Annotated in this window: 119 protein-coding genes, 2 tRNA genes and 1 pseudogene (1 of these 122 cut by a window edge); 54 read left to right on the top strand and 68 right to left on the bottom strand. The window is 65.8% G+C overall.

Translation table 11 applies throughout. The features are described from left to right. The first annotated feature begins 119 nt into the window (after positions 1-119). Complete coding sequence (locus G7078_RS02995; protein WP_166092848.1) at positions 120-302, top strand: hypothetical protein; 183 nt, start codon at positions 120-122, stop codon at positions 300-302. 15 nt (positions 303-317) lie between these two features. Here the strand turns inward: G7078_RS02995 and G7078_RS03000 are convergent, their stop codons facing one another. Continuing rightward, the gene (locus tag G7078_RS03000; RefSeq protein WP_206367469.1) at positions 318-1,331 is read right to left on the bottom strand and encodes a magnesium transporter CorA family protein; all 1,014 of its coding nucleotides are present in this window, start codon (positions 1,329-1,331) and stop codon (positions 318-320) included. 28 nt (positions 1,332-1,359) lie between these two features. Here G7078_RS03000 and G7078_RS03005 point away from each other — a divergent pair, with 28 nt between their 5' ends. Both G7078_RS03005 and G7078_RS03010 read left to right on the top strand, forming a co-directional pair. After that, entirely contained in the window at positions 1,360-1,911 is a 552-nt protein-coding gene (locus G7078_RS03005) for a DUF2585 family protein (RefSeq protein ID WP_166092851.1), read from the top strand. 32 nt (positions 1,912-1,943) lie between these two features. Continuing rightward, on the top strand, positions 1,944-2,492 hold the full coding sequence (locus tag G7078_RS03010; protein ID WP_166092853.1) for an acyloxyacyl hydrolase: 549 nt from the start codon (positions 1,944-1,946) through the stop codon (positions 2,490-2,492). 5 nt (positions 2,493-2,497) lie between these two features. Here the strand turns inward: G7078_RS03010 and fumC are convergent, their stop codons facing one another. Together fumC and G7078_RS03020 are read right to left on the bottom strand one after the other, a co-directional pair. Further along, positions 2,498-3,889, bottom strand: coding sequence for a class II fumarate hydratase (fumC, locus tag G7078_RS03015; RefSeq protein WP_166092855.1), 1,392 nt, complete (start codon positions 3,887-3,889; stop codon positions 2,498-2,500). Positions 3,890-3,993: 104 nt separating this feature from the next. Continuing rightward, on the bottom strand, positions 3,994-4,479 hold the full coding sequence (locus G7078_RS03020) for an SspB family protein (protein WP_166092857.1): 486 nt from the start codon (positions 4,477-4,479) through the stop codon (positions 3,994-3,996). A gap of 51 nt (positions 4,480-4,530) precedes the next feature. Between G7078_RS03020 and G7078_RS03025 the strand changes: the two genes are divergently transcribed. Next, on the top strand, positions 4,531-4,908 hold the full coding sequence (locus G7078_RS03025) for a histidine triad nucleotide-binding protein (RefSeq protein ID WP_166092859.1): 378 nt from the start codon (positions 4,531-4,533) through the stop codon (positions 4,906-4,908). 69 nt (positions 4,909-4,977) lie between these two features. Continuing rightward, entirely contained in the window at positions 4,978-6,591 is a 1,614-nt protein-coding gene (locus G7078_RS03030) for an amino acid permease (protein WP_166092861.1), read from the top strand. A gap of 52 nt (positions 6,592-6,643) precedes the next feature. Here the strand turns inward: G7078_RS03030 and G7078_RS03035 are convergent, their stop codons facing one another. Further along, the gene (locus G7078_RS03035; RefSeq protein WP_166092863.1) at positions 6,644-7,639 is read right to left on the bottom strand and encodes an adenosine kinase; all 996 of its coding nucleotides are present in this window, start codon (positions 7,637-7,639) and stop codon (positions 6,644-6,646) included. 198 nt (positions 7,640-7,837) lie between these two features. Between G7078_RS03035 and G7078_RS03040 the strand changes: the two genes are divergently transcribed. Continuing rightward, positions 7,838-8,086: a hypothetical protein gene (locus G7078_RS03040; protein WP_166092865.1), complete on the top strand. Its 249-nt coding sequence runs from the start codon at positions 7,838-7,840 to the stop codon at positions 8,084-8,086. On the opposite strand, the gene queG is transcribed toward G7078_RS03040, so the two are convergent. Further along, complete coding sequence (gene queG, locus G7078_RS03045; RefSeq protein WP_166092867.1) at positions 8,011-9,111, bottom strand: tRNA epoxyqueuosine(34) reductase QueG; 1,101 nt, start codon at positions 9,109-9,111, stop codon at positions 8,011-8,013. The genes G7078_RS03040 and queG overlap by 76 nt on opposite strands. A gap of 29 nt (positions 9,112-9,140) precedes the next feature. Here queG and G7078_RS03050 point away from each other — a divergent pair, with 29 nt between their 5' ends. Continuing rightward, positions 9,141-10,070, top strand: coding sequence for an ABC transporter ATP-binding protein (locus G7078_RS03050; RefSeq protein WP_166092869.1), 930 nt, complete (start codon positions 9,141-9,143; stop codon positions 10,068-10,070). A gap of 8 nt (positions 10,071-10,078) precedes the next feature. Further along, positions 10,079-11,266: an ABC transporter permease gene (locus tag G7078_RS03055; RefSeq protein WP_166092871.1), complete on the top strand. Its 1,188-nt coding sequence runs from the start codon at positions 10,079-10,081 to the stop codon at positions 11,264-11,266. On the opposite strand, the gene G7078_RS03060 is transcribed toward G7078_RS03055, so the two are convergent. After that, positions 11,263-12,006, bottom strand: coding sequence for an isocitrate lyase/PEP mutase family protein (locus G7078_RS03060; protein ID WP_166092873.1), 744 nt, complete (start codon positions 12,004-12,006; stop codon positions 11,263-11,265). The two genes, G7078_RS03055 and G7078_RS03060, sit on opposite strands and share 4 nt — an antisense overlap. A 117-nt stretch (positions 12,007-12,123) precedes the next feature. On the opposite strand from G7078_RS03060, the gene G7078_RS03065 reads away from it, so the two are divergent. Then, entirely contained in the window at positions 12,124-13,860 is a 1,737-nt protein-coding gene (locus G7078_RS03065) for an amidohydrolase family protein (RefSeq protein WP_166092875.1), read from the top strand. Positions 13,861-13,866: 6 nt separating this feature from the next. Here G7078_RS03065 and G7078_RS03070 read toward each other — a convergent pair whose 3' ends face one another. From G7078_RS03070 to G7078_RS03080, 3 genes are read right to left on the bottom strand one after another with little or no spacing between them, the layout of a single operon-like run. Continuing rightward, complete coding sequence (locus tag G7078_RS03070; protein ID WP_166092877.1) at positions 13,867-15,588, bottom strand: dipeptidyl-peptidase 3 family protein; 1,722 nt, start codon at positions 15,586-15,588, stop codon at positions 13,867-13,869. A gap of 41 nt (positions 15,589-15,629) precedes the next feature. Beyond that, positions 15,630-16,433 (bottom strand): LytR/AlgR family response regulator transcription factor, encoded by an 804-nt coding sequence (locus tag G7078_RS03075; RefSeq protein WP_166092881.1) that lies wholly within the window; start codon positions 16,431-16,433, stop codon positions 15,630-15,632. Further along, positions 16,433-17,605 (bottom strand): sensor histidine kinase, encoded by a 1,173-nt coding sequence (locus G7078_RS03080; protein WP_166092883.1) that lies wholly within the window; start codon positions 17,603-17,605, stop codon positions 16,433-16,435. The genes G7078_RS03075 and G7078_RS03080 overlap by 1 nt, the downstream gene beginning before the upstream one ends. A 67-nt stretch (positions 17,606-17,672) precedes the next feature. Between G7078_RS03080 and G7078_RS03085 the strand changes: the two genes are divergently transcribed. The 6 genes from G7078_RS03085 (at position 17,673) to G7078_RS03110 (ending at position 26,684) form a co-directional block, all read left to right on the top strand. Beyond that, positions 17,673-19,610 (top strand): M1 family metallopeptidase, encoded by a 1,938-nt coding sequence (locus G7078_RS03085; RefSeq protein ID WP_166092885.1) that lies wholly within the window; start codon positions 17,673-17,675, stop codon positions 19,608-19,610. Between the two features lie 72 nt (positions 19,611-19,682). Continuing rightward, the gene (locus tag G7078_RS03090; RefSeq protein ID WP_166092887.1) at positions 19,683-22,019 is read left to right on the top strand and encodes a putative bifunctional diguanylate cyclase/phosphodiesterase; all 2,337 of its coding nucleotides are present in this window, start codon (positions 19,683-19,685) and stop codon (positions 22,017-22,019) included. 77 nt (positions 22,020-22,096) lie between these two features. Further along, a complete protein-coding gene (locus tag G7078_RS03095) occupies positions 22,097-23,590 on the top strand; it encodes a L,D-transpeptidase family protein (protein ID WP_246166446.1) in 1,494 nt (497 codons plus the stop codon). Between the two features lie 98 nt (positions 23,591-23,688). After that, on the top strand, positions 23,689-25,518 hold the full coding sequence (locus G7078_RS03100; protein WP_166092889.1) for a DUF885 domain-containing protein: 1,830 nt from the start codon (positions 23,689-23,691) through the stop codon (positions 25,516-25,518). 104 nt (positions 25,519-25,622) lie between these two features. Beyond that, positions 25,623-26,132: a hypothetical protein gene (locus G7078_RS03105; protein ID WP_166092891.1), complete on the top strand. Its 510-nt coding sequence runs from the start codon at positions 25,623-25,625 to the stop codon at positions 26,130-26,132. Between the two features lie 45 nt (positions 26,133-26,177). Next, the gene (locus G7078_RS03110; protein ID WP_166092893.1) at positions 26,178-26,684 is read left to right on the top strand and encodes a hypothetical protein; all 507 of its coding nucleotides are present in this window, start codon (positions 26,178-26,180) and stop codon (positions 26,682-26,684) included. 4 nt (positions 26,685-26,688) lie between these two features. Here the strand turns inward: G7078_RS03110 and G7078_RS03115 are convergent, their stop codons facing one another. Then, the gene (locus G7078_RS03115; RefSeq protein WP_166092895.1) at positions 26,689-28,266 is read right to left on the bottom strand and encodes a lysine--tRNA ligase; all 1,578 of its coding nucleotides are present in this window, start codon (positions 28,264-28,266) and stop codon (positions 26,689-26,691) included. A 45-nt stretch (positions 28,267-28,311) separates the two neighbouring features. Between G7078_RS03115 and G7078_RS03120 the strand changes: the two genes are divergently transcribed. Together G7078_RS03120 and G7078_RS03125 are read left to right on the top strand one after the other, a co-directional pair. Beyond that, the gene (locus tag G7078_RS03120; RefSeq protein ID WP_166092897.1) at positions 28,312-28,656 is read left to right on the top strand and encodes a GFA family protein; all 345 of its coding nucleotides are present in this window, start codon (positions 28,312-28,314) and stop codon (positions 28,654-28,656) included. A 37-nt stretch (positions 28,657-28,693) separates the two neighbouring features. Next, a complete protein-coding gene (locus G7078_RS03125) occupies positions 28,694-31,441 on the top strand; it encodes an ATP-dependent DNA helicase (RefSeq protein ID WP_166096087.1) in 2,748 nt (915 codons plus the stop codon). On the opposite strand, the gene G7078_RS03130 is transcribed toward G7078_RS03125, so the two are convergent. From G7078_RS03130 to G7078_RS03160, 7 genes are all read right to left on the bottom strand, one after another. Continuing rightward, positions 31,352-31,720: a MerR family transcriptional regulator gene (locus G7078_RS03130; RefSeq protein ID WP_166092899.1), complete on the bottom strand. Its 369-nt coding sequence runs from the start codon at positions 31,718-31,720 to the stop codon at positions 31,352-31,354. The genes G7078_RS03125 and G7078_RS03130 overlap by 90 nt on opposite strands. A gap of 5 nt (positions 31,721-31,725) precedes the next feature. Further along, positions 31,726-32,055 (bottom strand): integration host factor subunit alpha, encoded by a 330-nt coding sequence (locus G7078_RS03135; RefSeq protein WP_166092901.1) that lies wholly within the window; start codon positions 32,053-32,055, stop codon positions 31,726-31,728. 105 nt (positions 32,056-32,160) lie between these two features. Further along, positions 32,161-33,120 (bottom strand): beta-ketoacyl-ACP synthase III, encoded by a 960-nt coding sequence (locus G7078_RS03140; protein ID WP_166092903.1) that lies wholly within the window; start codon positions 33,118-33,120, stop codon positions 32,161-32,163. After that, positions 33,121-34,167: a phosphate acyltransferase PlsX gene (gene plsX, locus G7078_RS03145; RefSeq protein ID WP_166092905.1), complete on the bottom strand. Its 1,047-nt coding sequence runs from the start codon at positions 34,165-34,167 to the stop codon at positions 33,121-33,123. It abuts the gene before it with no gap. Positions 34,168-34,198: 31 nt separating this feature from the next. After that, the gene (gene rpmF, locus G7078_RS03150) at positions 34,199-34,378 is read right to left on the bottom strand and encodes a 50S ribosomal protein L32 (protein ID WP_166092907.1); all 180 of its coding nucleotides are present in this window, start codon (positions 34,376-34,378) and stop codon (positions 34,199-34,201) included. Between the two features lie 138 nt (positions 34,379-34,516). Further along, a complete protein-coding gene (locus G7078_RS03155) occupies positions 34,517-35,176 on the bottom strand; it encodes an MBL fold metallo-hydrolase (RefSeq protein WP_166092908.1) in 660 nt (219 codons plus the stop codon). Further along, positions 35,173-36,429, bottom strand: a complete 1,257-nt coding sequence (locus G7078_RS03160; protein ID WP_166092910.1) for a dipeptidase — start codon at positions 36,427-36,429, stop codon at positions 35,173-35,175. The genes G7078_RS03155 and G7078_RS03160 overlap by 4 nt, the downstream gene beginning before the upstream one ends. A gap of 81 nt (positions 36,430-36,510) precedes the next feature. Between G7078_RS03160 and G7078_RS03165 the strand changes: the two genes are divergently transcribed. Beyond that, complete coding sequence (locus tag G7078_RS03165) at positions 36,511-36,759, top strand: aminotransferase class IV (protein WP_166092911.1); 249 nt, start codon at positions 36,511-36,513, stop codon at positions 36,757-36,759. On the opposite strand, the gene pdeM is transcribed toward G7078_RS03165, so the two are convergent. Continuing rightward, a complete protein-coding gene (gene pdeM, locus G7078_RS03170) occupies positions 36,756-37,418 on the bottom strand; it encodes a ligase-associated DNA damage response endonuclease PdeM (protein WP_166092913.1) in 663 nt (220 codons plus the stop codon). The genes G7078_RS03165 and pdeM overlap by 4 nt on opposite strands. Before the next feature lie 26 nt (positions 37,419-37,444). Continuing rightward, the gene (locus G7078_RS03175; RefSeq protein WP_166092915.1) at positions 37,445-37,894 is read right to left on the bottom strand and encodes a 3'-5' exoribonuclease; all 450 of its coding nucleotides are present in this window, start codon (positions 37,892-37,894) and stop codon (positions 37,445-37,447) included. A 95-nt stretch (positions 37,895-37,989) separates the two neighbouring features. Between G7078_RS03175 and G7078_RS03180 the strand changes: the two genes are divergently transcribed. Next, positions 37,990-39,495 carry a M20/M25/M40 family metallo-hydrolase gene (locus tag G7078_RS03180; RefSeq protein ID WP_166092917.1) on the top strand — a complete coding sequence of 502 codons (1,506 nt, stop codon included), beginning with the start codon at positions 37,990-37,992 and terminating at the stop codon, positions 39,493-39,495. Here G7078_RS03180 and G7078_RS03185 read toward each other — a convergent pair. Genes G7078_RS03185 through G7078_RS03195 form a run of 3 tightly spaced genes read right to left on the bottom strand, consistent with a single transcriptional unit; the run spans position 39,492 to position 42,414 of the window. Further along, positions 39,492-39,773, bottom strand: coding sequence for a hypothetical protein (locus G7078_RS03185; RefSeq protein ID WP_166092919.1), 282 nt, complete (start codon positions 39,771-39,773; stop codon positions 39,492-39,494). The two genes, G7078_RS03180 and G7078_RS03185, sit on opposite strands and share 4 nt — an antisense overlap. Positions 39,774-39,814: 41 nt before the next feature. After that, a complete protein-coding gene (locus G7078_RS03190) occupies positions 39,815-42,229 on the bottom strand; it encodes a ligase-associated DNA damage response DEXH box helicase (protein ID WP_166096088.1) in 2,415 nt (804 codons plus the stop codon). Beyond that, positions 42,226-42,414: a hypothetical protein gene (locus G7078_RS03195; protein WP_166092921.1), complete on the bottom strand. Its 189-nt coding sequence runs from the start codon at positions 42,412-42,414 to the stop codon at positions 42,226-42,228. The genes G7078_RS03190 and G7078_RS03195 overlap by 4 nt, the downstream gene beginning before the upstream one ends. Before the next feature lie 56 nt (positions 42,415-42,470). Here G7078_RS03195 and G7078_RS03200 point away from each other — a divergent pair, with 56 nt between their 5' ends. Together G7078_RS03200 and G7078_RS03205 are read left to right on the top strand one after the other, a co-directional pair. Beyond that, complete coding sequence (locus tag G7078_RS03200; protein WP_166092923.1) at positions 42,471-43,469, top strand: ligase-associated DNA damage response exonuclease; 999 nt, start codon at positions 42,471-42,473, stop codon at positions 43,467-43,469. Between the two features lie 18 nt (positions 43,470-43,487). After that, on the top strand, positions 43,488-44,675 hold the full coding sequence (locus tag G7078_RS03205) for a BaiN/RdsA family NAD(P)/FAD-dependent oxidoreductase (RefSeq protein WP_281346918.1): 1,188 nt from the start codon (positions 43,488-43,490) through the stop codon (positions 44,673-44,675). Positions 44,676-44,680: 5 nt separating this feature from the next. On the opposite strand, the gene pgmG is transcribed toward G7078_RS03205, so the two are convergent. Both pgmG and G7078_RS03215 read right to left on the bottom strand, forming a co-directional pair. Further along, entirely contained in the window at positions 44,681-46,060 is a 1,380-nt protein-coding gene (gene pgmG, locus G7078_RS03210; protein WP_166092925.1) for a phosphoglucomutase/phosphomannomutase PgmG, read from the bottom strand. A 32-nt stretch (positions 46,061-46,092) separates the two neighbouring features. After that, positions 46,093-46,887 (bottom strand): division plane positioning ATPase MipZ, encoded by a 795-nt coding sequence (locus tag G7078_RS03215; protein ID WP_166092928.1) that lies wholly within the window; start codon positions 46,885-46,887, stop codon positions 46,093-46,095. A gap of 80 nt (positions 46,888-46,967) precedes the next feature. On the opposite strand from G7078_RS03215, the gene panC reads away from it, so the two are divergent. Together panC and G7078_RS03225 are read left to right on the top strand one after the other, a co-directional pair. After that, positions 46,968-47,804, top strand: a complete 837-nt coding sequence (gene panC / locus G7078_RS03220) for a pantoate--beta-alanine ligase (RefSeq protein WP_166092930.1) — start codon at positions 46,968-46,970, stop codon at positions 47,802-47,804. 75 nt (positions 47,805-47,879) lie between these two features. Further along, positions 47,880-48,179, top strand: coding sequence for an SEL1-like repeat protein (locus tag G7078_RS03225; RefSeq protein WP_166092932.1), 300 nt, complete (start codon positions 47,880-47,882; stop codon positions 48,177-48,179). On the opposite strand, the gene G7078_RS03230 is transcribed toward G7078_RS03225, so the two are convergent. From G7078_RS03230 to G7078_RS03290, 13 genes are all read right to left on the bottom strand, one after another. Beyond that, positions 48,176-48,613: an OmpA family protein gene (locus G7078_RS03230; RefSeq protein WP_166092934.1), complete on the bottom strand. Its 438-nt coding sequence runs from the start codon at positions 48,611-48,613 to the stop codon at positions 48,176-48,178. The genes G7078_RS03225 and G7078_RS03230 overlap by 4 nt on opposite strands. A 5-nt stretch (positions 48,614-48,618) precedes the next feature. Next, positions 48,619-49,926, bottom strand: coding sequence for a Tol-Pal system beta propeller repeat protein TolB (tolB, locus tag G7078_RS03235; protein WP_166092937.1), 1,308 nt, complete (start codon positions 49,924-49,926; stop codon positions 48,619-48,621). Then, the gene (locus G7078_RS03240) at positions 49,923-50,372 is read right to left on the bottom strand and encodes a YbgC/FadM family acyl-CoA thioesterase (protein WP_166092939.1); all 450 of its coding nucleotides are present in this window, start codon (positions 50,370-50,372) and stop codon (positions 49,923-49,925) included. Before G7078_RS03240 ends, tolB begins: the two co-directional genes overlap by 4 nt. Then, a complete protein-coding gene (locus G7078_RS03245) occupies positions 50,369-51,508 on the bottom strand; it encodes a DUF3089 domain-containing protein (protein WP_166092941.1) in 1,140 nt (379 codons plus the stop codon). Before G7078_RS03245 ends, G7078_RS03240 begins: the two co-directional genes overlap by 4 nt. Next, positions 51,505-52,548: a Holliday junction branch migration DNA helicase RuvB gene (gene ruvB, locus G7078_RS03250; protein WP_166092943.1), complete on the bottom strand. Its 1,044-nt coding sequence runs from the start codon at positions 52,546-52,548 to the stop codon at positions 51,505-51,507. The genes G7078_RS03245 and ruvB overlap by 4 nt, the downstream gene beginning before the upstream one ends. 150 nt (positions 52,549-52,698) lie before the next feature. Continuing rightward, positions 52,699-53,070 (bottom strand): DUF1622 domain-containing protein, encoded by a 372-nt coding sequence (locus G7078_RS03255; protein ID WP_166092945.1) that lies wholly within the window; start codon positions 53,068-53,070, stop codon positions 52,699-52,701. An 8-nt stretch (positions 53,071-53,078) separates the two neighbouring features. Then, positions 53,079-53,480, bottom strand: coding sequence for a GFA family protein (locus tag G7078_RS03260; RefSeq protein WP_166092947.1), 402 nt, complete (start codon positions 53,478-53,480; stop codon positions 53,079-53,081). Further along, positions 53,477-53,806, bottom strand: a complete 330-nt coding sequence (locus G7078_RS03265; protein ID WP_166092949.1) for a GIY-YIG nuclease family protein — start codon at positions 53,804-53,806, stop codon at positions 53,477-53,479. The genes G7078_RS03260 and G7078_RS03265 overlap by 4 nt, the downstream gene beginning before the upstream one ends. A gap of 67 nt (positions 53,807-53,873) precedes the next feature. Then, entirely contained in the window at positions 53,874-54,470 is a 597-nt protein-coding gene (gene ruvA, locus G7078_RS03270) for a Holliday junction branch migration protein RuvA (protein WP_166092951.1), read from the bottom strand. Positions 54,471-54,545: 75 nt separating this feature from the next. Then, positions 54,546-55,037: a crossover junction endodeoxyribonuclease RuvC gene (gene ruvC, locus G7078_RS03275; protein WP_166092953.1), complete on the bottom strand. Its 492-nt coding sequence runs from the start codon at positions 55,035-55,037 to the stop codon at positions 54,546-54,548. 10 nt (positions 55,038-55,047) lie between these two features. Next, complete coding sequence (locus G7078_RS03280) at positions 55,048-55,398, bottom strand: DUF3147 family protein (RefSeq protein WP_166092955.1); 351 nt, start codon at positions 55,396-55,398, stop codon at positions 55,048-55,050. Positions 55,399-55,400: 2 nt separating this feature from the next. Continuing rightward, the gene (locus tag G7078_RS03285) at positions 55,401-56,144 is read right to left on the bottom strand and encodes a YebC/PmpR family DNA-binding transcriptional regulator (RefSeq protein ID WP_166092957.1); all 744 of its coding nucleotides are present in this window, start codon (positions 56,142-56,144) and stop codon (positions 55,401-55,403) included. Positions 56,145-56,158: 14 nt separating this feature from the next. Next, positions 56,159-56,398 carry a DUF2312 domain-containing protein gene (locus tag G7078_RS03290; protein WP_166092960.1) on the bottom strand — a complete coding sequence of 80 codons (240 nt, stop codon included), beginning with the start codon at positions 56,396-56,398 and terminating at the stop codon, positions 56,159-56,161. Between the two features lie 105 nt (positions 56,399-56,503). Between G7078_RS03290 and pyk the strand changes: the two genes are divergently transcribed. Beyond that, positions 56,504-57,970, top strand: coding sequence for a pyruvate kinase (pyk, locus tag G7078_RS03295; RefSeq protein ID WP_166092962.1), 1,467 nt, complete (start codon positions 56,504-56,506; stop codon positions 57,968-57,970). On the opposite strand, the gene G7078_RS03300 is transcribed toward pyk, so the two are convergent. The 6 genes and pseudogenes from G7078_RS03300 to G7078_RS10900 form a co-directional block, all read right to left on the bottom strand. Further along, entirely contained in the window at positions 57,971-58,840 is an 870-nt protein-coding gene (locus G7078_RS03300) for an NAD(P)H-hydrate dehydratase (RefSeq protein ID WP_166092964.1), read from the bottom strand. Beyond that, positions 58,837-59,340, bottom strand: coding sequence for a histidine phosphatase family protein (locus tag G7078_RS11050; protein WP_343037800.1), 504 nt, complete (start codon positions 59,338-59,340; stop codon positions 58,837-58,839). Before G7078_RS11050 ends, G7078_RS03300 begins: the two co-directional genes overlap by 4 nt. Next, positions 59,256-59,606 (bottom strand): annotated as a pseudogene (locus tag G7078_RS10990) (histidine phosphatase family protein); the annotation flags it as partial. The gene G7078_RS11050 and the pseudogene G7078_RS10990, both read right to left, overlap by 85 nt. A 52-nt stretch (positions 59,607-59,658) precedes the next feature. Further along, positions 59,659-61,824, bottom strand: coding sequence for an SDR family oxidoreductase (locus G7078_RS03310; protein ID WP_166092966.1), 2,166 nt, complete (start codon positions 61,822-61,824; stop codon positions 59,659-59,661). Beyond that, positions 61,821-62,993, bottom strand: coding sequence for a UDP-galactopyranose mutase (glf, locus tag G7078_RS10895; protein WP_166092968.1), 1,173 nt, complete (start codon positions 62,991-62,993; stop codon positions 61,821-61,823). Before glf ends, G7078_RS03310 begins: the two co-directional genes overlap by 4 nt. Next, positions 62,990-64,072: a glycosyltransferase gene (locus G7078_RS10900; protein ID WP_246166450.1), complete on the bottom strand. Its 1,083-nt coding sequence runs from the start codon at positions 64,070-64,072 to the stop codon at positions 62,990-62,992. The genes glf and G7078_RS10900 overlap by 4 nt, the downstream gene beginning before the upstream one ends. Before the next feature lie 318 nt (positions 64,073-64,390). Here G7078_RS10900 and G7078_RS03325 point away from each other — a divergent pair, with 318 nt between their 5' ends. The 6 genes from G7078_RS03325 to mce all read left to right on the top strand — a co-directional run bounded on the left by G7078_RS03325 (position 64,391) and on the right by mce (position 67,713). Beyond that, positions 64,391-65,917, top strand: a complete 1,527-nt coding sequence (locus G7078_RS03325; protein ID WP_166092972.1) for an acyl-CoA carboxylase subunit beta — start codon at positions 64,391-64,393, stop codon at positions 65,915-65,917. Continuing rightward, positions 65,887-66,189, top strand: coding sequence for a hypothetical protein (locus G7078_RS03330; protein ID WP_166092974.1), 303 nt, complete (start codon positions 65,887-65,889; stop codon positions 66,187-66,189). Before G7078_RS03325 ends, G7078_RS03330 begins: the two co-directional genes overlap by 31 nt. Further along, a complete protein-coding gene (locus G7078_RS03335) occupies positions 66,189-66,668 on the top strand; it encodes an OsmC family protein (RefSeq protein ID WP_166092976.1) in 480 nt (159 codons plus the stop codon). The genes G7078_RS03330 and G7078_RS03335 overlap by 1 nt, the downstream gene beginning before the upstream one ends. Positions 66,669-66,753: 85 nt before the next feature. Beyond that, positions 66,754-67,020: a GIY-YIG nuclease family protein gene (locus G7078_RS03340; RefSeq protein ID WP_206367483.1), complete on the top strand. Its 267-nt coding sequence runs from the start codon at positions 66,754-66,756 to the stop codon at positions 67,018-67,020. A 37-nt stretch (positions 67,021-67,057) separates the two neighbouring features. Beyond that, positions 67,058-67,297 carry a hypothetical protein gene (locus tag G7078_RS03345; RefSeq protein ID WP_166092981.1) on the top strand — a complete coding sequence of 80 codons (240 nt, stop codon included), beginning with the start codon at positions 67,058-67,060 and terminating at the stop codon, positions 67,295-67,297. Next, positions 67,294-67,713: a methylmalonyl-CoA epimerase gene (mce, locus tag G7078_RS03350; protein WP_166092984.1), complete on the top strand. Its 420-nt coding sequence runs from the start codon at positions 67,294-67,296 to the stop codon at positions 67,711-67,713. The genes G7078_RS03345 and mce overlap by 4 nt, the downstream gene beginning before the upstream one ends. Positions 67,714-67,716: 3 nt before the next feature. On the opposite strand, the gene murA is transcribed toward mce, so the two are convergent. The 3 genes from murA to G7078_RS03365 form a co-directional block, all read right to left on the bottom strand. Beyond that, entirely contained in the window at positions 67,717-69,000 is a 1,284-nt protein-coding gene (gene murA / locus G7078_RS03355) for a UDP-N-acetylglucosamine 1-carboxyvinyltransferase (protein ID WP_166092986.1), read from the bottom strand. A 44-nt stretch (positions 69,001-69,044) separates the two neighbouring features. Next, entirely contained in the window at positions 69,045-69,377 is a 333-nt protein-coding gene (gene clpS / locus G7078_RS03360) for an ATP-dependent Clp protease adapter ClpS (RefSeq protein WP_206367484.1), read from the bottom strand. A gap of 154 nt (positions 69,378-69,531) precedes the next feature. Next, complete coding sequence (locus G7078_RS03365; RefSeq protein ID WP_166092990.1) at positions 69,532-70,245, bottom strand: phasin family protein; 714 nt, start codon at positions 70,243-70,245, stop codon at positions 69,532-69,534. Positions 70,246-70,366: 121 nt separating this feature from the next. Between G7078_RS03365 and gmk the strand changes: the two genes are divergently transcribed. Continuing rightward, positions 70,367-71,020 carry a guanylate kinase gene (gmk, locus tag G7078_RS03370; RefSeq protein WP_166092993.1) on the top strand — a complete coding sequence of 218 codons (654 nt, stop codon included), beginning with the start codon at positions 70,367-70,369 and terminating at the stop codon, positions 71,018-71,020. Here the strand turns inward: gmk and G7078_RS03375 are convergent. The 6 genes from G7078_RS03375 to G7078_RS03400 are packed head-to-tail and all read right to left on the bottom strand — an operon-like array spanning position 71,017 to position 74,764. Next, a complete protein-coding gene (locus G7078_RS03375; protein ID WP_166092995.1) occupies positions 71,017-71,712 on the bottom strand; it encodes an ATP12 family chaperone protein in 696 nt (231 codons plus the stop codon). The genes gmk and G7078_RS03375 overlap by 4 nt on opposite strands. Further along, the gene (locus G7078_RS03380) at positions 71,709-71,945 is read right to left on the bottom strand and encodes a hypothetical protein (RefSeq protein ID WP_166092997.1); all 237 of its coding nucleotides are present in this window, start codon (positions 71,943-71,945) and stop codon (positions 71,709-71,711) included. The genes G7078_RS03375 and G7078_RS03380 overlap by 4 nt, the downstream gene beginning before the upstream one ends. Continuing rightward, positions 71,938-72,612 carry an HAD-IA family hydrolase gene (locus G7078_RS03385; protein ID WP_166092999.1) on the bottom strand — a complete coding sequence of 225 codons (675 nt, stop codon included), beginning with the start codon at positions 72,610-72,612 and terminating at the stop codon, positions 71,938-71,940. The genes G7078_RS03380 and G7078_RS03385 overlap by 8 nt, the downstream gene beginning before the upstream one ends. Next, the gene (locus tag G7078_RS03390) at positions 72,609-73,685 is read right to left on the bottom strand and encodes an RluA family pseudouridine synthase (RefSeq protein ID WP_166093001.1); all 1,077 of its coding nucleotides are present in this window, start codon (positions 73,683-73,685) and stop codon (positions 72,609-72,611) included. The genes G7078_RS03385 and G7078_RS03390 overlap by 4 nt, the downstream gene beginning before the upstream one ends. Positions 73,686-73,718: 33 nt before the next feature. Next, positions 73,719-74,090, bottom strand: a complete 372-nt coding sequence (locus G7078_RS03395) for a ribose-phosphate pyrophosphokinase (RefSeq protein WP_166093003.1) — start codon at positions 74,088-74,090, stop codon at positions 73,719-73,721. After that, complete coding sequence (locus tag G7078_RS03400; RefSeq protein WP_166093005.1) at positions 74,087-74,764, bottom strand: DUF4893 domain-containing protein; 678 nt, start codon at positions 74,762-74,764, stop codon at positions 74,087-74,089. The genes G7078_RS03395 and G7078_RS03400 overlap by 4 nt, the downstream gene beginning before the upstream one ends. Before the next feature lie 116 nt (positions 74,765-74,880). On the opposite strand from G7078_RS03400, the gene rarD reads away from it, so the two are divergent. From rarD to G7078_RS03420, 4 genes are read left to right on the top strand one after another with little or no spacing between them, the layout of a single operon-like run. Further along, positions 74,881-75,801, top strand: coding sequence for an EamA family transporter RarD (gene rarD, locus G7078_RS03405; protein WP_166093007.1), 921 nt, complete (start codon positions 74,881-74,883; stop codon positions 75,799-75,801). A 34-nt stretch (positions 75,802-75,835) separates the two neighbouring features. Beyond that, on the top strand, positions 75,836-76,258 hold the full coding sequence (locus G7078_RS03410; protein ID WP_166093009.1) for a putative periplasmic lipoprotein: 423 nt from the start codon (positions 75,836-75,838) through the stop codon (positions 76,256-76,258). A gap of 36 nt (positions 76,259-76,294) precedes the next feature. After that, complete coding sequence (locus G7078_RS03415; protein WP_166093011.1) at positions 76,295-76,516, top strand: hypothetical protein; 222 nt, start codon at positions 76,295-76,297, stop codon at positions 76,514-76,516. Continuing rightward, the gene (locus G7078_RS03420) at positions 76,513-77,106 is read left to right on the top strand and encodes a YdeI/OmpD-associated family protein (RefSeq protein ID WP_166093013.1); all 594 of its coding nucleotides are present in this window, start codon (positions 76,513-76,515) and stop codon (positions 77,104-77,106) included. Before G7078_RS03415 ends, G7078_RS03420 begins: the two co-directional genes overlap by 4 nt. A 7-nt stretch (positions 77,107-77,113) precedes the next feature. On the opposite strand, the gene G7078_RS03425 is transcribed toward G7078_RS03420, so the two are convergent. Continuing rightward, complete coding sequence (locus tag G7078_RS03425) at positions 77,114-78,886, bottom strand: PHA/PHB synthase family protein (protein WP_166093015.1); 1,773 nt, start codon at positions 78,884-78,886, stop codon at positions 77,114-77,116. A gap of 92 nt (positions 78,887-78,978) precedes the next feature. Between G7078_RS03425 and G7078_RS03430 the strand changes: the two genes are divergently transcribed. From G7078_RS03430 to G7078_RS03460, 7 genes are all read left to right on the top strand, one after another. After that, positions 78,979-79,599 carry a trimeric intracellular cation channel family protein gene (locus G7078_RS03430; RefSeq protein WP_166093017.1) on the top strand — a complete coding sequence of 207 codons (621 nt, stop codon included), beginning with the start codon at positions 78,979-78,981 and terminating at the stop codon, positions 79,597-79,599. A 9-nt stretch (positions 79,600-79,608) separates the two neighbouring features. After that, a complete protein-coding gene (locus G7078_RS03435) occupies positions 79,609-80,091 on the top strand; it encodes a DUF2721 domain-containing protein (RefSeq protein WP_166093019.1) in 483 nt (160 codons plus the stop codon). A gap of 63 nt (positions 80,092-80,154) precedes the next feature. Continuing rightward, on the top strand, positions 80,155-81,147 hold the full coding sequence (gene glpX / locus G7078_RS03440) for a class II fructose-bisphosphatase (RefSeq protein ID WP_166093022.1): 993 nt from the start codon (positions 80,155-80,157) through the stop codon (positions 81,145-81,147). A 32-nt stretch (positions 81,148-81,179) separates the two neighbouring features. After that, positions 81,180-81,683 carry a PH domain-containing protein gene (locus tag G7078_RS03445; RefSeq protein WP_246166451.1) on the top strand — a complete coding sequence of 168 codons (504 nt, stop codon included), beginning with the start codon at positions 81,180-81,182 and terminating at the stop codon, positions 81,681-81,683. After that, a complete protein-coding gene (locus tag G7078_RS03450) occupies positions 81,661-83,205 on the top strand; it encodes a PH domain-containing protein (protein WP_166093024.1) in 1,545 nt (514 codons plus the stop codon). Before G7078_RS03445 ends, G7078_RS03450 begins: the two co-directional genes overlap by 23 nt. Then, on the top strand, positions 83,202-84,953 hold the full coding sequence (gene recJ / locus G7078_RS03455) for a single-stranded-DNA-specific exonuclease RecJ (RefSeq protein WP_166093026.1): 1,752 nt from the start codon (positions 83,202-83,204) through the stop codon (positions 84,951-84,953). Before G7078_RS03450 ends, recJ begins: the two co-directional genes overlap by 4 nt. A gap of 40 nt (positions 84,954-84,993) precedes the next feature. Then, a tRNA-Glu gene (locus G7078_RS03460) sits at positions 84,994-85,068 on the top strand. A gap of 49 nt (positions 85,069-85,117) precedes the next feature. Here G7078_RS03460 and G7078_RS03465 read toward each other — a convergent pair. Next, positions 85,118-86,212: a fatty acid desaturase family protein gene (locus G7078_RS03465; RefSeq protein ID WP_166093028.1), complete on the bottom strand. Its 1,095-nt coding sequence runs from the start codon at positions 86,210-86,212 to the stop codon at positions 85,118-85,120. Positions 86,213-86,314: 102 nt separating this feature from the next. Between G7078_RS03465 and G7078_RS03470 the strand changes: the two genes are divergently transcribed. Next, complete coding sequence (locus tag G7078_RS03470) at positions 86,315-87,457, top strand: N-acetyltransferase (RefSeq protein ID WP_166093030.1); 1,143 nt, start codon at positions 86,315-86,317, stop codon at positions 87,455-87,457. Positions 87,458-87,478: 21 nt separating this feature from the next. Here G7078_RS03470 and G7078_RS03475 read toward each other — a convergent pair whose 3' ends face one another. From G7078_RS03475 to G7078_RS03490, 4 genes are all read right to left on the bottom strand, one after another. Next, on the bottom strand, positions 87,479-88,198 hold the full coding sequence (locus tag G7078_RS03475) for a sterol desaturase family protein (protein WP_166093032.1): 720 nt from the start codon (positions 88,196-88,198) through the stop codon (positions 87,479-87,481). A gap of 91 nt (positions 88,199-88,289) precedes the next feature. Beyond that, positions 88,290-89,063: an exodeoxyribonuclease III gene (xth, locus tag G7078_RS03480; RefSeq protein ID WP_166093034.1), complete on the bottom strand. Its 774-nt coding sequence runs from the start codon at positions 89,061-89,063 to the stop codon at positions 88,290-88,292. Positions 89,064-89,087: 24 nt separating this feature from the next. After that, the gene (erpA, locus tag G7078_RS03485; RefSeq protein WP_166093036.1) at positions 89,088-89,420 is read right to left on the bottom strand and encodes an iron-sulfur cluster insertion protein ErpA; all 333 of its coding nucleotides are present in this window, start codon (positions 89,418-89,420) and stop codon (positions 89,088-89,090) included. Between the two features lie 44 nt (positions 89,421-89,464). Continuing rightward, positions 89,465-90,352, bottom strand: coding sequence for a M23 family metallopeptidase (locus G7078_RS03490; RefSeq protein ID WP_246166454.1), 888 nt, complete (start codon positions 90,350-90,352; stop codon positions 89,465-89,467). A gap of 422 nt (positions 90,353-90,774) precedes the next feature. On the opposite strand from G7078_RS03490, the gene G7078_RS03495 reads away from it, so the two are divergent. The 3 genes from G7078_RS03495 (at position 90,775) to G7078_RS03505 (ending at position 94,851) form a co-directional block, all read left to right on the top strand. After that, on the top strand, positions 90,775-91,911 hold the full coding sequence (locus G7078_RS03495) for a phosphoserine transaminase (RefSeq protein ID WP_246166455.1): 1,137 nt from the start codon (positions 90,775-90,777) through the stop codon (positions 91,909-91,911). Next, positions 91,908-93,488, top strand: a complete 1,581-nt coding sequence (serA, locus tag G7078_RS03500; protein WP_166093043.1) for a phosphoglycerate dehydrogenase — start codon at positions 91,908-91,910, stop codon at positions 93,486-93,488. The genes G7078_RS03495 and serA overlap by 4 nt, the downstream gene beginning before the upstream one ends. Before the next feature lie 73 nt (positions 93,489-93,561). Continuing rightward, positions 93,562-94,851 carry an adenylosuccinate synthase gene (locus G7078_RS03505; protein ID WP_166096092.1) on the top strand — a complete coding sequence of 430 codons (1,290 nt, stop codon included), beginning with the start codon at positions 93,562-93,564 and terminating at the stop codon, positions 94,849-94,851. A 171-nt stretch (positions 94,852-95,022) separates the two neighbouring features. Here G7078_RS03505 and G7078_RS03510 read toward each other — a convergent pair whose 3' ends face one another. The 4 genes from G7078_RS03510 to G7078_RS03525 all read right to left on the bottom strand — a co-directional run bounded on the left by G7078_RS03510 (position 95,023) and on the right by G7078_RS03525 (position 99,231). Continuing rightward, positions 95,023-95,982, bottom strand: coding sequence for a phosphatase PAP2 family protein (locus G7078_RS03510; RefSeq protein WP_246166519.1), 960 nt, complete (start codon positions 95,980-95,982; stop codon positions 95,023-95,025). Between the two features lie 455 nt (positions 95,983-96,437). Next, positions 96,438-97,241 carry an enoyl-ACP reductase FabI gene (gene fabI / locus G7078_RS03515; RefSeq protein WP_166093048.1) on the bottom strand — a complete coding sequence of 268 codons (804 nt, stop codon included), beginning with the start codon at positions 97,239-97,241 and terminating at the stop codon, positions 96,438-96,440. Continuing rightward, positions 97,238-98,281 carry a YihY/virulence factor BrkB family protein gene (locus G7078_RS03520; protein ID WP_246166457.1) on the bottom strand — a complete coding sequence of 348 codons (1,044 nt, stop codon included), beginning with the start codon at positions 98,279-98,281 and terminating at the stop codon, positions 97,238-97,240. Before G7078_RS03520 ends, fabI begins: the two co-directional genes overlap by 4 nt. After that, positions 98,281-99,231 (bottom strand): DnaJ C-terminal domain-containing protein, encoded by a 951-nt coding sequence (locus tag G7078_RS03525; RefSeq protein WP_166093052.1) that lies wholly within the window; start codon positions 99,229-99,231, stop codon positions 98,281-98,283. The genes G7078_RS03520 and G7078_RS03525 overlap by 1 nt, the downstream gene beginning before the upstream one ends. Before the next feature lie 91 nt (positions 99,232-99,322). Here G7078_RS03525 and G7078_RS03530 point away from each other — a divergent pair, with 91 nt between their 5' ends. The 3 genes from G7078_RS03530 to G7078_RS03540 are packed head-to-tail and all read left to right on the top strand — an operon-like array spanning position 99,323 to position 102,592. Continuing rightward, the gene (locus tag G7078_RS03530; RefSeq protein WP_166093056.1) at positions 99,323-100,525 is read left to right on the top strand and encodes a threonine synthase; all 1,203 of its coding nucleotides are present in this window, start codon (positions 99,323-99,325) and stop codon (positions 100,523-100,525) included. A 29-nt stretch (positions 100,526-100,554) separates the two neighbouring features. Beyond that, on the top strand, positions 100,555-101,328 hold the full coding sequence (gene xth / locus G7078_RS03535) for an exodeoxyribonuclease III (RefSeq protein ID WP_166096093.1): 774 nt from the start codon (positions 100,555-100,557) through the stop codon (positions 101,326-101,328). Next, positions 101,318-102,592: an O-antigen ligase family protein gene (locus tag G7078_RS03540; RefSeq protein ID WP_166093058.1), complete on the top strand. Its 1,275-nt coding sequence runs from the start codon at positions 101,318-101,320 to the stop codon at positions 102,590-102,592. The genes xth (G7078_RS03535) and G7078_RS03540 overlap by 11 nt, the downstream gene beginning before the upstream one ends. Here G7078_RS03540 and G7078_RS03545 read toward each other — a convergent pair. From G7078_RS03545 to G7078_RS03560, 4 genes are all read right to left on the bottom strand, one after another. Next, positions 102,583-102,654: transfer RNA gene (locus G7078_RS03545), tRNA-Thr, on the bottom strand. The genes G7078_RS03540 and G7078_RS03545 overlap by 10 nt on opposite strands. A gap of 22 nt (positions 102,655-102,676) precedes the next feature. Continuing rightward, positions 102,677-103,531: a hypothetical protein gene (locus tag G7078_RS03550; protein ID WP_166093061.1), complete on the bottom strand. Its 855-nt coding sequence runs from the start codon at positions 103,529-103,531 to the stop codon at positions 102,677-102,679. Next, entirely contained in the window at positions 103,528-104,862 is a 1,335-nt protein-coding gene (locus G7078_RS03555; RefSeq protein ID WP_166093063.1) for a mechanosensitive ion channel, read from the bottom strand. The genes G7078_RS03550 and G7078_RS03555 overlap by 4 nt, the downstream gene beginning before the upstream one ends. Positions 104,863-104,873: 11 nt before the next feature. Continuing rightward, on the bottom strand, positions 104,874-106,190 hold the full coding sequence (locus tag G7078_RS03560; RefSeq protein WP_166093065.1) for a replication-associated recombination protein A: 1,317 nt from the start codon (positions 106,188-106,190) through the stop codon (positions 104,874-104,876). A gap of 94 nt (positions 106,191-106,284) precedes the next feature. Here G7078_RS03560 and G7078_RS03565 point away from each other — a divergent pair, with 94 nt between their 5' ends. Further along, positions 106,285-106,902: a PadR family transcriptional regulator gene (locus G7078_RS03565; RefSeq protein ID WP_166093067.1), complete on the top strand. Its 618-nt coding sequence runs from the start codon at positions 106,285-106,287 to the stop codon at positions 106,900-106,902. On the opposite strand, the gene G7078_RS03570 is transcribed toward G7078_RS03565, so the two are convergent. Beyond that, complete coding sequence (locus G7078_RS03570) at positions 106,903-108,072, bottom strand: glycosyltransferase family 4 protein (protein WP_166093069.1); 1,170 nt, start codon at positions 108,070-108,072, stop codon at positions 106,903-106,905. Between the two features lie 53 nt (positions 108,073-108,125). On the opposite strand from G7078_RS03570, the gene G7078_RS03575 reads away from it, so the two are divergent. Beyond that, positions 108,126-108,623 (top strand): DNA-deoxyinosine glycosylase, encoded by a 498-nt coding sequence (locus G7078_RS03575; RefSeq protein ID WP_246166459.1) that lies wholly within the window; start codon positions 108,126-108,128, stop codon positions 108,621-108,623. 40 nt (positions 108,624-108,663) lie between these two features. After that, a complete protein-coding gene (locus G7078_RS03580) occupies positions 108,664-108,951 on the top strand; it encodes a hypothetical protein (protein WP_166093074.1) in 288 nt (95 codons plus the stop codon). Here the strand turns inward: G7078_RS03580 and G7078_RS03585 are convergent. After that, entirely contained in the window at positions 108,921-109,349 is a 429-nt protein-coding gene (locus tag G7078_RS03585; protein ID WP_166093076.1) for a MerR family transcriptional regulator, read from the bottom strand. The two genes, G7078_RS03580 and G7078_RS03585, sit on opposite strands and share 31 nt — an antisense overlap. A 46-nt stretch (positions 109,350-109,395) precedes the next feature. Between G7078_RS03585 and G7078_RS03590 the strand changes: the two genes are divergently transcribed. Beyond that, the gene (locus G7078_RS03590; RefSeq protein ID WP_425505258.1) at positions 109,396-110,178 is read left to right on the top strand and encodes a MauE/DoxX family redox-associated membrane protein; all 783 of its coding nucleotides are present in this window, start codon (positions 109,396-109,398) and stop codon (positions 110,176-110,178) included. Positions 110,179-110,277: 99 nt separating this feature from the next. After that, positions 110,278-110,397, top strand: partial view of a hypothetical protein gene (locus tag G7078_RS03595; RefSeq protein WP_166093078.1) — the 5' end (the start) only. Its footprint extends 1,272 nt past the window's final position; 120 of the gene's 1,392 nt are visible here — the first part of the coding sequence; its start codon is at positions 110,278-110,280; the stop codon falls past the right edge of the window.

The raw sequence follows: 110,397 nt of genomic DNA on the forward strand, positions 1-110,397 counted from the left end.
CGTTGCTGCGCCGAACCGAAGTCGCCGCGAGCCGGAATGCGGGCGAGTGACTCCAAGCCGCCGGAAGCACCTGCTAAACCTTTCGGACAGATGAACGTGGCTTTGGAAGGTGACCGAAAATGACGCACGACAGCGACTATTTTCGCCGCCGCGCCGCTGAGGAGAGGGCGGCTGCGTTTCGCAAGGACGCGGATGAGGATGTGGAAGTCGCCGGGCAGCTGGCGCTCGCCTATAGCGCCTTGGCCCGCAAGCGCACGATGCCGCCGTCGGATTCGCCCGCCATCCCGCTCATCGAAGAGTGAGGCTGGAACTGCGGTCTAAATCCAGCCGCGCCGGCGCAGATACCACAACGGAATGATCCCGCTGGCGACCATCAGCCCGAGCGCCATTGGGTAGCCGAAGATCCAGCGGAGTTCCGGCATATGTTCAAAGTTCATGCCGTAAACGCCAGCGATCAGCGTTGGCGGCAGGAACACCAGCGCCGCCCAGGAGAACAACTTCATCGCGGCGTTCTGTTCGATGCTGATCAATCCGACCGATGCGTCGAGCATGAAATAAAGGTGATTGGCGAGAAATGCGCTGTGGTCGCTCAGCGACTCGGTATCCGTCGCAAGGCTGGTTAGCCGTTCGCGGGCGTCGGCCGCCTTTCTCATGCGGAGGGCTTTGGCGGCGCTCAGGAAATTGAGCATCCTGCTGGTGCTGGTTTCGGTTTCGCGGATCTTCGCCAACAACACCTGGGCGCGCCCGATGCGGTTGAGCAGCACGGTCAGGCGACCCGCCGGAATTCGCCTCGTATCGATCGTCGGCGCGAAGATGTGGCCGGCAATCTTTTCGATTTCAGTGCTCAGATTTTCCAACTCGTCGGCGAGGCGGTCGACGATAGCGTCGAGCAATCCGCACAGGACGGACAAGGCATCGCTCGCCATTTCCGGATCGCGCCCGATATGGTCGGCGAAGGCGCGCACCGGCTTTGGATCGACGTAACGGACCGTAACCAGTCGCTTGGGCGTGAGCACGAAGCCGACCGGTGAAGACGCCGGCTCATCCGCCTCGATGCCGTGGATGACGCTGATCGTCATGTAGAGCGCGCCTTTATATTCATAGAGGCGGCTCGATGGCTCGATTTCTCGAAGGTCCTCTTGCGTGGGGATTTCCAGGCCGACGCAGCGCTCGACCAATTCTTCCTCGGCGCGGGTTGGCGATTCAAGGTCGATCCAGGTCGCCCCGAGCGGGATCGATTTGTGGGCGGCGTCAACGACGCTTCCGTCGCAGCCCGGGCCATAAGCGCGCAGCATGATCGCGGTGATGAGTCGGTTCGCTGCGCTTTGCAAGCCGCTTGCTTATGTTAAGGCGCGGACGATGCGGGGGAAACACTGGTTGGTAGCGGCGGCAGTCGCGGCAATCGCGGCAGCGGTCCTGCTGGCGATGGGCCGCCCGCCGATTTGTACCTGCGGCACGGTCGCGCTGTGGGAGGCGGACGCTGCGGGCCCGAGAACCAGCCAGATGCTGAGCGACTGGTATAGCGCCAGCCATATCGTCCACGGCTTTCTGTTCTACGGCTTCCTGTGGTTGGTGGCGCGCCGGGCGCCGGTCGGAACCCGCTTAGCACTTGCGCTTGCCGTGGAGGCGGCTTGGGAAATCGCCGAGAACACGCCGATGGTGATCGACCGCTATCGGCAGGCGACGGTCGCGCTCGGCTACACCGGCGATGCGGTGATCAACTCGATGAGCGATATCGCGATGATGGCGGTCGGCTTCCTTGCCGCCCGCAAGCTGCCGCTGTGGGGCGCGGTGGCGGCGGTCCTGCTGCTGGAGCTTGTCCCGCTGTTCGTAATCCGCGACAACCTGACGTTGAACGTCTGGATGTTGCTGTCGCCAAACGATTCCATCCGCGCGTGGCAGGCAGGCTAGGCACAAACATCAACTCCCGGGGTTTAGGCATCATGCGCAAATTTTCGTTCAGCCTCGTTTCGTTTTGTGGAGCAGCGGCAATTTCGCTCGCCGCCGTTCCCGCGCACGCCAGCGAAGTGTTCGCCGGCGCCTACGTCCACGGCGTCGATACGCCCTTCACCCTTGGCGGCGACCCGGAAAACGGCATCGACGGCCAGATCGGCTGGCGCGGCGACGGCATCGGCCGCCTGTTCGGCAAATCGCTGCAGCCGCACATCTTCGGGCAGGTGAATAGCCGCGGCAACACCAGTTTCATTGCCGCCGGCCTGTCGATGAAGTTCGGCGACCAGGTCTACGTGCGGCCCGGCCTTGGGATTGCCGTTCACACCGGCAGCACGGCCAGGTTCGACGACCCGAGCAATGACAAGATCGAATTCGGGTCGCGGATCCTGTTCGAGCCGGAGCTTGGAGTCGGCGTCAGGGTGTCACCCCGAGTGACCGCCGAGGCGAGCATCGTCCACCTTAGCCATGCGACCATCTTCAGCGGACAGAACCCGGGCATCGACACCATCGGCATTCGGGTGAACGTGCAACTGCCCTAAAGAAGTCAGCGGCCGATCATCAGCTCCGGCTTGACGACCCGGTCGAACGTCTCCGCGTCAACCAGCTTCAGTTCCAGGCCGGCCTCCTTCAGCGTTTGCCCGTTCTTGTGGGCGTGCTTCGCGATTGCAGTCGCATTGTCGTAGCCAATCTCCGGCGCCAGCGCGGTGACGAGCATCAACGAGCGGTCGAGCAGTTCGCCGATCCGCTTTTCGTCGGGCTTCAGGCCTTCGAGGCAACGTTCGCGGAAGCTGTCCATGCCGGTCGCAAGCAGGTTGATCGAGCGGATCACGTTGGCGCCGATCAGCGGCTTGAACACGTTGAGCTCCAGATGCCCCTGCATCCCGCCGATGGTGACGGCGACGTGATTGCCCATGACCTGCGCAGCCACCATCGTCAGCATCTCAGCCTGGGTCGGATTGACCTTGCCCGGCATGATCGAGCTGCCCGGCTCGTTTTCCGGAAGCTGCAGCTCGCCGATGCCGCACCGCGGGCCCGAGCCCATGAGCCGGATGTCGTTGGCAATCTTGGTCAGCGATACCGCGAAGGTATTCATCGCCCCCGACAGCTCGACCATCGTGTCGTGCGCCGCCATCTCCGCGAACTTGTTGGGCGCGGAGGTGAACGGAAGGCGGGTCAGGTTCGCGATTTCCTTGGCGAACGCCTGGGCGAACCCGTCCGGCGTGTTGAGGCCGGTGCCGACCGCGGTGCCGCCCTGCGCCAGCCGATAGATGCGGGGGAGAAGCTCCTCCAACCGAGCCAGGTTCGCTTCGACCTGCGCGGCATAACCGGAAAATTCCTGGCCCAGTGTCAGCGGAGTCGCGTCCTGCATGTGGGTGCGGCCGATCTTGACGATCGAATCCCACTTGGCCGCAAGCTTGGAAAGCTGGTCGCGCATCGCCCGCGCGGCCGGCAGCAGCTTGCTGTTGAGCGATCGCGCGGCGGCCACATGCATTGCCGTCGGGAAGCTGTCGTTGGACGACTGGCTTTTATTGACATGATCGTTGGGGTGGACCGGCTCCTTGCCGCCCCGGCTGCCGGTGAGGCGCTCGTTGGCGCGGCCGGCAATGACTTCGTTCGCATTCATGTTCGATTGCGTGCCGGATCCGGTTTGCCAGATGACCAGCGGGAACTGGCTGTCGAGGTCGCCGCGCGCGACTTCGCCGGCCGCCTGCTGGATCGCTTCGGCCAATTGCGGGTCGAGGATTCCCGCGCGCGCGTTCACCCGCGCCGCCGCCTGTTTGATAAAGCCCAACGCGTGGATCAGCTCGGCCGGCATCTGCTCACGCGGGCCGAAGGGGAAGTTGCCGATCGATCGCTCCGTCTGCGCGCCCCAATAGGCGTCAGCCGGCACCTCGATCGGGCCAAAGCTGTCGGTTTCGGTGCGGGTGCTGACCATCGATCCTCCGTCGTGCCGCGACAGGCGGCATCCAGCTGTTGATTTTCCGGCCGCGCCTAGCGGCGAAAGTGCCGCTCGTCATGCCCCGCGTGGAGTCGGCGGGGCTATTTCTTGCGCTTAAAGTCGATGCTTACGACGTTTGAGCCGTCGTCCACCGCGGGACCGGCGCCGGGCTCGTCATTTTCGGCATGCTCATGGTCTTCGTGCTCGGGATCGACTGCATTGGCCTGGAACTTCAGGCTGAAATCGACCGCCGGATCGACGAAATCCGTCACCGCCGCGAACGGCACGCGAAGGGTCGACGGCACTCCGCCAAAGGACAGGCCGACGCTGAACGCATCCTCCTCCACCTTCAGGTCCCAGTAGCGATGCTGGATGACGATAGTCATGTCTTCGGCAAAGCGTTCGGCCAGGTGCTTGGGGATGGCGACGCCGGGCATCCGCGTGTTGAAGGTGATATAGAAATGGTGGTCGCCCGGAAGCGCGCCGGCCTTTTCGACCTTGCCAAGGACGCGCCCAACGACGTCGCGCAGCGCCTCCTGCACGATTTCATCGTAGGGGATAAGGCTTTCGGGTGTCTCGCCGGTCATCCACTCCGGTGGTAACGAGCAGGCCACACCGGTCAAGCGGAGTCCTGTCGAATGCCCGTCGATCCGACCAAGCCTTATGACGACGACAACATTTTCGCCCGCATCCTGCGCGGGGACCTGCCGTGCAAGCAGGTCTATGAAGACGAGTTCGCGCTCGCCTTCCATGACATCAACCCGCTGGCGGCCGTCCATGTGCTGGTCGTCCCGAAGGGAAAATACGTCTCGTGGGACGATTTCAGCGAGCGCGCGTCCGATGCTGAATTGGCCGGCTTCGTGCGGGCGATTGGCAAGGTTGCGCGGGAGCAGCAGTTGGTCGTGCAGGGATATCGGTTGCTGGCCAATACCGGCAAGCGCGCGGGGCAGGAGGTTCCGCACCTGCACGTCCACATCTTTGGCGGCCAGCCCCTGGGCCCGATGCTTGCCCGCTAAGGGGGATTGCGCGGTCAGAAGCAGCCGCTAGGCTCCGCGCAAAATCAACCGCCATAAAGGGGTCATTGAATGGCGACATCAGCACCGCGCGGAGGACTATTCGGCCGCGTCAAACCACTCGACGCAATCCTCGCAACCGCTGAAAGAAAGTCGCTGCATCGATCGCTGGGGGCGATCCAGCTGACCCTGTTCGGTATCGGCTGCATCATCGGCACGGGCATCTTCGTGCTGACCGCTGCCGGCGCGCAGAAGGCGGGGCCGGGCCTGATGCTGGCATTCGTCATTGCCGGTGCGGTCTGCATCGTTGCCGCGCTTTGTTACGCCGAAATCGCGGCGATGATCCCGGTCGCGGGGTCCGCCTACACCTACACTTATGCGACGATGGGCGAGTTTCTCGCCTGGACGGTCGGCTGGGCGCTGGTGCTTGAATATGCCATCGCCGCCTCGGCGGTGTCGGTCGGCTGGTCCGGCTTCTTCTCCGGGACGATCCTCAAAGAAACGTTCGGGATAGCCTTGCCGGCCTACCTGACCGCCGGGCCGCTGGCCCTGGGCGGCGCTCCCGGCGGGTTCATCAACCTGCCGGCGATGGTCATCGCTCTGCTCGTCACTTGGTTGCTGATGATCGGCACCAGCGAGAGCGCCAAGGTCAATGCGGTGCTGGTTGCGATCAAGCTGGGAGCACTGACTGCCTTCCTCGCCCTGACGCTGCCGCGCGTGAACATGGAGCACTTCAATCCATTCCTTCCCGCCGGTGTCTTCGGCGGCTTCGGAACCGGGGTCGGCGCGGTTGGCGCGGCGGCGACGATCTTCTTCGCCTACGTCGGCTTCGACGCGGTTTCGACGGCAGCCGAAGAAACCAAGAACCCGCAGCGCAACGTGCCGATCGGCCTGGTCGGCTCGCTGCTGTTCTGCACCGTCGTCTACATCCTGGTTGCGGCCGGCGCGATCGGCGCGATGCCGACCGGCGGCCAGCCGATCATGGGGCCCAACGGGGTCCCGTTCCCGGCCGGTTCCGAAGAACTCGCCCGCCAATGCGCGATGCCGCAATTCAAGGAAGCGCTGGTCTGCTCGAACGAGGCGCTTGCCCACGTCCTTCGGACGATCGGCTTCGGCAAGGTCGGCAACGCTGTCGGTTACGCCGCGATCCTGGCGCTGCCTTCGGTCATCCTGATCCTGCTGTTTGGGCAGACCCGGATCTTCTTCGTGATGGCGCGTGATGGCCTGCTTCCGGAAAGCTGGAGCAAGGTGCACCCGAAGTGGAAGACGCCTTACGTGATCACCGCGATCACCGGTGTAGTCGTGGCGGTCGCCGCCGCCTTCCTTCCGGTCGGCCAGCTTGCCGACATCGCCAATGCCGGAACGCTCTACGCCTTCCTGATGGTGGCGGTTGCAGTGATGGTCCTTCGCCGCACCGATGGTGGCCGCAAGCGGGCATTCACCGTGCCGGGCCTGATCATCGTCGGCCCGCTCACGATCCTGGGCTGCCTGTTCCTGTTCTTCAACTTGCCGACGGCGGCCATGCTGGTCCTGCCCATCTGGGGCGCGATCGGGTTGGTAATCTATTTCCTCTACAGCCGTCGCAACAGCCACCTGGGTCGTGGAATCATCGAGGTTCCGGAAGACTATGTCGACCAACTGGAACCCACGGTTGCGGGCGTGGGCGGCGAAGACGCCGGCCGCTAGGTCCGGTGAATCGAATGAAGGGGGCGGTGCCGGCGACGGCGCCGCCCTTTTTCTATGACAACAGGTCGCTGGCCAGCGCGGCCAAGTCCAGCTCCGGCCGTGCGCCGTAATGCTGGATAACCTCGGCGGCGGCGATGGCGCCAAGCCGGAGAGATTGCTCGAGCGGCTTACCGAGCGCTTCGCCGGCAAGGAAGCCGGCGGCGAACAGGTCGCCGGCGCCGGTGGTGTCGACCAGCTTCTCGATTGGTTCGGCGTTCACCGACGCGCGCTCGCCGCCGCGCACGGCGACCGCGCCCTTTTCGCTGCGCGTGACCACCAGCAACGGGACCTTGGCCGCGGTCTGGTCGACGGCGGCGTCGAAGTCGGCGACCCCCGCAAGCTCGGTGATTTCCGCCTCATTGGCGAACAGGATGTCGATCCGCCCGTCATCGATCAGGCGCAGGAAATCGGCGCGGTGACGGCTGATGCAGAAGCTGTCGGACAGGGTGAAGGCAATCCTGGTCCCGGCTGCACGCGCATGGTCGAACGCCTGCTCGATCGCGGCGCGCGGTTCCTCCGGGTCCCACAGATAGCCTTCGACGTAGAGGATCTGCGCCGACGCGATCAGGTCGGCGGGGACCGACGAGGAATCGAGCCGCTGCGCCGCGCCGAGGAAGGTGTTCATCGTCCGCTGCGCGTCGGGCGTAACCAGGATCAGCGAGCGGGCGGTCGCCCCGACATCGGACCGCGCCGGCGTATCGAATTCGACCCCCAGGCTGCGAATGTCGTGGCGATAAATGGCGCCAAGCTGGTCGTCGGCGACCTGGCCGATGAAGCCCGCCCTTAATCCAAGCGCCGCGACGCCAGCCGCCGTGTTCCCGGCCGACCCGCCGCTCAGTTCGCGGCCCGGGCCCATGGCGCCATACAGGCGCTCGGCCTCGGCCTCGTCGATCAGCCGCATGCCGCCCTTGTCGAGCCCTTGCTCGGCGATGAAGGCGTCGCTGGAATCGGCGATCACATCGACGATGGCGTTGCCGATGGCGAGCACGTCCAGGCGTTTGTCGGGCATTCGGATCTCCGGGAAAGGGAAGGCGGCCGCCTAGCTGGCGCGGCGCGCTATCGCAACCTTGCCTCCCAGCATGGCTCCGGCCATGGTCCGGCGATGCGTTTCCTCCTCGTTGCCCTCGTTTCCCTTATGCTTTCCGCCTGCGCTTCCCGGCCCCCGGTGTCGGGGCCGCAGCCGCAGCCTTCCCCGTCATCGCAGCACGTGCATGGCCCGATCATCGGCCTGACTCCGCAGGAACTGGTCCAGCAGCTCGGCTCCCCGGCACTCCAGATCCGCGAAGGGAGCAGCCTCAAGCTGCAGTTCCGCAATGCCGAATGCGTGCTCGACGCCTACCTCTATCCGCCGCCCGGCGCTGCGGCGCCGCTTCGCGTGACCTATGTCGACGCGCGCAACCGCTCGCTGGCGTCGGTTGACCAGGGTGCCTGCCTGCACTCCTTCGAAGGGCCCTGAAGCGCGGCCATTGCCCACGTTGCGGCATCGGCGACCACCGGGTCTTCGCTTTGCAGGTGGGGACGGACCGCCTCGATCAACGCCCCATCGCCGCTGTTTCCCGCCGCAACCAGGCAATTGCGGATCATCCGGTTGACGCCAATCCGCTTGATCGGAGATCCCGAAAACATCGCCCGGAAGGCCGCATCGTCGAGCTTGAGGAGGTCAGCGAGCGGGGGCGCCTTCAATTCTTCCCTGCCGATGAAGGCGCGGTTCGCCGCCGCGCTGGTCGCGAAACTGTTCCAGGGGCAGACGGCCAGGCAGTCGTCGCAGCCATAAATCCGGTTGCCGATCGCGGCGCGATTTTCCTCCGGAATCGGCCCGGCATGTTCGATCGTCAGGTAGGATATGCATTTGCGGGCATCGATGCGGTGCGGGCCGTCGAAGGCATTCGTCGGGCACGCATCGAGGCAACGCCTGCAGCTGCCGCAAGTGATCGGGGCCGGCTGGTCCGGCTGCAGCTCAAGGCTGGTCATGACGACGCCGAGGAACAGCCAACTGCCGTGCTGGCGTGAAACGAGGTTGGTGTGCTTGCCCTGCCAGCCGATGCCGGCGGCGGCGCTCAGCGGCTTTTCCATGACCGGGGCGGTATCGACGAAGACCTTGAGCTGGCCGCCGTGGCGGTCCGCGAGCCAGCGGCCGAGCGCCTTCAGCGCCTTTTTCACCGTCTTGTGATAGTCGCCGCCCTGCGCGTAGACCGAAATCCGGCCGGCCGACGGCTGGTTGGCCAGTGCCCGCGGGTCGCGGTCCGGCGCATAGCTCATGCCCAGCGCGATGACCGACCGGGCTTCCGGCCACAACGCGGTCGGGGCGACGCGGTGATGGGCGCGCGCTTCGAACCATTCCATGCTGCCGTGGCGGCCGTCCTCGATCCAGCGGAGCAGGTTCGCACCGGCCTCGGGCACGGCGTCGGCGCGCGCGAAGCCGCATGCGACGAAGCCGAGCTCGCGCGCCTTGTCCCGAATTTCCTGTTCTAAACTTGCCATTTACCGGGCCGACTCTACCACGCCGGCCCATGGGGGCCAGCGGCACCGCTGTCGAGGCGACGGGCCTCATCAAGGATTTCGCCGAAACGCGGGCGGTCGACGGCGTCAGCCTGTCGGTGCCCGCGGGCTCGATCTACGGGCTGCTCGGACCCAACGGCGCGGGCAAAACGACGACCTTGCGGATGCTGCTGGGGATCATCGACCCGTCCGGGGGTGAAGTGACCGTGCTCGGGTACAAGCGGCCGATCGATGCGGCGAAGCTGGTCGGTTACCTGCCGGAGGAGCGGGGCCTGTACCCATCGATGCAGGCGCGCGAAGCGATCGCGTTCATGGGCGCGCTGCGTGGCCTGCCGCTTGCCGAAGCCCGGAGGCGCGGCGACCAGCTGCTGCTCGACCACGGACTCGGCGATTGGGGCCGCAAGCCGATCCGGACACTGTCCAAGGGCATGGCGCAGACCGTCCAGCTGCTTGGCACGCTGGTCCACCGCCCGCGCCTGATCGTGCTCGACGAACCGTTCTCCGGGCTCGATGCGATCAACCAGGGCAAGCTCGAGCGGCTGATACGCTCGGAGGCGGCCGGCGGCGCGACGATCATCTTTTCGACCCACGTCATCGCCCATGCCGAGCGGCTGTGCGAGCGGGTGGCCATAATCGCCAGCGGCAGGGTCGCGTTCGAAGGCAGCGTCGACGAGGCCCGCGCGCGGCTGCGTCCGATCGTCCGGCTGCGGACCCGGGAAGTGGACGGCCCGTGGCGCCGAGCGTTTCCGGCCAATGCCCGCCGCGAGGGCAAGGAATGGATTTTCGAGCTGCCCGAAAGCGGGCCCGAGCCTTTGCTTCGGGCGCTGCTGGACAACGGAGCAGGGATAGAGACGCTGGCGATCGAGCGGCCCGGGTTGCACGACGCCTTCGTCGCCATCGCCGGTCATCCCGCGGCGGTCGCAATGGAACAGGCCGCCTGAGCGTGGAAATGCTGCGCGCCGCCCTCGTCATTGCCCGCCGCGACTTCACCGCGACGGTCATGTCGCGCGCCTTCCTGCTGTTCCTGATCGGCCCGCTGTTCCCAGTGCTAGTCGGGGCCATCTTCGGCAGCATCGGCAGCGGCGATACCAAGCCCGAGCGGCTGATCGTCGCGGTGGTCGCGCCCCCCGCCGAGTTCGCGGCGATGGAGCAAGCGCGCAGCGAAGCCGCGTCTGCATTCGCGGGCGCTCGGCTGATCGAATTGCGGCGGTTCGACCCTGATGGCGACTCGGCTGGACTGCGGCAGCGGCTGCTCGGCCAGCATCAGCCGCCGATCGTCGCGGTACTGGAAGGCGGCGTCTCCGCACCGCGGCTGACCGGCGCCGTCGCACCCGACGGCATCGTCGCCAGCCAGCTGCGGCTGATCGTCGCCAACGCCCGCAAGCCGGCGCCGCCGAAGGTCGCCGTCCAAGTCACCAGCACCGGCACTTCGCAGGCCAGCGTCACCGCGGCGCGGGCAGTGACCGCGCGCGTCGGGCAGGGCCTGCTGTTCGTCCTCACCATCCTGCTTGCCGGGATGACCCTGTCGCAGCTGATCGAGGAGAAATCGAACAAAGTGATCGAGGTACTTGCCGCGGCAATCCCGGTCGACGCCATCTTCCTCGGCAAGCTGCTCGCAATGCTCGCGACATCATTCGTCGGCATCGCCGTCTGGGGATCGGCTGGGGCGCTCGCGATCGCCATCTTCTCGGCCAAGGGCTTCGCGGCGATTCCGGCGCCGGCAGTCGGCTGGAGCGTCTTCGCGGTGCTGGCGCTGACCTATTTTGCGATGAGTTACTTGCTGCTCGGCTCCGTCTTCCTGGGCATTGGCGCGCAAGCGAACAGCGTCCGCGAAGTGCAGACACTGTCGATGCCGGTGACGATGGCGCAAGTGCTGATCTTCGCCCTTGCATCGGCGACCGTCGGCCAGCCGGACAGCACGCTGGCGCTCGCCGCGACGCTGTTCCCGCTGTCCTCTCCCTACGTCATGCTTGGGCGTGCGGCCGAGCTGCCCGGGCTGCTTCCCCACGTGGCTGCGCTTGCCTGGCAATTGCTGTGCGTCGCCGCGATCCTGATGTTCGCGGCCCGCCTGTTCCGCCGCAACGTGCTGAAATCCGGCGCGGTGCGACGCAAGTGGTGGCGAAGGGCCCGGGTCTAAACGATCGCCGCGCGGGCAGCGTCCTGGAGCTGCTTCATCAGTGCCTTGTGCGGGAACGGGCCGTGGCTGATGCGGGCGACGCCGGCGCTGGCCCATTCGGACTTTGAAGGCGCGCCGGGGAAGGCGATGACGTTGAGCGGTAACGGCACCTCGCGAACGATGCGCTCGATCTGGCGCGGGTCGGCGAGGCGCGGGACGAAGAAGCCGTTTGCGCCGGCACCGGCGAAGGCCTTGCCGCGTTCGATGACCTGATCGATCACCGCATCGCCATGGTCCTGCGTCTTCAGCAACAGGTCCGTGCGCGCGTTGATGAAGAACGACTCGCCAACGGCGCTCCGGATGGCCTCGATCCTGCGGCATTGCAGGTCGAGCGGGTGAAGCCCTTCGCCGCCGATAACCTGGTCTTCGAAGTTGCAGCCGACTGCGCCGGTAGCGGCGAGACGGGCGACATTGCGCCCGCCCTCCTCCGGATCCGTTGAATAAGCGCCTTCGAAGTCGATCGTTACCGGAAGCGCGACTGCGTCAACGATCCGCTTCGCATTCGCCAAGGCAAAATCGATCGGCACCTGCTCCCCATCGGCAAAGCCGTTGGCGTCGGCGACGGGATGGCTTCCGGTCGCAAGCGCCTTCGCGCCCGCTTCGACCACGGCAAGCGCGCTGCCGACGTCCCAAATGTTGTAAAGCACGACCGGGTCGCCGGGCACGTGCAGCGTCGCGAATGTCTCGAACTTGCTTGTCATGTGGGTCTCCTGCGAACCGAGGCCGGCTATTAGCACCTGCGCGAAGGCGAAGACATTGGCCTCTAGCCGGGTAAGCCCGGATGATGCTTAATGACGTCAATTGGGGGAGGGCGGACAATGAAGCGCATTCTGCTTTGGGCGATCCTAGCGGGTATCGCTGCACCGGCGGCAACCGCGGCGCCGCAGGTGACGGCGCTCGTCGGCGGCACCATCGTCGACGGCAATGGCGGTGCGGCGATCAAGGACGGCGTTATCCTGCTGCAGGGCGACAGGATCCTCGCCACCGGGCCGCGCTCGACCGTCGCGATACCCAAGGGCGCAACACGCGTCGATGTGTCGGGCAAGTGGCTGACCCCTGGCCTCATCGACGCGCACGTGCATTTCTTCCAATCGGGCGGGCTGTACACGCGTCCCGATGGGGTCGACCTCACCAAGGTCGTGCCTTACGCCAAGGATATCGAGCGGTCGAAGGCGCGGCTCGACGAAACCTTCGCCCGCTACCTAGCCAGCGGCGTCACCACCGTCGTCGATGCCGGCGGCCCGTTATGGAATTTCGAAGTGCGGCGTCGCGCGATGGCGAGCGGACGAGCGCCGCGCGTGGCGGTCGCCGGACCGCTGATCGCGACCGAACCCACCGAACCGCAAAAGCACCTTGGCGTCGACGACCGGCCGATCATTTCCGCCGCCAATGTCGAGGAAGCGCAGCGCCTGGCGCGGGCGCAGCTCGCCTACAAACCTGAGCTGATCAAGATTTGGGGCATTGGGTCCGGCGCAAGCGGTGCTGCGAAGCTTCGCGACATCACTCGCGCGGTCGTCGCAGTCGCCCATCCCGCCGGCGTCCGCGTAGCGGTGCATGCGACTGAGCTTTTAAACGCGCAGGCGGCGCTGGACGGTGGCGCCGACATCCTGGTGCACAGCGTCGACGATGCCGCCCTCACGCCCAAATTCATCGGCGACCTCAAGGCCGGCAATCACGTTTACGTGACGACCGCTGTGGTCGGAGAGGGCTATGGCGACGCCTTCAAGGGGCGGCCGGAACTGCTGCCGATCGAGCGCAAGCTGGGCGACCCAGTTATCATCCAGTCGCTTTACGAAATTCCGGCAGCCTTTGCGGAGAAGGTTGCGGGCCTGCTTCCGCCGAGCAGCATCAAGCAGATCCTGGTCAATGCCAAGACACTGGTTGATTCGGGGGTCCGGGTGGCCGCCGGCACCGATGCCGGAAATATCGGCACGTTGCACGGGCCGGCCATTCATCGCGAGCTCCAGTTGCTGTCGACGGCCGGGCTCACGCCGGCGCAGGTTCTGACCGCAGCAACGCGTGACGCTGGGTTCGTCTATGCCAGCAAGCCTGACATCGGGCTGATCAGGCCCGGCTATCGCGCCGACGTGCTGGTGCTCGACGCCGACCCGCTCGCCGACGTCGCCAACTTGCAGAAGATCGCGACCGTCTGGTCACGCGGCAAGGCGATCGATCCGGCCACGTTGTTGCCCGACACCCCCGAAAGCGTCGTGCAGCGGCAGCTGGAACGGTACAATGCGCACGACCTGGACGGTTTCCTCGGTACGTATGCCGACGAAGCTCAAATCTTCGACTTGCCGCACACGAAGCCGAGCATGTCCGGCAAGGCGACGATGCGGGAAGTCTATGGCAAGCTATTTGCCAAATACCCGCAAGTGCATTGCCGGGTCGCCAATCGCATCGTCGAAGGTAGGTTCGTCACCGACCAGGAGGTCTGCACCGACGGCAGCAACAAGCCGCCGATGCACGCCGGCGCGACTTACGAGGTGGTCAACGGCGCGATCCTGCGGGTCTGGTTCACCGACCCGCAAGCGCCGTTCGACGACAACAAGTAAATCAGGTCAGACCCGGTCGGGGTAGATCGGCCGAACGTCGGTCGGGATCGCCGCCATGCTGTCGATTACCGACTGCGCCTGGGGATCGATCACCGCCCATTTGTCGAGGAACGCCTTGGTGCCCGGATAGTCGCCGTTGCCCTGCAGCCGGACGATGCCTCCAACCAGGGTGCGGATTCCGGAATCGAGCTTGGTCGGATCGATGCGGAAGCGCTTGGCGGCTTCGTCCCAGACGATGCCGCCGTGATTACGCAGATACTGATATTGCATCGCCGCGCCCTTGCCGTGGGCCTCGTTGGCGCCGAACCGCATCGCCCGGAACAGGCCCGCGACATAGGTTGCGCGGATCTGGCTGCGCTCGGCCTTGGGCAAGATGCCTTTGTCCATCATGAACATGACGTTGTAGGCGCCCATGACGTCCGCCTTGGCTTCCTCGAAGCCGCTGCCGATGTCCTTCAGTTCCTTGTCGACGGTGGTCTGCCGGCCATCGACGACGATGCTGCCCGGCCCGAGGCTGTGCGACAGCTCGTGGAACAGGGTTTCCAGGAACATGTAGCGTCGCGTGACATGGGCGGCGTCCGCCGGGACCAGCGCCAGCGTCGCCATCGGCTTGAGGATGCGCTCATATTTCGCGCCGAGCACGTTTTCGAGGATGACCTTCTTCGCGCCCTTGGCCTCGCGCACCCGCTCGTCGTTGGGCAGGTTGAAGGCGATGGTCTGGACGCCCGGGACATTGTCGCCGCCGCCGTGGATCTGGTCGACGACCGAGATCGGCGATTCAAAGCCGCGCTTGAAATTTTTGTATTTGGCTTCGACCGGAAGGTTGCCCTCCATCGCCCGAAGTTCGCCCTTGTAAACGTCGAGCGCCGCGCTCTCCTTGGGATTGCGCAGCGTGACGAACGCCTCGAACGCGGTTTTGCGGCCGTAGAGCGTGTCGGTGTAGGTTTCGTACGGCCCGATCGCGACTTCGATCGGCGTGTCCTTGACGTCCATCCAGGCCAGTTCCGACTGGAAATAGTCGTCGGTTCGGAACGACTGCGCGCGCAGCGACAGGAACTTCTTCAAGCTGGCATTGCTGGTGATCGCGGCCGCCTGTTCGAGCAGTTGCGCGGCGGGCTCCAGCCATTGCTTGTAGGCAATGGAATAGGGGATGGTCACCAAGCGGTCGCCGTCCCGCCGGATGACCGTATAGCCGCTGTTGAGCGCATCCGCCTCCGCCGGGTGGGCGGCGACATAGGCTTCGAACTGCTCCTTGGTCAGGTCGGCCGGGTAGAAACCGGCCCCGGCCGGGCGCGGCAGGTTGCCGAAAAAGGGCTTGTCCTCATCGATCGGATCCCACGGCCCAAAGAAGGCGTCGAATTTCTGCAGCAATTCCGCCCGGTTGGGCAGGTTGCTGGCCGCGATCTGGGCGCGCACTTCCGGATTGGGGGCGAAAACCTGTCGCAAGTAGATTTCGCTCATCAGGTTGGCGGCCTGGTTGAGCAGGTTGACCACTTGCCGCTCCTCGGCGGTGAGGAAACCGATGTCCGTGGCCATCTGAATCGGCGCGAGCTTGGCCAGGCCGTCGGTCTCATGCGCGACAGGGTCGAGCGGACCGGCTGGGACGGCCGGCTCGACGAGGGTGACCGGCGGCGTCGCAACCAGCATTGGGGCAGGCGGTGGCGTGACGGTCGAGCAAGCAGAAAGCGCGACGGCGGAGACGGCGGCAAGCCAGCGGAGTTGGATCATCGGGCGCTTGTAGCAGCGCGGCCCGCGCTGCGGCAAACGGCTTAGTGGACGAACCGCGCGACGACGTCGCGATAGCTTCGGCTGACTTTCACTTGCGCGCCGGAGTCCAGCACCAGGAAGCATTCGCCATTGGTATGCGGCTTCACTTGCCGGACCAGGTCGAGATTAACGATGGTCGAGCGGTGAACGCGCTGGAACCGCCTCGGATCGAGGCGCTTTTCCAGGTCCTTCATCGTTTCGCGAAGGATCAGCGTGTTGTCGCCGGTCTGGATGCACATGTAATCGCCGGCGGCATCGATCCGCTCGATCGTGTCCACGTCGACGCGGAAGATCTGCCCCTGGTCCTTGATGTTGATCATTTTCTCGAAGCGGTTCGATGCGTGCGCCTCGGGCTCGCCATCGGCCATTTCTTCCGCTGCTTCGGGGGCGTGTTCCGCAAGCGCTTCCTTGAGCCGGCCGGCTTCCTCCGCGCTCCGCTTTTCCTGCAGGCGCAGCCGCACCCGGTCGAGGCATGAGGCGAGTCGGTCTTCGTCCACCGGCTTCATCAGATAATCGACGGCCTGCGCATCGAAGGCGCGAAGCGCGTGGTCGCCGTAAGCAGTGACGAAGACGAACAGGGGCGGCTCGACCTCCATCAGACCCTGGATGACCGAAAATCCGTCAAAGCCCGGCATCTGGATGTCGAGGAAGACGAGGTCGGGCTTGTCGGTCTTGATCGCGCGGATCGCTTCGCGCCCATTGGCCGCGGTGCCGATCACCTCGACGTCGTCATGGGCTTCCAGTCGGAGCCGAAGCCCCTGTGTGGCAAGCGGTTCGTCATCGACCAAAATGGTCCGGATGCTCATCAGTCCTTGTCTCCGCTCTCGTAGGGAATTTCTACGACAACGCTGAAACCCCCATGTTCGTTCTTCCGCGTCGTAAACGCGTGTGAATTTCCATAGGCCTGGGCCAGCCGCTCGCGGATGTTGGCAAGGCCGACGCCGGTCGATGGGGTCGCTGCAAGGTCCGCGCCTTCGCCGTTGCCATTGTCGGCAACCTCGATCCGAACGGACTGCGCTTCACGCCGCGCCGTCAGCCAGATGTCGGCGCCGACTTCGCTTGGGGTGACCGCATATTTGATCGCATTTTCGATCAGCGGCTGCAGCAACAGCGACGGCAGGCGAGCGCCGATCGTCTCGGACTCGATCTTGAAATGCGGGCGGAGCCGATCCTCGAACCGCATCTTTTCGATCTCGAGGTAGAGCTTTAGCGTCTCGACCTCTTGGGCGAGCGTCACTTTCGCCGTCGATTCATTGGCCAGGGTGTAGCGCAGGAAGGACGACAGGCGCGCCAGCATCGCGTTGGCCCGCTCCGTCTGCTTGAGCAGCACCAGCGTCGAAATCGAATTGAGCGTGTTGAACAGGAAGTGTGGGTTGAGCTGATAGCGGAGCATCGCCAACTGCGCCGACGACGCCTGACTTTCCAGCCGCTCCCGCTGGTGGATCTGCTCTTCCAGCAGGATGTAATAATTGATTCCGTAATAAAGCGCCGTCCAGGCGGCGAGCAGCGAGAAATTGAGCAGGATCGCGCCGAGATACTCGAAGCCCATCGGCCGGGAATCCGGCTTCAGGAAGGTCGCGTAGCTCCACGTTTCGATCACCGAAAAGATGGTCGAGGCGAGCACCACCGCGATCAGCGAAAGCACCGCGGTCCAGATCACCCGCATCTTGATCAGCCGGCGGAACAGCGCGCCCATCAGCAAGGTCAACGAATAGCCGGTGGCGGTCAGCAGCGCGGTGTGGACAAGCCACATCGCGCCCATGCTGTTGGCGAAGCCGGACAGCGAACGGAGGATGAAATAACCGCTCCAGCCGAACCCCTGGAGGAACCAGAAGGCGCGGTTCTTGTCCTGGAAGAAGGGGGCGTCGAGCCCAACGCCTTCAAGGATCGGGCGCGCCGGCGAATTGACGCGCGGCGTCTCCGACCGGCGGCGCTCGGGTCGATCGGGCTGCGTCAAAGCTACGCTGTCGGTCGCCATCGCGATCGATATAGGCCGGAGGCTTGGCCATTGCGAGACACCCGTATCCCGTGCAGGAGCTTGGGCCATGTCCAGCTTACGCCTCCTGCTTGCGACAGCCGCTGCTGCCGCCCTCGCCTCATGCCAGTCCGTGGCCCCCAACCTTGCATCGATGACGCCGCAGCCGTCGCCGGTCGCGGCCGCACCCATCGCCCCGGTGCTCGCCACCGCCGACGCGGTCGACATTCACTCCTATGCGCGGCCGCTGGAAGCGCGGGTCACGCATGTGAGCCTGGACCTGGCGGTCGACTTCGAAACCAGGCGCCTGTCGGGGACTGCGGCGCTGGATATCGTCCGCCGGCCCGACGCGCGGGAAATCGTGCTCGACGATCGCGGTCTTGAGATCCAGTCGATCGTCGATGGGTCCGGTGCGCCGCTCCAGTATAGCGTCGGGACTTCGGATCCCCAGCTCGGCTCGCCGCTGGCGATCGCCCTTCGGCCGGACACCCGCCGGATCGTCATTCGCTATGCGTCGGCCTCCGACGCCGGGGCGCTCCAGTGGCTGACCCCGCAGCAGACCGCGGGCAAGCGTTTGCCGTATCTGTTCAGCCAGGGGCAGGCGATCGAGAACCGGAGCTGGATCCCGACCCAGGATTCACCTGGCGTCCGCCAGAGCTGGGAGGCGCGGATTACCGTTCCGACCGGGCTGGTGGCGGTGATGAGCGCGCCATCGGCTGGTCCCGGACGTTCGAACGAGCGGGACCCCGGCCATGTCACCTACAGCTTCCGGATGCCGCACAGCGTGGCGCCCTACATGATCGCGATTGCCGTCGGCGATGTCCGCTTCCAGTCGCTCGGCCCGCGTTCCGGCGTCTGGACGGAACCGTCGACGATCGCCGCGGCCGCCCGCGAGCTTGAAGACACCGAAAAGATGATCGCGGCTGCCGAAGCGCTCTACGGGCCCTATCTGTGGGGCCGCTACGATCTGCTCGTCCTGCCGCCGTCCTTCCCGTTTGGGGGGATGGAAAACCCGACGCTCACCTTCCTGACGCCAACCTTCATTGCCGGCGACAAGAGCCTCGTCAGCCTGGTTGCGCACGAACTTGCGCACAGTTGGTCGGGAAATCTCGCCACCAACGCGACCTGGGCCGACTTCTGGCTGAACGAGGGGATGACGACTTACGCCACCTATCGGATCGTCGAATCGCTTTACGGCCCGAAACTCGCGGCGCAGCAATATGCCAACGGCTTCGATGCGATGATGACGGCGATCGACGACGCGGGCGGCATGAAGGCGCCGGATTCGCGGCTTCACATCGACTTGAAGGGCCGCCACCCGGACGATGGCCTGACCGATGTCGCTTATGAAAAGGGCGCTGCCTTCCTGCGCACGATCGAGCATGTCGCCGGGCGCGAGCGCTTCGATGCCTGGCTGAAAGGCTGGTTCGGGTGGCACCGTTTCGAGCCGGTGACGTCGGCGATCTTCCTTGCCGACATTCGGCAGAACCTGGTGCGGGGCGACGCTGCGCTGGAGCAAAAGCTGATGCTCGACGCATGGGTTTACGAGCCCGGGCTGCCGTCGAACCTGGTCAGGCCCGACCCCGCAGCGTTCGCGAACGTCGATGCCGCGGTGTCGCGCTTTGCGTCGAATGGCACGATCCCGTCGCAGCTCTGGGCGAGCTGGAACACCGACGAGCGCCTGCGCTTCGTCAACCGGCTGCCGCGCAAGATTACCAAGCAGCGCCTTGGCGCGCTCGACCGGGCGCTGTCTCTGTCGGAAACCGGGAACAATGAAGTGCTGTTCGCCTGGCTCAGCCTTGCCGTTGCCAACCGCTACGGCGCCGCGGTCCCGGCCCTCGAGCGTTTCCTCACCACCCAGGGACGCCGTAAGTTCGTGGCGCCGCTGATCAAGGCGCTGGCCAAGGACAGCGCTTGGGGCCGGCCGATCGCTTCGCGGGTCTACCGGGTTGCGCGGCCGCTCTATCACCCGATCACCGCGCGCGGGCTCGACGAATTGAAGCTATAACGGAAGGTCAGTCTTAACCGCGTCTCAACTCTCTTCCTCTAGTCGACCGGGAATAGGAAGAGCGGGACGCGGATGTACGAAGCCCCTGACCGTTATAAGCGGATGATCTCGGCACGCCTGCCGGATGGCGGATCGCTGGCGTTTTCAGCGAAGGAAGCCGAAGCGGCAGCATCGCCGTTGCGTGACTCGCAGCTGATGGCTCGCGCCCAGCTCGCGCCGTTCTTCGCAGCGGCCAATGTCGTGGCGTCGGCGATGATGGTCGCTGCCCTTTGGGGCCAGGCCGAAATCGCATGGCTGTTCGGCTGGACCGCCGCGGTCGCCGCCGTGAACCTTGTGGCGATGCAGATCGCCCGCACCCAGGCGATTACCCACGTCGGGCGTTCCGGCCGGCGCGTTCCGGACTGGCTGCTGATCGGCGAAGTCGGCGTTCGCGCCGCTGTCTGGCTGTCGCTTCCGCTTTACCTGTTCCATTCGCTGCCCCTGGCTGGCCAGGTCATCAGCGCCTCTATCATGGCCGGGCTTGGGATCGCGGCGCTGGGCCTGATTGTCTTCCTCCCCTGCGTCGTCGCGTGGATGGCCGCCTTTACCGGCGGCATTTGCGCCGTGTTGCTAATCGGCCGCAACAGCGTGCCGTTCGAACATATGCTGTCGATCCTGTTCACGCTTGGGGTCGCCATCTTCGGCGTGCTGGCGGTCGCGCGCTGGGCCTTTACGCAGATGAAGACCAATGCCGACGTCGGCTCGCAAAGCGAAAGCGCGTCGTTGCTGCTGCAGGAATATGAGCAGCGCGGCGTCGGCTGGCTGTGGCAGGTCGATAGCGAAAACCGTGTGACTTACATCTCGTCGCGAATGACGGCGCTGCTCGGCCGGCCTGCGAACCAGCTGCTTGGCCATTCGCTTCCGTCGCTGCTTGGCGGCAATGCCGAGCTCGGCCGCAAGCTTCTCGACAAGCAGGCGTTCAACCAGCTTGAAATGGAGCTGGAGACCGCGCGCGGGCCGCGCTGGATTTCGATCGCCGGCGATCCGATCATCGATACCGCCGGCCGCTTCGAGGGTTTCCGCGGCGTCGGCTCGGACATCACCGAGATCCGGCAGACGCAGGAGCGGCTGACGCACCTGGCCAACATGGACGTGCTTTCGGGCTTGCCGAACCGCGGCCGAGTCCGCCAGCTTTTGGGTGACGCCCTTCGGGCGGCCACCGCCGGCAACGTGCCGTGCGCGATCCTCTTCCTCGACCTCGACGGCTTCAAGCCGGTCAACGACACCTTTGGCCACCCGAAGGGCGACGCCGTCCTGCGCGCGGTGGCCAAAAGGCTGATGGACCAGGTCGGGAACGACGGCCATGTCGGCCGCATGGGCGGTGACGAGTTCGCCATCGTCGTCACCGATGCGCAAAGCCGAAAACTGGTCGAGCAGATGTCCGACCGGATCATCGCCGCGATCAAGGAGCCGTACTTGATCGAAGGCACCGAAATTACCATCGGCGTGTCGATCGGCTGCGCGTTCGGCCCCATCGACGGCGCCACGGTCGACGACCTGATCCTCAAGGCCGACCTTGCGCTGTACCAAGCCAAGGACGCCGGCCGCGGCGTGGCCCGCTACTTCTCGTCCGAACTTCAGTCCGAACAGGAAGATCGCGTCCGCCTCGAAAGCGACCTGCGCTCCGCGCTTGCGGCCAAGCAGTTCCACCTCGTTTTCCAGCCGCTGATCAACGCCAAGTCGCAAAAGCTGGTCGGCTTCGAAGCCCTGCTTCGCTGGAATCACCCGAACCGCGGGCTCGTTCCGCCCAACGTCTTCATCCCGGTGGCCGAGGAAATCGGCATGATGAATGCGATCGGCGACTGGGTGATCGAGGAATCCTGCCGGGCCGCAGCAACGTGGCCCGATTCCATCAGCGTCGCGCTGAACGTCAGCCCCAAGCAGATCGTCCTACCGGCGCTGCCCAACACGGTCAGCGAGGCGCTCGCCCGCCACCGCGTGCAGGCGAACCGGCTGGAGCTGGAAGTGACCGAAGGCGTCTTCCTCGGCGACAATGGGCCGACCCTCGACGTGCTTCGTCGGCTTCGGACGCTCGGCGTGGGCATTGCCCTCGACGACTTTGGAACCGGCTATTCTTCAATCGGCTATTTGAACAAGGCGATCTTCCACAAGCTGAAGATCGACGGCAGCTTCGTTCGCGAAGCGGGCACCCGGTCGGAAAACATCGCCATCATCCAGTCGATCGTCCAGCTGGCCAAGAGCTTCCGCATGTCGGTCACCGCGGAAGGTGTCGAAACCGCCGAGGACTTCGAACGCATGCGCGACCTCGGGTGCGACACCATCCAGGGTTACCTGTTCGGCCGGCCGCTTTCCTATGAGCGGGCAAACCAGATGGTGATCGGCCTTTCGACCAAGCGGATGGCCAGTTAATCCACGCTTTCGGCGGCGCCGATGGATCGTGATGCGGTTCCCGCGTGTTCTCTTACGAAACCGCGAGGAGTGTAGCGTTGTTTCGTAAAGCCTTGATGATTTCCGCCGCCGTCCTGGCCCTGTCCGGATGCGACAACAGTCCAATCAAATTCAACGGCGGCGACCAGGGTGAGTCCGGCTCCCCCGGCGGCGAACGCGTCCAGCAGCAGCTTCGCGACGCACTGAAGTCCAGCATCCAGCACGGCCTGACCACCGACCTGTTTTTCAAGGGCGATCTCGGTTCCGCCAGCGAAAGCGACCTGCGCGATGCGGTGGTCAAGCTCGCTTCGGCCCTCGCGCAGGGCAAGGTCGATCCCAAGTCGACCGCGGAAGTCTATACCGTGGCACGGCCGAAGGTGGACGTGCAGGCCGGGTTCGACAAGGCGATGTCGGAAGGCAAGGTCGGCGAGTGGCTCGCCTCCCTGGCCCCGCAGACGCCCGAGTATCAAACGCTGTCCCGAGCGTTCGTCCACTATGCGGACCTCGCTTCGAAAACGCCCGATACCAACATCCAGCCAGGCGAGCCGCTGAAGCCAGGCGTCAAGGATCCGCGCGTGCCAGCAGTGGTCGCGGCCCTGAAGGCCGGCGGCTACCTCGAAGCCGAGCCGCAGACGCCGGAGGCGACAGGCGCCACGAACCGGCCCGCAGCTGCCCAAGGCGGGCAGGCGGCCGCAGCGCCGGATAGCTACACGCCGGCAGTGGCCGCAGCGGTGAAGCGGATGCAGCAGGATTTCGGCCTGAAGCCCGACGGCGTCATCGGCAACGACACGCTCAAGGCCGTCAACACCAGCGCCAAGGACCGCGCCCGCCAGCTTGCAGTCGCGCTCGAGCGGCTACGCTGGCTCGAGCGGACTCCGCCCGCGACCAGGATCGACGTCAATACGGCTGCGACGACCCTCGATTATTGGCGCGACGGGCAGCATGTGGACCAGCGCAAGGTGGTCGTCGGTGAGCCGGGCAAGGAAACCCCGCAGCTTGGCTCGCCCATGTTCCAGCTGGTCGCCAACCCGACTTGGACCGTCCCGGACTCGATCGCCGAAGAGGAATTGGCGGGCAAGAGCGACGCCTATTTCCGCAAGAACAACATGACCCGCAAAAACGGGCGCATCGTCCAAGAACCGGGGCCGAACAATTCGCTCGGCGAGGTCAAGTTCGACATGAAGAACGGAGAGGCGATCTATCTTCACGACACGCCCGCCAAGGCGCTGTTCGGCCAGAATGAGCGGCACCGGAGCCATGGCTGCGTGCGCGTCGAAAACGCGCTTGGGTTCGCGCGGATGCTGGCCGAGCAGAACGGCATCCTCGATCAATTCAACAAGGCGCTTGCTACCGGCGACGAAACCTTCGTGAAGCTCAAGTCGGAAATCCCGGTGCGGCTGCTCTACCATACGGCGTTCGTCGGCAGCGACGGCAAGGTGCGGTTCGTGGACGACGCCTATGGCTGGGACAACGATGTCGCGGCCGCGCTCGGCTATGAACGAAAGGCAGCCAAGCCGCGCGCGAAAGTCCCGGGCGCCGACGTCGGTCCGTAAACGACCTGCCGCCTTGGCGGGGGCAATGGTTTGGCGCATTGACGAAACCTCAACTTTGCGAGGTTCGATCTGCGATGCGCTACACCCCCCATACCCCCATGCTCTGCGTTTCCGCTGTCGCGTTGGGGGCATGTTCGACAAGCGCGCCCGTCGCAATCGTCCCGCCGGTGCCAGTTGCCTTGGTCGCACCCGCTCCGGCGGCCGATCCGCAGGCGGAACACGACCGCCTGTTTTCCCTGTTCAAGGCCAGCGACGAAGCGGCGCTTGAACGCAACCCGCTGACCGCAATTGGCAGGGGCGACCTGCGCAATGCCGCGCATTTCGGCGACTATATCACCGACGAATATAACGCACAGAGCCGGGCCGCCGCGGAGGCTGACCTGGCAGCGCTCCGGCAGATCGACCGCTCGGTGCTGAGCCAGACCGACCAGTTGGCCTACGATGTGTTCGAATATCAGCGAAAGGACGACCTGCGCGGGCTGCAGCCCGACCTGCTGGCGCTGACCGAGGTCCGCCCGCTCAACCACTTTTTCGGCTTCCACACCTTTTACCCGACGTTCGCGAGCGGGGAGGGAGCGGCGCCATTCAAGACGCTTGAAGATTATGAGAACAGCCTGAAGCGGAACACCGAGTTCGTGACCTACCTCGACCGGGCCATCGAGCGATTCCGGCAGGGGCAGCGCAGCGGCGTCGTCGATACCAAGATGACGGTCCGCAACATGATCGAGCAGATCGGAAACATCCTGGCCGAAAAGCCGGAAAACTCGCCTTTGTACCGACCGATCAGGAAGTTTCCGGACACGATCGGCGCTGCCGACCGGACCCGCCTTGCCGCGGCCTATGAGGCCTCGATCGCCAACGATCTCTACCCTGCCTATCGGCGCCTTCGCGACTATCTGAAGACCGAATATCTGCCCGCGGCCCGCGACGGATACGGCCTCATGTACATGAAGGGCGGCGACAAGCTGTATCGCTATCTCGTCGAATCGACGACCACTTTGCCGCTCACGCCGGAAGAGATTCACACCATCGGCCTCAACGAGGTGGCGCGAATCACCGGCGAGATGGAGAAGGCCAAGCAAGAGATCGGCTTCAAGGGCACGCTGCCGCAATTCTTCGACCACCTTCGTTCCGATCCGAAGCTGAAGATGAAGAGCCGGGAGGCCCTGACGGCGGGCTATTATGCGATCGCCAAGAAGGTCGATGCCCAAGTGCCGCGCCTCTTCTCGACCGTCCCGAGAAGCCGGCTGGAAATCCGCCCTTACGAGCCGTTCCGCGAGAAGTTCGAGGCCGGCGGCGCGTATAGCCGCGGAAGCCCCGACGGATCGCGCCCCGGCGTGTTCTACTTTAACGCTTACGACCTGCCGTCGCGCACGACGCCGGGGATGACGACGCTTTACCTTCACGAAGGCGCGCCCGGGCATCACTTCCAGCTCAGCCTAGCGCAGGAAAACGAGGCACTCCCCGCCTTTATGCGCTTCGGCTTCAATACCGCTTACGTCGAAGGTTGGGCGCTTTATGCCGAAACCCTGGGCTACGACATGGGCCTGTATGACGACCCCTATCAGCGGTTCGGTACGCTATCGGACGAGATGTTCCGGGCGATGCGGCTGGTGGTCGATACGGGCATTCACTCCAAGGGTTGGACCCGCCAGCAGGCGATCGACTACATGCTTGCCAATTCCGACCTCAGCAGGACGGAGGCGACGGCCGAGGTCGAGCGCTACATCGTCATTCCAAGCCAGGCGCTCGCCTACAAGATCGGTGCTCTCACCATCCAGCGGCTTCGCCGAAAAGCGGAAGCGGAGCTTGGCCCGAAGTTCGACATCCGCGACTTCCACGCCCAAGTGCTGATGACCGGCGCGTTGCCGATGACGATCCTGGAGCAGAAGATCGACCGCTGGATCGCTGCGCGCAAGGCGACATGAGCCGATCGCTGCGAAGCGCTGAGCCGTGTCCGCTAGCTCGGCAAAAAAGGCCGAGACTCTGCGGTTGAAGGTGGGCAAACTCGCCTGATTGAGGGGAGTCGCGCATGATCGATGTATTTGCAGCATTGGTGGTCTCGGTGGCTGGGCTTCAACAGGTTGCACCGGCGGCCCCAGTTCGAGTTCAGAGCATCGGGCCGAAACAGGACGATCCTCGCACGCAATGCGGGACGCCGGGCCGAACCATTATCGTTCAGGGCGGTTCGCCGGCCCGCGGCATTGTCGTGCAAGGCGGGCGCGAGGCGATCGGGCCCAAGCAGGACGACCCGCGCAAGCTGGCGATCGGGCCCAAGCAAGATGACCCGCTGACGCCTGGAACGCTGTCACGCCCGGGTGATGACAACGATCCGAAAGCATCCGGCGGATCCGGCCACAGCATCCGCGGCATCGTGGTGCAGGGCGGGCGTGAGGCAATCGGTCCCAAGCAGGACGATCCCCGGGCGCTGGCGATCGGCCCGAAGCAGGACGACCCGCTGACGCTTGGCACGCACGCTCGTCCGGGCGATGACAACGACCCGAAGGCGGCGGGTATCTGCGAAGCTCCCCATTCCCACTGACCTTGGCGGGATAACCGATCCTGGGTTTGATTAAGGAGTTCATCGATGCGGCAATTCGGGTCAGTCGGGCTTTTGATGCTGGCGGCAGCCTTGGCGGCGTGCGGCAAATCGGCCGATGCGCCACCGGCTGGTGACGCGGCGCCATCCCAGGCAGCCGCGGCCGGTTCCAAGGCCTGCGACGTCCTGACCGAGCAGGATGCGGAGCGCGCCTTCGGCCGCGATGCCGAAAAGCTTCCCGCCGATGGCGGCGCGGCCGGGCTCGATATCTGCCAATTCGGTTTTCAGGGCGAGCGGCTGATGGACACCGGCAATACCAGCGTCATCGTCAAGGATGTCGACTTTGCCAGCGCGAAGAAGGGCGTCGTCGACCAAGGCTCCAAGATCGAACCGATAGCCGGGATCGGCGACGAAGCCTTCTGGTCAGACGACTTTGGCCTGTACGTCGGCAAAGGCGGCCGCACGGCGATCTACCTGTTCGCGGTCGGCGGCCAGGACGCGACCAACAAGGCCAAGACCATCGAACTGGCCAAGGCGACCGTCCAGCGCCTTTAACGGCTCAGGCGGTGGCGAGCGCTTCGGCGATAAGCTTGCGGCTATTCTCGATCCCGTAAAGCGCGATGAAGCTGCCCATCCGCGGCCCTTGGCTGGAACCAAGCAGTGTTTCGTAAAGCGCCTGGAACCAGCCGCGAAGCTGCTCCTTGCCGAAATGCTGCTTGCCGACCTCGAAGACGATGTTCTGGATGGGGTCGGCCTCCGTGGCATCGGTCGCCGCCAGCTGGCTATCGAGATCGCGCAGCGCCGCCGCTTCCTCGGCAGTCGGCGCGCGGCGCTTCAGGTTCGGCGCGACGAAGTCCCGCGCATAATTGACGGCAAGCCCGATGAGCTCGTCCAGCTCCGGACTGTTTTCCGGCGATGTGCCTGGCGCATAGCGCTGCACGAATTTCCAGGCGGTTGCCTTGTCGCCAACTCCGGGCAGGCTGACGAGGTTGAGCAACAGCCCGTAGGTCAGCGGGAGGGCGGCTGACGGCACCTTGCCGCCATGAATGTGATGGACCGGGTTGCCGAGCTTCTGCTCAATCGGTTGCGCTGCGTAATTGCCGCGAAACTGCAGATAATCGTCCACCGCGCGCGGGATCACCCCGATGTGCAGGCTCTTCGCCTTCTTCGGCTCGCGGTAGATGTAGAAGGCCATGCTTTCCTGCGTGCCGTAGGTCAGCCATTCCTCGAGGCTGAGGCCGTTGCCCTTCGACTTCGAAATCTTCTCGCCCTTTTCGTCGAGGAACATTTCATAGTTGAAGCCTTCCGGCGGACGGCCGCCGAGCGCGCGGGCGATCTTGCTCGACTGCACGACGCTGTCGATCAAGTCCTTGCCGGCCATTTCATAGTCGATGCCGAGCGCCACCCAGCGCGCCGCCCAGTCCACTTTCCACTGCAGCTTGGCGCGTCCGCCGAGCGCAGACTGCTCGACACGCTGGCCGCCGTCTTCGAACGCGATGATTCCGGCATCGGCATCGACGACTTCGACCGGGACCTGAAGGACGACTCCGCTGGTCGGCGAGATCGGAAGCACCGGCGAATAGGTCTTGCGGCGCTCTTCGCGCAGGGTCGGCAGCATCACCGCCATCACGGCGTCCCACTGGCGCAGCACCTTGCGCAGCACCTCGTCGAACCGGCCCGATGCATAGCAATCGGTTGCCGACATGAATTCATAGTCGAAGCCGAACCGATCGAGGAAGCGGCGGAGCATCGCATTATTGTGGTGCGCGAAGCTTTCGTGCTCGCCGAACGGGTCGGGGATACGAGTCAGCGGCTTGCCCAGGTACTCCGTCAGCATCGCATGGTTCGGGACGTTGTCGGGAACCTTGCGCAGGCCGTCCATGTCGTCGCTGAACGCGATCAGCCGGGTCGGCGCCCCCCCGGTCAGCTCGGCATAGGCCTGGCGGACGAAGGTCGTGCGCGCGACTTCGTTGAAAGTGCCGATGTGCGGCAGTCCGGAGGGCCCGTAGCCGGTCTCGAAGATGACCGCTTCGCCGCCCGGCTTCCCGTCCGGCCAGCGCTTCAGCAGCTTGCGCGCCTCCTCGTAAGGCCAGGCCTTGGATTGCATCGCGGCGGTGGGGAGATCAAAGTCGGACATGTGACGGCGCGTTAGCGCGGGAAGGTTTGAGGGGAAAGGACGGCGATGAGCTACCAGGCTTCGTGCCACTGCGGCGCGGTTACCGTTGACGTCGATGGCGACCTGCCGGGCGAAGCGATCTCCTGCAATTGCTCGCACTGCCGCCGCAAGGGGATGCTGCTGACCTTCGTCGCGCGGGACAAGGTTGTGGTCGGCGGCGAGGAGGCGCTTGGCGAATACCGCTTCAACAAGCGCGTCATCGCGCACCGCTTCTGCCGGACCTGCGGCGTGCAGCCGTTCGCGGAAGGGCCGGGCCCCAACGGTCCGGGGGCGATGATCAACCTGCGCTGTGTCCCGAACCTGGATCTGGACAGCCTGAAAATCACCCCATTCGACGGGGCCAGCCGCTAAGCTTCGTTGCTATTTTGTTCGCCTGCTTTCAAATGAGCTGGTGAGCCGGCTTCCACTTCCCGCACTGCACGCCACCCATGCCGGCATCTGGATCGCCGATCGCGGCGGCGACGTGCGCGAGGCGGAGCGGGGCGAGGCGATCGCGCGCGCTGCCGAAACGCCGCATATCGTGCTCAACGCGCCGCTGGTCGGTCAGCGGCTCGGCTATGGCGAGCTGTCGGGCCTCGACCTTTTGGAGCTGTTCGCCTTCATCCATCCGGCGCGGTTCGCGGTGCCGACCCCAGCGGGCCTGAGCCGCGCCGTCGGACTCGACCCGCCGGGCAGCGAAACCGAGGCCGCGGCAGCGCTGCAGTCGATCGCCGCCCAGTTGCTCGACAGTCTCGACGATCCCGATTGGCGCGAACGCGAAGGCGCGTGGACCGTCAACGCCAGCCTGGCGCGGATGGGTTGGCCGTGGGCGCCTCTGGTGTCGGAACGGCTGGCCCGGCCGGAGCGCGGCGAGCGGATGCTGTTTTCCCGGCTGAAGGTTTGGGAAGAGGGTGCGGAACGGCCACCCGCGCGGGCCGTCAGCGTCGGCCGCGAAGCCGCCGAGTCCAAGCTCAAGGGTCTTGTCGGCACCACCTCCGAAACGCGCGATGGCCAGCGGGCGATGACTGCCGCGGCAAGCAAGGTGTTTGCGCCGCGCCGGTCGCAGGACTCGCCCAACATGCTGCTGGCGGAGGCCGGGACTGGCATCGGCAAGACGCTCGCTTACCTCGCGCCCGCCTCGCTGTGGGCTGAGCAGGCGGGCGGCACCGTTTGGGTATCGACCTTCACCAAGGCGCTCCAGCGGCAGCTCGATGCCGAGGGCGCGCGGCTGTTCGGCGATGCCGACGAGCGGGCGCGGCGCATCGTCGTCCGCAAGGGCCGCGAAAACTACCTGTGCCTGCTCAATCTTGAGGACGCATTGCAGGGCGGCTTCGCGGGCCGCGCCGCGATCCTCGCCCAGCTGGTCGGCCGTTGGGCCGCTTATTCAAAGGACGGCGACATGGTCGGCGGCGACTTGCCTGGCTGGCTGCCGAGCCTGTTCCGCCGTGCCGGCGCGACGGCGCTCACCGACCGGCGCGGTGAATGCGTGTTCGCCGGCTGCCCGCACTACCGCCGCTGTTTCATCGAACGCGCCGAACGCGCGGGGCGCGAGGCGGATCTGGTGATCGCCAACCATGCCCTGGTGATGATCAACGCCGCCCGCGCTCGCGAAGCTTCGCCGCAACGAATCGTGTTCGACGAAGGCCATCACCTGTTCGACGCCGCCGATTCGACGTTCGCCACCTGTTTCGGCGGGCAGGAAGCGATCGAGATGCGCCGCTGGATCGTCGGCCCGGAAGGCAAGTCGCGCGGGCGTCGGCGCGGTTTGGCCGCGCGGCTGATGGACGTCGCTTCTTATGACGAGGAAGGGGCGGCGGCGCTCGAAGCGGCGCTCGATGCCGCGCGCTTCATGCCGTCCGACGGCTGGCTTGGGCGGATTGCCGAAGGCGCGCCATTTGGGCCGATCGAGGCGCTTCTGGGTGAGGTGCGCGGCACCGTTTACGCGCGGGCGAAGGCGCAGGACGCGGGCTATGGGCTCGAAACCGAACTGGCCGAAGCCGATGGCGCCTTGGTGGCAAGCGCGGCCGCGGCGATGGAGGCGCTGGAAGCGCTGCAAAAGCCGCTCGCCGCACTGTCGCGCCGCCTTGAAGCGGTGCTCGAGGACGCACCCGACTGGCTGGACAGCCAGGCGCGGGCGCGGGTCGACGGGGCAATCAACGGCCTTACCTGGCGCCGCGAAATTCTGCTGGCGTGGATCGGCCTGCTGGCGCGCATCGGCGGCCCTGCCGACCCCGACTTCGTCGACTGGCTGGCGGTCGACCGGGTCGATGGTCGGGAATTCGATATCGCCATCAACCGCCGATGGCTCGACCCGACCCGGCCGCTGGCGCAGGCGGTGCTGAAACCGGCGCAAGGCGTATTGGTGACTTCAGCGACCCTGCGCGGCGGCGACGGCTGGGATTCGGCGGAGGCGCGCACCGGCGCCGCCCACCTCGATGCTCCGGTCGAGCGGTTCGAGGCGGAAAGCCCGTTTGACTATGCGGCGGCTTCGGAAGTCCTCATCGTCACCGACGTCAGGCAGGGCGACATTCCGGCATTGTCGGGCGCCTACGCGCGGCTGATCGAGGCGGCGGGGGGCGGAACGCTGGGCCTGTTCACCGCCATCCAGCGGCTCAAGTCGGTCCATGCGCGGATCGCCGACCGGCTCGCGCGCGCCGGGCTCCCGCTGCTTGCCCAGCATGTCGATCCGATCGACGCGGGCACATTGGTCGACATTTTCCGCGACGATCCGCGCGCTTCATTGCTCGGGACCGATGCGTTTCGGGACGGGGTCGACGTGCCGGGCGAATCGCTGCGGCTGGTAGTGATGGAACGCGTGCCTTGGCCGCGGCCGACGGTTCTGCACGCGGCGCGGCGCATGGCGGGCGGCGGCGCGGCCTACGACGACCGCGTCGTCCGGGCCCGGCTCGCGCAGGCCTTCGGGCGGCTGATCCGGCGTGATGGAGACCGGGGCGTTTTCGTCATCCTGTCGGCGGCGATGCCCTCGCGGCTGCTGCGCGCTTTCCCGCCGGGCGTCGAAGTCAGGCGCGTTCCGCTGGAGGAAGCGGTCGCTCGGGTTCGCGGGCGCCTATTCGCCCAGCGCGGCGGCGAGCCGATCGCGGATGGCGATGAGCCTGGCAATGTCGACCTGGCCGCCGTTGTGGGCAGGGACGGGTGAAGGCTGCTCCGCCGGGGCGGCCCGTGCTGGACCGTCTTTCGCGTCCAGCACCTTTTGGACACCGCGGACGGTATAGCCTTCCTGGTTGAGCAGGCGATGGATGCGGCGCGCAAGCGCGACGTCTTCGGGCCGGTAATAGCGGCGGTTGCCGGCCCGCTGCAGCGGCCGAAGCTGGGGAAACTTGCTCTCCCAATAGCGCAGGATGTGCTGGGCCACGCCCAGATCGGCGGAAAGTTCGCCGATCGTCTTGAAAGCGCCCGGGTCTTTTTCGACGCCCACGCTGGCTATTTGGCGATCCGTTCGCGCAGGATCTGGCTGGCGCGGAACGTCATCACGCGGCGCGGCGCGATCGGGACTTCGATCCCGGTCTTCGGGTTGCGCCCAACGCGCTCGCCCTTGTCGCGCAGGATGAACGTGCCGAAACCTGAAATCTTCACGTTTTGGCCGTCCGACAGGGAATGGCACATGTGATGGAGCACGCGCTCGACCACGTTGGCCGACTCGGCCCGCGACAGGCCGAGCTTGCGGTGCACGACATCGGAAAGGTCGGCGCGCGTCAGCGTACCGGAAAGTGCAGCTTCACTGCTGACCCGAGGGATTCCCAAGTCGGCCATTGTTTTCTCCCGCCCTCCGTTCGGCCCCCTAAGCCGATACATGACCGTAACGGAGTCCGGTCACTTCGGCAATTCAGTCGTAATGCCCAGAAATACTGATATTTATCAATACCTGAGCGCGGCAGCGCCCCATGTAAAGCCACCGCCCATCGCTTCCAGTACCAGCAGGTCGCCGCGCTTGATCCGTCCGTCCTTCACCGCCGTGTCCAAGGCGAGCGGGACCGACGCGGCGGATGTGTTGGCGTGCTGGTCGACAGTCACCACCACCTTGTCCGGCGACAGCCCAAGCTTTTTTGCAGTTGCATCGAGAATGCGCGCATTTGCCTGGTGCGGCACTACCCAGTCGACATCGGCTGAGTTCAGCCCGGCCTCGGCCAGCACTTCGTTCAACACGTCTGCCAGGTTGACGACCGCGTGGCGGAACACCTCGCGGCCTTTCATCCGAAGCTTGCCGACGGTGCCGGTGCTAGATGGCCCGCCATCGACGAACAACAGGTCGTTGTGGCGCCCGTCCGCGTGCAGCTTGGTGGCCAGGATACCGCGCTCGCCGTTTTCCGCGCGAAGCACCAGTGCGCCGGCGCCGTCGCCGAACAGGACGCAAGTGGCGCGGTCTTCCCAGTCGAGGATTCGGCTGAAGGTCTCGGCCCCGATGACCAGCGCGGTCGTCGCAGTGCCGGATCGGATCATCGAGTCGGCGACGGTCAGCGCATATAGAAAGCCGGTGCACACCGCGTGGACGTCGAACGCCACGCAGTCGTTGATGCCGAGCGCCGCCTGGACCTTGGTTGCGGACGAGGGGAACGTCTGGTCGGGGGTCGCGGTCGCAAGGACGATCAGCCCCACTTCCGACGCGTCGATGCCCGCATGCTCCAGCGCCTTGCGCGCCGCATCCGTGGCCAGGCTGGCGGTGGTTTCGCCTTCGCCAGCGATATAGCGGCTGCGGATTCCGGTGCGCTCGACGATCCACTGATCGGAAGTGTCGACGGTCTCGGCCAGTTCGGCGTTCGAGACCCGCCGCTTCGGCAGTGCCGAGCCGACGCCGGCAACGATTGAACGCAGGGCCATTTATGCCCCCTCGTGATTGAAGGCGTGGGCGCGGAATTCGTCGAGATCCTCGCCGATCTTTCGCGTGATATCGTTGCGAACCATGCTCGCGGCGACCTTGACCGCGTTGGCGACCCCCTTGGGATTGGCGCCGCCGTGACTCTTCACCACCAGGCCGTTGAGGCCTAGGAAGACCGCGCCGTTGTGGTTGTTAGGGTCAAGGTGGACCTTGAGCAGGTTCAGCGCCGGCTTCGACAAGGCAAAGCCCGCTTTCGACCGGAGCGAGCTTTTGAAGGCACGGCGCAAGAGGTCGGTGACGAACCGCGCGGTGCCCTCGGCCGTCTTCAAGGCGATGTTTCCGGAAAAGCCGTCGGTCACCACGACGTCGACGTTGCCTCGAGACAGCTGGTCGCCCTCGGTAAACCCGTCGAACCGCAACGGCAGATAATCGGCTTCGCGGAGCAGGGCCGCGGCTTCCTTCAGCTCGTCAGTGCCCTTGAGCTCCTCGGTGCCGATGTTGAGCAGCTTCACCCGCGGCTTCTGCACTTGCAGCACCGTTCGGGCGTAGGCGGATCCCATGACCGCGAACTGGACCAGATTCTGCGCATCGCACTCGGTATTGGCGCCCAGGTCCAGCATCACCAGGTCGGTGTCGGTCAGGGTCGGCAGCAATGCGGCAAGCGCGGGCCGGTCGATCCCCGGCATGGTGCGCAGCGCCAGCTTGGCCATCGCCATCAGCGCGCCGGTGTTCCCGCCCGACAATGCCGCATCGGCCTCGCCATCCTTTACCGCATTGATCGCCATGCCCATCGAGGTGACGCGCGCCCGGCGGATCGCCTGGCTCGGCTTTTCGGAGGCGGCGATCGATTCCGCGGTGTGGACAATCTCGGAGGCCGCGCGCATGGCCGGAAGGCGCTCGAGCTCGGCGCCGATCAGCTTCTCGTCGCCGTAAATCAGGAAGCGAAGCTTGGGGTCTTTGCGCAACGCGCGGGCGGCCCCGGCGACCATCGCCACCGGGCCGGTGTCTCCACCCATTGCGTCAATCGCGATCCGCGGGGCTGCGTCCATCGCTGATTAGCCCCTTACTCGCTGGAGAAGCTTAGGCGTCGTCCGAGACGATCTCACGGCCGTTGTAGTGGCCGCAAGAGTTGCACAAATTGTGCGGCAGCTTGAGCTCCCCGCAATTCGGGCATTCCTGAAAGGCCGTAGCCTTCAACGCATGATGGCTGCGGCGCATGTTGCGCTTCGACGGCGAGGTTTTTCTCTTAGGGACAGCCATTGCGGCACCTTTGAATATTCAAAAAAATTAGCGACGATCTCGCGCCTTTCTCAACGGGCTAGCCCGAAGGTGGCGGCCGGATCGTCGCGAACCGCGGCTCCTATAGCGGAACGGAGCGTCAGCGCAACCCGTCGAAGCCTATGCGGCAAGCGCCGAGTCGCCGACGTAAGGGTTGGTCCTGCGCTCGTGCCCGAAGGTCGACATCGGCCCGTGGCCGGGGATGAACGCGGTGTCCTCGCCCATCGGCCACAGCCGCTGGGTAATCGAATCGAGCAGGGCCTGATGATTTCCGCGGGGAAAGTCGGTGCGGCCGATCGATCCGCGGAACAGAACGTCGCCGACCAGCGCAAGCTTCGATTCGGGATGGTGAAAGACGACGTGGCCCGGGGTGTGCCCGGGGCAATGGCGGACGTCGAGCGTCAGTTCGCCGACCGTTACGCGATCGCCGTCGGCAAGCCAGCGGTCCGGCTCGAAGGGGTCGCCGGGAACGCCATATTTCGCCCCATCTTCGGGAAGCCGGTCGATCCAGAACCGATCGTCCTCGTGCGGGCCTTCGATCGGCACGCCCAGTTCGGCAGCGAGCACCCCGGCTTGTCCGGCATGGTCGATATGGCCGTGGGTCAGCAGGATTTTCTCGACCGTGACCCCGGCCTGCTGCGCGACGGCCTTCAGGCGGGCGAGGTCGCCGCCCGGATCGACGAACGCGCCTAGCATCGTCTGCGTGCACCACAGCAACGTGCAATTCTGCTGCAGCGGGGTGACTGGCGTGATCGCGGCGCGGAGCGGGGGATTGGTCACTTCACCGTCTCCATGGTCGCCATCGACGCCGGTTCGTCTTCCATCGACGCCGCCACCGCCTCGGCCCCGCGAAGCGCGCGCAGGACGTTGCCGCCGGCAAGCTTGGCAAGATTGCGATCGCTCCAGCCGCGCCGGATCAATTCGGCGAACAGCGCCGGATAGCCGTCGACAGCTTCCAGGCCGTCGACCGTGAACGGCACCCCATCCAGGTCGCCGCCGATCCCGACATGATCGAACCCTGCGATCCGGACGATATGTTCAATGTGATCGGCAACGAGGCTTACCGGAACGCGCGGTCGCGGATGTTGGACTTCCCAGGCGGCAAGGTTCGCTTCGACCTCTTTGGAGCTGAACGGATAGAGCGCCTTCAGGCGGGTTTCCTCCATCGACCGGGCGATCGACCAGTCCCGCACCTGCCGGGACAGGAACACCGGGAAGAAATTCACCATGACGACGCCGCCATTGGCCGGCAGCAGGGCGAGCACGTCATTGGGGACATTGCGTGGGTGCGGGTTGAGCGCGAACGCGTCGGAGTGGGAGAAAATCACCGGCGCTCTGCTGGCGGCGATCGCGCGCTTCATCGTCAAGGGCGCAACATGGCTGAGGTCGACCAGCATCCCGAGGCGATTCATCTCTCGAACCACCGCGACCCCGAACGGACTGAGCCCATCGTGCTTGTAATCGTCGGTCGCCGAGTCCGCCCACTCAGTCGTCTGATTGTGCGTCAGGGTCATGTAGCGGACGCCCAGGTTGTAGAACTGGCGCAGCGCGGCGAGCGAACCTCCGATCTGCCGACCGCCTTCAATCCCGAGCAATGAGCTGATGCGCCCTTGCCGATGGATTCGAACCATATCGTCGGCGGTGCGCGCCAGCCGCAAGTGCTGCGGGTAAGCGTCGATGATGCGCCGGGCGGTGTCGATCTGCTCGATGGTCGTGCGGATCGCCTCGTCGCCGACCAGCGTGCCGGTGATGTACACCGACCAGAATTGCCCGCCGACCCGGCCCGCGCGAAGCCGCGCCATGTCCGTCATCAGCGGGGGCGTCCGCCCCGCGCTGCCGGCTTCCAGCCCCTCGACCCGGCTCTTGAAGCCCTCGCGTAATGCCCATGGCAGGTCGTTGTGTCCGTCGATCAGCGGGGTACGCTTCAGGATCCGGTCGATCCGCGCTTGCGTTCGCGGGTCGATCGGTTGCGCGTTCGCGGCGGACGACAGCAGCAAGAGCGCGCAAAGCGAGAGTGGGAGGCTGGCCTTCATTGCTCAAAGTCTTATGCGGCGGGCCCGTGACAGGCAATCGCGGGGCTTGCGCCAGCCGCCGCCGCCCGCGAAACACGCACGATGAGCGAAACCAACCGGCAGGCCGACCTGGAAGAGAAAATGCGCTTCGACCCCGAAGACGGGATTCTCGATCTCGACCGGCATCTCGACAGCCTCAAGGAAGGCGCGGAAGCGCAAGGCTGTAGCTTTGATCGCCACGCCGCCCGCAACGAACTTCAGGCCGCAACTTTCGGCAAGCGCAAGCCGGCGACCGCGCGGCTGCTGCTCAGCCCAAGCGGCGCGATGGCGATCGAACTGAAGCTCGACTAGGCCGCGATCGGGAAGCGCAGCAGTCGGTCGGCGACCGGCACCAGCGCCTGCGCCCCGCCATCCAGCTGCTTGACGATTTCGGGGTGACGGACATCGAGCCCGCCGGTCAGCGAGCCGAAGGCCGGCATGATGATCTTCGAGGACGACATGACGAAGCAGCGGCGCGACACGTTCTTGCCGCGAACGCTAAGCCGCATCTTCGGGTGATAGTGGCCGGAAATTTCGCCGCGCGGCTCTTTGCGCACGGCTTCGTGGCGAAGCACGATCGGGCCGGCCTCAACCTCTTCGACGATTCGGCCGCCGCAATGGTCCGCGAAGCCGGGATCGTGATTGCCGATGATCCACACCCAGTCGACCTGCGCCGTCATCCGAACCAGCAACTCGCGCGACTGGTCGGGCAGGCGGTCGCAGCCGAAGCGATCGTGGAAGCTGTCGCCCAGGCAATAGACCCGGCTCGCCCCGGTCCGCTCCAGCTCCGCCGCAACGGCCGTCAGCGTCGCGTGCGAATCGTAAGGCGGCAGCAACTGCCCTAACCGGGCGTACCAGCTCGCCTTTTCCAGATGCAGGTCGGCCACCAGCAGCGCCTGCTGGGCGGGCCAGTAAAGCGCACCTTCGGCCGACGGCACGAATGTTTCGCCTGCGAACGAAAAGGGAACCATGGACCCGCTTTGCTTGAAAAGCGGCGCTATTCCAAGCTCAAGATGTGATCCCTGAGCGCCCGCGCGTCGTGCAGCGCATTGTGCGGCACCTTGCTGTTGGCCGCGGTACTGAAGCCGCTGAGCGGGAGGAGCTGGAACAGCACGTGGCGGACGTCGATCATGTCGCCCTCCGCGATGACCATGAGACCGCAGAACAGCGCGATGTCCTCGGGCCAGTCGGCGAAGATCAGCGGTTGCTCGTCGTGGCGAAGGTAATTCTCCAGCGCGTGGGCGGCATCACTGCGGGAAAGCCTCGGGCACGACAGCTGGTCGGGCACGTGATCCATATAAGGGACTACGTTGCGCTCCACCCATTCGACCGGCTGCTGCTCCGGCTTCAGGGTCAGGTACAGGTCGTCGCCATCGTCCGGGACCAGGGCCAGGCTCAGCAACTCGCCGCCGCGTCCATTATATTCGGTGTCGAGGAAATAGCGCATTGGCAGGGCGTGTAGGCGCGCGGCCACGGCCCGTCCAATGCGCTGGACAGCCGTGCTTCGGCGCGCAATCGTGCCCCGGTCAAAAAACGGGGGACATGATGCGAAACTGGGTCACGGGTCTGGCGCTGCTTGCAACGGCGGCAACCACTTCTGCGGGGGCGGCAACGCCGGGCCGCGGGCAGCTGCAGGCCGCGGTCAAGGCGGAGCATTCGGCCAATGTGAAGCGGCTGCAGGACTGGATCGCCCACCCGACCATCGCGGCGGAAAAGACCAACGTCGACAAGGGCGCGGAATATATGCGCGGCCTGCTGCTCGACGCCGGCTTCCAGCAAGCGAAGATCGTGCCGACCTCCGGCGTTCCGGGTGTGTTCGCAACGCTCGACGCCGGGGCGCCGACGACGCTTGGGATCTACTTCATGTACGACGTGAAGCAGTATGTGCCGAGCGAGTGGTCGTCGCCCCCGCTGGAGGCGCGATTGGTCGACCGGCCGGAAGGCAAGGCCATCGTCGGCCGCGGGGCGGTCAACCAGAAGGGGCCCGAAATGGCCTTTCTCGCCGCGCTTCGAGCGTTCAAGGCGACCGGGCGCAAGCTGCCGGTCAACATCGTGCTGGTGGCCGAGGGCGAAGAGGAAATCGCGTCCCCCAACTTCCACGAGGTCATCGCCAATCCCGAAGTCCAGGCGGCGATGAGCAAGGCCATCGGCGTGTTCATTCCCGGCGCCGGGCAGGAATCGAACGGCGCGACCTCCATCGACCTCGGTGCCAAGGGCGCGATCGAGCTGCAGCTTATTTCAAGCGGCGAGCACTGGGGCCGTGGGCCGGCCAAGGATGTCCATTCCAGCCTGATGGCGATCGTCGACAGTCCCGCTTGGCGGCTGGTCAAGGCGCTCGACACGCTGGTCGCCGATGACGGGCACACGCCGGCGATCGACGGCTGGTTCGAAAATGTCGTGCCACTCACCGCACGGCAGAAAGAATTGATCGCCCAGGGCGTGAAGAATTCCAACGAAGTCGAAACCAAGGCGCAACTCGGCGTCAAGCAATGGATCGACAATGAGGATTACCTGACCGCCTCCTATCGCCTGGCGCAGCAGCCGACGGTGAACATCCAGGGCCTCGTCAGCGGCTACACCGGCCCCGGCGGCAAGACCGTCCTTCCGGGCCGCGCCGAAGCGAAGATCGACCTGCGGCTGGTCCCCAACATGACCAAGGACGAAGCGGTGGCGAAGCTGAAAGCGCACCTGGCGAAGCGCGGCTTTTCCGACATCATCGTCAACGTCAGCGGCGGTTACGGGCCGACTCAGTCGGATGAGAACAGTCTGCTGGTGCAATCGCAAATCCGGACGCTCAAGCGCGCCGGCGTCGAATATTCGCTCAGTCCGCGCCTGGCCGGTTCATGGCCGGGCGTGACCTTCACCGGTCCGCCGCTCAAGCTGCCGGCGGTCGGTTTCGGGCTCGGCACCGGCGGCGGCGCGCATGCGCCGAACGAATGGTATCTGATCCACAGCAGCAACCCCAAGGTCGCGGGGTTCGATGAATCGGCGATGTTCTACGTCGATTATCTCTACGACCTGGCGGAGATGGCGCCCAAGGGCCGCTAGCGCGGCGGCATCGGGACGCAGCTATCGGTAGGGAGCGGCCGGCCCTTGCGGCACCGCTCCTCCATCTGCCGAAGCTCGCGCCCGCGCCGTTCCTCGGCCTCGCGCAGCTGGCGTCCGCGCTTCTGGTCGGCTTCGGCCTGGCTGGTCGTCACTGCATCGACGCCGGCGGACACCGCCTTCACCGGCAGGGTGACGACATCGACGGCAGTGCTTGCGACCTGGCCGACGACACAGCCCGACAGCGGTGCGGCAAGCATGACAAGGATGAACTTTTTCATCCCGCTGGAATCGCACGGGCGGCAACCGATGGCAACGCGGGTCATATTCGCATCGCCTCGTTGGCAAGGGCTTCCGCCTCGACCAGCAGGCTGTCGTCGGCCTGCGTGCCCGATGGCAGGGCCTCGCGGCCGACGATGACCATCAGCGGCACCGCCATCGGCGTGATCCGGTCCGCCTCGACGTGCACCATGGTTGCCGCGGCCCGGTCGACCAGCCGCACCAGCCGCCCAAGCTCCGTCATCCGCGACCGGGCGTCGTCCCAGGCCGCGCGCAGCAGCAAATGCTGCGGCTCGTACCGCCGCAGCACGTCGTAGATGAGGTCGGTCGAAAAGCTCACCTGCTTGCCGGTCTTGCGCCGCCCGGGGTGCTGCCGCTCGACGAGCCCGCCGATCACCGCCACTTCGCGGAAGGCATTTTTCAGCAGCATCGAATTCTCCACCCAATCGACGAACTCGCGCTCCAGGATGTCGGGGGAAAATAGCGCTTTGGGGTCGGTGATCGGCTCCAGCCCATAGCAGGCGATGCCATAGTCGTTGGCGACGAAGCCCATCGGCTTCAGCCCCGCGGTTTCCATCCGGCGGGTGATCAACATGCCGAGCGACTGGTGGGCGTTCCAGCCTTCGAAGCTGTAGGCGACCATGTAATGCAGCCGTTCGTGCTGGAAGGTTTCGACCAGCAGTTCGTCGGGTTCCGGAATCCGTGATCGGCGGTCCTGCACTTCCAGCCATTCGCTGACGCCTTCCGGGAAGCGGGCCCAGTCGTTGCGGTCGGCAATCATTTGCCGGACCCGGTTGGCGAGGTGCGTGGACATGCTCATCCGCTGGCCGCCGTAAGTGACGATCCGCGCTTCTTTCGACGATGCGCGGACCAGGATGTCCGTGTCCTTGAACTGCTCGACCTCAAGGCTGAGGCCCGAGAAATAGAAATGGTCGCCGACGGTCAGGGTCGATGCATAGCCTTCCTCGATGGTGCCGAGCTTGCGGCCGTTGCGAAAGCGGACGGTCAGCAACGGCTGCTCGACAATCACGCCCGCATTCAGCCGGTGCTGCGCGGCGATGGTCGGCTTGGCGATCCGCCAGGTGCCGTCGCTTTCCCGGACCAGCCGCCGGAACTTGTCGTAGGCCTTGAGGGAATAGCCGCCGGTGGCGATGAAATTGAGGATCTCCTCGAACGTCTCGTCCTTCAGCCCGGCGTAGGGTGCGGCGGATCGCACTTCGGCAAGCATCGCGCTTTCATGGAAAGGCGACGCGCAGGCCATCGCCAGCAAATGCTGGGCAAGTACGTCGAGCGTGCCCGGCCGGAGCTGCTCGGGATCGAGCTCGCCGTCGTCGATCGCGTCCAGCGCCGCGCGCGCCTCCATATATTCGAAGCGGTTGCCGGGGACGACGATGCCCTTGCTGGGCTCGTCGAGGCGATGGTTGGCGCGGCCGATCCGCTGCAGCAGTCGTGAACTCCCCTTGGGCGCGCCCATCTGCACCACCAGGTCGATGTCGCCCCAGTCGATGCCAAGGTCCAGGCTGGCGGTGGCGACCAGCCCGCGCAGCTTGCCCGCCGCCATCGCCGCTTCAACCTTGCGGCGCGCCTCCAGCGCCAGGCTGCCGTGATGGATTCCAATCGGCAGCGACTTGTCGTTGACCGTCCACAGGTCCTGGAAAATCAGCTCGGCCAGGCTGCGCGTATTGCAGAAGACGAGCGTGGTGCGGTGCTGCTCGATCAGCTCCATGACTTCGCGCGCGGCATGGCGGCCGGAATGGCCGGACCAGGGGATCCGGTTCTGCGGGATCAGGATCGACAGGTCCGGCTCCGCGCCGGGATCGCCCTGCACCAGCGCGACCGTTTCGATGTCGCCATCCGGCGCGAGCCAGGCGCGATAGGCGTCCGGGTCGCTGATCGTCGCCGACAGCCCAACGCGCCGAAGGCCGGGTGCCAGGTGGTGAAGCCGGGCGATGGACAGCGCCAGCAGGTCGCCGCGCTTCTCCCGTGCGAAGGCGTGAAGCTCGTCGATGACGATGGTCTTCAAACCCGCGAACATCGTCGCGCTGTCGGGATAGCTGAGCAGCAGGCTCAGCGATTCGGGCGTCGTCAGCAATATTTGCGGCGGCCGCACGCGTTGCCGCGCCTTGCGGTCGGACGGCGTATCGCCGCTACGGGTCTCGGCGCGGATGTCGAGGCCCATCTCCTCGATCGGCCCGACGAGGTTGCGCTGGACATCGACGCCAAGCGCCTTGAGCGGCGAAACATAGAGGGTGTGCAGCCCTTCGGCCGGGGCCTCGGCCAGGTCGCAGATGGTCGGCAGGAAGCCGGACAAGGTCTTGCCCGACCCGGTCGCCGCGACCAGCAACGCATTGCGCCCCGCGCGGGCGGCGTCGAGCATGTCGAGCTGGTGCCGCCGCGGCTGCCAGCCACGCTCGGCGAACCATTGCTCGACGACGGCTGGAAGCGGCGCCCTGCTCAGAGCCCGTCGGTCCCCTCGCGGCGGCGCGCTTCCTCATCCGCATAGAGCTCGCGCGTGCCTGCGTCCGCGCGCCGGTCCTCGACCGAATTGCGCTTCGAACGGGTGCGCAGCACCAGCCATAGCAAGACGACCACGATCAGCGCCGGACCGACGATGTTCATGAGCGCCCACATCGCATCAGCCATACAATTTCCTCCCTGATATTCGGAACGCATAAGAGCCTTCGTTCATATAGCTCACAATGGCGCGCATCGGTTCCTGCATCGAGGTTTTTCCCGAAGGCATTTACGTCAAGCCGGCCGACGCGTGGATCGACCCTTCGCAGCCCAAGCCGAGGGCGTTGGTCACCCACGGCCATGGCGACCATGCCCGCGGCGGCCACGGCGCCGTGCTCGCAACGCCCGAGACGCTCGCGATCATGGGCGTGCGCTACGGCGACCAGAACGGCCAGCCGCTTGCTTATGGCGAAAGCGTCCGCGTCGGCGACGTCGACGTCAGCTTCGTTCCTGCCGGCCACGTGCTCGGCTCGGCCCAGATCGTGCTCGAACATGGCGGTGAGCGCGTGGTCGTTTCCGGCGATTACAAGCGGCGCGCCGACCCGACGTGCGAGCCGTTCGTGCCGGTCCCTTGCGACGTCTTCATCACCGAAGCGACCTTTGGCCTACCGGTATTCCGACATCCCGATATCGGCGGGGAAATGGACAAGCTGCTCCACCGGCTGCACGCTGACCCGTCACGGTGCGTGCTGGTCGGGGCCTATGCGCTGGGCAAGGCGCAGCGGGTGATTTGCGAACTTCGCCGCCGCGGTCACCATGACCCGATCTACTACCACGGCGCCCTCGAACGGCTGTGCCAGCTCTACCAGGAACTCGGCGTCGATCTGGGCGAGCTCCGCCATGTCGCGAGCGCGACCAAAGAGGAGATGAAGGGCCACATCGTCATTGCCCCGCCCGGCCAGCTCAACGACCGCTGGTCGCGGCGCCTGCCCGACCCGATTACGGCCATGGCCTCGGGGTGGATGCGGATCCGCCAGCGCGCGCGCCAGTCGAACATCGAACTGCCGCTGATCATTTCCGACCATGCCGACTGGGACGAGCTGACCTGCACCATCCGCGACGTGGCCCCGAGCGAGGTCTGGATCACCCATGGCCGCGAGGAAGCGCTCAAGCACTGGTGCATGACCCACCAGATCAAGGCGCGGGAGCTCAACCTCATCGGCTACGAAGACGAGGACGACTGATCCGGTTAGAGGGGCTGCGTGCAGCGGTCCGGCCCAGAAGAATTTGATGCGATCGTCCTCGGCGGCGGCGGCGCCGGGCTGATGTGCGCCGGTGTCGCGGCGCAGCGTGGGCGGCGTATCCTGCTGGTCGACCATGCCGACGCGCCGGGCAAGAAGATCCTGATCTCCGGCGGCGGCCGCTGCAACTTCACCAACATCAACGCCAGCCCGGCCCAATATCTTTCCGCCAACCCGCATTTCATGAAGTCGGCGATGGCTCGCTACACGGCGCAGGACTTCATCGACCTTGTCGATGCGCACGGCATCGCCTGGCACGAAAAGACGCTTGGCCAATTGTTCTGCGACGGATCGGCGAAGCAGATCGTCGCGATGCTGCTTGCGGAATGCGCGAAGGGCGGAGCTGAACTTCAGCTCGGCCATGCCATTCGCGATATCGAACATGCCGATGGGCGCTTCCGGGTACAGGTCGGGGAGCGGACGGTCGCCGCGCCCAAGCTGGTCATCGCCACGGGCGGTCCGTCGATCCCCAAGCTTGGCGCAACTGGCTTCGCTTATGAGCTTGCCCGCCGTTTCGGGCTCAAGGTGGTCGAGCCGCGCCCCGCGCTCGTGCCGCTGACGCTGGGCGGCGACGAAGTGCTGTTCCGTGAGCTTTCCGGCGTCGCCACCGACGTCGTCGCGAAGCACGGCAAGACCCGCTTCCGCGAGGCGGCGCTGTTCACCCATCGCGGCCTGTCGGGGCCGGCGATCCTGCAGATTTCCTCTTATTGGCGGCCGGGCGAGGAGATTGGGATCGATTTCCTGCCGGATGCCGAGCCCGGGCATTTCCAGGCCGCCAAGAGGACCCGCCCGTCGGCGGACTTTGCCGCCACGCTCCGCGCGCTGCTTCCGGGCAGGCTTGCCGACACGCTGGGCGATAAGCTGGGCGTGGCCGGCGACCTCGGCAACGTCAGCGACAAGGCCCTGGCGGCGGCCGAGCAGCGCCTGCGCGACTGGCGCTTCCGGCCGAACGGCACCGAAGGCTTTGCCAAGGCGGAAGTGACGGTCGGCGGCATCGCCACCGCCGGGCTTTCCTCAACGACGATGGAGGCCAAATCCGTGCCCGGACTCTACGCGATCGGCGAGGCGGTGGACGTCACCGGCTGGCTTGGCGGCTACAACTTCCAATGGGCCTGGGCGAGCGGCTGGGCCGCTGCGCAGGCGCTATAACCGGGCTAGTGCGCCCCCTCGGTGCGCTCGATCCCCGACTGACCAAGCTGCTCGTCGATCTGCGCCATCAGGCGCGCCAGGCCGCTTTCATCGCTGGATTCAGCGCGTGCCACCAGCACGTCCTGCGTGTTCGAAGCGCGCAGCAGCCACCAGCCGTCGCCGGTGTTCACCCGCACGCCGTCGGTGGAATCGACCTTGGCGCCGGTCCCGGCAAGACGTTGCCGGACCTCGTCTATCACGGCGAACTTCCGGCTCTCGTCCACCGGAAAGCGCAATTCGGGCGTGGAGGTCGTGCTGGGCATGGCGTCCATCAGTTCGGTCAGGCTCTTGCCCGACCGGCTGACGGCTTCGATCAGCCGCACGGCCGCGTAGAGCGCGTCGTCAAAGCCGTACCAGCGGTGCTTGAAGAAAATGTGGCCGCTCATCTCGCCCGCGAGCGGCGCCCCGGTTTCCTTCATCTTCGACTTGATCAGGCTGTGGCCGGTGTTCCACATCAACGGCTTGCCGCCCAAGGCGGCGATGCCGTCGAACAGCACCTGGCTGGCCTTCACGTCGGCAATGATCGTCGCGCCCGGAAGCTCCTCAAGCACGGGCTCGGCCAGGATCAGCATGAGCTGGTCGCCCCAGATCACTCGGCCCTTGCCATCGACGGCGCCGATGCGGTCGCCGTCGCCGTCGAAGGCGATGCCGAAGTCCAGCTGCTTGTCCGCGACCAGCCGCTTCAGGTCCTCAAGGTTGGCTTCCACCGTCGGGTCCGGATGGTGGTTGGGGAAGGTGCCGTCGATCTCGGTGAAAATGGTGAAATGCTGCCCAGGAAGACGATCGACCAGCCGGTCAAGGATCGGTCCGGCGGCGCCGTTGCCCGCGTCCCAGCCGATGCGGAAGTCGCCGCCCTGGAAATCCTCGACCAGCCGATCGACGTAGGCCTGGCTGATATCGACCTCTTCGACGGTGCCTTCGCCATTGCTCCAATGCCCGTCGCTGGCGCGGCGGCCGATGTGCTGGATCGCCTCGCCGAAGACCGAGCCGCCCTTCAGCAGCATCTTGAACCCGTTATAGTCGGCGGGGTTGTGGCTGCCCGTGACCTGGATGCCGCCGTCGACGTCGAGGTAGTATGTGGCGAAGTAGAGCATCGGGCTTGGGCCCCGGCCGATCAGGACCGCGTCGATGCCGCCTTCGGTCAGCCCGCGCACCAGTGCCGCCTCCAGCTGTCCGGAATGGGTGCGCCCGTCGCGGCCGACCGCGATCCGCTTGGCGCCTTCCTCGCGGGCGATGGCCGCATAGGTTCGCCCAAGCGCGTAGGCGTCGTCTTCGTGGAGCGTCTTTCCGACAATTCCGCGAATGTCATATTCGCGGAGGATGGTTGCGTTGAATGTGTGAGTCATCAGGCTTTCGAACGTAGCAAGCGGGCGTTGGTTCAGCCCGCGGCGGCGAGCCTCTGGTCTTCACCGGCATTGGGAATGCCAAGGCCCGAGATCATCTCCCGAAGTTCCTGGCGGGCGGCGATATGGCCAATGCCGACCTCGCCGAGCTGCTGCAAGTCCAGAAGCGTGATGCCCTTGGGAAACAGTTCGCGATAGACGACCCGCTCGCCAAGGCCCGGAATCACTCGGAATCCGACCCGCTTGGCAAGCTCGTTCAGCGCGGCGCCGACGCGGCGCAGGTTATGCGATTCGATGTGTTGCAAGCGGTTGCGAAGGACCACCCAGTCGACGCTTTTGCCGGTGACCTTGGCCCGCTGGGTGCGGCTGTTCCAGATCAGCTCGGCGTAGAAGCTGGGCTTGGTGACCTTGAAATTTTCCGGGTGGACCTGGCCGATGAGGTCGAGGTCGACGAAGCTGTCGTTCATCGGCGTCACCAAAGTGTCGGCTTTGAGGATCGCGGCGCGGGCGATCGCGTCGTCGCGGCCAGGCGTGTCGATGACGATGACGTCGGCGTCCTGCGACAGCCGGTCGATGGCGGCGTCCAATGCTTCTTCGGTCTGGTCGGCAAGCACTTCGTAACGCGCCTGCGGAAGGTCGGTTGAAAGACGGCGGATCGTCGCGTCGCGGTTCTCGAGGTAGCGGGTCATTGTCCGCTGCCGGCTGTCGAGGTCGAGCGCGGCGACGCGGTGGCCGGACGCGGCAAGCGCAACCGCCGTGTGCACCGCCGTCGTCGACTTGCCGGTGCCGCCCTTTTCGTTGGCGAAGACGATGAAATGCGGCTGGCCCATGCTTCGGCCCCCTTGTGTTTGACCCCCCGCGCGTTGAAAGCGCGGCCCACTTGGGCCAGCTTACCGGAGGGGAATCGGCGGTGCAAACAGTCCGTGACACTGGCCAGCTTGGAAACGCGCTGGTCGCGCTCCGCGCCGGCGGCCACCGGGTTGCGCTGGTGCCGACGATGGGCGCGCTTCACGCCGGGCACATGGCCCTGGTCGAAGAAGCGCAGCGGCAGGCCGACCGGGTCGTCGTCAGCATCTTCGTCAACCCGCTGCAGTTCGGCGCCAACGAAGACCTCGACCGCTATCCGCGGCAGGAGGAGGAAGATGCCCGGCGGCTGAATCAGGCCGGCTGCGACCTTCTGTGGATGCCGACGGCGCAGCAGATGTACCCGGCGGGCTTCGCCACCACGGTCAGCGTCGGCAAGCTGGGCGAGCGCTGGGAGGGCGAGGCCCGGCCCGGCCATTTCGATGGCGTCGCGACGGTGGTCGCCAAGTTGCTGGCGACGGTCAGGCCCGACGTCGCGGTGTTCGGCGAAAAGGATTTCCAGCAGCTGGCGGTGATCAGGCGGATGGCGACGGACCTCGCCCTGGGCGCCGCTATCGTCGGCCTGCCGACGGTTCGCGATCCCGACGGCCTCGCTTTGTCTTCGCGCAATGCCTACCTTTCGCCGCAGGAGCGCCAGCAGGCGCTGGCGCTGCCCAATGCGCTGCGCGACGCGGCGGAGAAGATCGCGGCTGGCGGCGACGTTGCCGAGGCGCTCGGCGCGGCCCGCCGGTCCCTTGCCGACGCCGGCTTCCGGACCGATTATTTCGCCTTGGTCGATGCCGCGACGCTCGAGCCAATCAGCGCGCCGGCGGGGCGGATGCGCCTGATTGCAGCGGCGACGATCGGCACCACGCGCCTGATCGACAACCTGCCGCTCGATTGATGGTTTTTTCGCGTTAACCATTTTTTCGTGAAGTCGGGCCGACAACTCACCGCAACGGGAACAGGGGAGTTGGAAATGGCGATCAGTGAGAAAGCAGCAGAGTTCTTGGTCCGCAGCCGGCTGGCCGATGCGGAAGCGGGCGATGTCGATGCCCTCTTCGAACTTGGCGTAACCTATTCGACCGGCCGGGGGGCTATTCCGGTCGACCTCATCGAAGCGCACAAGTGGTTCAACCTCGCCGCGCTTTCGGGCTGCACCCGCGGCCAGGAATGCCGGGCCGAAATCGCGGTCGAAATGACTGCCCGCGAAATCGCCGAAGCCCAGCGCCAGGCGCGCGCCTGGCTGGGCAGCACGCCGCAGCGCTACGCCGCCTAGCGGACGATCATCACCACGCGGGGGCCGACCCCGACGACGGTGGTGCCGATCCGCATCGTTCCGGGGCGTTCCTTGCCCCAGGTTGCGACGGCCAGCCGTTCGGGCGGGATGCCCTGCGTAATCAGGAAGTCGCGCACTTCCGAGGCGCGCCGCTCGCCGATGGCGAATGCATAATCCCTTGTGTCGCCCTGGTCGCCGTGGCCTTCGAGCCGGAGGGTGGCGAACGGATTGGCGCGAAGCCATTGCGCCGTCGCCCGCAAGGTGCCGAGCGCCTGCGCCGTCAGCCCATAACCCTGCGACGAGAAATAGACCGTGTCCGCCCCAGCTCCCGTCGCCAGGCTGGCCTGTGGGGAGGGCGGCGCCGGCGCGGGCCGCTGCGCCTGCGCGGTGCCGGCGAGCGAAAGTGCCAGAATTGCGATCGTCAGCTTGCTCATCGCATCTACTCCTGCGGCCGCGACCAGGCGGGGTCGGACGCGTCACCCGGGGTCGTCACCGGGGTCGCCTCTCCGCCGCCAAGGGCGATGGTGAATAAGCGCGAGCGGCCGTTAGCCTGCCGCTGGAACAGCAGATGGCTGCTGCTCGGCCCCCAGGTCGGCGCTTCATCGGCAGGCCCGTTCGTGACCAGCCGCATGTTCGCGCCGTTGGCATCCATCACGCCGATCTTGCGGAACGGGCCGTCGACCTTGGTGAAGGCGATGCGCTCTCCATCCGGGCTCCAGCGCGGGGAACCGTGGCCGCCGGAACCGAAGCTGATCCGCCGCTCGTTCGAGCCGTCGGCGTTCATCACATAGATTTGCGGCTGCCCCGAGCGGTCGCTTTCGAACACGATCCTCGATCCGTCGGGCGAGAAGCTGGCGCTGGTGTCCGCGCCCGGCGTGGCCGTCAGCCGGCTCGCCAGGCCGCTGCGCAGGTCCATCACGTGCAGGTCGGTGTTGCCGCCTTCCGAGCGCGCGAACACGACCAGGTTGCCGTCGGGGGAGAAGCGCGGGGCCGAGGTGATGCTGTTGTCAGTCAGCAGCGGCCGCGCCTCGCCACTGTTCATCGACAGGATCATCGCTTGGGGCCGGCCGTCACTAAGGCCGACGAAGGCGAGGCGGTCGCCCTTCGGCGACCAGGCGGGGCTGACGACGGTGACGTCGCCGGCGGTCAGATATTTGTGATCGGCAAGGTCGAAATCCTGCACCGCCAGGCGCTTGACCCGCACCGGCCCGGCGCTCGTTTCCTCGACATAAGCGATGCGCGAGTGGAACAGGCCGGGTTCGCCGGTCGCTTTCTCGTAGATGGCGTCGGCGCAGCGATGGGCAGCCTTGCGCCAGTCGCTGGGCGCGATGATGAAGCCCTTGCGGGTCAACTCCCGCTCCCGCTGCACATCGTAGAGGTAGCAGCCGACCGTCAGCCTGCCGTCGGAACGGGCCTGGACGAAGCCGGTCACCAGCTGCCCGGCGGCGGTCTTCTGCCACATCGGGTAAGTCGGCGCCGTCACTTCCGGGAAGGAGGGGATCCGAACCGACTCAAGATTCACCGGCGCAAAGCGCTGGCTGAAGGTCAGGTCCCTGGCGATGACTTCGGCCATTTTCGTGGCGATGGCATAGGTCGATCCGGCCGGGGTGGATTCATTCTTCGGCGTCGACAGCGGCGGCACTGCGATGGCGACGGCGCCGCCCGACCGGGCGGTCTGCGCAGCGGCGCCGGCGCTGCACAGAAGCGCGGCGAGGCTGAAAATGATCGTCCGGTTCGGCTTCATCATTGTCTTTCGCTGATCGCCTTGAACTTGTGCACCCATTCGCGCGGCTGCCGCTGCGGCCGGCCATCCGGCGTCAGGAAGGCCGCGGTGACCCGAGCATCGGTCAGCTGTTCACCACCGCGCATGACCCGTTGATGAATCTCGACCGAAACGCCACGAACTTCCTCGACCGCGCTGACGACGACCAGATCATCGCCAAGCCGGGCCGGCCGCATGTAGCGGATGTTGACCTCCGCGACCGCATAGACGCCGACGCCGTCGCGCTGGGCGGTGACCTGGTCGACTCCGGCCGCCCGGATCATGTCGGAACGGGCCCGCTCCATGAACTTCAGGTAATTGGCGTAATAGACGATGCCGGCGGTGTCGGTGTCTTCGAAATAGACGGTCAGCGCAAAGTGGTGCTCGCGCCCGACGAAGCCGCCGCGATAAGGGGTGTCGAAATCGTTCACCGCCGCCTTCCAAGTTCTTCGAGCTGCCGCAGCAGGTCGCCCTGGGCGATCACCATGTCGGCAAGGTGCATTCCCCAGCCGGGCAGGAACATGCCAAGCACCGCGACCTCGCCGCCGATGCGGTCGGTGCGCTTGTCTTTGAGATCGGCATTGGTGCGGACGGAAAGGTAGCCGCGGCGGCCGTCATTGACGCAGCGGGCGGATACCAGGCCTTCGGTACGCACGTAAGGCGTCGATGGCGCGCCTTCGGTCGACCATGCGATCGGTCCGCCGGGCACCGCCAGCCTGGAACGGGTGAAGAAGTAGCTGTCGAGCGGCTCCCAATTCGGCGAGCCGGGGCGGGCGGGATTGGTGCAAGCGACCGTCATGCCCGGAGGCGCGAAGCCGAAGATTGCGCCGTCGGGCGGCACGTTGCGCTCCCGGAAGCTGACCCAGCTCATCACGCAGCCGACCTGCGCCGGCGACGAGCAGAGCGGCGTTCGCTGGAAGGTGCCGCCGACCAGCCGGCCCTGCGGCACCAGCACGTTATAGCCGGGGATGATGGCGCGCAGCATCTGCCGGGCGACCGGCTTGCCCTCGATTTCCCGTCTGATCAGTTCCTGGATCATCAACGATCCCTGGCTGTGGCCGATCAGGACGAACGGGCGGCCCTTGTTCGACTTGGCGAGGTAGGTGCGCCAGGCGTTGGCGACGTCGTTGTAGGCGAGCTCCCCGGGGGCGCGCATATCGCTGCCGAATGCCGCCGCCGCGACCGCGCCCGAGGTCATCTGGCGATAGAGCGGGACGAAGGTCCGGCAAACCCCGGCAAAGCGGGCGAATTGCGTTTCGACCGCCGCCCGTTCGACATCGACGGTGAGGTCGCTGTTGAGGCCGCGGTCCCCCGAGACGGTCGGGTAGACGTAGAAGCAGTCGATCGGCGGATTTGCGGCAACTGTGCTGCGTCCGACCGAACCGTAGCCGTTGGCGTTGAGCGCGGTCGTCGGCAACGGCGTCGAGCAAACATCGGTGCGGCCGGGCAGGCAGATCCAGTTGCGGTCGAGCTGGTAATTGACGGCCGGCGTGGCGACGGGGGTCTGGGCGATGGCGGGCGTGGCGGCGGCAAGGCCGGCCAGAAACAGCAACGCGGTACGAATCACTTGGGCGCGGCTCCATTGTCGAACAGGCCCGTCTGGCTGCCCTGGGGCTGCGGCATGCCCAGATGCGCGTAGCCCCGGCCATTGAGGCAGCGTCCCCTTGCCGTTCGGGCGATGAGGCCGAGCTGAATGAGATAGGGCTCGATCACGTCTTCGATCGTGTCGCGCGGCTCCGACAAGCCGGCGGCCAGCGTCTCAACCCCGACCGGGCCGCCGCCGTAAAGGTCGGCGATCATCATCAAGTAGCGGCGGTCCATCGCGTCGAGGCCGAGCGCGTCGATTTCGAGGCGGGAGAGGGCACGGTCGGCAACGCCCGCGTCGACGGTCGCCGCCCCCGCGGCATGGGCGAAATCGCGAACCCGGCGGAGCAGCCGCCCGGCGATGCGCGGAGTCCCGCGGGAGCGGCGGGCGATCTCGCTGGAGCCGTCGTCGGTCATTTCAACGGCGAGCAGCCGGGCGGCGCGGCGGACCACCTGCTCAAGCTCATCGACCGTATAGAAATTGAGCCGAACCGGGATCCCGAAGCGGTCGCGCAGCGGCGTGGTCAGGAGCCCCTGCCGCGTGGTCGCGCCGACGAGGGTGAAGCGCGGCAGGTCGATCCGGACCGAGCGGGCCGACGGCCCTTCGCCGATCATCAGGTCGAGTGCGCGATCCTCCATCGCCGGGTAGAGCACTTCCTCGACGGCCGGATTGAGCCGGTGAATTTCGTCGATGAACAGGACGTCGCCGTCTTCCAGGTTGGTGAGCAGTGCGGCGAGGTCGCCCGACTTGGCGATGACCGGGCCCGACGTGGCGCGGAAGCCGACGCCCATTTCGCGGGCGAGGATCGCGGCCAGCGTCGTCTTGCCAAGGCCCGGCGGGCCGTGGAGCAGGACATGGTCGAGCGCTTCGCCGCGGCTCTTGGCCGCGCTGACGAAGACGCGCAGGTTTTCCCGCGCCGACTTCTGCCCGATGAATTCGTCGAGCGTCTTGGGTCGAAGCGCCGCGTCGGCATCCTCGCTGGTCCGCTCGGGCGTCGTGATTCGGGCGGGATCAGTCGCCATGAAGGTGCCTTATCGTCACTAAAGTCACGCGGTCGTGCAGCGTTTTCGTGACTTTAAGCGAACGGCCGGAGCCATCGGCGGAACATCGATCCTGGCAGGTCGCAAGCATCGCCGCATGTTGCACGTTTGGAGCCGTGTAGGACAGTTTCTTCAGCCCTTGCGCTGCTTCGCGCCCGAGCGCTGCCACGGCCAATGGCCTTCAATCTCCACCTCAAGGCTGAAGCTGAGGAACGTTCGGATGGCGACGATTCCGGCGAGGACGGCGAGGCTCTCCAAAGTCGGTTCAATGGCGACGGTGTTGATGATGTCGGCCGCGACCAGGAATTCGAGGCCAAGCAGGATGGCGCGCCCGAGGCTGGAGCGGAAAGCGGCGACCGCTTGCTCATAATCTTCCTGGCGGGCCATGCGATAGGCGAACAGCGCAAGCGTGGCGAAGGCACCGAGCGCGATGATGGCGATGCCGGTGAGCTCGATCGCCCGGCTGACGACCGGTGCGGCGGCAAGGGCGATCTCTTCAAGCATTGGGCGCCTCAGGAAAAATGGTCGATGCCGTCGCCGACGATTTCGACCCAGGGTTGCTTGCGGCCTTCGTACACGGAGTAGAGCGGCTGGGCATGGAAGGGCGCGTCGAAGGCGCCGACCGCGACGGCGATCAAGCCGCTCATCTCGCCGTCTACCGCGTAGAACATCGGCGCGCCGCAGGTCGGGCAGAAGGAAAAGGTGCCGGTGTTGCCGCTGTCGCCGGTGTACGACCAGCTTCTGGCCTCACCCTCGATTGTGACCCGGTCGGCGGGCCAGCGCGCCTGCGCGGCAAAGGCGCTGCCTGAGCGCTTCTTGCATTCGAGGCAGTGGCAGACGGACACTCTGACCGGCTCGCCGGTGGCAGTGAGGCGAAGCTGGCCGCAGCGGCAGGAGGCGGTGCGGGTGGTCACTTTTCTCCAATTCCGTTCGTCCCGAGCGAAGTCGAGGGGCGCTCTCTTGGCGGTCGAGCAAAATGCGACAGGGTTCGCCAGTCGCTGCGTATCAGCGCCTCCTTTTTGGATCTCGACCAAGGCTTGATCCGCCGTTCCGCCTCCAGAGCTTCCAGTCTGCTCCCGAAACCCTGCGACCAGACGAGTTCAATCGGCCGCCTACGCCGCGTCCAGTCGCCGCCTTCTCCACGAGCGTGCTGGGCGATCCGCACGTCGAGATTGTCGGTGTGGCCGGTGTAATAAGACCCATCGCCACAGCGCAGGATGTAGGCCCAGAATGTTAGCAAGATGCAGGCGCCCCTCGACTTCGCTCGGGACGAACGGGGTTGGGAAGGCTGCCTGGCGAAAATTTGCTCACTTCGCCGCTTTCTTCAGCGCCAGCCGTACGAGCTCATCGAGGGTCGCGTCGGCACCGAGGTCGTCCAGCGCGGCGTTGACGGCGGCGCTGGCGTCGGCGGGTTTGAAGCCGAGGTTGGCGAGGGCGGACAAGGCGTCGGCGGCGGTGTTGCCGCGCGGCGGCGGGGCTCCGGCTACGCCGGCGAGGGCAGGGGCGCCGAGCTTGCCCTGCAACTCGTTGGCGATGCGGGCGGCGAGCTTGGGGCCGACGCCGTTGGCGCGGGAGATCAGGGCCTTGTCGCCGTTGGCGGCGGCGCGGGCGAGCTCGTCGGGCGGAAGGACGGAGAGGATGGCGAGCGCCAGCCGGCCGCCGACGCCCTGGATGCTGGTCAGCGCACGGAAAGCGTGGCGTTCCCCGGCAGAGCCGAACGCGAACAAGGTCCACGCGTCTTCGCGTACCTGCAGTTCGGTGAGCACCATCACCTGGCTGCCGGTGCCGCCAAGGGCCTCGAGCGTGCGGGCGCTGGCGAGCACCTGGTAGCCGACGCCGCCGACGTCGATGACGGCGCTGTCGGCGGTGACTTCAGCAAGGATGCCGGAAAGGCGGGCGATCATGCGGGGCACACTAGCGCGAGTTTTCGTCATTGCGAGCGCAGCGAAGCAATTCAGCGGTTCTGGATTGCCGCGTCGCTACGCTCCTCGCAATGACGATCGGGTGGCCAAGTGATGTGCGTGCGTGATGGCGACGGCGAGCGCGTCGGCGGCGTCGGGGCCGGCGATCTTGCAGCCGGGGAGCAGGCGCTGGATCATCGCGTGGACCTGCGCTTTCTCGGCGCCGCCGGTGCCCACCACGGCCTTCTTGACCAGCGTGGGCGCATATTCACCGACGGCGATTCCGGCGCGGGCGGCGATCATCAGCGCGACCCCGCGGGCGTGCGACAGCTTGAGCGTGGATTGCGGGTTCTTGTTGACGAACACTTCCTCGACCGCGGCGGCGGCGGGGCGATGCTCGGCCAGGACAGCCTCCACTTGCGCGGCTAGGTCGGCGAGCCGCTCCGGCAGCGGCGAGGCGGCGCTTGTCGTGAGCTGGCCGTTGGCGATGTGGCGCAGGCGGTTGCCCTCGGCCTCGATCACGCCCCAGCCCGTGGTGCCGAGGCCCGGGTCCAGGCCCAGAATCACCATGAGCGCACGATCACAGGCGGATGCCGAGACGGGGAGCGAGGAACAGCATCCCGGCGTAAAGGACGATGGTCAGCAGGCAGCCCAGCGCGAGCGCCGCATAGAAGCCGACGCCGGCGCGAAGCATCGCGGGAATGACGAGGAACATCGGCAGGCTGGGGAGGACGAACCAGAAGGTCGCCTGCGCGTGGCTCGCCATGTTGGCGGCGTCCGGCTTTGCCTGCCACAGCCAGATCATGCCGAGCACGGACACCAATGGTAGCGAGGCGATCAGGCCGCCAACGCCGGGATAGCGTTTGGCGACCTCGGAAACGGCGGCGACGATGATGCCGGAGACCAGGGCCTTGATCGCCAGCCACCACATGGTCAGCCGAGCTTCTCGAGCTCTTCTTCCGAGACGTCGTAATTGCCCCAGACGGTCTGGACGTCGTCGTCTTCCTCGAGCGTGTCGATCAGCTTCATCAGCCCGGCCGCGTCGTCGCCCGCGACCTCGACTTCCGTAGACGGCTTCCACGCGAGCTTGGCGGTTTCGGGCTCGCCGAGCAGAGGCTCGATCGCCTTCAGCACTTCATGCAGGCCGTCCTGCGCGGTCCAGATGCGGTGGCCGTCGTCGTCGCTCTCGACGTCGTCGGCGCCGGCTTCGATCGCGGCTTCGAAGACCTTGTCCGCATCGCCGGCGGTGGCGGCATATTCGATCAGGCCGACACGCTCGAAGCCGTGGCTGACGCTGCCGCTGGCACCGAGGTTGCCGCCGTTCTTCGAGAAGGCTGTGCGCACATTGGTCGCGGTGCGGTTGCGATTGTCGGTCAGCGCTTCGACGATCAGCGAGACGCCGCCCGGGCCGAAGCCCTCGTAGCGGATTTCCTCGTAATTTTCGGCATCGCCGGTTGAGGCCTTGTCGATCGCGCGCTGGATATTGTCCTTCGGCATCGACTGGGCGCGGGCGGCGAGCACCGCGGCGCGGAGCCGCGGGTTCATGTCGGGATCGGGCAGGCCCATCTTCGCCGCGACGGTGATTTCGCGGCTGAGCTTGGAGAACATCGCCGAGCGCTTCTTATCCTGCGCGCCCTTGCGGTGCATGATGTTCTTGAATTTGGAATGGCCCGCCATGGTCGCCCCTTAGCCTAGCAGCCGATCGCGGCGCGATAGGTTTCGAGGATCGCGTCCTGTTCCTGGCGCGTGTGCGATTCCATCTTCCGAAGGCGAACGACCATGCGCATGATCTTGGGATCGTAGCCGTTGGCCTTGGCCTCGCCATAGACGTCCTTGACGTCGTCCGCGATCGCCTTTTTTTCTTCCTCGAGCCGCTCGATACGCTCGATAAACAGCCGCAACTGATCAGCTGCGACGGTGCCGTCCGCCATGTCCCGCTCCCGTGTTTTAAGATTCGCCGGAGGCTCTAGAGAAGCCCGCCGCGCGGCTCAAGCAGGTTGAACCGTCCCATCCATCGACTATGGCCGGGCGGACCCATGGCTATTCAATCGCTGAAACCCCGATCCCGCAAGGTGAAGATCCTGGCCACGCTCGGGCCTGCATCGAGCAGCCCGGAAATGGTCCGGCAACTGATGCACTCCGGCGCCGATGCGTTCCGGATCAACATGAGCCACGGCGAGCACGCGCAAAAGGCCGAGCTGGTCGAGACCATCCGGGCGATGGAAAAGGAACTCCGGCGCCCGACGACAATCCTGTTCGACCTGCAGGGGCCGAAGCTTCGCGTCGGCGATTTCGAAGGCGGGGAAGCCGAGGTCCGCAAGGGCGACCGGCTGGTCCTCGATCGCGACAGCGCGCTTGGCACCGCCCAGCGGGTCGAGCTTCCCCACCCCGAACTGTTCCAGGCCGTCGGGCCGGGCGACCGGCTGCTGATCGACGACGGCAAGGTACGGCTGAAGGTCATCGAAGCGAGCGACGAGCGCATCGTCACCGAAGTCCAGGTTGGCGGGCGGTTGTCCAACCACAAGGGCGTCAACGTGCCCGACGTGGTTGTGCCGATCCCGGCGCTGACCGAAAAGGACCGCGCCGACCTTCAGTTCGCGCTGGAGCAGAAAGCGGACTGGATCGCGCTGTCGTTCGTGCAGCGGCCCGAAGACGTCGCCGAAGCGCGTGCGCTGATCGGCGAAAAAGCGCTGCTGATGGCGAAGATCGAAAAGCCGGCGGCAATCGACCGGCTGAGCGACATCATCGCCTTGTCGGACGGAGTAATGGTCGCGCGCGGCGACCTTGGCGTCGAGCTTCCGCCGCAGGACGTGCCGCCGCTGCAGAACAAGATCGTCGCCGCCGCGCGCCAGTTCGGCAAGCCGGTGGTGGTCGCGACCCAGATGCTGGAATCGATGATCACTTCGCCGACCCCGACGCGGGCCGAGGTCAGCGATGTCGCGACCGCGATCTACGACGGCGCCGACGCGGTGATGCTGTCGGCCGAAAGCGCGACCGGGCAATATCCGTGCGAAGCGGTGCGGATGATGGACCGCATTGCCACCAGCGTCGAGCGCGACCCGGTCTATCCGGCGCGAATCCACTTCACCGAAACCAAGCTGGAGCCGACCACCGCCGACGCGCTCGCGGGATCGGCGCGGCAGATCGCCAACACCGTCTCGGCGACGGCCATGGTCTGCTACACCAGTTCGGGCTCGACGGCGCGGCGGATGGCGCGCGAACGGCCGGCGGTCCCAATCCTGGCAATGACCGCGTCGCAGACGACGGCGCGGCGGCTCGGCCTGCTGTGGGGCGTTCACGCCGTCCACACGCGCGACGTTTCGAACTTCGAAGAAATGGTCGAAAAGGCCAAGCGCATGGCGCTTCGCCACCAGATTGCAGCTGGCGGCGACCGGCTGGTGCTGATGGCCGGCGTGCCGTTTGGATTGACCGGGTCGACCAACGTCATCCACGTCGTCAAGCTGGTCGGCGACGAGCTGGAGCGTTACGCGACCACGCGCTGATCAGCGCGGCAGCAGGGCCGGGATCTCTTCGGCAATCTCACGCGCCAGGAAGCCGACCGGGCCGACCTTCCGCGACAGGACCTCGCCGGCTTCCCCGTGCAGCCTGACCGCCCACAGCAGCGCCGTGAGCGGATCGGCGCCGCGCGCAAGCAGGCCGCCGACGATCCCGGCAAGCGTGTCGCCGCTGCCCGAAACGCCAAGGCCGGGAACGCCGCCGCGGTGGGTCCAGACGCGGCCGTCGGGGTGGACGACGTGGCTGACCGCGCCCTTGACCAGGGTGACGGCGTCGTAGCGCTGGGCGCAGGCCTTGCCGCAACCGATCGGGTCGGCCTCGATCGCGGCTTCATCGCATTCGAGCAGGGCCGCCATCTCGCCGGCGTGCGGCAGCAGGATGGGCCAGCCCTTGGCTCGCCGGGTTTCCGCCGTGACCGGCGGCAGCGCGCGCAAGATCCCGGCGTCGAGCGCGAGCGCCGCATCCGTTTTGAGCAATGCCGCCGCCATCTCTGCGCACGCCGAACTTTCGAACATGCCGGGGCCGGCGACGACGGCGTCGACATCGCTCGCAAGCTCGGCGACTTGCTGGACGGATTTCGGCCCGAAGTCGCCGCGCTTGTCTTCGTCGAGGCCGACGGTGCGCGATTCCGGCATCGCCACCGAAAGCGATGGAGCGACGCTGGCGACCGTCGCGATCTGAAGGCGCCCAAGGCCCGATCGCATCGCCGCCATCGCGCATAGCAGGGCGGCCCCGGCCAGCGATCGGCTGCCGGCGATGATCAGCAGGCGGCCGTGGCTGTGCTTGTCGCCTTCGGTGACTTGCGGCAGCGGGAATTGGGCAAGGGTGTTGCGGTCGAGCGGCGTCCCTTCGCTCATCGCGAACCCGTCGTCATGTCCGGCTCCGCCGTCTTGGGTGCGCCTTCGGCGTCGAGGGGGGCGCCATGGTTCCACAACGACAGCTTCGGCGCGCAGAACCCGTCCTCGTCCGGTTCGAAGTCGTAAATGCAAATGCCGCAATTGAGCACGTCGGCCTTCTTGTCGATGGCCAGGATTTCGCTCTCGTCCAGCTCCTCAAGGATGTAGCGCATGCACAGCACCACGACCTGGTGGCACACCACCAGGACGCGCTTGTTGCTGTAATGCAGGTTGATCGTGTTGAGCATCGACCGGAGCCGAAGGATGACGTCAGCCCAGCTCTCGCCGCCCGGGGGCGGTGGTAGAATTTGCCGAGCGTTGCGCGATGTTCCGCTTCCTCCGGAAACTTGGCGCGGATTCCGGCGGTGGTCAGCCGGTCGAAGATCCCGAACTCGCGCTCGCGGAGCCGCTCGTCGACGATTGGTTTTGATGGCCCGCCGGCAAGCGCGCCGGCCTCGCAGATCGCCTTCGCGGTCTGGCGCGCGCGCACATAAGGGGAGGAAAGGATCACTTGCGGCCGCTCGTCCTTGGGAAGGTCGGCGAACCAGCGGCCGGTGGCCCGCGCCTGTTCGAAGCCCAGGTCGGACAAGGGCACGTCGACGTCGCGGCATTCGATTGCGATTTCGAGATGCCCGGCCTCGTCCGCCGCTTCGCGCGCGACGTTGCCCTGGCTTTGTCCGTGCCGGACAAGCCACATGCGTTCAGGCCAATTCTGTCGATTTCCCATGAAGCCTCCAGCGACGGAAAGCCCGCAGGGCGCGAACTGTTCCCTCGGCGCGCTAGGCGCGAAGCGCTTCGGCGTGAGTGACGAAATCGCTCAAAGCCTGATCGAGCGGGCGCAGGAGCAGGCCGCGCTTGCTGCTAAGGCTCGTGTCGGCGGCCGGGGCATCGTTCGAATGGACCAGTTTGCTGTCGAGGTGCGCGCGGTCGGCGATTTCGCGCGCCAGTTCGTGCCAGCTGATCGCGCCCTGGTTGGTCAGGTGCCAGATGCCCTTTTCGTCGTCCAGCAACAGGTCGAGCGTGGCGTGCACCAGGTCCGGCACATAGGTCGGTGAAACGACCGACTTGTCGCTTGCGAACACGTCTTCGCCGCGCCGCAGTTTGTGGACCGTGTCGACGAGGAAGTTGAAGCGGTCCCACGGGCCGAAAAAGGCGCTGGTGCGGATGATCAGCGCGTTGGAATCGATTCCCAGGAGCCGCTGCTCGGCCTCCGCCTTGCTGCGGCCGTAAGCGCAGGCCGGGGCGGTCTCATCCGGCTCGACATAGGACCGGCCAAGCTGCCCGTCGAAGACGAGGTCGGAGGAGAAGGTGACCAGCGGAAGGCCCGCCGCGTTGCAGGCGCGGCCGAGCAGTTCCGGCCCGGTCGCGTTGATTTCCATGCACTCGTCGAACTTCTCGTCCGCTTCCCAGGTGCGGACGAAGCCGGCGGTGTTGATGATCGCCCAGGGACGATAGCGGGCAAGCGCGGCGGCGATCGACGCTTCGTCGGTAATGTCGAGCTCGGCGCGGCTGGTCAGAACGAATGGCAGGCCGCGGTGGGCGCAGATCCGGGCAAACGCCTGGCCCAGCGTGCCGGTGGCGCCGGTAATCAGGATCGGCTGCGCATTGGCCAGTGCATTGCTGGGCAGCATTTCGTAGCGGCGGCGAGCGTAGGTCCGGCCCGGGCGCTTCCACCAGCCGGGAAGCTGGAGCGTCGGGTGGGCAAGCTCTCCGCCGCGCGCGAGGGTCGCTGCGGCATTGCCGATCATCGTCCGGCGCGGCTCGGGCGAGCGGGTGTCGAAGGCGCCAGGCTCATGGATGCCGTCGCGGCGGGTAAGGATCGAGCGCCAGTCGACCAGCCCGAACAGCGCCCACAAGGTGACCGCGCGGATGTCGGCGCCGCGCGCCCGCTCGCGCTTCGCGGCCTGCCAGACGTCGTTGAGCCAGCGCACTTGTTCTTCGCGCGTGCAGCCGTGATGCACTTCGGTGACCGCGATCGGCAGCCGGTACCGCTCCCACAGCTCGCGAAGCCGCTTGCCGGGGCCGACGAGGTGCTTGAGCTTGGCGACTCGCACCGCCTCGACGTCGACGTAGGTTTCGCGTCCGTTGCCCCCGACCGGCTCATCCGGATAGCGCTCGGCGCGGTGGTCGAGGTAGCGCTCGCTGGTCAGATAATGGTCGAAACCAATGATGTCCGGCATTCCCGAGCCGGCCGCGAGTTCCTCGAGCGCCACCGGATCGACCCCGCAATCGACAAGGTCGTCCCAATAATAGTGCTCGCGGCCCACACGGCCGGTCAGCAGGTCGAAGGCCAGCCAGCGCCGCTCGTTTTCATGGTCGGCCTGATATTGCAGACGGTCGGTGGCGAAGGTCTTGCCGACGTCCTCGGTCGCGATCAGCTTGGCGTCCGGATTGACCTTGCGGACCGCGTCCATCGCCCGCGCGATCCCAAGGCATTGGAGGACGCAGGTGCGGTAGGCCGCGGCCCGGTCCTTCAAATGCGGATACCAAAGGCCGTAGAGGCAGGAAAAGCGGGCGGTGGTCAGCGGCTCGTTGATCGGGGTCCACATCTGGATCCACGGGAAGCGGCGAGCGACGCGGCCGGCATAATCGGCGAGCAGGTCGGGGAAATTGGGGTCGAGCAAATCGGTATAGCGCGGCCCCGAGCCGTGGTGGACCAATGTCGCAATGACTTCGACCCCGCGCTCGCGCAGCCGCTCCAGCCGCGGCTCGTGCCAGGAAAAGTCGAGCTCGTGCGGGCTTTGCGGGGCCACCATCTCCCACAGGATCGGGTAGCGCACCGCCTTGATGCCAAGGTCGGCCATCGCGTCGATGTCCGACATCCGGGCGAGGTGCCCGGTTTCGGCCAGCTGGTTGCGGTAGTCGTCGCCCAAACGGACGATCGAGCATTCCAGGCCGCCCCACAGCTCTAGCGGAGCCGTGGGCTGTGAGGCGGCGCTAGTCACTCGGCGGCGACCGCAGTCTCCTGCGGTTGTCCCTGCTGCCGCTTTTCTTCCATGCGCCGGAAGGTGGCCAGTGCCTGGCCGACGATCTGGTCCATGTTGTAATAGCGGTAAGTGGCGAGCCGGCCGACGAAGGTGACGTTGTCGGTCGCGTCGGCAAGCGCCTCATACTTCTTGAACAGCTCCTGGTTCTCCGGCCGCGGGATCGGGTAATAAGGATCGCCCTCCGCCGACGGATATTCGTAGGTGATGCTGGTCTTGGGATGCTCCTGGCCGGTGAGGTGCTTATACTCGCTGATGCGGGTGTAGGGCACGTCTTCCGACGGATAATTCACCACCGCGACCTCCTGGAACTGCTCCTGGTCGAGCGTCTGGTGGTCGAACCGGAGGCTGCGATAGGGCAGCTTGCCGAAGCGGAAGTCGAAATATTCGTCGATCGGGCCGGTGAAGATCAAATGATCGGCGATCTCCTGCCAGCTGTCCTTGAAGTCGGCGAAGTCGGTGCCGAGCCGCTTTTCGATCAGCGGATTGTCGAGCATGGTTTCGAACATCCGGGTGTAGCCGTGAAGCGGCATCGCCTGGAACGTATCGCCGAAATAGCGGTCGTCGGTGTTCGTCCGGGTCGGAATCCGGCTGGTGACCTGCTTGTCGAGCTCCGACGGGTCGAGGCCCCATTGCTTGCGGGTGTAGCCGCGGAAGAACAGCTCGTAGAGTTCCTGGCCGACGGCGTTGATCACGACGTCTTCCGAGGTCACGATCTCGTCCACTGGCTCGGCCCGTGAAGCGAGATATTCCGCCGCATCCTCGTCGGTCTTCAGGTCGAGGCCAAACAATTTGTTGAGCGTGGTGCGGTTGATCGGGATCGGCACCAACTGGTCGCGAACGACGGCGCGGACGCGGTGCTCGTAGGGTCGCCAGTCGGTGAACTGCGACAGATAATCGACCACGGCCTGGGCGTTGGTGTGGAAGATGTGCGGCCCGTACTTGTGGTACAGGATGCCGGCTGCATCTTCCTCGTCATAGGCATTGCCGCCGACATGGTTGCGCCGGTCGATCAGCAAGACCGACGCGCCCTGCTGCGATGCCAGGCGCTCAGCAAGAACGGAGCCGGCAAAGCCGGCTCCGACGATCAGATAATCATAGCGCTTCCCGGCGCCCTGGCTGGCGTTCATTCTGCGGCCACCAGCAATGCGGAACTGGTCGAGGGCACACGCTCGTCGAGCACTTCGTGGATCAGCGCCGACATCCGGCCCTGGGTCGTGCTCCAGCTCGTCGCGGAAAGCATCAGGTCGGCCTCGCCCAGCCAATCGCCTTCCGAATCGAGCGCAAGCATCCGCTCGCACGCGGCGACGAACTCTTCGGCGGTGCCGGCGATCTCGACGCCTTCAAGGTGACCGTAATGGCGCACGACGTCCTTGATCGGAGTCGACACCACCGGCTTGCCGCCGGACAGATATTCAGGGGTCTTGGTCGGCGAGATGAACTGCGTCGATTCGTTCATCGCGAACGGCATCAGCGCCACGTCCCAGCCCGACAGATAGGTCGGCAGCTGCTCGTACTTCTTGCCGCCGACATAATGGATGTTCGCCCGACGCGGCAGGTCGTCCTCGGAGATCTTCACCACCGGGCCGACCATGACGAACGACCATTCGGGGCGCATCGCCGCCATCCGGTCGAGCAGGTCTATGTCGAAGCGCTCGTCAATCACCCCGTAAAAGCCGAGGCGCGGATGCGGGATGCCGGCCTGGTCTTTAGGCTGAGGCAGTTCCTTGCGGGCCTTGGCGAAGTGCGGGCGATCGACCGACGAGGGGAAGAGGTGGACGCTCGAATGGCGGTCCTTCTTCGCTTCGAACAGGCTCGACCCGCCGGTGAAGACGAGGCTGGAGCGGTCGATCAGCTCCTGCTCCAGGTCGAGCAACTTGACCGGTGCGCCCTTGAACTTGGACAGCTCGTCCATCGCGTCGAACACGACGACGCTGGCGTCGAGGTCGCGCGTGAAAGGCAGCATCATCGGCGTGTAATACCAAGCGACCAGCGGACGGGTCAGGCCGGCCGAATAGGCTTCGAGAAGGCGCTTGAGGGCCGCTTCCTGCCGATCCTCGTCAAGGCCTTCGGGAAGGTGCGGGACGACAATGCGGATCTTGGGATAGTCGTCGGCCGCGCGGACTTTGAGGTGCGCGGTTTCCTTGGCGCCGACGAAGACCGGCTCTTCCCAATAGATCACCGTCATCTCTTCAGCGAACCGGCTCATCAGATGCTGGGGACGCTGAAATACGAAGTCCCACCGCAGGTGCGAGAAGCACAGCAAAGTTGGACGTTCAGAATCCGGTGCCGAGGGCTCGGCATTCGACTCGACAGGCACCCCGACGCTTTTCAGCATTTCCAGTAAATCTCCGATGTTGGAACCTCATGTGTTGAACGGCTCCGCACCAGTGCAGTTCCGCAACCTTAATCGTTGTTAGTGCGAAATGGGGGTCATGCTGCGCTGCAACAAGGCTTAGGCCGCCGTTGACGCGCCCAACCGAGCGTGAAAGGACGACCGACTGAGCCGGGCTGCATGAAGGTTTCCATGGCAACGACGATCGAAGAGCTTGAAAAGCGGCGCCAGCAGGCGCGGCTCGGCGGCGGTGAAAAGCGTATTGCAGCGCAACATGCGAAGGGCAGGCTGACCGCCCGCGAGCGCCTGTCGGTGCTGCTCGACCAGGGCAGCTTCGAGGAGCTCGACATGTTCGTCGAGCACAATTGCGCCGACTTCGGGATGGAAGCGCAGAAGATCCCGGGCGACGGCGTCGTCACCGGGTCGGGCACGATCAACGGCCGGCTGGTGTTCGTCTTCGCGCAGGACTTCACCGTCTTCGGCGGATCGCTGTCCGAACGCCACGCGCAGAAGATCTGCAAGATCATAGACATGGCGCTGAAAGTCGGCGCGCCGGTGATCGGACTCAACGACAGCGGCGGCGCGCGCATCCAGGAAGGTGTCGCCTCGCTCGGCGGCTATGCCGAGGTGTTTCAGCGCAACGTGCTGGCATCCGGCGTGGTGCCGCAGATCAGCCTAATCATGGGCCCGTGCGCGGGCGGCGCGGTCTATTCGCCGGCGATGACCGACTTCATCTTCATGGTGAAGGATAGCAGCTACATGTTCGTCACCGGGCCGGACGTGGTGAAGACGGTGACCAACGAAGTGGTGACTCAGGAAGAGCTTGGCGGCGCGGTCACGCACACGACCAAGTCGGGCGTCGCCGACGTCGCGTTCGAGAACGATATCGACGCGCTGCTGGCGACGCGCGAGTTCTTCGACTTCCTGCCGCTTTCGAACCGCCACGACGTGCCGAGTCGGCCGACGAAAGACCCGTGGGACCGGATAGAGGACAGCCTGGACACGCTGATCCCGCCGAGCGCGGCCACGCCGTACGACATGCACGAGCTGATCCGGAAGGTCGCCGATGAGGGCGATTTTTTCGAGATCCAGCCCAAGCATGCGGCGAACATCATCACCGGCTTCTGCCGCATCGAGGGGCGCACGGTCGGCGTCGTCGCCAACCAGCCGATGGTGCTGGCCGGCGTGCTCGATATCGCCAGCTCAAAGAAAGCGGGGCGCTTCGTCCGCTTCTGCGACGCCTTCGACATTCCGATCCTGACCTTCGTCGACGTCCCCGGCTTCCTGCCCGGCGTCGCGCAAGAGCATAACGGCATCATCAAGAACGGCGCGAAGCTGCTGTTCGCTTACGCCGAAGCGACCGTGCCGAAGATCACGGTGATCACGCGCAAGGCCTATGGCGGAGCCTACGACGTAATGGCGTCCAAGCATTTGCGCGGCGACCTCAACTATGCCTGGCCGACCGCCGAAATCGCGGTAATGGGCGCCAAGGGCGCGGTCGAGATCATCTTCCGTGGGCGTACGCCGGAAGAGATTGCGGAGCGCACCGCCGAATATGAGGAGCGCTTCGCCAACCCGTTCGTCGCCGCCAGCCGCGGCTACATCGACGACGTGATCATGCCGCATTCCACGCGGCGCCGGGTCGCGGCGGGTCTGCGCAAGCTGCGCGACAAGCAGCTGGAGAACCCGTGGAAGAAGCACGACAACATTCCGCTTTAGGGGCGCTCTACCTGTTTTCTTTGGGCTGCACGGCAGCAGCGCTCGTTGTTGTGCTAGTCGGCTTAGTGGCGAAGCTGCCCGCCGCGGGAACGGCGTTCGTGGCTCTGATGTTTGCTGGACTGCTGAGCCGCACCGCATTCCAATGGAGCGCCCTCTTGTTGTTCAAGTCTGCTCCGAAACGTCGGGCGATGGCTCTGAATGCATTAGCTGTGACTCTCGTCACCGGAGCTTTTTTTGTGTTCGTCGTGCTTCACCAACTCGGTATTGGGTAGTGATCAGCTACACCGCCACCATCCGCTGGAGCCGCACCGGCGACGGCGACTTCGCCAAGGGGCAGTACAGCCGCGCGCATGAGTGGGCGTTCGATGGCGGCGCGGTGGTGCCGGCGGGGCCGAGCACGCACATCGTGCCGGAGCCGTGGGGCAATCCGGCGGGTGTCGATCCGGAGGAGGCCTTCGTCGCCTCTCTGTCGTCCTGCCACATGCTGTTCTTCGTCGACTTCGCGCGGCGGGCCGGGTTCGTCGTCGACAGCTATGTCGATGAGGCGGAAGGCGTGATGGAGAAGCGCGCCGACGGGCGGATGTGGATGAGCCGGGTGACGCTGCGCCCGCGGATCGTTTGGGGCGACAGCGCGCCGGACGAAGCTTCAGTCGCCGAGCTGCATCACAAGGCGCACGACGCGTGCTTCATTGCCAACAGCGTGAGGAGCGAGGTGGTGGTGGAAAATCCAACCTCGTCATTGCGAGCGTAGCGAAGCAATCCAGAATTGCGCAGCTGGATTGCTTCGTCGCTGCGCTCCTCGCAATGACGGCGAGGTGAAGCAGCCGGCCGTTTACATGATGGCGAGTCAGCGGAACGGGACGTTGTACGTCGGCGTGACCTCAAACTTGCCGGAGCGGGTTTGGCAGCATCGATCTGGCTTGGCCGACGGGTTCACCAAGCAGTACGGTTGCAAATTGCTCGCATGGTTCGAGCAGGCGGAAACCATGGAAGCGGCAATCTCCAGGGAAAAGCAGATCAAGGGCGGCTCCCGGCTGAAGAAGCTTTCTTTGATCGAGGCTCGAAATCCTGATTGGCGTGATCTCTTCGCGGACATTGCATGACGGGATTGCTTCGCTTCGCTCGCAATGACGGTGACCGGTGAACGGTGAACAGCTCTTCGTCGGCTTACTGACGCTGGCGCTGGTGCCGCTGATCGGGTGGCGGATGGTGCGGGGGGTGCGGACCGGGCGGTTGCCGCTGTATCGGACCTACGTGGAGCGCAGCGAGGATGGCGCGCGCTTCTGGTCTTTGCTGGTGTTGCACGGCATCAGCCTGTGCCTGATGACCTTTATCGCCGCGGACCTGCTGCTCGGTCTCGGCTTCAGGAGTGAGAGATGACCCTCGGACGATTGAACCACGTCGGCGTCGCGACGCCGTCGATCGAGCGGAGCTTGGAGACGTACCGGCTGATGTTCGACGCCAAGCCGCATGGCGCGCCGTTCGACCTGCCGGCGCAGGGCGTGCGGGTGTGCTTCGTCGATACGCCAAACTCGCAAATCGAACTGATCGAGCCGCTCGGGCCGGAATCGCCGGTCGCCAGGTTCCTGGAGAAGAACCCGGCTGGCGGGCAGCATCACGTCTGCTTCGAAGTGCCGGAAATCGAAGCGGCCAAGGCGGAGCTTGAAGCCAAAGGCGCGCGCGTGCTCGGTGAGCCGCGCATCGGCGCGCACGGGACGCCGGTCTTCTTCGTCCACCCCAAGGACATGGGCGGCGTGCTGGTCGAGATCATGGAGACGCCGAAAGCGGCGCACTAAGCGTCAGCCGGCGCTGCGCCGTTCGATGGTCGCGCCGACGGCGGAAAGCTTTTCTTCCAGCCGCTCGTAGCCGCGGTCGAGGTGATAGACCCGCAGCACTTCGGTCTCCCCCTCCGCGGCGAGGCCGGCGAGGATCAGGCTCATCGAGGCGCGCAGGTCGGTGGCCATGACGGTCGCGCCGGTCAGGCCCTTGACGCCATGGACGATCGCCGAACGGCCGTGAATGTCGATGTCCGCGCCCATGCGGCGAAGCTCGGGCACGTGCATGTAGCGGTTTTCGAAGATGGTTTCTTCAAGGAAGCTGTCGCCGTCGGCCAGCGCCAGCATCGCCATGAATTGGGCCTGCATGTCGGTCGGGAAGCCGGGGAAGGGCGAGGTCGAAAGCGCCAGCGGCTTGAGCCGGGTGTCGGCAGTGACCCGGATGCTGTTCTCGCAAAACTCGAGCATCAGGCCGGCGTGCGAAAGCGCGGTGAAGATTGCGCGCATGTCATCCAGCCGGGCGCCGACCAGCTCCAGCGATCCGCCGGTGATGGCCGCAGCGCAGGCGTAGCTGCCGGCCTCGATACGGTCGGGCATGACGTCGTAGGTCGTGCCGTTCAGGCCCTCGACGCCGTCGATGATCAGGTGGGCCGAGCCGATGCCGTCGATCTTCGCGCCCATCGCGACCAGCAGGTTGCACAGGTCGGCGATTTCGGGCTCACGGGCGGCGTTGAACAATTGCGTGCGACCGGTCGCAAGTACCGCCGCCATCAGCGCATTTTCGGTCGCTCCGACGGACACGACGGGGAAGCTGTAATCGCCGCCTGGCAGCCTGCCCTTGGGCGCGCTGGCCTTCACATAGCCGGCGGCAAGCTCAATCTCCGCGCCCATCGCTTCGAGCGCCTTCAAGTGCAGGTCGATCGGCCGGTCGCCGATGGCGCAGCCGCCCGGCAGCGACACCGTCGCTTCGCCGGCACGCGCCAGCATGGGCCCAAGGACGAGTACCGAGGCGCGCATCTTGCGCACCATGTCATAAGGGGCGACGGTCGATTCGATCTCGGCCGCGTGGAGCGTCATGCGGCGGCCGACTTCGCCCTTCTTGACGCCTTCGATCGCGGTCGACGCGCCAAGCCCGTTGAGCAAATGCCCGAAGCTGTCGACGTCGGCGAGGCGCGGCAAATTGCGCAACGTCAGCTTGTCGCTCGTCAGGAGCGCGCAGGGCAGGAGGGTCAGGGCCGCGTTTTTCGCGCCGCTGATCGGGATTTTGCCTTCGAGGCGCTTACCGCCTTTGATCCATATGCTGTCCACCGCCGCCGTTTAGCGGGCGTGGTGCGCGGCGCAACTGCGGCGGTTCAAGCCTTCTCCAGCGTGCATTGCAGCGGGTGCTGGTTTTCGCGGGCGAAGTCGATGACCTGGCTGACTTTCGTCTCCGCGACTTCGTAGGTGAAGACGCCGCAGACGGCGACGCCCTGCTGGTGAACCTGGAGCATCACCTTGGTCGCGTCTTCGATGCTCATCGAAAAGAATTGCTGAAGCACGAGCACGACGAATTCCATCGGCGTGTAATCGTCGTTGAGCATCAGCACTTTGTAGTTGGACGGCTTCTTGGTCTTCGGCCGGGTCCGCGTCGCGACGCCGGTTTCGGTGTCCTCGAGACCATCGCCGCGGCCGGGGCCGGCCGCCATCTTCGGTTCAATCATGATCATGTCGCGGCCCTAGATAGGGCGGTCGGGGAAGTCGCTGCAAGGCGTGACGTCGCCGGTCCGGCCAGAAAAAAAGGCGGCCGCCCTCCACAGGAGAGCGGCCGCCCGATGCTTGCCCGACTAGGAGGGGAGGGTGTCAGGCAACCAGTTCGTTCAAACGCTCGGCGTTAACCGTGGCGCGGTTCGAAATCGGCTGGATGGCTTCGCCGGCCAGCTTGACCATCGATTCGGTCAGTTCCGAGCTTTCCGCAACGAAGCGGTCGAAGGAACCGCGCAGGAATTCGGCCTGCGCCTGAAGCAGGTCGGCCGGGGTGCGGGCCGACGTCAGCGAACGCACCGTTTCGGAAGCCCGGTCCAGGCTGTCGCGGTTCTTGGCGATGACGCGCTGGCTGATCGACTGCGCACCGGCGGTGGCGATACGGCCGGCTTCGACGATCGCCTCGACGTTGCCGCGGGTGATTTCGGTCAGATCTTCAACCGCCTTGCGCGAGCGGGTCGCGACGTTTTCGGTGCGGCCAGCGGCATCGCTGAACAGCTCTTCAAAGCCATTGACCATCGGGAAGGCGTTGAAGCCGGCGAAAGCGTTGTTGGACTGGAAGTTCACGTCATCGTTCCTTTCGTTGCGAACGGTGCGAGCCGTGCGCTGGGTGGTCTTGCGCGAAGCCTTGCGGGCGGACGCACGGGTCGACGATTTGGTCGTCGAAGCGGCACGGCGAGTCTTGCGCTGCGCCTTCTTGGCCTGGGTTGCGCCAGCTTTGGCGGCGGCCTTCGTCGTCTCGGCCACGGCCTTGACCTGAGCTTCGCCAGCCTTGGCGGCGTTCTCAACTGCAGTTTCGGTTTCAGCAACCATCGAAAATCTCCTTTTGTGCAGTGCAACATATATGCTGCGCCGCACCATTTCAAGGCTGTTTCTGCTGCACTGCGGCAACCCGCCGCTTGACGGCCACCGGTGACCCGAAGCAAGAGCGGCCATGGACCTGTCCGAAGCATCTCCCGGCCGGCGCCGCCGCGGTCTCTTGATCGTCCTTTCCTCGCCATCGGGCGCGGGCAAGTCGACCCTGGCGCGGATGCTGCTGGAGGCCGACAGCGAAATCACCATGTCGGTATCGGCGACCACCCGGCCGATGCGCCCCGGCGAGCGGCAAGACGTAGATTATCATTTCGTCGACGATGCCGAGTTCGACCGGCTGATCCAGGAGAATGAGCTGGTCGAGTGGGCGATGGTGTTCGGCTATCGCTACGGCACGCCCAAGGCGCCGGTAAAGGCGGCGCTCAAGGCCGGCCGGGACATCATGTTCGACATCGACTGGCAGGGCGCGCGCCAGCTTGAGCCCGACTTTGGCGAACATCTCGTCACCATCTTCCTGCTGCCGCCGTCGATGACCGAGCTCGAGCGGCGGTTGCGGGCGCGTGCGACCGACAGCGAGCAGGTGATCGGCGAGCGGATGCAGCGCGCCGCGGACGAGATCAGCCACTGGGCCGAATACGAATATGTGCTGGTCAACCAGGACATGAACGCCTGCCTCGACCGGGTCCAGGCGATCGTCAGTGCCGAGCGGGCGAAGCGATCGAGCCAGACGGGCCTTAATGCGTTCGTCCGGGACCTGATCGGCCCCGCGCACTAAGCGTCGAGCAGCTCTAGGAACCGCGCGGCGGCGAGAAAATCGCGGCGATTGTTGTCGAGCCGCTGCCGCGCCTCCGAATCCGCGCCCCACTGGCTGAGTTGCCAGCGGCCATCGACCGTGACGCAGCCCCATGCCGCTTCGGGCGTCATCGCTTTTTCGAGCACGGCGAGGGCGGCAAGCAGCGAGCCGCCGATGGTCACGAGCGGCGACAGGCCAGCCAACTGGAAGGGCGCGACCGAGGCCACCGCGTGGCTGAGCCGCTCTACCGTCGCAATGGGCTGGTCGACGTGCATGACGCCGCTCGTCGTCTGGAAATCGACATCGAACCGGCGGCGGCCCCAGGCCAGCAGGGCGTCCCAGCTTTCAGCCTGGAGCGAGACCAATTCACGCGGTCCTTCGGCGCGGTAGCAGGCAAGGTCGCCCTGGGCGTAGCGGCCAAGATCGCGGGCAAAGCTTTCGGGGTCGGGCTGGATTCGATCGACCGCCGCATTGGCAAGCCCGGTTAGCGGCATTGCGCGCGGGTCGATGGTGTCGGCAGCGCCGCTCCATTCGGCCGCGATCGCGTCCGCCAGCGCCTTCGTCGGCAGCTGGAGCAATGCGCGCGCGGGCGTATGCACCGGCCGGCCGTCGAGCTCGATCGTCCAGCCGTCGTTTGACTCGACCGGCTCGGCAACTTTCCAGAACCGCTTCACGGGCGTCCTTCGCCCGCATCCTCCCGGTCCCACGCCCGCTTCGCGATGCGCGGCATGACCAGCCCTTCGAGCAGTCCGGCGATCGCCAGCAGCCCGCCAAGCGCGGGCCAGCCGCCGGGCTGGATGATGTCGGAAAAGGCGATTGCGACGCCCAGGAAGAAGATCGCCAGCCCGCTCAGGCGAAGCAAGGCAAAGGTGGCGAAGCGGCGCTTCCAGACCGTTTCGTCAACCACGCGAACGCTCCAGCGCAAGGGTCGCCAGCGGCGCGACTTCGCCCGGGTGGTCGGCGACGGAAAACGCACCCGCAGCCTGCAATTCTTCCGCGGCGTGATAGCCCCAGGCGACCCCGATCCCGGCGGCACCGGCAGCCTTGGCCATGCCCATGTCGAACGAGGTGTCGCCGATGACCACGGTGGTGTCCGCCGCCGCGCCGGCGTCAGCCATGGCGGTCAGCGCCATGCTTGGGTGCGGCTTTGACGCATGGCGGTCGGCGGTCTGCAGAGAGATGAAGCGGGCGTGGATGCCATGGCTTTGAAGGCAGCGGTCGAGGCCGCGGTCGGACTTGCCGGTGGCGACCGCAAGCAGCCATCCGTCCAGCTCCAGCTCGTCGAGCAGGTCGAGCACGCCGTCATACAGCGGCTCCTCCACCCGGCCCTCGGCCCGAGCCTGCTGGAAACAGCTTTTGTAACTTTCGGACAGCGCGCGATGAGTCGCCGCATCTTCGTCCGGGAGCAAGGCGGCCATCGCCTCGTTCAGGCTGAGGCCGATGACGCGCCGGCTGACGTCCGGGTGTGGCAAGGCCGCGCCATGCAGCGCGAAGGCATCCTTGAGCGCGCGGTAGATGGCCGCGCCGCTGTCGACCAGGGTGCCGTCGCAATCGAAGATGGCAAGCTTGTTCATCGGGCCCTGTTTCCACCGCGCGCCGGCTTGATTCGGCCAGCGCCGCGGCGCGCCTGTGGCTTGGGCTTGCGCGGGCTTAACGGCGTGCCCTCCGCCTTGCGCGGCGGCAGGTGGTCGCCAAGCGCGATTTCGAAGCCGAGCGTGTCGAGCGATTGGGCGAAATGGTCCGGAAGCTCCGCGGTGACGTCGATCTTGCCGCCCGGTGCGTCGATCCGCAGGCGCCGCGCGTGAAGGTGAAGCTTGCGGCTGATTCCGCCGGTCAAGTACGCGTCGGGCCCGCCATACTTGCCGTCGCCGACGATCGGATGGCCGATCGCCGCCATGTGCACGCGCAGCTGGTGCGTGCGGCCGGTCAGCGGCTGCAGCTCAACCCAGGCGACGCGGTTGCCGGCACGCTCGATAATCCGCCAGCGGGTCTTGGCCGGCTGGCCATTGACGTCGTCGACCTGCATCTTTTCGCCGCCCGTGCCGGGTTGCTTCGACAGCGGCAGTTCGATGACGCCTTCTTCGCCGGCCGGCACGTCGACCACCAGGGCCCAATAGACCTTCTTGGCAGTGCGGCTGGAGAAAGCCTTGGAAAAGAGGCCGGCGGCGCGCGCGTTGCGCGCAACGAGGATCGCCCCGGACGTGTCCTTGTCGAGGCGGTGGACGAGCTTCGGACGATGGCCCTCGTCATCGGCCAGGCCGTCGAGCAAACGGTCGAGGTGCTGCGTGGTCTTGGTGCCGCCCTGAGTCGCGAGGCCCGGCGGCTTGTTGAGGACGAAAGCGTCGGCGCTTTCCTGGATGACCATCGAACGGACGAGCTGGACCTCTGCCTCCGTCAGCGGTTCGCGCCGCCGCTGCGGCTTGGTGGCCCGCGCCGGCTGCGCTTCTGCCGGCGGAATGCGGATTTCCTGCCCGCTTGCGATCCGGTCGCCCGGTTCGGCCCGCTTGCCATCGACTCGAAGCTGGCCGGTGCGCGCCCAGCGCGAGACGAGGTTGAAGCTGACATCGGCCTGGTGCCGCTTGAACCAGCGGTCGAGGCGAATGCCATCGTCGTCTTCGGATACGGTAAAGGTGCGGTCATGGGCCATGCTTGGCCCACTTAGCCGTTGCGCGCGAGAATTCTAACCCGCGTGCTTCGCCCAATAGTCAAAAGCCAGGCCCTGAAGCGTTTTGACGAGTTTTTGCGCGCCCGGACCCTCCCATATTCCAGTGTAGCCGTGCTGGACCGCGCCGCCGCCAACCCACCAGCCTTGGCCGGGCAGGCCGTCGGACTGGCGCACGACCAGCACGGCAAGCTCCGGCTCGCCGCGCTCGGCCGCTTCCTCGTCGATGACGGCGAGCACTTTGCACAAGGCGCGCATCTTGGGCCGCGTGAACCGATGCCCGAGCGCGCCGAGCAGATCCGAGTACGTCAGGGACTGGCCCGCGGCTGCGGCGCCGATAAGGTGCGCACGGACTTCCGCGGGATCGGCCAGCAGGCCGGCCTCGCTCATTCCGGCTGGTTGGGCACCGGGGTCAGCTCGAACACCTCAAGCTTCGCGCCGCTGCGCGGGTAGGGGATGACCAGGCGCCACCGCATCGGCGCAATCCGCTCGAACACGCCGGCGGTGTCGCGGGTGGGATCCTCGCCGTAGGCCAGCGGTTCCTTTTCATCGTCGATGGCAAGGCTGCCGAGGAAGATCATCCGCTTGCCGCCGTCATCGTCCCACAGCTGGCCGGAAGGCCGCTGGCTGCCGGTCTGCTTGACGATCGTCAGCGTGCCCTGGTCGTCGGCAAGGACGTAGCAGAAGAAGGGTTTGAACTTCTCGAACAGCGGGCCCTTCTTCGCGGCGCGGCCAAGCTTGATCAGCCGGCAATTGTAACTGCCCGGGGTGGGCTGCGGGCGGGGCTCGGCGGCAATCGGCTTGAGCAAGATGCCTTCCGCCGCGACGTCGCGCGCGTGGCGCGCCTTCACCTGGATCAGTGCGTCCTGCCACGCCAGGCCGAGCCGCTGGATCCGGCTCTGGTCGGGCGCGGTGGCGACGGCTTTCCAGACGTCGGACGGCCGTTCCGGCTCGACCGTGACCGATGCCCCGGCACGGCGCTGCTTGAGCGTCGACGACGTGCAGCCGCCAAGGACAAGCGCCAACGCCAGCCCCGCCGTTGCCGCAAAGGAAGAAAACTTCACCGTCATAATGTCTCGCTGTCCAAATCACGGTGACACTGCGGCCCGCAGGATGCAACCAGCGCCCCGTTTACCAAAGCTGTTGAAATCGTTTCGCCGCCCGCTACCGCCCGGTTCGGATGAACCCTCCAGCACCACACATCGCCCGCGAAGCCCGCCGCGGCTTCTGGCTCGGGGTAAGCGCCTACGGCCTGTGGGGGCTGCTGCCGATCTATTTCAAGGCGCTGTCCGGCGTCGGACCGGTCGACATCGTCGCTCACCGGATCGTCTGGTCCGTCCCGTTTCTGCTGCTCCTGCTCGCCGCGTTCGGCTCGATCAAGGTGGCGCCGCAAGTGCTCCGCAATCGCCGCACGATGCGGTTGCTGGCCCTCACCTCGCTGCTGATCGCGGTCAACTGGCTGCTGTATGTCTTTGCCGTCACCAGCGGGCACATCCTTGCCGGGAGCCTTGGCTATTACCTCAACCCGCTGGTCAACATCGTGCTTGGGCGCGTGGTGTTGAAGGAACGCTTGTCGCGCCTGCAATGGGTTGCAATCGCCGTCGCCGGCGCCGGCATTTCCGGGCTTGCGGTGCAGGCGGCCGGGCAATTGTGGATCAGCCTGACGCTGGCCGCGAGCTTCGCCACCTATGGCCTGCTGCGCAAGATCGCCGAGGTCGACGCGACGCTTGGATTGGCCATCGAGACGACGATGCTGCTGCCGTTCGCCGCGGTATGGCTCGCCTGGCGAGCCGTCGGCGGCGAAGCAGTGTTTGGCGCGTCGACCGGCGATGCGGCGCTGTTGCTGCTCGCTGGCGTGGCGACCAGCGTCCCGCTCATCCTGTTCACAGCGGCCGCCCGCCGGCTGCGCTATTCGACGCTCGGCATGCTGCAGTTCATCGCGCCGACTTTGCAGTTCGTCTGTGCGGTGACGATTTACGGGGAGCGCTTCACCGTGTGGCACGGCATCGCCTTCGGGGCGATCTGGGCAGCGCTGGCGCTGTACGTGGCCTCGCTACTGCATCAGCGCCCGGCAGGCGGCGACCCGGGCGAACTGGTGTGATGGAACGCTTTCGCGCCATCGGCATTGGCTCATCATGAAGACACTCGCCATCGCCTCCGCCGCGGCCTTCCTGCTGACCGGTTGCGCCGCCTATCCGCCCGCCGTGGACCCCACCGCCGCGGGCTGCCCGATCGCCGGATCGAGCGACTGGGCCGCGTGGGTGAACGCAATGCCTGGCCCCAATGCGCAGCCGACGCTGATCGTTACCGGCAAGGTGACGACCCCGACCGGCGGCTATCGGGTCGAATTCGATCCGCAGGCGCTCAGCCGCAGGAGCGAGCCGGTGCAGATGGTCGCGACTCTGCGGGTCACGCCGCCGACTGGCTTTGCAACGCAGGCTTTGGTCACCCACGACGTGCGCGGCCAATGGGCTTCGCCGGCGAAAGTCGGCGCCGTCGACATCGTCTGCGACGGCCAGCTGCTGCAGCGAATTTCCCCCGTCACAACCGCGATGTGAGCTGCTAACCTCCCCTGACAATCGAAAGGGGCGAAGATGTTCAACGTGGTATCGCTGATAATCGGGGTGGTCGCGCTGCTGCTTGCCGTGGTCGCCTTCATCCCGCTGCTGGGATGGGCCAACTGGCTGATCATCCCACTCGCGATCGTCGGTGCAGTCGTGGGCGCGATGTCCCGCACGACCGCCGGCCGCAACCTCAACCTGTTCGTCATCGTCGTGGGTATCGTCCGGCTGATGCTGGGCGGGGGAATCATTTGAGCCGCGACGCGCGGATCGACGCCTACATTGAGCGCGCGCAGCCGTTTGCCCGGCCCATCCTCGCCCACATCCGCGAGCGGGTGCACGCGGCGATCCCCGACGTTGACGAAACGCTCAAATGGGGCGCGCCAAGCTTCACCGTAGGCGGCAAGATCGTCCTCGTGATGGCTGCCTTCAAAGCCCATGCGGCGCTCAATTTCTGGCGCGGCCAGGAATTGAGCGGCGGCGAGGCGACGCCGGGGGCCATGGGCCAGTTCGGGAAGCTCAAGGATGTCGCCGATCTTCCCGCGGACCCGGAGCTTGAAGCCCTGATCCGGGAAGCCGCCGAGCTGGCGCGCTCGGCGCCGGCGCCGCGTCAGGCCAAGGCGGCCAAGACGGCGCCGGAGATGCATCCGCACTTTGCCGAGGCGCTGGCCAAGGCGCCGAAAGCGCAAGCGACCTTCGACGGCTTCAGTCCCAGTTGCCGCCGTGAGTATGTCGAATGGATCGCCGACGCCAAGCGCGATGAGACCCGCGCAAAGCGAATCGCCACCGCCGTCGAATGGCTGTCCGAAGGGCGCAAGCGGAACTGGAAATACGAAAAGTGTTGATCGGCCCTCACCGGGAGCGGACGTAGCGGCCCGGAGCGTCCTCGATCGCTTTCAGCTTGCCCTTGCCCGGAATCCGCGCGCCGGTTGCCGCGACCGTCTTCGGGTCCTGCTTTTGCAGCCATTGCCGCCAATCGGGCCACCAGCTTCCCTTATGCTCGGTGGCACCTTCGATGAAGCTTTCGAGCGTCCCGCACGGCCGGTCGTTGGTCCAATATTGGTATTTTTGCGCGGACGGCGGGTTGACCACGCCGGCGATGTGGCCGGACCCGGCCAGCACGAAGCGCTTCTCGCCGCTGAAATAGTCCATCACTTTCCACACGCTTTCCGGCGGGGCGATATGGTCTTCGCGGCCAGCCTGGATGTAGCAGGGGGTCTTCACGTTCGTGATGTCGATGTCGACTCCGGCGACCTTGATCCCGCCTTTCTCGATCATCCGGTTGGCCTTGTAGAAGCTCTCCAGATAATCGCGGTGCCACCCGCCCGGCAGGTTGGTCGTGTCGCTGTTCCACTGCAGCAGGTCGAACGGCGGCGGCTCCTCACCCAGCAGATAATTGTTGACGACGTAATTCCAGATCAGGTCGCGCCCGCGCAGCAGGTTGAAGGTCGCGGCCATGTAGCGGCCGTCGAGATAGCCTTTCTCGGCGGTCAGCTGCTCGAGCAACGCCATCGTGTCGGCGCCGGTGAACAGCTTGAGGTCGCCGGCCTCGCTGAAATCCACCTGCGCGGTGAAGAAGGTGGCCGACTTGACCTTGGCCGACTGCCCGGCGGTTTCGAGGTAGGAGAGGGTCGCGGCCAGCGTCGTGCCCGCAACGCAATAGCCGATGGCGTGCACGCCTTCGACATCGAGCAGGTCGCGAATGGTGTCGATCGCATCGACCTGGCCGCCCAGCACATAGTCGTCGAGCGTTGCATCGGCGATGCTTTCGTCGGCCGACTTCCAGCTGACCATGAACGTGGTGATGCCCTGGTCTACGCACCATTTGACGAAGCTTTTTTCGGGCGTGAGGTCGAGGATGTAGAAGCGGTTGATCCATGGCGGGAAGATGACCAGCGGCGTTTCCAGAACCTGCTCGGTCGTCGGGGAATATTGGATCAGCTGGTAAAGCGGGGTTTCGTGGACGACCTTGCCCGGCGTCATCGCCAAATTCTTGCCCAGTTCGAACGCCCCGCCCCTGCTTTGCGTCACCTGGCCCGCGGCGACGTCCTTGAGCATGTTGGCGAGGCCGTTGAGCAAATTCTCACCCCGGCTCTCGATGGTCTTTTTCAGGACTTGCGGGTTGGTCAGCGCGAAGTTCGACGGGCTCATCGCGTCGACGAAGCTTTGCGTCGCGAACTTCATCCGCTGGCGGGTTTCGGGATCGAGCCCCTCGATTTGCTCGACACTGCCAAGCATTCGGTCGGCAAGCGCAAGGTAGGTCTGGCGGATCTGGTCGAATAGCGGGTTGTCCCGCCATTCCGGGGCGGTGAAGCGCCGGTCCTTCCGCGCGCCTTCGGCCGGCTGCAGGCCAACCATCTGGCCCCATGCCTCAAGGCCCTTGGCCCAGGCTTCGGCGCCGGCGTTCATCAGCGCCATCGGGTCCGCCTGGCCTTGGGCCGCGCCGAAACCGAACGCGGGCGGGAAGGCGCCCCATGCGGGCGCGGTGGGCGCATCGCCCGGTTGCGCCTGCTTCAGCCCTTCGGCCCACGCGTCCATCAGCATCTGCTGGGCGCGGCCCATCACCAGCGTCCAATGCTGCCAGTCTTCCAGGGTCGGGTTCGCGCGATCGGTCTTGTCGGTCATTCGCGCTCCATAACCGTCATTGCGGGCAGAACGAAGCGATCCATTGGCGCAACCGGATTGCTTCGTCGCTCCGCTCCTCGCAATGACGGGCAATGGACGAGGCGAATGCCATTCCCGCAGCGCTGGTGCTGCTCGATTACTTTGGAATCGCGGTGTTCGCGGTGTCCGGCGCCCTGGTCGCTGCCGAAAAGCGCCAGACGCTCGTTACCTTCATCTTCTTCGCGGTGGCGACCGGCGTCGGCGGCGGCACCATCCGCGACCTGCTGATCGGCGCGCCGGTATTTTGGGTCCACACCAACGCGACGTTGATCATCTGCATCGCCGCAGCGCTTCTCGTTTGGCTTGTCAGCGGACGGCGGCTCACCGGCAAGGCGTTGCTCTGGTTCGATGCGGCGGGCCTTGCCGCTTATTCCACCTACGGCGCGGCGAAGGCGCTCGGCTTCGGCGTGGCGCCGGTGCCCGCCTTTGCGATGGGCGTGCTGACCGCATGTGCGGGCGGGATCATCAGGGACCTGCTGGCCGGGGAGCCGTCGGTGCTGATGCGGCCCGAACTTTACGTGACCGCAGCAGCAATGTCGGCCGGCTTGTTCGTTGCGCTGACCGTCGTCGGCCTCGGCGGCTCGGTCGCGGCGCTGACCGCCGCCGCCGCCGGGTTCGCGCTTCGCGGCTTTGCCATCTCGCGCGGCTGGTCGCTGCCTGCCTATCGTGATTAAAGGGCGACCATGATCCCGCTCCCGACCTCCGAAACCGCCGTCAGCGAAGTCGCCGAGATCATCCAGTCGGTGCTGGCCCCGGTTTTCCTGCTGGCCGGCATTGGCGCCTTCCTAAACGTCTGCACGGGGCGGCTGTCGCGAATCGTCGATCGCACCCGCGACGTAGAGCCGCGCTTGCTCGCCAGCCGGGGGACCGAGCACGACCGGCTGCTCGACGAACTGGGCGTGCTCGACCGGCGGATCGTCCTGGTCACACGGGCGATCTGGCTGGCGGTGCTTGCCGCGGTGCTAATCTGCGTCGTGGTCGTCCTGCTGTTCGCCGGCACGCTGATCAGCGGGCATTTCGGCACCGCCATCGCAATGATCTTCATCGTCTGCATGGTCGCGCTCGGACTGGCGTTCGCGGTGTTCCTCGTCGAAACGCGGCTCGGCGCCCGCGCCGTGCGCGTCCGCAACGCCCTTCTCGAGCATGAGGCCGAGGAGCAGTCCTAGGCTGCTCGACAGCGCGCCGGGACGCCCCTATCCCGCCTCGCACAAACAGGAGTTCTTGCCCGCATGCCTGCCGTCGAAAGTTCGTCAACGCTGGACCGCGTACTGGTCCTGGAAATGGTCCGAGTCACCGAAGCGGCGGCAATCGCCGCTTCGAAGTGGGTCGGGCGGGGCGACAACGATGCGGCCGACGATGCCGCGGTCGAGGCGATGCGTACCGAGCTCAACAAGCTGCCGATGGACGGGACGGTCGTCATCGGCGAGGGCGAGCGCGACGAAGCGCCGATGCTTTATATCGGCGAAAAGGTCGGCTCGGCGCAGGGCAGCGGCCCGAAGATCGACATCGCCCTCGACCCGTTGGAAGGCACGACGCTGACCGCGACCGCGGGGCCGAATGCTCTTGCGGTGCTGGCGATCGCGGAAAGCGGCTGCCTGCTCAACGCGCCCGACACCTACATGCAGAAGATCGCGATTGGCCCGGGCTACGACGAAGGGACCATCGACCTCAACCGCTCGCCGGCGGACAACGTCCGCGCGCTGGCGCAAGCGAAGGGCGTCGAGCCGAGCGAAATCATCGCCTGCGTGCTCGACCGGCCGCGCCACCAGCAGATCATCGACGAGCTGCGCGGCCTGGGTTGCGGAATCACCCTCATTCCCGACGGCGACGTTGCCGGGGTGATTGCGACCGCAGACCCCGATACCGGCATCGACATCTACATGGGCTCGGGCGGCGCTCCGGAAGGCGTGCTGGCCGCTGCGGCGCTGCGCTGCGTCGGCGGACAGATCCAGGGCAAATTGCTGTTTCGCAACGACGACGAGGTCGCCCGCGCCCGCCGCTGGGGCATCGACGACCTCGACCGCGTCTATTCGATCCAGGACTTGGCGAAGGGCGACTGCATCTTCGCCGCGACCGGGGTCACCGACGGATCGCTGCTCAAGGGCGTCCACCGGCGCAAGGGCTGCTTCACGACCGAAAGCATCGTCATGCGGGCAAGCTCCGGAACCGTGCGCCGGGTCGCCACCGAACATTATAAGCTTGGCAGCCTGCGCTCGCTCTAGACCCGGCCATAGTCGCGGCTAAGGTCAGCGCGGTGGGGGATTCCGAACCTGAACAGGGCGCTCTGGCGCCGGATGCGCTGCAGCCGGTAGAGCCGGGGTATCGCAACGTCCTTCGTGCCCGCGCTGCGGTCCGTTGGCTGGTCTTGACCGTCCTTGCGGTGGCGCTCGACCGGCTGTTGCTCAAGGAAACAGGTGCGTACGGGATCCTCAGCGTGCTCGTGCCGCTGTCCGGCACCCTGTTCGTGCTGGTAAGCCCGCCGCGAGCCTTCCGCCGGCTCGGCTATGCGCTCGACGAGACCTTGCTTCGCGTTGCGCGTGGCTGGCTCTTCCACACCGACACGGTGGTGCCGCTGGTCAGGGTCCAGCATCTGGACGTGACCCGCGGGCCGCTGGACAAGGCGTTCGGGACCGCTTCGCTGGTCGTCCACACTGCTGGCACGCATAACAGCATCGTCACCCTGCCCGGGCTTTCGCCCGACCGCGCGGCCGAGATCCGCGACATCATCCGCGAGCATGTCCGAACCGATTTCGCCTGATATCGGGCCGGTCGAGCGGCTGCATCCGTTCTTCCTGCTGGCCGGGCTTGGCGGAAGCCTGCGCCAGGTCGCGGGCGCCTACGCGCTGCTCGGTTACCTCGTCATTGCCGGGCGCTTCGGCACTGCCATCCTGCTCGCGCTGGCGCTGCTGGTGATGGGCGTCGTCGGCGGCATCATCTACTGGCGCCGGTTCCAGTTTCGGGTCGGCGCCAATGAAATCCGGATCAACAGCGGCATCTTCAGCCGCACCCAACGGTCGATCCCGTTCGACCGGGTCCAGGACGTCGATATCACGCAGGGCTTTTTCGCCCGCTTGCTCGGCATTGCCGCGGTCCGGTTCGAAACGGGAGGCGCGTCGGGCGGCAAGGCGGACGAGGGCGTGCTCCACGCTATCCCGCTGGCGCGCGCCGAGGCGATCCGGCTGCTGGTGCGCGGCCGGCCGCACCCCGTCGAACAGGGCGCCACGGTGCCCGCCGAGGCGGAGCGGTTGCCGGTTTATCGAATGGATTCCGCCCGCCTGGCGCTGTCCGGCCTGTTCAACTTCTCGCTTGCGATCTTCGCCGGCCTGGTCGGATTGACCCAGACGGCCGGCGACGTGCTCGGCTTCGATCCGCTCAGCAAGGCGTTCTGGGACAGCGTGCTGGCGCGCGGCAGCGGGCTTGGCGAAGCGCTGTCGACCCACCGCGTCGCGGCGATCGGCGCCGGACTGGTCGTGCTCCTGATCGCCGGCGTTGCGACGGGCGTGATCCGCACCGTGCTGCGGGACTTCGGCTTCACGCTGGAGCGGACCGAAACCAGCTTTCGCCGCCGGCGCGGCCTCCTGACCAGGACGGACGTGAGCATACCGTTGCGACGAGTCCAGGCCGCGATCGTCGGTACCGGGCCGGTGCGCAGCCTGTTCGGCTGGCGCGAGCTCAAGTTGCAGAACCTGGCGCAGGATGAGGGGGCGGGCGACCATTCGGTCGCGCCCCTGGCGAGCGAGGCGGAAGTGGGCCGGATATTGGCCGGGCTGGGGTGGTCGCCATTGCCGTCGCAGGCGACCTGGAAGCGGGTGTCGTTGGCCTACGTGTGGACGTCCGCGATAGCGCTGTTGCCGCCGCTAATGCTGTGCACGGCGTTGATCGCACTGTTCAGCCTGGCGCCGCTGATGATGGACGGGGTCACCCGCGCGCTGGTGCAGCGCGAGTTCCAGTCGATGCTGATCGCGCTGGTCGCCATTTTCGGGGGGCTGCTTCTGATGATCGTCCTGCGCGCCTTCGCCTGGGCCCGCACGGGATATTTGCTGGACGATGACCGCCTGTTGGTCCGGACCGGCTGGTGGCGGCGGCGGCTCCGAATCCTGCCGCTCGACAAGATCCAGAGCATCGACGTCAGCGACGGCCTGGTCCGGCGCTGGTTCGGCGTTGCCGACATGGCCTTGGGGGTCGCGGGCGGGCAGGGCTTTTCCGCCCACACCATTCCCGCACTGCCGCGGGAAGATGCGCGCAAGTTGCGGGAACAACTGCTATTCCGGGCCCGATGACCTTCGCACTGAACATCGAAAAGTCCGTGTCGGGGCAAGCCTGGCGTTGGCGGCGGGCCAGCGATGGCGAGACCGCGATGGAGCAATTGGTCGACGAGTTGCTGCTCGCCCGCGGGGTGGCCAGCGAGGACCTCGCCCGGCATCGCGACCCGCGCATTCGCGATTTCCTGCCCGACCCGTCGGCCTTCCGCGACATGGACAAGGGCGCTCGCCGGGTCGCGGATGCGATCACGGCCGGCGAGACGGTTGCCATTTTCGGTGACTACGATGTCGATGGGGCAACCAGCGCTGCGCTCCTGACCTTGCTGTTCAGAAGGCTCGGGATCGAGCCGATGGTCTACATCCCCGACCGGCTGATGGAGGGCTACGGCCCGTCCGGCACGGCTTTGTGCGAGCTCAAGGCCCGCGGCGCGACCCTGGCGGTGACCGTCGACTGCGGCGCGCAGGCGTTCGAGGCGCTGGAAGCGGCCAAGGCAGCGCAACTGGACGTGATCGTCGTCGACCATCACCAATGCGCGACCCTGCTGCCGGTCGCTCACGCCGTCATCAACCCAAACCGCTTGGACGAGGACGAAATCGGCGCCGCGCACGGCCATCTGGCGGCGGTCGGGATGGCGTTCCTGCTTGGTGTCGCGGTGGTGCGCGAGTTGCGCGCACGCGGCTATTTCGCCGAGCGCGAGGAGCCGAAGCTGATCGACCTGCTCGACCTCGTCGCGCTTGGGACGGTCGCGGACGTGGCCAAGCTGCGCGGGCTCAACCGCGCCTTCGTCACCCAAGGGCTCAAGGTCATGGGCGGCCGGCAAAACGTCGGGCTCGCGGCGCTCGCCGAAGCGGCGCGGCTGGTCAAGGCGCCCTCATGCCGGGACCTGGGCTTCGCGCTTGGCCCCAGGATCAACGCCGGCGGCCGCGTCGGCAAATCCGACCTTGGCGTGCGCCTGCTGACCACAGCCGATCCCGAAGAAGCCCGGCAGATCGCCGGCGAGCTCGACCGCCTCAACGAGGAACGTCGGGCGATCGAGTTCCAGGTCTGCGAGGAAGCGGAGCTAAAGGCCAGGGATCAAGGCGACGCCCCGGTGATCACGGTCATGGGCGCCGGATGGCACCCGGGCGTGATCGGGATCGTCGCCGGCCGGCTCAAGGAGCGGTTCGGAAGGCCCGCAATCGTTATTGCGGAGGGCGAGGACGGCACCGGCAAGGGCTCCGGCCGGTCGATCTCCGGCGTGGACCTTGGCGCAGCGGTGCTGGCCGCAAAGGACAGCGGGTTGCTGGTCGCCGGCGGGGGGCACGCCATGGCGGCTGGGCTGACCTTACCGGCAGGCGGCCTGGAGGCATTTCGCTCCTTCATCAACGAACGGCTGGCGGGCGACATCGAAAGCGCGATCGGATCGCGGGCGTTGCTGCTCGACACCTTGCTTGCGCCGGGCGGGATCGTGGGCGAACTGTGCGACGCGCTCGACGCCGGCGGCCCGTACGGGGCGGGTTGGCCCTCGCCGCGCGTGGCCGCGGGACCGTGCCGGCTTTTGAACACGGGCATTGTCGGCGACGGCCATGTCCGTGGGCTGGCCTGCGGCGACGATGGTAAGACGTTCAAGTGGATCGCCTTTCGCAGCGGCACGACCGCGCTTGGCCAGGCGCTGCTCGCTTCGGCGCCCGATACGCGCTGGTGGCTGGCCGGAAGCATCAAGCGCGACGAGTGGAACGGCGGCAATGCGGCCGAGATGCATGTCGATGACGCCGCTGCTGCTTGACCCTTGGGAGCGGCTCGCCTAACCGGCTCCCCGCCTTACCGGCCCCTTCGTCTAGCGGTTAGGACGCGGCCCTTTCACGGCTGAAACACGGGTTCGATTCCCGTAGGGGTCACCAAGGCGCAGGATGTCCGGCGCACATTTCCGGATATTGGTGACAGGCCTTTTCAGGCGCCGCGGCGGAAACTGCTTGCGGCCAGCCGGCGAACCAGCGGCGACAGGCCGCGGTGACTTGCCACATGATAGCTCGACCCGCCGTCAAGGTGCTTGCACAAGCGCCGATGCGCCTCGCCCAGCGCGTGGTAGGGCAAGCCTGGAAGCAGATGGTGAAGCGCGTGATAACGCAGCCCGACCGGCGCCCACAGCGCCGGAAGCGTGGCCGGCGGCGGCACGTTGACGCTGTCCAGATATTGCGCGGTCACGCTCATCGGCTCGCCGTCATTCTCCCAAAGGTGAGCGACGAGGGTGCGCACCTGGTTCAGGAACATGACGCCCGATGCGATGCCCAGCCCAACGATGAAATCGCGCAGCGGCACCGCGCCGGTGACCGCGATCGCAATCAACGCGATCGCCCAAAGGCTCGCCGCAGTTTCCTGCCAGAGCCACTGGCGGCGGAAGTCGCCTTCGGGCCGCGACCGGCGGAACTGCGGATTGATCTGCAGGCCGGAATAGCGGCCGACCACGAGGGTGCGCAGCCTGGGGCTCAGCAGCGACAGCGGCGCGAGGATCGCGAAGCGCACCAGCATCGCCACTGGAGCAAGCACCGCCGCAACTAGGAAGATCGGCAAGGTCCAGGGCTTCATCAGCGCGAGGGGCAGATATTCCGGGTCGTTGGCCGTCCCGTAATAGCGCTTGGCGTGATGCTGGTTGTGAACCCCTTCGTAGAGGAAGGACGGGACGAGCAAGGGCACGCCGATCAGCAGGTTCCAGGCCAGCCGGAAGCCGGGGACCGCCCCGCTTTTGATGTGGGTGAGCTCGTGAATGAAGCTGCCGGCACGATACAGCGCCAGGACGGCGATGACGGCGCTGGCAAAGGCAAGGCCGGGAGGCGCGAGCATGACCGCCCCGGCGAAGGCCGCATAGCCGACCAGCGCCGATCCGATGAGGTCGGTCCAATAGATCGCCGCGCTCGGCTGGTTGAGCTCGCGCGTCAGGTCTGCCGCCGCCTTCAGCATCGACTTGTCGTCGGCCGGGCGCGCACGCGGCTTCACCGGCGAATCGGTGATGACGCTCTCGCGCCGAATGTCGGTCATGATGGTCATAGGATTGGTCCGGCTTTGCCGATTGCCATGAGATAGTGGCGCGAACGTGGCGCTACAACAGCGCCGCTGGCGCGACCGGGTGCCCGACGCTACGCAATGGCCATGACCAATAGCACGCTGACCATCCGCCCCGTGGAGGGCAAGGCAGACCGCAAGGCCTTCGTCGATTTCGCCTGGGAGGCGTATCGGGGCGACCCGGCCTGGGTGCCGCCGCTGAAGGACGAAGTGCACGGGCTGATCACGCCGGGGAAGAACCCGTGGTTCGAACATGCCAAGGCGCAATTCTGGCTTGCCGAGCGCGGCGGCAAGACGGTCGGCCGGGTCAGCGCGCAGGTGGATGAGCTGGTGCAGGCCCACATGGGGCAGGGCATCGGCAATTTCGGCATGTTCGAAGCGCTCGACGGTGAAGCGGCCGCGGCTTTGATCGCCACTGCCGAGGACTGGCTGCGCCAGCAGGGGATGACCCGGGTCCTGGGGCCGATCAGCCTGTCGATCTGGGATGAGCCGGGGCTTGAGGTGCAGGGCTTCGAAGAAGCGCCGACCGCGATGATGGGCCATCACCGGCCCGAATATCGCGGCTGGATCGAGGCCGCGGGCTACGCCAAGGCCAAGGACCTGCTCACCTACGAAGTCGATATCGCCAACTGGAGCGATCCGAAGATCGATCGGCTGATCCAGGCCGGGGAGCGCAACCCGCGCATTCGCATTCGCACCGTCGACAAGAGCCGCTTCAACGAGGAAGCGCGGCTGATCCTCAACCTGCTCAACGACGCCTGGTCCGACAATTGGGGCTATGTCCCACTGACGGAGGCGGAGATCGCCTATGCCGGCAAGAAGCTGAAGCCGATCATCTACGAAGAGCTGGTGCGCATCGCCGAAGTCGACGGAGAGCCCGTCGCCTTCATGATCACCATTCCCGACATCAACGAACTGATCCGCGACCTTGACGGCAAGCTGTTCCCGTTCGGCTTCATCAAGCTGCTGTGGCGGCTGCGCAAGCCGCGGACAAAGCGGGCGCGGGTGCCGCTGATGGGCGTCGCCAAGAAGCTGCACGGCACCCGGATGGCGACGATGCTGGCCTTCATGCTGATCGAATTCATCCGCCGTGACTGCGTCGGCAAGTTCGGCATCGGCACCGGCGAGTTCGGCTGGATCCTTGAAGACAATAAGGGAATGCTGTCGATCGCGGAGCTACCTGGCGCGTTCGTCAACCACGTCTATCGGATCTACGAAAAGACCCTTTGATCGCCTGGTCCGCGTGACTGGTCAGGAAATTCTTCGGAAGGCGAGCATCTCCGCGACCTGATGCGTCGATCCGTCGTGGAAGCCATTGCGACCCTCCCATGTCCGGGGATTGCGGAAGGTGCCGAAGATCATGTCCGGAAGCGGGATATCGCCGTAATTATAAGCGTGAACTCCGCGTTCGTGATGAATCAGGTGGCTTTCCGGGCGCTGAAGGAAATAGCCGACCCAGTGCGGGGTACGGATATTGGTGTGCTGGAACATTCCCGGCAACGTCGCGACGACCCCGACGATCAGCGCGGCCTCCGCGCTTAAGCCGAATATCCAGACCAGGCAGAGCGACCCTAAAAATGCCCAGCCGACCATGTCGACCGGGTGGAAATAATAGGCGCCCCAGATGTCCGGACGCTCGGCTGAATGATGCATCTGATGCGTGAAGCGCCAAAGCGGATCGATCTGATGCATGGCGCGGTGCCAGAAATAGATGGCGAATTCGAGGATCAGGAACCCAGTCACGATCTGTAGCCAGAGCGGGAGAGCGCTTCCGTCGAACAGCTGGTGGGAGCCGAGAAAGCTATCCCACATGAACGGCGCGTAAGTCGCGATCGCGAAATAGAGAATGAAGGACGCGATCCCCATCGCCCGCCAATAGCGAACTTCCACGAAGGCGGTGCGCTTCCCAATATGATCGGCCACCGCGAAGACGATGAAACAGCCAAGGATGATGTAGAGGAAGGTCGTCATCGGTTCGCCCCCGCAAACTTCCGGGCGAAGATATCAGAGAGCTCGAGCAACTCCAATTGCCGCGGCCATGACGCCGCGCAGGTTGGCTGGGTTAGGCCAGCTCGATCCAGGTCGGGGCGTGATCGGAGGCTTTCTCTTCGCCGCGCGCCCAGCGATCCACTCCGGCGCCGCGCAGACGGTCGGCGGCTTCGGGGGAGCAGAGCAAATGGTCCAGCCGGAAGCCAAGGTCGCGCTGCCAGCAGCCAGCCGTATAATCCCAGAAGGTATAGAGCTTCGGATCCTCGGGGTGGAAAGCGCGCAACGCGTCGGTCCAGCCGCCGTTGGCCAATCGCCGCCACTGATCGCGCGTGGCGGGTTGGGTCACTGCGTCATGGGCGGTGGCGCCGATCGAAAAGACGTCGCGGTCCTCGGGCACGACGTTCCAGTCGCCGGCGAGGACGACCGGGCGTTCCTCGCGCAAGAGCGTATCCGAATGCTCGCGCAGGCGCTCCATCCAGCGGATCTTGTAATCGAACTTCTCGGTCCCGACGGGATTGCCGTTGGGCAGGTAGATCGAAGCGACGATCAGTCCCGCGACCTCCGCCTCGATGTAGCGGCTGTGGGTGTCGTCGGGATCGCCCGGCAGGCCTTCGCGGCGCAGCTGCGGCTGCTCCCCGCGCGCGAGGATGGCAACCCCGTTGAAGCCCTTCTGTCCGTGCCAGACGCCTTGGTAACCGAGCGCTTCGACATCGGCGGTGGGCAGTAATTCGGTCGCGCACTTCAATTCCTGAAGGCAGACGATGTCCGGGCGCTCGCGCTCAAGCCATTCGAGGAAACGCGGCAGTCGGGCGCGAATGCCGTTGAGGTTGTAGGTGGTCAGCTTCATGCCGCCAGCCCTAACGCGTGACGGCTAGACCGAGAAGCTGCTTCCGCAGCCGCAGCCCGAAGCTGCGTTCGGATTGGTGACCTTGAAGGCCGCGCCGCCCAGGTCCTCGACGAAATCAACCGCCGAGCCGCGCACCAGGTCAAGGCTGATCGGGTCGACCAGCAGCTTCACGCCGCCAGTTTCCGCCACCGTATCGTCACGGTCCGGCGCATCGGCGAGACCGAATTTGTAAGTGAAGCCGGCGCATCCGCCGCCGTCGACGGACAAGCGCAGGATCGCGGCCTTGCTCTGGCGCTCGGCAATCGCAGCCACGCGCCTGGCGGCGCTGTCGGTAAGGATGATGTCAGGTTCGGTCACTGGGCCGAGATAGGAAGCTGCCGGCCCGGCAGCAAGCGAGCGCTCTACTTGCGGCCGCCGGTCGGTCCGCCGAGCGCGACCTGGTCCATCGAATGGGTGTTCCCGCCCTTCTTCATCGCCATCAGGTAATCGGTCGACTTCATGAAGGGGATGGGGTTCACCGGGCGGCCGTCGATCCGCACTTCATAGTGCAGGTGGCTGCCCGTCGAGCGGCCGGTCGAGCCCATGCGGCCGATCAGCTGGCCGCGCGTGACCTTCTGACCCGGCTGGATACCGATCGACGAAAGGTGGCCGTAGCGGGTTTCGATGCCGCGGCCGTGATCGATCTTGATGAGGTTGCCGTAACCGCCGCTGTTCCAGCCGGCATTCGTGACGACGCCTTCGGCGGTCGCGTAAATCGGGGTTCCCAGCGGGCCGGACAGGTCGATGCCGGCATGCATTGCGGCGCCGCCCTTGAACGGGTCGGAACGGACGCCGTAGCCGCTGGTAAAGGCAGCCAGCCGAACCGGCTTTTCAGACGGGATGGCAATCGCGCCGTTTTGCAGGCTGTCGAGCTTCTTCCAGCTGCTGAACAGTTGCTTGAAGGTCGGGTCGCCGGCACCGTCGAACGGGCCGCCCTGGCCGCCGGTGGACGGCGTGAAGCCGAGGCGCTTCAGCGCCGCGGGATCGATATCTTCGCTAGCAAGCGCGGCCGCCAGGGCAAGCTGGCGCTCTTCGATCACCTGCACGCGGCGGTCGGTTTCGGCCGCGAGCTTGGCGACTTCTGCGGAATAGCCGGCGGCGGAGACAGCGAGGGGAGCGGCGGGAGCATTGATGATGAGGCGGGCGGCGGAATATCCGGACCAGCCGACGAGCAGGGCGGTCAACGCGAAAAAGAAGGCCTGGACGGGAGCGGAAAGGCGGAAACGGCGCAGCTGGCGACCGTCGTGCATGAAGAAGTCTCGGTCACGAAACCACAGCGACGGTTGAACCAGCGAATGCGACATCAAGTCCCGCTCCAAATTCCAAGCGGCACACGGCGCGAAAGCGGCGCGGCCAACTTACTAATTTTAGGAGCTCCCCAGCCCCGAAGTGCCAGCCACAGGTGCCCACCCGCTTGCTGACCCACGAAGACTGGCCTGGGGTGGTTAATGAATTCAACCGTAAGTTCCCGATTGCGGGATGAACTGCGGTTCGTCTGCGGTGAAACGATTATTCGCTCCTGAAACGGCGCTCGAATCGGATGTTTTGCGGGCTGTCGTCCCGATTCGGCGAACTTCTCACGGGTCGATTGCCTTTCGACGGCTGCGCCCTACACGGGTCGACGGGCCACGCCGTCCCAACGCGGCGCGTGCTCTCTGCGAGGAGAGTTACATTGTCGTCTAAGCCTAAGCTGCGCCCGGCGCGGCCATTCTTTTCTTCCGGGCCGTGCCCGAAGCCGCCCGGCTGGTCGCTGGACCAGATCGATCCGCGGAGCCTTGGCCGGTCCCACCGCTCCACCCTTGGCAAGGCGCGCCTCGAAGAAGCGATCGATCGCACCGCGGCGGTGCTGCGGCTGCCACCGGGTTATCGTCTCGGCATCGTTCCGGCGTCCGACACGGGGGCGATGGAAATGGCGATGTGGTCGCTGCTGGGCAATCGCCCGGTCACCATGCTCGCCTGGGAAAGCTTCGGCGAAGGCTGGGTCACCGATGCGGTCAAGCAGCTCAAGCTCGACGCGCAGATCCGGCGCGCGGACTATGGCCAGCTTCCCGACCTTTCCGGGATCGACCCCGCCAGCGACATCGTCTTCACTTGGAACGGGACCACCAGCGGAGTCCGGGTCCCGAACGCGGACTGGATCGACGGCGACCGCGCCGGACTGACCATCTGCGACGCAACGTCGGGCGCGTTCGCGCAGGCTATCGACTGGCAGAAGATCGATGTCGGCACGTTCAGCTGGCAAAAGGCGCTGGGCGGGGAGGGCGCGCACGGCACGCTCGTCCTGTCCCCGCGCGCAGTTGAGCGGCTGGAGCGCGAACCGGCGCCGCGACCGCTGCCGAAGATCTTCCGGCTGACCAAAGGAGGCAAGCTGATCGACGGCATTTTCCGTGGTGAAACGATCAACACGCCCTCGATGCTGGCGGTCGAGGACTGGCTGCTGGCGCTGGACTGGGCGGAGTCGGTGGGCGGCCTTCCCGGACTGATCGCCCGCGCCGATGCCAACGCGGCCGCGTTGGGGCAGTGGGTGGAGTCAGCCGACTGGATCGAACACCTCGCCGGCGAACCGGCGATCCGGTCCAATACCTCGGTATGCCTCCAATTCACCGATCGCTCCGATCCCGCGGCGAACCAGGCCCGGCAGAAGGCGATGGTGAAGCTGCTCGAGCAGGAGGATGCGGCGTTCGACATCGGGGCCTATCGCGACGCTCCGCGAGGGCTTCGCATCTGGTGCGGGGCGACCGTTGAAACCGCTGACATCGAAGCGCTTGGCCCGTGGCTCGACTGGGCCTGGCAGGAGACACGGCCATGACCCCGCGAGTCCTCATTTCCGACGCGATGGATCCGCGCGCCGCCCAGATCTTTCGCGAACGCGGCATCGCGGTCGACGAGATCACCGGCCAGTCGCCCGATGCGCTGCGTTCGATCATTGGCGATTATGACGGCCTGGCGATCCGATCTTCGACCAAGGTCACGCGCGAGCTGATCGATGCCGCGTCGTCGCTGAAGGTCGTCGGCCGCGCCGGGATCGGCGTCGACAACGTCGATATTCCAGCCGCCACCGCGCGCGGCGTGGTGGTGATGAACACGCCGTTCGGCAATTCGATCACGACGGCCGAGCATGCCATCGCGCTGATCTTCGCGCTCGCCCGCCAGTTGCCGGAAGCAGACGCGTCGACGCAGGCCGGCAAGTGGGAAAAGAACCGCTTCATGGGCGTCGAGGTCACCGGCAAGACGCTCGGCCTGATCGGGGCCGGCAACATCGGGTCGATCGTCGCCAGCCGAGCGCTTGGGCTGCGCATGAAGGTCGTCGCTTACGATCCGTTCCTGACGCCCGAGCGGGCAGTCGAGCTGGGGATCGAAAAGACGGAGCTCGACGAGCTGCTACGCCGCGCCGATTTCATCACCCTGCACACGCCGTTGACCGACCAGACGCGCAACATCCTGAGCCGTGACGCGCTTGCCAAGACCAAGCCGGGCGTGCGCATCGTCAATTGCGCTCGCGGTGGGCTAGTCGACGAAGCGGCGCTGAAGGACGGGCTCGACAGCGGCCACATCGGCGGTGCGGCGCTGGATGTGTTCGAAAACGAGCCCGCCAGGGATTCGCCGCTGTTCGGTACGCCCAACTTCATCTCGACACCGCACCTTGGCGCATCGACCAGCGAAGCGCAGGTCAACGTCGCCATCCAGGTGGCCGAGCAGATGAGCGACTTCCTTCTGCTTGGCGGAGTCACCAACGCGATCAACATGCCTTCCTTGTCGGCGGAGGAGGCGCCGCGGCTGAAGCCCTACATGGCGCTGTCGGAGAAGCTTGGCCGACTGATCGGGCAGATCGTCGGCGACGACGTGCGGGCGATCGCCATCGAGGTCGAAGGCGCGGCCGCGGCGCTCAACCAAAAGCCGATCACCGGGGCGGTTCTGGCCGGGCTGATGGGCACCTATTCCCAATCGGTGAACATGGTGAACGCGCCGGTGCTCGCGCGCGAACGCGGGCTCGACGTGCGCGAGATACGGCATGACCGCGAAGGCGATTACCACACGCTGGTCGCGGTCAGCGTCGCCACTGCGGATGGCGAGAAGCGGGTCGAAGGCACCCTTTTCGGCAACCGGGCGCCGCGGCTGGTCAACATCTTCGGCATTCCGGTGGAGGCGGAACTCAACGGTCAGATGATCTACATCGTCAACACCGACGCGCCCGGCTTCATCGGTGCGCTCGGTACGACGCTGGGCGAAAACGGGATCAACATCGCGACCTTCAACCTGGGCCGGCGCAAGGAAGCGGGCGAGGCGGTGGCGCTGGTCTCGGTCGACGATCCGATCACGCCGGAAGTGGCGCGCCAGCTGCGGCAACTCCCGGGCGTGCTGAAGGTCGTGCCGCTGAGCTTCTGACCCAAGCGCACGCGCGCTGGACGCACGACGGCCTGCCCCTTAGGAGCGCGGTGGCTCACAACAAGGAATGACCGTGGGAAACGTTACCGTCATCGGCGCGCAGTGGGGCGACGAAGGCAAGGGCAAGATCGTCGACTGGCTGTCGAGCCGGGCCGACATGGTCGTCCGCTTCCAGGGCGGTCATAACGCCGGCCACACCCTCGTCGTCGACGGCAGGGTGTACAAGCTGTCGCTGCTGCCCAGCGGCATCGTTCGCGGCAAGCCGTCGATCATCGGCAACGGCGTCGTGCTCGACCCGTGGGCGCTGAAAAGCGAGGTGGAACGCATCGCCGAGCAGGGCGTGACGGTCACCCCGGACAATCTGATGATTGCCGAAACCTGCCCGCTGATCCTGCCGATCCACCGCGACCTCGACGCGCTGCGGGAGGATGCGTCGGGCGCGGGCAAGATCGGCACGACGCGGCGCGGGATCGGTCCCGCTTATGAGGACAAGGTCGGCCGCCGCGCGATCCGCGTGTGCGATCTTGCCCACCTCGGCGAACTCGACCCCTTGCTCGACCGCCTGTGCGCGCACCACGACGCCTTGCGCGCGGGCTTCGGCGAACCTCCGGTCGACCGCCAGCGGCTGCGCAATGACCTGGCCGAGATCGCCGACTTCGTGCTGCCGTTCGCGCGGCCGGTGTGGCGCGACCTCGACAATGCGCTGCAGGCCGGCAAGCGCATCCTGTTCGAAGGCGCGCAGGGCGTGCTGTTGGACGTAGATCACGGCACCTATCCGTTCGTCACCTCGTCCAACACGGTTGCCGGGACCACTGGCGCCGGCAGCGGCACCGGCCCGTCGGCGGCCGGCTTCGTGCTGGGCATTGCCAAGGCCTATACGACCCGCGTCGGATCGGGCCCGTTCCCAACCGAACAGGACAACGATGTCGGCCAGCGCTTGGGCGAGCGGGGCCACGAATTCGGCACCGTCACTGGCCGGCGGCGCCGCTGCGGCTGGTTCGACGCGGTGCTGGTGCGCCAGGCAGTGGCCGTGTCGGGCGTGACCGGCATCGCCCTCACCAAGCTCGACGTGCTCGACGGATTCGAGACCGTACGCGTTTGCACCGGTTACCGCATCGGCGGCGAAAGCTTCGATCATCTACCACCGCACGCCGCCGACCAGGCGCGCGTCGAGCCGGTCTATGAGGACATCCCGGGCTGGTCGGGCTCAACCCGCGGCGCCCGCAGCTGGGCGGACCTGCCGGCCGAGGCAATCAAGTATGTCCGCCGCATCGAAGAACTGATCCGTTGTCCGGTGGCGCTGGTCAGCACCTCGCCCGAGCGCGAGGATACGATTTTGGTGCGGGACCCGTTCGCGGGCTAGCAGCGAACGTCTGCGTTCGACCCATTGCGGACGTTAGGGCAGACTGGCAAAACACGCTCGCCGGATCGCAGTCTGAACGGAGGTTCGACGACGACGAGCTTCAAATTGCTTTTCCCTTACGCATGCGCGCGATGGTGGAGAACCGCGGTGGCGAGCGTCAAGCGGACAGTGTCAGGCGGGGACCGCTGCGAGATGCTGAGCCGGGACGGCTCGGCGCTCAGCCATGCGCGACAATTCGAACCACAAGGCCCAGACCAGCGCGCCTGCAATCAGATCGACGAAATAGTGGCCGCCGAACGGGATGGTTCCGACCAGCATCACCGCGAACCACAAGCCTGCGAGCGGCCTCACCCAGCGGTACTGCCGCCACATCGTCAACACGATCAGCCCCATCACCGTGTGGAATGACGGGAAGGATACGACCGCGCCAAGCGAATCGAGACGGATTGCCTCGACGTCGCCGGCGTAGAACGTATCAAACGTCTGCCAGAAATAGGTTGCCGGACGACCCGGAAATGACTTTAACAGCTCGGCAGACGCCCACACGCCCACGCCCTTTGCCGGGGTTGCGATCGACAGGAGGCAGACCGTGGGCAGGGAACCGGTGAAGCAGAACATCGCGCGCCACAACTCACGCCGGTCACCCACCAGCGTAAGGGCTGCCATGCTGAGGAGCATCAGAAGCGTGGTGTCATTATAGGCCCGGGCGAGCAGGTCGATCAGTCCGGTTGGCAGGCCGGCTAGGAAGCGAAGCACCGCCAGGTCGTCGATGCCGATCGCTTTGTCGAGTTGAAGAAGCGCGGTATCGACCAACTCGAAATGCTGATGCAGGCCAAGCAGACTGATCATCCCACTGAACGACGTGGCCAGCAGCAGCAGCGCAAAGGCGTTGATTCCGTCCCCCAGCAAACGCGCCCGTCCCCGGACGTAGCTCCACCGGCCCACCAGCAGGAAGGTAGCCAAGACGATCAGCAACGCCCAGGATCCGCTCAGGTCCAGTCGCAAGTCGGACACCCCTACCATGAGCAGCGCGATGACCCCAGCAGCCAGAACGAGCGCCAGGCTTGCCATGCGAAAGACGTGGATGGCCTGTGCGTTCGGATCGTCTAACTGTGGCGGCGCGGAGAACATCGGCAATAAGATCCAACTAGAGCAGTCGGATCCTTCTAGCCTCAATTACTTAACGCCTAGTTTGCCAAACCACCTTTGCTCACATTCGAAGCCCTCCCGACCGACGCGCGGTTCGGCGCGACTTCGATCCGCCGAGTGCCTTGCTATCGGATCGCGAAATCGGGCGGCAGCACGCAGCGGCCGTTGTCGTACGTGCCCGTCACCCGGATTCGCTACACCTTTCAAAAGCCGGTATCGGTTCGACAAGGGGCCTCGAACTGGATTTCGTATTCTTTTCGGGCGGAATATCTCGCCGATATATGGAAACTGGTTGCAGCTCGGTTTCGATCAGTTGCCCCCGGAGGCTCGCAACAGGATCGGCGTTGCGATGGAGTACCTGGTCGATAGCTGCGCAGCGCCGTCGGCTACCGGGTTCTGAGGCCGAAGTTTCTCGACCGCCAGCGCCTGATCGCCGGCTAAACCGTCGCGATGTCCGGTGCGTCTTCGGCCTTCATTCCGACGACATTGTATCCCGCGTCGACGTGGTGGATTTCGCCCGTCACGCCTGATGCCAGGTCGCTGAGCAAGTATAGCGCGCCGCCGCCGACGTCTTTGATGGTGACGTTGCGGCGCAGCGGCGAATTATATTCGTTCCACTTCATGATGTAGCGGAAATCGCCGATGCCGCTGGCGGCCAGCGTCTTGATCGGGCCGGCGGAGATTGCGTTCACGCGGACGCCTTCCGGCCCCAGGTCCATCGCCAGATATTTGACGCTGGTTTCGAGTGCGGCCTTGGCCACGCCCATCACGTTGTAATGGGGGATGACCTTCTCCGCGCCATAATAAGTGAGGGTCAGCATCGATCCGCCGGGCTTCATCATGGCGCGCGCGCGCTGGGCGACGGCGATAAAGCTGTAGACGGAGATGTTCATGCTCATCAGGAAGTTGTCGAGGCTGGTGTCGACGAACTTGCCGCGCAGCTCGTTCTTGTCGGAAAAGCCGATCGCATGGACGACGAAGTCGAGGGCGCCCCAGCGTTCCTTGATCGCGTCAAAGGCCTGGTCGAGCGCGGTCATGCTCGACACGTCGCAGTCGACCAGGAAATCGGACCCAAGCTGGTCGGCGAGCGGGCGGACGCGCTTTTCCAGCGCTTCGCCCTGGTACGAAAAAGCGAGTTCCGCGCCTTGGTCCGCCAACGCCTTGGCGATGCCCCATGCCAGCGAACGATCGTTGGCGAGGCCCATGATCAGCCCCCGCTTGCCCTGCATCAGTCCGGTCAAACCTCTTCCCCTCGAAGTTCCACGTTCACATCTTCGCCCGGCTCGGGCTCTTCCACCTCAAGCTCGTCCTTGAACGGGCCGGAATAGACTTCGCCCTTTAGCGCTTTCGGCTCGGATTCTGCCAGCGCCGCGTTGAGCTCGGCGCCGATCACCACGCCAAGCCCGACGACGAAAAAGAAGATCAGGGCGATCATGACGCCGGCCAAGCTTCCATAGGTCAGGCTGTAGCCGCCAAGCAGGCCAAGGACGCGCGGCAGCAGCTCGACCGTCGCCAGCCACCACAAGGTGATGAACAAGGCACCGGGCCATTTGCGGCATCCGTAGCGCCGATAGCGCTTCGGGGTCAGCGCGAAGAACAAGGCGTAGAAGGTGGCGAACAAGGTCACGCCCGGGACGAAGCGGTAGACTCCAAGCGTGGCCGCGAAATCATCTGCAAGCGGAAACCAGCTGGTGATCACATGCTGGATCGAGCTGAGCGCGACCGTCGCGGCAAAGGCGAACATCAGCAGCAGTACCGCCGCCAGAATCAGGAAGATCGACGCCAGACGGTAGCTCCAGAACGGTGCTGAAAACGGGACTCCATAGGCGCGCCGAAGGATGTCGCGGATGGTCTCGATGAAGCTTGCCGCCGTCCACAGGCCGACCACCGCGCCGAACCACAACAGTGGCCCGGTCCGGGCGGTAAGAACCTCGCCAATCGGGTCCCGCAACGTGTCGGCGACGTTGCGCGGCAGGCGCTGCAGTATGTTGACGACCGTCAGAGTAGCATCGTCGCCCTGACCGAGCAGCTGGGCTACGGCGGCGGCAAGGATGATGAACGGGAACAGCGCCAGGATCGACAGATAGGCAAGGTTGCCGGCGTGGATGAAGCCATCGTTATAGACGCCGATGGCGACGCGCTTGAGCACCTCCCAGGCATAATGCTTGGGCTTGAGGCGCCGGACGACATTCGGGCCGAAGGCGGCGCTCGCGCTCGCCAGGCGCTTGCGCCGCTCCTCCGGCGACAGCGGCGAATGGTCCTGGACGGGCGGAAGGGACACTAGACTCCCATCGATGCGCGCGGGTTGCCGCCGCCGCTCCACTGCTCGGCAAAGGCCCGCAGCTCGCTATCGTCGGCCGGCAGGTCGATCCGAAGTTCGACCAACTGGTCGCCGCGCGCGCCGTTCTTCGCGGCGAAGCCCCGCCCCTTGAGGCGCAGGACCTTGCCCGACGAGCTGCCCTTGGGGACGGTCAGCATGACGGGTCCGTCGGGAGTCGGCACCTTGATCTTGCCGCCAAGCACCGCTTCCTTGAGCGTGACCGGCAGCTCCAGGCGAATGTCATTGCCGTCGCGCTTGTAGAATGGGTGCGGGAAAATCGCGATGGTGACGATCCCGTCGCCGCGGCCGGCCGGCCCCTCCTGCCCCTTGCCGGCAAGCCGGATCCGGGTGCCGTCTTCGACGCCGGCAGGAAGCTTGAGGTCGATCGTCTTGCCGTCGGCAAGGGTGATCCGCTGCGGCGCAAGCTTGGCCGCATCGACGAAAGATACGGCCAGGCGATAGCCGATGTCGCCGCCTTTCTGCGGCGGCGCGCGGCGCTGGCGAAAGCCGCCGAACCCGCCGCTCCTGCCTTGGTTGCCGAAAATCCCTTCGAACAGGTCGCTAAGGTCGGCGGTTTCCGCTCCGCCCTGAAAGCCGCCGCCCGGAAAGCCTTCGAATCCCGCGCCGGCGCCGCTCCCGCCACCGCCCGGACGGCCGCCGAAGCCGCCGCCAAACGGCATCTTTGGGTTGCCATCCTCGTCGATCTCGCCGCGGTCGTAGCGGGCGCGCTTGTCCTTGTCGGAAAGCAGGTCGTAGGCGCTGGTGATTTCGCCGAAGCGCTCGGCCGCCTTGGGGTTATCCTTGTTGCGGTCGGGGTGAAGCTGCTTGGCGAGGCTTCGATACGCCTTCTTGATCTCGGCCTCGCTTGCGCCGCGCTTCAAGCCCAGTCGTTGGTACAGGTCCAATGCCATGCGTGTTCCACTCTCTTACCGAGGCGGAAATGTCCATCGCCGCAGTTCGCTGCAAGGTTGTGGGGCCGGTGCCGGCTGCTAAGCGGGGCTGATGTTCGTCACCCATCTCGAATGCTCGCTGACCGGCGAGCACTATCCCGCCGGCCAGCCCCACGACCTGTCGCGGGCGGGCAAGCCGCTTCTCGTGCGCTACGACCTTGAGCAGGTGCGCTCCGCGATCAGCCGCGACGCGCTTGCGCAACGTCCCGCCGACATGTGGAAGTGGCGCGAGCTGCTTCCCTTTCCCGAAAAGGCCGAGTTGATTGCGCTCGGTGAAACCCAGACGCCGATCCTTGCGCTCAGCCGGACGGCTGCGATGAACGGTGCGGCGGTCCTGCTGGTGAAAGACGAAGGGCGGCTGCCGACGGGATCGTTCAAGGCGCGCGGCATGGCGGCCGCAGTGACGATGGCCAAGCATTTCGGGGTCGAGCGGATCGCCATCCCGACCAATGGCAACGCCGGTGCCGCAATCGCCGCTTATTCCGCGCGCGCCGGACTTCGCAGCCTGGTGATCTGCCCGGCCGAAACGCCCGAGATCAATGTCCGCGAGACTGCTGCGTACGGCGCCGATGTCTGGGTCGCGGACGGGCAGATCGACGAATGCGGCGCGCTGGTCGGCAAGGGCGCCGCGCAAGGCCTGTGGTTCGACTGCTCGACGCTGAAGGAGCCGTATCGGCTTGAAGGCAAGAAGACGATGGGCTTCGAACTGGTCGAGCAGCTCGGCTGGCAGGTGCCCGACGCGATCTTCTACCCGACCGGGGGCGGAACCGGCCTGATCGGCATGTGGAAGGCGTTCGACGAGCTCGAAAAGGTTGGCCTGATCGGACCCGAGCGGCCGCGCATGTATGCCATCCAGGCGAGCGGCTGCGCGCCGATCGTGCGCGCGTTCGAACGCGGCGACGAATTTGCCGAGCGCTGGGAAGGCGCAGCCACCGTCGCCACCGGGATCCGCGTGCCCAAGGCGGTCGGCGACTTCCTGATCTTGCGCGCGGTCCGCGAGAGCGGCGGCGCCGCGATTGCGGTCGAGGAAGCGGACATCGTCGCTGGCGTCACGGACGCCGCGCGGCTGGACGGCATGCTGCTGTGCCCCGAAGGCGGGGCGGTGCTTGCGGGATGGCGCAAGGCGCTGGAACTGGGCCTGGTCGGCAAGGACGAGCGGGTATTGCTGTTCAATTGCGCGAACGGCAACAAGTACCCATTGCCCGAGCGGTCGCGTAAATTGACCCTGGCTTCGGCGGAGCCGTCGCAGCTGTAAGCCGTTAGGTCGCCATGCCCAAGCGCCGCCTGAAGATCGCCAGCTACAACATCAACGGAATCACCTCCCGGCTGGAAATCCTGCTGCGCTGGCTGCGCGAATTCGAGCCGGACATTGTCGGCCTTCAGGAACTGAAAACCACCGACGAGAACTTTCCGGCCGACGCGCTTGCCGCGGCGGGATATTCGGCGATCTGGCATGGTCAGAAAAGCTGGAACGGAGTCGCCCTGCTCAGCCGTGTCGGCGATCCGGTCGAAACGCGCCGCGCGCTGCCCGACGACCCCAACCTCGACCAGAGCCGCTATATCGAGGCGGCCGTGTGCGGCATCCTGGTCGGCAACATGTACGCGCCCAACGGCAACCCGCGGCCGGGGCCCAAATTCGACTACAAGCTCGCCTGGCTGGACCGGCTCCACGGCCACGCGCGGCAATTGCTCGACAGCGGCGTGCCGGCGATCCTGATCGGCGACTTCAATGTCATCCCGACCGACTTCGACGTCTACAAGCCGGAACGCTGGTTGAAGGACGCCCTGTTCGCGGTGGAGGCGAAGGAGCGCTATGCGGCGCTGGTCGCGCAGGGCTGGACCGACGCGCTGCGCCAGCTACACCCGGACGAGCGCATGTTCACCTTCTGGCATTATTGGCGCAACGCCTTCCAGCGGGATGCCGGAATCCGCATCGACCACGCCTTGCTGAGCCCGCCGCTGGCCAAGTCGCTGAAAGCAGCTGGGGTCGATCGCACGCCGCGAGGCTGGGAGAAGACGAGCGACCACGCGCCAATCTGGGTCGAGATTGAGGTTTGAGCCGCTAAGGCGCGCGGCGCTGACGGCCGCGCAAGGGTTGCTGCTGGCGGGGGTTTTTGCCCTCGGCTGGATGAAGACCCCTGTCCCGATCGGCGGCCTCCCGGCAGTCGCGAGCGATCTGCTGCTCGCGCTCAGCTTTGCCTGCCTCGCCATTGCGATCGTCTGCGGGGCAAGGCCGCGCTGGCATCGCGCTCAGTGGTTCCTGCTCGCTTATTTCGCGGCGCTGGCACTGTCGGCGCTGTTCTCGGCCGATCCCGGGCGAAGCGCGGTGAAGCTGGCGACGCAGGCCTACCTGCTGTCCTTGCCTCTGCTGGTGCTAAACCTTGTGCCCGATCCCCAAGCTATGCGGCGCCTGTTCCTGGCGTGGATCGGCGGCGCGGCGGTCGTGACCGCGCTCGGCGTGGCGACCCTGCTGCTGTTCCCGTTCCTTGGGTGGGATTCGATCCTTGCCTGGCCGCTTCACCATTTCGGGACCTTGCCCCCGGGCAATTACCCGCGGCTGGAACTGACCTTCCTCTATCCCTCGATCCTCGCCAACTATCTGGCGGTAGCGCTGATGCTGGTGCTGCTATGCGGCGTCCTGGGCTGGATCAGACCCCGCGTGGCGAATGGGTTGGCGGCGGCGATGGTCCTTGTCGCATTCTTCGCACTTACGCCGGGCTTTGGCGCCATCGTGCTGATGCTCGCGGCCTGGTTCGCCCATCGCTGGCGCCGGACCAGGCCTGTAATTGCCGCTGCGTCATTGATGATCGGCGTCGGTTTCGCGCTGCTGGCGCTGCCGGTCGCGGCGGTAACGCCGATCCTCCATCCGACGGCGCCGTTCGTCTTCAACTTCGACCTCGCGGGCGTCCAGGTGACGCTGGCCCCCGCGGTGCGGATGCTGACGTGGATCGATGCCTGGCACCGGTTCCTCGACTCGCCGCTGCTCGGTCGCGGCATCGGCGTGAACGCGGCGTTCGTGCAATTCCTGACCCCGGAGGGAGATCTCGCGACCCTGACCGACGCGCACAACATGTTCCTGAACGTAGCGGCCCAGGCTGGGGCACTGGGCCTTGCCGGGATCGTTGCAATCTTGTGGTTCGCCGTCCGCCGCGCGCTCGCGCCTTCGAGCGACGTCGTTTTCGCGCTGGCCCTGGCCTTCGCGTGCAGCCTTGGCGTGCAAGGACTCGTCGGCTCATTCGAGGATAGCCGCCATTTATGGCTGCTCTTCGGACTGCTGCTCGCCGCGGATAGCTGGCGAGAGCAAGGGCGCGGTGCCGGCTGAGGGATTTGAACCCCCGACCTTCGGTTTACAAAACCGCTGCACTACCACTGTGCTAAGCCGGCGCACCGAGCGCGGCCATTTGCGTCAAAGGATGCCGAACGTCCAGCCTTCGCTGCGTGCGATTGCAGGTGTCAGGTGCGGCGGATCGAACGCTGCCGGCTCCGTAGCGGCGAGCGCGCGCATCCCGGCGGCGGTGACGAGCGCGTCAGTCTGGTGATCGTTGGGCTCGAAACGCAACTTCACCGGCTTGCTGCCCAAGCCGGCTAAAGCCTGGTTGAGCTGCTCGCGGGTGCGCAGCTTGGTGCCGCTCATGCCGGCGCGGCGAAGGTAGATGCGGGTATAGATTTCGACGACCGCGCTACCCCGTTCCGGCAGCGGGTCCATCGGCCAGATCGCGACCTTGCCGTCGATCCGGTGGAGCAGCCGCATGCCCGAGAAGCTGGCCTTCGCCACCTGCGCCGCGCCGATTGCGTCGTAGGCGCTGGCGGTCTTGCGGCCGCCCTGCTGGTTGAGCAAGCGGTCGCATTGGCGGAAGCGGACGAAGTCGGCCTTCACGCCGTCGGCGATCCCGAAATAGAAGTGCTTGCGGTGCGCGGTCTCGAGGAAGCTGGCGGCGCCGAGATCCTCATCCTCGCTCAAGCCGTCGACATAGGCCCAGAATTCACGGGCGGTCGCGGGGACGTCGGCTTCGCCGGGAAGATATTCGCCGCGTTCGACGATGGGCGGAGCGAAGCTGAAGTCGAAGCCGAATAACGTGTCCCGGTCGGCGGCTCGCTTCAGCAGCCAGCGCAGCACTTCCTCGCGCGACCAGACGTGCCCGGGCCGCACCAGGCGGGGAGGGGCATCGCCGACCGCCTCGGCGATGGCGATGCCCTTGTGCCGTTTCCCCTTCGCGCCCGACCAGTCGATCGCGACGAAGGAGTCGAAGTGCCGCGTCAAACCAGCGGCGGCTGACGGTCGTCGCTTGGCGAGCTCTGCTGCACTGGACGCGGCGTTGGCGGCGTTGGCGGCGTAGGCGTATTGAGCTGCGTTTCCGCCTTGTCCGCCGCCTGGTTTAGCAGGCGCGCTGCCGCGTCACGGCCGCCGAGACCGAACGCGAGTGCCGCCGCGACAGCCGCCGAGCCGAGGATCAGGCCGAACGCCATCATCACGATCACGTCCGCAAGCCCCATGAAAGTCAGACCGATCGCGGTGAACAAAGCGATGATCGCGTACCGGACGATGGTCTGCCCAAACCCGCCTTCACCGGTTGAGCTTCCGACCAAGCCGGCAATAATCCGGGCAAGGAAAATGCCCGCGACGATGATCAGGGTGCCGAAAATCACCTTTCCGCCAAGCTCCGTCACTTGTGCGAGGAAGATAGCAATCGTGCCGCCGCCAAGCTGCTTTGCGGCTTCGATCGACGCGACCAGGACGATCGCGACCATCGCGACGTTCGCGACGATCGTCGACGGGGTCGCGGTTGTCGGCACGATCCCGGTGGAACGGATCGCCTGGTCGAACCCGGTCGGCGGAAGCACCGCCTCGATGATGGATTTCACGAAACGGGCAAGGATGTAGGCAATGCCGATCCACAAGCCCGCCGTAAGGATCCTCGGAATCGCCGTGAAAATCTCATTCAGCATGTTGATCGCGGGCAGCGAGATGGCCTCGATGCCTAAGACTTCAAAGGCCGCGATCGCCGCGGGAATGATGACCAGCGCGAAGGCGAGCATGCCAAGCGCGCGAGCCAAGCCCGCGGCAGGCCGGGATGCCGCGCCAACTCCCGTTTGAGGGCCGGCAGCCGGCATCGGCGATACCGAACTTTCACTGCGCGCGCCCCTGATGCCGAGCCTGTTCAGGAGCCCGTCCACGTTCATCGCACTGACGACGGACTCGGTCAGCTGCCGGAGAATTCGAGCCAGAATGTAACCAATGAAAAGGATTAGACCGAAGCCAAGGAGCCGCGGCAGGAACTCAAAGATGCCGGCAAGCAACTGATTGATTGGCTGCAAGATTTGCGCAATTCCCAGGAACTGCAGCGCAGCCATGATGCCGACCAGCCAGATGATCAGCTTGGCGATCGTGCCGATCTGGTGACCGACCGTTTCATGCTGGTTGCCGGGCGTGTTTCTCTGCAGCGCTGGGGTGCGGGATATGGCCTTGGCCAGCGCCCATTTGACGGCGCGCGCGACCAGCCATGTCGCGATCAGGATGAGGATGGCGATCAGGATTCGCGGTCCCCATTCCATGGCCTGGTTTTGCCAGTAATCGCCGGTTTGGTCGTACATGCTACGCTCCCCTAATTAGCCTTGTTCAACGCGCTGCGTCTTTCCGCCCAGAAATGCAGCCTTTCCCGAACGCGGGCTTCGAAGCCGCGCTCCGTCGGCGCGTAAAATTCCTGCGGCTGCATTTCTTCCGGCCAATAATTGGCGCCGGAAAAGCCGTCGTCCGCATCGTGATCGTAAGCATAGCCTTTGCCGTAGCCGATGTCTTTCATCAGCTTCGTCGGCGCGTTGAGAATGTTGGGCGGCGGCATCAGCGATCCGGTTTCCCTGGCCGACCGCCAAGCCGCTTTCTGGGCCGCATACGCCGCGTTCGATTTGGGCGCTGTGGCCAGGTAAAGGCAGGCTTGCACGAGCGCGAGTTCGCCTTCGGGCGAACCGAGAAAATCGTAGGCGTCCTTGGCGGCGAGGCATTGCACCAGCGCTTGCGGATCGGCGAGCCCGACGTCCTCCATCGCCGCGCGGGTCAGCCGGCGCAGCAGGTAGAGCGGCTCTTCTCCTGCAACGAGCATTCGCGCGAGATAATAAAGCGAGGCCTGAGGGTCGGAGCCGCGGATGCTTTTGTGCAGGGCGGAGATGAGGTTGTAATGCCCCTCCCGGTCCTTGTCGTAGACGGGGACCCGCCGGTGCAGCAGCGCAGCCATTGCCGACGGGTCGAGCGGTTCTTGCGGCGCGATGTCGAAAATCGTCTCGACCTGGTTGAGCAGGAAGCGGCCGTCGCCGTCGGCGCTGGCGACCAGCGCGGCGCGGGCGTCGGGGGTGAGCGGGAGCGGTTTGCCCGTCTCGCCCTCCGCTCGCGCAATCAGCGTGTCTAGTGCCTGCTCGTTGAGGCGGCGCAGGATCAGTACCTGGCAGCGCGACAGCAGCGCCGCGTTCAACTCGAAGCTCGGATTCTCGGTCGTCGCGCCGACCAGGGTTACCGTCCCGTCCTCGACGAAGGGCAGGAAGCCATCCTGCTGGGCGCGGTTGAAGCGGTGGATTTCGTCAACGAACAGCAAGGTGCGCTGGCCGGCGCGAGCGGCGGTCCTGGCTTCGGCAAAATGCTTCTTGAGGTCGGCGACGCCGGAGAAGACGGCGGAAATGGCGACGAAGCGAAGGCCGACCGCATCGGCCAGCAGGCGCGCGATGCTGGTCTTGCCGGTCCCCGGCGGTCCCCACAGGATCATCGAGCCGAGCTTTCCCGCCGCGACCATCCGGCCGATCGCCCCGTCGGGGCCGGTCAGATGCTCCTGGCCGACAACGTCGCCCAGGCTGGCCGGCCGGAGCCGATCCGCAAGCGGCGCATTCCCAGCGCTATCGGCGGCTTGCGTCGGGTCACCAAACAGGTCGGCCATCAGCGGCTCTTACGAACTCACTGGGAAAATGCACCAGCCCTCTTGCTGAAGATACAACCAAGATATATCTTAGATGCATCTGAGGAGAGCGAAAATGCACAAACATGGATGCGGCCCGCGTGGCAGGTTCGAATTCAACATTCCGCCGATGTTCGCGATGGGCGGCCGCGGGGGAAGCTGGGGGCCGTTCTCGTTCGACTTCGGGGATGGGCCCGGCGGTTGGGGCGAGCGCCCGCGCGGCCGGCGGCGTTCGCAGCTCGGGTCGGACGACCTCAGGCTGCTCCTGCTTTTCCTGATCGCCGAGAAGCCTCGGCATGGATACGACCTGATTAAGGCGATCGAATTGCTCAGCGACGGCAATTACGTTCCCAGCGCGGGCGTGATCTACCCGACGCTGACCATGCTTCAGGACATGGGCCACATCGAAGAGGTGCCCGAGGAAGGATCGCGCAAGACGTATCAGGCGACCGCCGAAGGACGCGAGTTCCTGGAGCAGGAAGGCCTGCGGATGACCGAAGTGCTGGAGCGGATGGATCGCGCCGGCGGCGGCCAGCGCCAGGCGAACAGCAACCCACACCTCGGCCGGGCGGTCGGTAACTTGATGCACGCCCTGCGCAACCGCGTCGCCCAGGATGGCTGGGACGATGAATTGGTGCACGAAATCACTGCCATCCTCGACGAGGCGGCGCAGCGGATCGAGCGGACGAAATAGCTAGGCGCGGTTGATCCGGCCGAGACGCTCGCGGCGCTCGATGGCGCGGATGTAGGCGGCCGCGGCGACGGCATTGATGGTGTCCCAGTCCATGGTCCTGGCATAATCCAGGCCGGCGGCGCCATGCCGTTGCCGAAGCTCTGGTTCTCGTGCGTATCGCTCCAGGGCATCGGCAAACGCTTCGCCGTCGCCCGGCTCGACCAGGATGCCGGTCCGCCCATCCTCGACCAGGTTGGTCGCGCCGGTGGCCTCGGCCGCAAGGACCGGCAGCCCGCAGGCCATCGCTTCTAGCGTGACGTTGCCGAAGGTTTCGGTGACCGAGGGATTGAGGAAGACGTCGGAGCTGGCGACGGCGCGCGCAAGATCATCGCCGACCAGTTGGCCTACGAAGATCCCGGTCGGCATATGCTGCTCGAACCACGGCCGGGCGGGGCCTTCGCCAATCACCAGCGCGCGATGCGGGACACCGCGGGCCTCCAGCTCGTTGATCGCCGCCGCGAACACGTCCAGCGCCTTTTCGAGCACGATCCGACCGAGGAACATGACGACGAGCTCGTCATCCTTGATCCCCAGCCCACGCCGCCATGCCATGTCGCGGCGATGCGGGTTGAACTGTTCCCGGTCGACGCCCCGGGTCCAGATGTGGATGGTCCGGTTCATGCGATGGGCGCGAAGCACCGCCGCTGTCGATTCCGCCGGGACGAGCAGGGCATCGCACCGCAGATAGAGCCGCCGGAGGAGCGAGCGCACCGTCGGCTCGAACATCTCCAGGTGATAGTAGCTGAGGTAGGTTTCGAAGCGGGTGTGGACCGAAGCGAGCGCGGGAATGTTGCGGGCGCGCGCCCAGGTCACGGCCCGGTGAGAGGACAAGTCCGGGCTTGCGATATGGATCACGTTGGGGGCAAATTCGGCCAGGTCGCGCCGAACCGATCGCGGTAAGCCAAGCGTGGCCCGATATTCGGGCCGACCGGGGATCGGCACCGACGGCACCGCCACCAGATCGCCCGTTGGCGGAAACGCCGGGTTTTCCACGACCGGTGCGTAGATGCGGACGTTCGCGCCTTGCCGAAGAAGGTAATCGACCAGTCGGTTGAGTGCCTGGTTCGCGCCGTCGCGGACGTAATTGTAATTGCCCGTGAAGAGGGCGATTCGGAGGTCGCTCGGCTGCATGGGCGGCTCGTGCTTCAAAAATGCGGGCGCGCAAAGACAAAATGGGAAGTGGCGTGGCCAGTAGCGAGTTGACGAAGCAGGGTTTGCCGCCGGTCGCGCGGGCGGATGCGCGCCTGTTCATCCTTGGCAGCCTGCCCGGCGACGCGTCCCTCTCGGCCAGGCAATATTACGCCCATCCGCGAAATCAGTTCTGGCGGCTGGCGGGCTCGGTCATCGACGAACCCTTGTCGGAGCTTGCCTATGCCCAGCGTCTCGAGCGGCTGACCGAACATCGGATCGCGCTGTGGGATGTGATCCAGAGCGCGGTTCGCCCGGGCAGCCTGGACCTGGCGATCCGCAATGCCGGGCATAACCCGCTGGCCGACTATTTCGCGGGGTTTCCCGAGCTTCGCGCGGTGGCGTTCAACGGCGGCACGGCGGCCGCGCTCGGGCGCCGATTGCTTGCGGAAGCAAAGCTCGACCTCATCGACCTGCCGTCATCGAGCCCGGCCAACACAAGGGCATTCGACCAGAAGCGGGCGGCATGGCTGAGTCTGAGGCAATACCTTTGACGGGGTTGCCCTGCCGGCAAATCCGGCCACATTGGCGGGCATGAGCGAGGCCGAAGAGGAAGCGGACAGCCAGCTGTCCATGGTCGATGAAGCGTTGGTCGCGGGCAACATCGCCAACACCAACGGCCTGTTGGTGATCGTCGCCAAGCTGGTGGCGAAAGGCGTGTTCGACCAGGACGACCTCAAGGCCTTTTCAGACAGCTACTCGAAGCCGCTCGACCATGTCGGAATGCGGGAAAACGAATTGGTCGGCCAAATGCAGGACCAGATGGAATCCACCCTTGCCGAGCTAATGCGTTACTTGAGCGAGCGCGAACGCGACGACTGATCGAACGAGGCGAGGATCGGGCACGGACCCGAACTGCCCGATCCGCATTCGCGGGCGAGCCGCGCCAGTGAATCGCGAGCCAGCTTGAGCTCCCCAATCCTGGCATCGAGCGCGGCAATCCTCGACTGGGCGAGCGCCCGGGCGCGGGGGCGGTCGTCGCTGGCGTCGAGGTCGAGCAATTCCTTGATCTGCTCCAGGGTGAAGCCGGCGGCCTGGGCCTGCCTGATGAAGCGCAGGCGGCCCAGGTCGTCGGACCCGTAACGGCGGATCCCGCCATCGCGCGGCGGCGTCCCGAGCAAGCCTTTGCGTTGGTAAAAACGGATGGTCTCGACGCCGACCTCGCCTGCGCGCGCGAGCGATCCAATGGTTAGCGAGGTCGGCCCTTGATTCTGTACCATGGTACAGAAGCTACATAGTGCGGGACTCGAATGCAAGGAGGTCGAAATGACCGAAATGTCGAACCACCCGACGGCTGAAAAAACCGCGCTTCTCCATCGAATGGTGATGCCGCATCACACCTGTCCCTATGGCCTGAAAGCCAAATATTTGCTCGAGCGCGCCGGCTATCGAGTCGACGATCGCCACCTGACGACTCGAGCCGAGACGGATGCGTTCAAGGCCGAGCACGGGGTGCCGACGACGCCGCAGGTGTTCATCGGCGGCCAGCGCATCGGGGGTTACGACGACCTCCGGCGATTCCTGGGCAAGCCGGTCGCCGACCCGAAGGCGACCAGCTATCGGCCGGTCGTCGCCATCTTCGGCATTTCCGCCTTGATGGCGCTGGCCGTCAGTTTCGCCGTGACCGGGGACGCGCTGACACTGCGCGCGCTTGAATGGTTCATCGGCATGGGCATGGCCGTGCTCGCCATGCTGAAGCTGCAGAACATCGAAAGCTTCGCAACGATGTTCCTCAATTACGACCTGCTGGCGAAGCGCTGGGTGCCTTACAGCTACATTTATCCGTTCGCCGAAGCGGTTGCGGGGATCCTCATGATTGCCGGCGCGCTTACCTGGCTATCCGCACCGATCGCACTTTTCATCGGAACGGTCGGCGCAGTGTCCGTGGTCAAGGCGGTCTATATCGACAAGCGCGAATTGAAGTGCGCTTGCGTCGGTGGCTCCAGCAACGTGCCCCTGGGCTTCGTCTCGCTGACCGAAAACCTGATGATGATCGCAATGGCGTTGTGGATGGGCGCCGCAGCGCTGGGCCTTGGAATTCGCGGGTGACGCCGCGGATTCCGGGCATTGCCGCCAACTGAGACCCCACTTACCTGTGCACCACGGGCAGCCGCCGTTAGGCGACGCCTTTCTTCCCGGAGAAGTTTTTTGAAACGCAAAGCCCTTTCGGCCGCGAGCGCCCTTGTCCTTGCCGGCCTTGCCGTCCCAGCCCTGGCGCAGGGGGCGCACCAGCACCACCAGCCGGAGCCCGCGCCGCCAGTGGAGGCG

Origin of the sequence: Sphingomonas sinipercae, assembly GCF_011302055.1 — a bacterium.
GTDB lineage: Bacteria > Pseudomonadota > Alphaproteobacteria > Sphingomonadales > Sphingomonadaceae > Sphingomicrobium > Sphingomicrobium sinipercae.

Coding starts and splice junctions, on each gene's coding strand:
- G7078_RS02995 (WP_166092848.1), top strand. CDS start 120: ATGACGCACGACAGCGACTATTTTCGCCGCCGCGCCGCTGAGGAGAGG.
- G7078_RS03005 (WP_166092851.1), top strand. CDS start 1,360: ATGCGGGGGAAACACTGGTTGGTAGCGGCGGCAGTCGCGGCAATCGCG.
- G7078_RS03010 (WP_166092853.1), top strand. CDS start 1,944: ATGCGCAAATTTTCGTTCAGCCTCGTTTCGTTTTGTGGAGCAGCGGCA.
- fumC (WP_166092855.1), bottom strand. CDS start 3,889: ATGGTCAGCACCCGCACCGAAACCGACAGCTTTGGCCCGATCGAGGTG.
- G7078_RS03020 (WP_166092857.1), bottom strand. CDS start 4,479: ATGACCGGCGAGACACCCGAAAGCCTTATCCCCTACGATGAAATCGTG.
- G7078_RS03025 (WP_166092859.1), top strand. CDS start 4,531: ATGCCCGTCGATCCGACCAAGCCTTATGACGACGACAACATTTTCGCC.
- G7078_RS03030 (WP_166092861.1), top strand. CDS start 4,978: ATGGCGACATCAGCACCGCGCGGAGGACTATTCGGCCGCGTCAAACCA.
- G7078_RS03035 (WP_166092863.1), bottom strand. CDS start 7,639: ATGCCCGACAAACGCCTGGACGTGCTCGCCATCGGCAACGCCATCGTC.
- queG (WP_166092867.1), bottom strand. CDS start 9,111: ATGGCAAGTTTAGAACAGGAAATTCGGGACAAGGCGCGCGAGCTCGGC.
- G7078_RS03050 (WP_166092869.1), top strand. CDS start 9,141: ATGGGGGCCAGCGGCACCGCTGTCGAGGCGACGGGCCTCATCAAGGAT.
- G7078_RS03055 (WP_166092871.1), top strand. CDS start 10,079: ATGCTGCGCGCCGCCCTCGTCATTGCCCGCCGCGACTTCACCGCGACG.
- G7078_RS03060 (WP_166092873.1), bottom strand. CDS start 12,006: ATGACAAGCAAGTTCGAGACATTCGCGACGCTGCACGTGCCCGGCGAC.
- G7078_RS03065 (WP_166092875.1), top strand. CDS start 12,124: ATGAAGCGCATTCTGCTTTGGGCGATCCTAGCGGGTATCGCTGCACCG.
- G7078_RS03070 (WP_166092877.1), bottom strand. CDS start 15,588: ATGATCCAACTCCGCTGGCTTGCCGCCGTCTCCGCCGTCGCGCTTTCT.
- G7078_RS03075 (WP_166092881.1), bottom strand. CDS start 16,433: ATGAGCATCCGGACCATTTTGGTCGATGACGAACCGCTTGCCACACAG.
- G7078_RS03080 (WP_166092883.1), bottom strand. CDS start 17,605: ATGGCGACCGACAGCGTAGCTTTGACGCAGCCCGATCGACCCGAGCGC.
- G7078_RS03085 (WP_166092885.1), top strand. CDS start 17,673: ATGTCCAGCTTACGCCTCCTGCTTGCGACAGCCGCTGCTGCCGCCCTC.
- G7078_RS03090 (WP_166092887.1), top strand. CDS start 19,683: ATGTACGAAGCCCCTGACCGTTATAAGCGGATGATCTCGGCACGCCTG.
- G7078_RS03100 (WP_166092889.1), top strand. CDS start 23,689: ATGCTCTGCGTTTCCGCTGTCGCGTTGGGGGCATGTTCGACAAGCGCG.
- G7078_RS03105 (WP_166092891.1), top strand. CDS start 25,623: ATGATCGATGTATTTGCAGCATTGGTGGTCTCGGTGGCTGGGCTTCAA.
- G7078_RS03110 (WP_166092893.1), top strand. CDS start 26,178: ATGCGGCAATTCGGGTCAGTCGGGCTTTTGATGCTGGCGGCAGCCTTG.
- G7078_RS03115 (WP_166092895.1), bottom strand. CDS start 28,266: ATGTCCGACTTTGATCTCCCCACCGCCGCGATGCAATCCAAGGCCTGG.
- G7078_RS03120 (WP_166092897.1), top strand. CDS start 28,312: ATGAGCTACCAGGCTTCGTGCCACTGCGGCGCGGTTACCGTTGACGTC.
- G7078_RS03135 (WP_166092901.1), bottom strand. CDS start 32,055: ATGGCCGACTTGGGAATCCCTCGGGTCAGCAGTGAAGCTGCACTTTCC.
- G7078_RS03140 (WP_166092903.1), bottom strand. CDS start 33,120: ATGGCCCTGCGTTCAATCGTTGCCGGCGTCGGCTCGGCACTGCCGAAG.
- plsX (WP_166092905.1), bottom strand. CDS start 34,167: ATGGACGCAGCCCCGCGGATCGCGATTGACGCAATGGGTGGAGACACC.
- rpmF (WP_166092907.1), bottom strand. CDS start 34,378: ATGGCTGTCCCTAAGAGAAAAACCTCGCCGTCGAAGCGCAACATGCGC.
- G7078_RS03160 (WP_166092910.1), bottom strand. CDS start 36,429: ATGAAGGCCAGCCTCCCACTCTCGCTTTGCGCGCTCTTGCTGCTGTCG.
- G7078_RS03165 (WP_166092911.1), top strand. CDS start 36,511: ATGAGCGAAACCAACCGGCAGGCCGACCTGGAAGAGAAAATGCGCTTC.
- pdeM (WP_166092913.1), bottom strand. CDS start 37,418: ATGGTTCCCTTTTCGTTCGCAGGCGAAACATTCGTGCCGTCGGCCGAA.
- G7078_RS03175 (WP_166092915.1), bottom strand. CDS start 37,894: ATGCGCTATTTCCTCGACACCGAATATAATGGACGCGGCGGCGAGTTG.
- G7078_RS03180 (WP_166092917.1), top strand. CDS start 37,990: ATGATGCGAAACTGGGTCACGGGTCTGGCGCTGCTTGCAACGGCGGCA.
- G7078_RS03185 (WP_166092919.1), bottom strand. CDS start 39,773: ATGAAAAAGTTCATCCTTGTCATGCTTGCCGCACCGCTGTCGGGCTGT.
- G7078_RS03195 (WP_166092921.1), bottom strand. CDS start 42,414: ATGGCTGATGCGATGTGGGCGCTCATGAACATCGTCGGTCCGGCGCTG.
- G7078_RS03200 (WP_166092923.1), top strand. CDS start 42,471: ATGGCGCGCATCGGTTCCTGCATCGAGGTTTTTCCCGAAGGCATTTAC.
- pgmG (WP_166092925.1), bottom strand. CDS start 46,060: ATGACTCACACATTCAACGCAACCATCCTCCGCGAATATGACATTCGC.
- G7078_RS03215 (WP_166092928.1), bottom strand. CDS start 46,887: ATGGGCCAGCCGCATTTCATCGTCTTCGCCAACGAAAAGGGCGGCACC.
- G7078_RS03225 (WP_166092932.1), top strand. CDS start 47,880: ATGGCGATCAGTGAGAAAGCAGCAGAGTTCTTGGTCCGCAGCCGGCTG.
- G7078_RS03230 (WP_166092934.1), bottom strand. CDS start 48,613: ATGAGCAAGCTGACGATCGCAATTCTGGCACTTTCGCTCGCCGGCACC.
- tolB (WP_166092937.1), bottom strand. CDS start 49,926: ATGATGAAGCCGAACCGGACGATCATTTTCAGCCTCGCCGCGCTTCTG.
- ruvB (WP_166092943.1), bottom strand. CDS start 52,548: ATGGCGACTGATCCCGCCCGAATCACGACGCCCGAGCGGACCAGCGAG.
- G7078_RS03255 (WP_166092945.1), bottom strand. CDS start 53,070: ATGCTTGAAGAGATCGCCCTTGCCGCCGCACCGGTCGTCAGCCGGGCG.
- ruvA (WP_166092951.1), bottom strand. CDS start 54,470: ATGATCGCCCGCCTTTCCGGCATCCTTGCTGAAGTCACCGCCGACAGC.
- ruvC (WP_166092953.1), bottom strand. CDS start 55,037: ATGGTGATTCTGGGCCTGGACCCGGGCCTCGGCACCACGGGCTGGGGC.
- G7078_RS03280 (WP_166092955.1), bottom strand. CDS start 55,398: ATGTGGTGGCTGGCGATCAAGGCCCTGGTCTCCGGCATCATCGTCGCC.
- G7078_RS03285 (WP_166092957.1), bottom strand. CDS start 56,144: ATGGCGGGCCATTCCAAATTCAAGAACATCATGCACCGCAAGGGCGCG.
- G7078_RS03290 (WP_166092960.1), bottom strand. CDS start 56,398: ATGGCGGACGGCACCGTCGCAGCTGATCAGTTGCGGCTGTTTATCGAG.
- pyk (WP_166092962.1), top strand. CDS start 56,504: ATGGCTATTCAATCGCTGAAACCCCGATCCCGCAAGGTGAAGATCCTG.
- G7078_RS03300 (WP_166092964.1), bottom strand. CDS start 58,840: ATGAGCGAAGGGACGCCGCTCGACCGCAACACCCTTGCCCAATTCCCG.
- glf (WP_166092968.1), bottom strand. CDS start 62,993: ATGAACGCCAGCCAGGGCGCCGGGAAGCGCTATGATTATCTGATCGTC.
- G7078_RS10900 (WP_246166450.1), bottom strand. CDS start 64,072: ATGAGCCGGTTCGCTGAAGAGATGACGGTGATCTATTGGGAAGAGCCG.
- G7078_RS03325 (WP_166092972.1), top strand. CDS start 64,391: ATGGCAACGACGATCGAAGAGCTTGAAAAGCGGCGCCAGCAGGCGCGG.
- G7078_RS03340 (WP_206367483.1), top strand. CDS start 66,754: ATGATGGCGAGTCAGCGGAACGGGACGTTGTACGTCGGCGTGACCTCA.
- mce (WP_166092984.1), top strand. CDS start 67,294: ATGACCCTCGGACGATTGAACCACGTCGGCGTCGCGACGCCGTCGATC.
- clpS (WP_206367484.1), bottom strand. CDS start 69,377: ATGGCGGCCGGCCCCGGCCGCGGCGATGGTCTCGAGGACACCGAAACC.
- G7078_RS03365 (WP_166092990.1), bottom strand. CDS start 70,245: ATGGTTGCTGAAACCGAAACTGCAGTTGAGAACGCCGCCAAGGCTGGC.
- gmk (WP_166092993.1), top strand. CDS start 70,367: ATGGACCTGTCCGAAGCATCTCCCGGCCGGCGCCGCCGCGGTCTCTTG.
- G7078_RS03385 (WP_166092999.1), bottom strand. CDS start 72,612: ATGAACAAGCTTGCCATCTTCGATTGCGACGGCACCCTGGTCGACAGC.
- G7078_RS03390 (WP_166093001.1), bottom strand. CDS start 73,685: ATGGCCCATGACCGCACCTTTACCGTATCCGAAGACGACGATGGCATT.
- G7078_RS03395 (WP_166093003.1), bottom strand. CDS start 74,090: ATGAGCGAGGCCGGCCTGCTGGCCGATCCCGCGGAAGTCCGTGCGCAC.
- rarD (WP_166093007.1), top strand. CDS start 74,881: ATGAACCCTCCAGCACCACACATCGCCCGCGAAGCCCGCCGCGGCTTC.
- G7078_RS03410 (WP_166093009.1), top strand. CDS start 75,836: ATGAAGACACTCGCCATCGCCTCCGCCGCGGCCTTCCTGCTGACCGGT.
- G7078_RS03415 (WP_166093011.1), top strand. CDS start 76,295: ATGTTCAACGTGGTATCGCTGATAATCGGGGTGGTCGCGCTGCTGCTT.
- G7078_RS03425 (WP_166093015.1), bottom strand. CDS start 78,886: ATGACCGACAAGACCGATCGCGCGAACCCGACCCTGGAAGACTGGCAG.
- G7078_RS03430 (WP_166093017.1), top strand. CDS start 78,979: ATGGACGAGGCGAATGCCATTCCCGCAGCGCTGGTGCTGCTCGATTAC.
- G7078_RS03435 (WP_166093019.1), top strand. CDS start 79,609: ATGATCCCGCTCCCGACCTCCGAAACCGCCGTCAGCGAAGTCGCCGAG.
- glpX (WP_166093022.1), top strand. CDS start 80,155: ATGCCTGCCGTCGAAAGTTCGTCAACGCTGGACCGCGTACTGGTCCTG.
- G7078_RS03450 (WP_166093024.1), top strand. CDS start 81,661: ATGTCCGAACCGATTTCGCCTGATATCGGGCCGGTCGAGCGGCTGCAT.
- recJ (WP_166093026.1), top strand. CDS start 83,202: ATGACCTTCGCACTGAACATCGAAAAGTCCGTGTCGGGGCAAGCCTGG.
- G7078_RS03465 (WP_166093028.1), bottom strand. CDS start 86,212: ATGACCATCATGACCGACATTCGGCGCGAGAGCGTCATCACCGATTCG.
- G7078_RS03470 (WP_166093030.1), top strand. CDS start 86,315: ATGACCAATAGCACGCTGACCATCCGCCCCGTGGAGGGCAAGGCAGAC.
- G7078_RS03475 (WP_166093032.1), bottom strand. CDS start 88,198: ATGACGACCTTCCTCTACATCATCCTTGGCTGTTTCATCGTCTTCGCG.
- xth (WP_166093034.1), bottom strand. CDS start 89,063: ATGAAGCTGACCACCTACAACCTCAACGGCATTCGCGCCCGACTGCCG.
- G7078_RS03490 (WP_246166454.1), bottom strand. CDS start 90,352: ATGCACGACGGTCGCCAGCTGCGCCGTTTCCGCCTTTCCGCTCCCGTC.
- serA (WP_166093043.1), top strand. CDS start 91,908: ATGACCCCGCGAGTCCTCATTTCCGACGCGATGGATCCGCGCGCCGCC.
- G7078_RS03510 (WP_246166519.1), bottom strand. CDS start 95,982: ATGTTCTCCGCGCCGCCACAGTTAGACGATCCGAACGCACAGGCCATC.
- G7078_RS03525 (WP_166093052.1), bottom strand. CDS start 99,231: ATGGCATTGGACCTGTACCAACGACTGGGCTTGAAGCGCGGCGCAAGC.
- G7078_RS03530 (WP_166093056.1), top strand. CDS start 99,323: ATGTTCGTCACCCATCTCGAATGCTCGCTGACCGGCGAGCACTATCCC.
- G7078_RS03555 (WP_166093063.1), bottom strand. CDS start 104,862: ATGTACGACCAAACCGGCGATTACTGGCAAAACCAGGCCATGGAATGG.
- G7078_RS03560 (WP_166093065.1), bottom strand. CDS start 106,190: ATGGCCGACCTGTTTGGTGACCCGACGCAAGCCGCCGATAGCGCTGGG.
- G7078_RS03565 (WP_166093067.1), top strand. CDS start 106,285: ATGCACAAACATGGATGCGGCCCGCGTGGCAGGTTCGAATTCAACATT.
- G7078_RS03570 (WP_166093069.1), bottom strand. CDS start 108,072: ATGCAGCCGAGCGACCTCCGAATCGCCCTCTTCACGGGCAATTACAAT.
- G7078_RS03580 (WP_166093074.1), top strand. CDS start 108,664: ATGAGCGAGGCCGAAGAGGAAGCGGACAGCCAGCTGTCCATGGTCGAT.
- G7078_RS03585 (WP_166093076.1), bottom strand. CDS start 109,349: ATGGTACAGAATCAAGGGCCGACCTCGCTAACCATTGGATCGCTCGCG.
- G7078_RS03590 (WP_425505258.1), top strand. CDS start 109,396: ATGACCGAAATGTCGAACCACCCGACGGCTGAAAAAACCGCGCTTCTC.